We start from the raw sequence: 111,244 nt of genomic DNA on the forward strand, positions 1-111,244 counted from the left end.
CCTCCCGCCCGCCCGCTCAGCCGCCGCGTCTCGATACACCGCGTCCCGCGCCTACTCGACCACCGGAGGAACCCCTCCCCTCTCTTGGCGGCCGCGACAGGCGCCACCACACAACGAAGGCCCGGGCCCTGCGCAGCAGAACCCGAGCCTTCGTTCGTGCACCCCACCCCTCCATGCACTACCGACGGCCCGCGGGGGCGACGTGGGCAAGGCGGAGGAGGAGAGCTGTAGCGGAGCTACCGCCGACGACGACAACGCCGCCCACGGCACCCCCGCGGGCCGTCAGCCCTTGGTGGCGCCGGCGAGGAGGCCGCGGACAAAGAACCTCTGGAGAGAGAAGAACACGATGAGCGGCACGATGATCGAGATGAACGCCCCGGCGGTCAGCAATTCCCACGACTGGCCGTAGGAGCCGGTGAGATCTTGCAGCGCCTTCGTAATGGGCAATCCCTGTCCGGAGGTGAAGACAGTCGCGACCAGCAGGTCGTTCCAGACCCAGAGGAACTGGAAGATTCCGAAGGAGGCGATCGCGGGAACGGCGAGCGGCAGCACGATGCGGAAGAAGATTTGCCCGTGGCCGGCGCCGTCCACGCGGGCCGCTTCGATCACTTCGCCCGGGATCTCGGAAATAAAGTTGTGGAGCATGAAGATCGCGAGCGGGAGGGCGAAGATCGTGTGCGCAATCCACACTTTGGCGTAGGAGCCGTCCAACCCGTTCACTCCGAGACCGGGGAGGATATAGAGCCCGCCGATGCGCAGGCCGTCCGAGAACAGTTGGAGCAGCGGCACGAGTGCCATTTGAATCGGCACGATCTGGAGCGAGAAGACGAGCACGAAGAGCGTGTTGCGGCCCTTGAAGTCGATCCAGGCGAACGCGTAGGCCGCGAGGCTCGCGATCGTGATCGGGATCAGAGCCGCGGGCAGCGTGATGACGAGCGAGTTCACGAACGCCTTGCCCAGCGTCAGGCTGTCGCCCGAGTTGAGGGCATTCGCGTAGTTGTCGAGCGTGAAGCCGGGGTTGGCGAAGATCGTCCACCAGCCGGTCGTCTTGATGTCGTTCGCGGGGCGGAACGACGAGATGAACAGGCCGAGGGTCGGGACAGTCCAGATGACGGCGATGATCAGCGCGGCGAGCGTGGCTCCGCGGGATGTGGTCGCCTTCTTGACCTTGCCGCTGGCCGCCTCGATCCTCGATTCGCCGCGGGCGAGCGCGCGTTCGGTGGTGCGGTCGACCGGGACTTGAATCGGAGTGGGCGTGACGCTCATCGGATCTCCCTCTGCTTAGCGAGCTGGCGGGCGTTGTAGACGACGATCGGGAGCACCAGCAGGAACAGGATGACGGCGAGGGCCGCGCTGTAGCCGCTGCGGGCGCCGAGCTGGAACTGTCGGACCATCTCGAAGGCGAGGACCGTGGTGTCGGAGCGGCCGCCGGTCATCGCCGAGACGATGTCGAAGACCTTCAGCGACGCGATCGAGATCGTCGTGAGAACGACCACGATCGACGAGCGGATGCCCGGAACGGTGACGTTCCAGAAGGACTGCCAGGCGCTGGTGCCGTCGAGTGAGGCTGCTTCGAGCTGCTCGGACGGAACGCCCTTGATCGCGGCGGAGAGCACGGTCATCGCGAAGCCGGCCTGGGTCCAGATCAGCACGATGACGAGGAACAGCGTGTTCCACGGCTCGAGTCCCAGCCAGTCGACCGGCGGGGCACCGAAGGCGGTGAGGATGCCGTTGAGCACACCGATCTGCTCGCCCTGGCGCACGTCGTAGAAGAACTTGAAGATGATCGATGCGCCGACGAACGAGATCGCCATCGGCATGAAAACCAGCAGCTTGAAGAACTTCTCGCCGCGGCTCTTGTCGATGAAGACGGCGTAGGCGAGGCCGATAGCGGTCGCCGTGATCGGGGCCAGGAGCACCCAGACCACCGTGTTGAGGAAGGCGGTGAGGCCATCGGGGCTGGTGAAGACCCAGATGAAGTTATCGATGCCGGCGAATCCGGACCCGTCATTCTTCATGAAGGCGTTCATCGCGGTGGTGATCGTCGGGTAGATCAGGCCGATCAGGATGAAGAAGGCGGCCGGCGCCATGAAGGCGATGAGTTGCAGTCCGTAGCCCGCGCCTTTGCGGGACCGGAAATCGAGGAGGAACAGCGCACCGCCGACGACGGCTGCGACGACCGCGACCCAGAGGACGGAGTTATACAGGCCGAAGACCAGCAGGAGCACCACCGGCAGGAGCACGGTGACCGCGAGCCGGAGGATCGTGTAGCCGGTGCCGCGACGGGGCGCGATCTCGACGAAGAAGAGGATCAACGCCACCACAGCCGCGAAGGCCAGGAGGATGAGCGGGATCTGCGCCAGCGGCGGGAGCCCCGCCAGCCATTGGAAGAACCCCGAGACAGTGATGGGGGACATGGACGCCCTTTCGAGTGCGACTCTGGACTCAGGAGGAACCCGGTCCCCGGGATCCGTGGATCTCGGGGACCGGGCCGTCACAGCAGAACCGCCACCCGGGAGCGGCGGCTCTGCTCCGCTGCTAGGAGGTGTAGCCGGCCTGGATCTCCTCGAGCGCCTGGTCGGTGCTCGTGCCGTCGATCCAGTCGACGATTCCCTTGAAGAAGCTGTCCGAGCCGACGGCCTTCGGCATGAGGTCGGACGCGTCGAAGCGGAACGTGGTGTCCGGGTTCTGCAGGATCGCGATGGAGTCCTTCAGGACGTCGCTGCCCGCGTTGGCCGGGTCGAGACCCTTGTTCGCGGAGATGACGCCGCCGAGCTTGACACGGCTGTTGGCCCAGTCGGCGCTCGAGAGGTACTCCTGCACCTTGGCGGTGTCGGCGTCGTTCGAGAAGGCGGCCACCATCTCGCCGCCGCCGGTGACAGCCTGGGCGTCGTCGGCGTTGACCGGCGGGGTGAGGAAGGCCCACACGTCGCCGTCCTCGGCCACCTTGGCGCCCGCGGAGGTGAGGAAGCCCTCGAAGAACGAGGCCTGGTGGGTCAGCGCACAGGTGCCGTTGGCCATGTTCTGCGCGACGTCGCCGAATGCGGTGGAGTTGATCGACTTCACGTCGCCGTAGCCGGCATTGACGAGAGTCGGGTCGAGGAGGATCGAGCCGACGGAGTCGAACGCAGACTTGATCGCGGGGTCGGTGAACTGTGTGTCACCGGCGACCCAGGAGTCGTACGTGTCCGGGCCGGCCTCGCGGAGGACGGCGTCCTCGATCCAGTCGGTTCCGGGCCAGCCCGAGGCCTCACCGGAGTTGAAGCCTGCGCACCAGGAGGGGCCGCCGGTCTTCTCGGCGATCGTCTTGCCGAGCGCCTGCATCTCGGCCCAGGTCGTGGGGACGGAGACGCCCCACTCCTTGAACTTGGCCGGCGAATACCAGATGTAGCCCTTGACCGATGCCATCAGCGGAGCACCGTACTGGGTACCGTCGACCTGCCCGTACTTCTGCCAGTCCTCGGACCAGTTCTCTTTAACATTGGCGAGCGCGCCCTCGGGGAGCTTCTGCACCTTGCCCGAGGCGACGGTGTCGGCGAGCAGGCCCGGCTGGGGGAAGATCGCGAGATCGGGGGTGTCGCCACCCTGGACCTTGATGCCGATCTGCTTCTCGAACTCCTTGTCGCCCGTGTACTTGATCTCGATGTTGTTCTCCTTCTCCCAGTCCGCCCAGGACTGCTCGAGAAGGGTGGCCTCGTCGCCGTTGATGGTGCCGTAGACATTGACGACGCCGTCGGCGGTGCCGACCGTGCCGGCCGAGCTGCCGCCGCCGGCGTTCGGGTCGTTGGGGTCACTGCTGCTGGAGCAGCCCGCGAGTGCGATGCCGGCCGCTGCCAGAACGGCGACCGGGACGGTGATACGGCGGTGCAGGGATGACCGCATACTTCCTCCTCATTGAGTGGTGGACCAGCCGAGGGGGCCGCTCCCCGCCGACGGGATCGGGGGGCTGTGGCGGCTCGAAGCGTGTGCCGCGTCGACTCGGGTACTGGTGATGGCGACGCCCGGAGGAACTCCGCGCGAATCACCGGTTTCGTGGGGGTGGTCTCCCACGGAGGGAAACCTTTCCACACAATCGATGAAAGCACAACATCGGTGATAGAGCGCTCTCTGAGATAACGATTCGACGTCAGAACGGCGATCCCGGCATCCCGCGGAGCTGGACACCCCTCTCGGCGCGACGCTCAGCCCGCGCTCGGGGTATAACTTCCTGGAACCGTTTCCAGCACCGACGCCGGACGGTCGGGAGGAACGTCGTGCCAGGCATCGAAGAGGTGGCCGAGCTCGCAGGAGTATCGAAAGCGACGGTCTCGCGCGCGCTCAGCGGCCGCGGCTACGTCTCGGCCGGGACGAAGCAGCGCGTCGAGCGGGCCGCCACAAGCCTGGGCTACGTCGTCTCGGCCAATGCCTCGAGCCTGGTGACAGGCCGGAGCAACAACATCGCCGTGATCATCCCGATCATCAACCAATGGTTCTTCGCTGGGATCATCGAGGGGATCGAACGCGCGCTACTCGCCGCAGGCTACGACCTCCTGCTCTACAACATTGATAAACACCTCGACGCCCGCCGGAGCGTGTTCGAGTACTACCTCGTCCGCAAGCGTGTCGACGCGATCGTCGCTGTCACCCTCGAGATTTCGCCGCACGAGACGGAGGCGCTGCTCGCCCTGGGCAAGCCCATCGTCGGCATCGGCGGCGAACTTCCCGGCATCCCCACCTTCAGCATCGACGACATCGCCGCGTCTCGGCTCGCGACGGAGCACCTGCTCTCGCTCGGCCACGAGCGGGTCGTCCACATCGGCGGGCTCGCGGAGGAGGAGACGGACTTCCACGTGCACACCCAGCGCCGCGACGGCTTCCGCCGAGCGCTGGCCGCCGCCGGACTCGAGCCGGGCGCGCAGGACGTGGTGCACACCACCTTCGACATCCCGGGCGGACACCGCGCGGGTCGTCAGGTCCTGGGCGATCCGCGGACCCGGCCGACCGCCATCTTCGCCGCCTCCGACGAGATAGCGATCGGGATCGTCCTCGCGGCGCGCGAGCTCGGGCTCTCGGTGCCCGAGGACGTGTCGGTCATCGGGATCGACGACCACCCCCTCGCCGAGCTCTTCGGGCTCAGCTCGATCCGCCAGGACCCGCGCCAGCAGGGCGAGCTCGCGGTCGCCCTCGTGCTCGACGCGCTGGCTGCCCTCGGCCGCGGCGAGGCTCCTCCCCCGGCTCGGCACACGCTCATCCCCGCCTCGCTGGTGGTCCGAACGAGCACGTCGGCGCCGCGGGGAGCGAGAATCGGAGCATGAGCGACACCGACTCCGGCTCCCCCCACGTCCGCGACGACCCCGAGCAGTCCCGCTTCGTGATCGAGGTCGACGGCACTCCGGCCGGCTTCGCCGCCTACACCCGGCGGGGCGACGAGGTAGTGCTGACCCACACCGTCGTCGACGACGCCTGGGAGGGCCAGGGGCTGGGCAGCATCCTCGCGCGCGCGGCGGTCACCGCGATCACGGTGGCGGGCGACACAGTCGTCCCGCGCTGCCCCTTCATCGCAGCGTGGCTGAGCAAGCACCCCGACGTCGACGTGCGGGTTCGCTGGCCCGAGGTCTGACCTCACGCGGGCGGCGTCCTGCTCCCGATCTCCTGGAGTGCCCAGGTGTTGCCGTCCGGGTCGGCGAAGTACGCGTACCTCACACCGCCGAGATCCTGGATCTCGCTGACCTCGAGCGAGCGGCCGGCCAGCTCCGCGCGGACGACAGCGATGTCGTCGACGACCAGGTGCAGCGAGCGCACGAGGCCCTCCTCGGGCCCGGGCCCCATCCCGCTGCCGACCATGATCGAGCAGGCCGAGCCGGGAGGGGTGAGCTGCACGACGCGCATCGCCTTGGAGGGCCGCACGTCGTGGTCGAGGTGGAAGCCGAGGACCTCCGTATAGAAGGCCACCGCGCGGTCGACGTCGTTGACGGGAAGGGGGACGAGCTCGAGTCGCATCTGCACCCGGCCAGTCTGGCGCGCGGAGGACTGGGGCGGGAGGGGCGTCAGTCGCGGGGACCGACGACGAGTCGATCGTGCATGATCTCTACGGCTCGCTCGAGGACGCGGCGGTCTTCCGGGGTGAGATCGGAGAAGATTGGCGTGAGCGCGTCGCCGAGGTCGGTGCGCCAGGCAGTCAGCGCATCGGCTCCGGTGGGAGCGAGGCGGATCTGCCACGCGCGCGCGTCGACAGGATCCGCGATCCGATCGAGCCAGCCGGTCTCGACGAGGTTCTTCACGATCTTGGTCATCGTGGGCTGCGAGACGCGGCTCTGCGAGGCCAACTCGCCCAGACGCATCGGACCCATCGAGAGCAGCACCGACAGCGTGCGCCACACAGCCTGCGACTCCTGGTTGCCGGTCGCCTGAGCGGCTAGGCGGGTGATCCGGTGCGTCACCGAGACGAAGTCGCTCAGCAGTTCGCTGAGCGAGACCTCGCTGGGCGGGACGTCGCGGGCGGGGAGCCCGGCGAGCAGATCGGGAGCAGTCACTCTTCAATCCTAAAGGCGCGGGGGATTCGACGACCGGGAATGGCGCAAGGCGCCGCCTCCGATAGAGACGGCGCCCTGCGCCTGCAGGCGGACCTGCGTCACCCTGGCGGGCGGCCGACCGGAGCCGGTACCCGCGACGGGAGAAGGAACTTACTTGACGGTGACGGTCGCGCCGGCGGCCTCGAGCTGAGCCTTGGCCTTCTCGGCGGCCTCCTTGTTGACGGCCTCGAGGACAGCCTTGGGGGCGCCGTCGACGAGCGCCTTCGCCTCACCGAGGCCGAGGCTGGTGAGGGCGCGCACCTCCTTGATGACCTGGATCTTCTTCTCGCCGGCGCCCTCGAGCACGACGTCGAACTCGGTCTGCTCCTCAACCTCTTCGGCGGGGGCGGCCGGTCCGGCTGCACCGGCCACGGCGACGGGCGCCGCTGCGGTGACCTCGAAGACCTCTTCGAACTTCTTGACGAACTCCGAGAGCTCGATGAGCGTGAGCTCCTTGAAGGCCTCGATGAGCTCGTCCTGCGTGAGCTTTGCCATGATTTTTCTCCTTGTTTTTCTTTGTCTACGAACCGCGCGCGCACTGCTTCCCGACAGGGAAGACGTCAGCTCGCGGACTCCTGCTTCTCGCGCAGCGCCTCGACCGTGCGAACGGCCTTCGAGAGCGGAGCGTTGAACAGATATGCGGCGCCGAACAGCGAGGCCTTGAAGGCGCCGGCGAGCTTGCCGAGCAGAACTTCGCGGGACTCGAGGTCGGCGAGCTTGCCCACCTCTTCTGCGGTCAGCGGGTTACCGTCGAAGTAACCGCCCTTGACCACGAGAAGGGGGTTTGCCTTGGCGAAGGCACGCAGCGACTTCGCGACGGCGACAGGGTCGCCGTGCACGAACGCGATGGCCGAGGGGCCAGCGAGCTCGTCGTCGAAGGACGAGATACCGGCGTTGTTCGCCGCGATCTTGGTCAGCGTGTTCTTCACCACGGCGTAGGTTGCGTGCTCACTGATGTCCTTGCGCAGCGTCTTGAGCTGAGCAACAGTGAGACCGCGGTACTCGGTCAGCAGAACGGCCGTCGAGCTCTGGAACTTCTCCGTGAGTTCGGCAACCGAGGCTTCCTTGTTCGCCATGGCTACTCCTGTGAATTCTCGTGCCGGTAGCCCGAAGGCAGGCAAAGAAAAAAGCTCCGGCACAGGGGCACGGAGCTTCGGGATCGCGGTGAGGCGGAACGGAACTCTTGCACCTGCGCGGGCCATTCGCTTCGCGAATCCTTCGTCCGGTGGCGATCCGCGAGGCCTGGGCCCTGCTCGTGCGCACACCGGAAACCGGCGGTCTTTGGCTCCGGGAAGAATACGACAGTGCGGCGCGCGGGCGCAAGTCGAGGCGGAGGCCGGTCGTCCGGGATGCTGGAGGCATGACCGGTCCGTCTCCCGATTCCGCCCGTACCGTCGACTCCGGGATCGCCTCGGTCGAGGGCGAGCTCAGCACCCTGTTCAACCGCGTGCGCGCGTCGATGCGCTCCTGCGCCGAGCGGCTCCACTCCGAGCTGACGCCGCTGGGCTACAAGACGCTGTCAGCGCTCGAGCGCCGCGGACCCGTGCACTCGGGCGTGCTGGCTGAGCTACTCGAGATGGACAAATCCGCACTCAGCCGCCAGATCACGGCGCTGGACCGCCTGGGCCTGCTGGCGCGCACGCCGGACCCGCGGGACGGCCGCGCCACGATTCTGTCGGTGACGCCCGCGACCGCCGAGCGCCTGCGCGAGATCCGCAGCTCCAACCAGGCACTGATGCACGAGGAGCTGCGCAACTGGGACCTCTGCGAGGTCGAACTCTTCGCCTCCCTTCTGCACCGGATCAACGACCTCGACTTCTAACGCCTAGCATTCCCTCGGATCGGGGACAATCGCCGGACGCAACCCGATCGACTGCGTAAATTCGAAGGCGATGGATCCGCACCCCTCTCCTTCTCTCCCGCACGACGTGAACAGCGCGCTCGCGTACGCGCGGGGGTTCGGCGATGACGCTCCCCGCCCCGGCACCGGGCGCACCGCCGAGCTGCACGATCTGCTGCGACGCCTGGCCCGGCACGATCTCGGCGTCGCCCGCACCGTCGAGCCGCACCTCGACGCTCTCGCGATTCTCGGCGAGGCAGGGCTCGCTCCCGCAGACCTCGGCGTCTCCGCGGACGCGACCTGGGGGGTCTTCGCGGCCGAGGGCGGCGCGGATCCGCTCGTCGCGCGCGGGAGCGGCGGGAACTGGCTCCTCGACGGCCTGAAGCCGTGGTGCTCGCTGGCCGACCGCCTCGACGCCGCGCTCGTGACGGCGCACGTGGGCGACGCCTCCGGGGAACGCCGGCTCTTCGCCGTGGCGTTACGCGACGAAAGCACCGTTCCGGAGGCGGGCGCCTGGCACGCGCGCGGTCTGACGGAGGTGCCCAGCGGCCCGGTCCGCTTCTGCGGCGCCCGCGCGATACCCGTGGGAGCCGCCGGCTGGTACCTCTCGCGGCCCGGCTTCGCCTGGGGCGGGATCGGCGTCGCCGCCTGCTGGCACGGCGGAGCGCTCGGAGTCGCCGCCACCGTCGCCGCAGCCCGGCGCGAGGACCCGCACCTCCTGGCGCACCTCGGTGCGATCGACACGGCGCTCTCGGCGGCACGCCGAGCGCTGGATGAAGCGGCGGCGCTGATCGACGCGGGAGAGGCCGACGGCGCCCGGGGCTCACTGCTCGCCCAGCGCGTGCGCGCGAGCGTCGCCGGGGCCGTGGAGGAGATCCTGCTGCGCGCAGGGCGTGCCCTCGGCCCGGCGCCGCTCGCCCTCGACGCCGAGCACGCCAAGCGCGTCGCCGACCTCGCGCTGTACGTCCGCCAGCACCACGCCGAGCGCGACGACGCCGCCCTCGGTCGCGCCGTGCTCGCCTCGGGCGAGGCGGCCGACTGGTGAGCCGGCCCTTCGACGGACGACTCGAGGGCACACCTCTCGAGCACTGGAGCGCGGACGGCCGACGGGACCGCCTCCCCGAGCTGACCCTGCCCGAGGAAATCGGACGAGTGCTGGTCGTCGTCGCGCACGCCGACGACGAGACCCTCGGCTGCGGCGGGACGATCGCGCTGGCCCGTCGGCTCGGCCTCGCAGTCGACGTCCTCATCGCGACCGACGGGGCCGCGGCGCACGGCGACCGCGACGCGGGCCTCGCCGCCGAGCGCCGCCGGGAGGCCCGCGCGGCGCTGGCGGAACTCGGCCCGGATATCGGGCTCGCGTTCCTCGAGGTGCCGGACTCGGCGACTCCGGAGCACCGCGAGTGCATCGCCCGGGAGGTGCGCGAGCGCGCGAGCGGCACCCCCGGCTCCGTGCTGCTGCTCTCGACCTGGACCGGCGACGGGCACCGCGACCACCGGATCCTCGGCGAGGTCTGCGCGGACATCGCGCACGAGCTCGGTCATCCGCTGCTCGCCGCACCGATCTGGCTGTGGCACTGGGCCGTGCCGGAGGACCCGGAGGTGCCGTGGGACGCCCTGGTGCGCCTCCGCCTCGACGACGAGCTGCTCGAGCGCACTCGCCGGGCCCGCTCCCGCTACCCCAGCCAGACGCGCCCCGCACCCGATGGGACCGCAGCAGTTCTGCATCCGCTTTTCCTGCGCACCTTCGCCGGTGACGACCGACTGGTGAGGATCACGTGAGCTACTTCGACGAGCTCTACGCGCGGCACGAGGACCCGTGGGGCTACACCAGCCGCTGGTACGAGCAGCGCAAGCGCGCGCTGACGCTCGCGAGCCTGCCGGAGCAGCGCTACGCCTCCGTGCTCGAGATCGGCGCCTCGATCGGCGTCCTGGCCGAGGCACTGGCGGGCCGGGCCGACCGCCTGCTCGCGATCGACGTCTCGGCCGCCGCCGTCGAGCGCGCCGCCCGTCGCCTCGCTCCGCTCGAGCACGTGCGGGTCGAGCGCCACGACATCACCCGCGGGGTCCCGGCGGGTCCGTTCGACCTGGTCGTGCTCTCGGAGGTCGGCTACTACCTCGGCGACGCGCTCCCCGACGTGCTGCGCAGCATCCGTGACGCCCTCGCCCCCGCCGGTGAGCTGGTCACCGTGCACTGGCGGCATCCGATCGGCGGGCTCGCGCTCGACGGCGATGCGGTGCAGGCCGCGGTGGCCGCGCTGGGCCTGCACCGCCTCGCTCGGCACGAGGAAGAGGACGTCGTCCTCGAGGTGCACGCCCGAGACTCCCGCTCGGTCGCCCGCAGGACGGGGCTGGTGTGAGCCGGCTCGAGCAGGTGCTGGTCGTCGTGCCCGCGCGCGACGAGGAAGCGCGGATCGGTGAGCTGATCGCTTCGGTGCAGGCGAGCACGACCCACCTCGCGGACGGGGCGCCCGGCATCGGGGTGCGCCTCGTCGTCGCGGCGGACGGCTGCTCGGACGCGACCGTTCAGCGCGCTCGCTCCGCCGGGGCGGACGTGCTGGAGCTTTCTCGCTGCGGAGTCGGCGCCGCCCGCTCCGCAGGGATCGCTCATGCCCTCGCCTCCGTCACCGCGCCCGCCGAGCAGGTCTGGATCGCCAACACCGACGCCGACACGGTTGTGCCCCGCGACTGGCTGGCCGCCCACGTCGAGCACGCCCGCCGGCACGACGCGTTACTCGGCACGGTCCGGCCCGATCCGGCCGACCTCTCCCCCGCGGCCTACGCGCGCTGGCGCGAGGTCCGGGCGCGGGAGGAGTCGATCGGTAGCATCCACGGGGCGAACCTCGGCGTCCGAGCGAGCGCGTACCTGGCCGCGGGCGGGTTCGGGCAGGAGCCCCTGCACGAGGACGTCCTGCTCGTCGAACGGCTGCGTGCGAGCGGCGCGCGGGTCGGAGCGACAGACCGCGGGGAGGTCGTCACCTCCGGTCGCCGCGACAACCGAGTCGAGGGCGGCTACGGCCGCTACCTCCACGCTCGCTTCGCAGCCGAGACGTCTTCGGCCTGCGGCTGAACCGGCTACACGCGCACGCGGAACACGATGCAGGGGGGCCCTGTCAATGGTCGGGCCTCGGTTTGTCACGGATTGCGCAGGAGAGTCAAATAGGTGTCGAGCACGGCCCTGTGCTCTCCGATGGAAGGGTCACCGCATGAATCCCCGCCTCGTCCTGCTGGCACTGGTCGCCTTCGCCGCCTACGTGTTCGGCGCCCGCGCCGGCCGCGGCCGCTACGAAGAGCTGCGCCATCTCGCACTCGGTGTGTGGAACGACCCGGCCACGAAGAAGACGCGCAAGAAGCTCAAGAAGACCTCGAAGCGCGAGGCCAAGCAGCTCACCGCCATCGCGAGCAAGGCCCGCGACAAGGTGCAGCGCCGCCTTCGCTGACCACCGCTTCCACGACTCAGAAGACGTCGGTCCACCGGCGTCGTCGCTCGCATCGGAACGGCCGATCGAGCACGACATGAAGGAGAAACATCATGGGCATTATCAGCTGGATCATCCTCGGCCTCATCGCCGGGGCACTCGCCAAGCTCATCCTCCCGGGCAAGCAGGGCGGCGGATGGATCATCACGATCGTCCTCGGCATCGTGGGCGCGCTGCTCGGCGGCTTCCTCAGCACCCTGTTCGGTATCCAGGACGCCGTGAACGGCATCAACATCGTGAGCATCATCGTCTCCGTCGTGGGTGCGATCGTCGTCCTCCTCATCTACGGTGCGATCACCGGCCGCAAGTCCCGCGCATAACCCGCGCTCCCCCAAGGCCCTCGGCACTGTGTGCCGGGGGCCTTCGCCGTCCCTCCCGGCGAGGGATGCCTCCGCAAGGGGTTGATGCCGGGAGCAGTGGGGGGTGGACTGGAGGCACGATGGCGCGGCTTTACGGCGCCCTCGCCCCGACGAAAGGACGTATTCGCTGATGAGCGACGACACCGTAACGGTCCCCACCAGCACTCTGAACAACGGCGTGGAGATCCCGCAGCTGGGCTTCGGCGTGTTCCAAATCGATCCCGCCGAGACCAAGGATGCAACCCTGACGGCCCTCGAGGTCGGCTACCGCCACATCGACACGGCCGAGATGTACGGCAACGAAGCGGGCGTCGGCGAGGCTGTGCGCGCCTCCGGCCTCGACCGCTCCGAGGTCTTCGTGACCAGCAAACTCAACAACGGCTTCCACGCCCGCGAGGACGCGCTCGCCGCGATCGACACCACCCTCGGCGAGCTGCAGTTCGACTACGTCGACCTCTTCCTCATCCACTGGCCGCTGCCGAACGTGGGGGACTACCTCGAGACCTGGAAGGCGATGGAGGAGATCTACCGCAGCGGCAAGGCGAAGGCGATCGGTGTCTCCAACTTCCAGACCAACCACCTCAACCGACTCCGCGCCGAGGCAACCATCGTTCCGGCCGTGAACCAGATCGAGGTGCACCCCTACCTCGTGCAGCAGGAGCTCCGCGCCTACGGCATCGAGCACGGCATCGCGACCGAGGCCTGGTCGCCGATCGCGCAGGGCCTCGTGCTGGAGGACGACACCATCACCCGCATCGCGCGCAACGTCGACCGCAGCCCGGCGCAGGTCGTGCTCCGCTGGCACATCCAGCGCGGCGACATCGTCTTCCCGAAGTCGGTCACCCGTACGCGGGTGGAGGAGAACTTCGCGCTCTTCGACTTCGAGCTCGACGACGAGGCGATGACCGACATCACGGCGCTGGACCGCGGCCACCGCACCGGGCCCGACCCTGACACCTTCAACATGATCCCGAGCTGATTCTCCGGCTCGCGGAACGACGTCCGGCTCGCAGGAATCCACGGATTCTGCGAGCCGGACGTGTTTTTGCGAGCCGGATGATCAGGGCTGGCGGGAGTCGCGCCAGGAGTGCTCGGGGGCGTAACCGAGCACCTCGCGAGCATGGTCGATCGAGAGCAGGGTGTCGTTCGTCCCGAGGTCACCGCGCAACTCGACGCCGGGGAAGACCTCAGCCACGAGCTCCGCATTGGGGCGCGACATCACCGTGTCGGCCGCGGCGATGATGAAGCGGTCGAAGCCGGTCGTCTCGGCCAGCAGCGCCTTCTCGACCGCCTGCGCCCCGTCGCGGCCGTCGATATACCCCCACAGATTCCACTTGCGCAGGGTGGCATCGGAGTCGAAGGACGCGAACTCGGCGTAGTCGGCCTCATCCATCACGTTCGAGAAGCGCAGACCAGTGATCTTCAGGTCCGCGTGCCAGCGGCACAGCTCGATCGCCATCTGCTCCTCGAGGTGCTTGGTCAGCGAGTAAACCGACTCCGGACGCGCCGGGTACTGCTCATCGACGGGGATGTAGGGCGGCGGCACGTCGAACGGCAGGCCGAGGACGGTCTCGCTGGACGCGGAGACGACGTTGCGGATGCCGGCGCGGATCGCTCCGTGGAGCACGTTGAACGTCGCGATCATGTTGTTGTGGAAGGTGGCGACGTCGGGGACCAGACCTGGCGCGGGGATCGCGGCGAGGTGCACGAGCGCGTCGATCCCGTCGTACCGGTCGCCGACGGCCTGCAGGGCGTCTACGACCTGACCGTAATCGGCGATATCGATACGGATGAAGCCCTCGCCGCGATCCCCCGCGCGGTCGAGGGTGAACACGTCGTGCCCGGAGGCGCGGAGGCGGGTGACGACGCTGCGGCCGAGCTTGCCGGATCCACCGGTGACTGCGATTCTCATGCTCGCACGCTAACGGCCCCTGCCGTGGGCGGCGAGGGGTGGCGGATCAGCCGCGCGAGTGGAGCGAGATTCCGCCGCCGACCTCGGGCGTGGTCTCGTCGGCGACGAGCTCGGTCCAGCGACGGAGCACCGCGGCACCGGCCGCGTCGTTCACGACTCCATCGACGACGATCACCGGATAGGGCTTCTCGGGCACACCCTCCGCCGGCCGTACGTCGACGTGGGCGACGTCGTAGGCGTGCTCGAACAGCCAGTCGGCCATCGCGTAGTCGCTCCGGGAATCGCCGACGGTGCGCCAGCGCTGCGGGATCGCGCCGGTCGCGCCGAGCAGCTCGACGGCGCGCTGGGCGCCGAGGTCTTTGCCGAGGCGGTTCGACTCGATGTCGGTCGAGATGACGGTCGGGTCGATCCGGAAGTCGACCGTGCCCTCCTCGTTCGGGTAGCGGATGCCGCGGCGTTCGACTCCGAGGCCCGCGGCGGTCATGATCTGCAGCGCATCGGCGTCGAAGACGAGCTGACGCTCGAGGTAGTCCTCGTTGGACAGGTCCACCAGCTGCTCCGCGGAGACCATGGCGCGCTTCGTCTCATCGAAGAAGACCAGATCGTCGTAGTCGGAGCGGATCATCCGCTCGAGGTCGCGGACGACCGGCGCGGGGATCGCCAGCGACTCATCGACGATCGGCTCCGAGGTGCCGCGGTAGTCGACGGTGAACCAGACCGCGCCCTTCTCGCAGATGCAGACGATGCGCGCCTGGGCCGAGACGCCGCGCTCGAGGAGCGCGGGCAGCACCCGCTCGCGCAGGAACGCATCGGAGCGGCCCGTGTTGAAGACGATCGGAATGCCGGCGTTCGCGAGCGCGACGAGGTCGTCGGCGATCTCGGGGACCGAGATCCTGCGTGTGACGGGGCTGGCGATGGGCCCGTCGACATCGAGGAGCAGGCCGAGGGAAGGGAGTGTGGAAGTCATCGCGCCCATTCTGCCGCGCCGGGGCTCTTCGCGTCGGGAGATGCCGCGCGATCGCCTTCCCGGACCCGGCCTCGCCGACCCTCCGCGAGATGCCACTTATGACCGGCCTCGCCGGCGTGTCGACGTCAGGAGTGGCATCTCGCGAGGGGGCGAGAACGGGGCGGGTCAGGAGGTGGGGAGGACGAGGGTGCGCTGGGCAGTGGTGCCGTCGGGGGCGCGGACGGCGAGGGTGATCAGGGTCTCGGAGTCGCGGCAGTCGGCGGTGACGGCGGTGTAGTCGGTCTCGGCGAGGTCGACGGGGTCGCCGCCCGTCGCGTCGGTAGTGCCGACGGCGAGGCGAGCCGAGGCACCTCCACTCGTCTCCCAGGACAGGGACAGCGGGACGGTGGCGGTGCGGTCGCCGTCGCAGTCGACGGAGGCGGGAGCGGCGGCGAAGGTGACGATGGCGGGAGATGCGGGGGCGGATCCGGCTGCCGGGGCCACGGCGGACGGCGACGTGGCGGGCGTCGAACCCGGGGCGGCGGATCCGTCGGAGGCCGCGGTGGAGGTCGGGGCGGTGGAGGCGGGAGCGGCGGCGGGCGCTTCGGAGGCGGTGCCGGCGGACGCGGTGCCTACGGACGGGGTGCCTGCGGACGGGGCTCCGTCGTCGGCGGGCCGCAGGAGCAGCACGATCGCGAGGACGACGGCGACGAGTCCGAGGGCGGCGACGATGATCCCTGCGGTGCGGGTGGAGCGGGACGGCATCGGTCCTCCTGGTGGCGGTGCGGGACAAAGGGACGGGGAGGGACCGGGCGGCCAGCGCCCGCTCCCTCCCCGCGGTGAAGGCTAGGCCTCCTGGTCCTCGCGGCGGCGGCGACGGGCGATCAGGAGCGAGCCGATGCCGACGGCGAGAGCACCTCCCGAGAGCAGCAGCCAGGAGCCCGTCTCCACTCCGGTGGAGGGGAGTCCGCCGGGTCCGGTCGGCGCGGGGATCGGCGCGGCCGTAGCGGTCGGGTCGGGGGCCGTGGTCGGCTCAGGACCGACCGTGGGCTCCGGCGTCGCCGTGGGCTCGGGGGACATGGAGGGCTCGGGAGACATGGAGGGCTCGGGAGTCGCGGTCGGCTCCGGCGAACCGGTCGGCTCCGGCGAATGAGTCAGGGTCGGCTCCGGCGTCGGTGTCGGCGTGGGCTCCGCGGCCCCCGGCAGCTCGACGGCCGCTCCCTCCGGCGCCACGGCGAGCAACGCCCGGGCGATGTCGCTGAACGCCCCGACCGGATGGTTGCGGAACACCGGCGAGGTGCCGAAGAGGAAACCCTCGGTGCCCGACTCCGTCGAGAACGAGACGGCCGAGGCTTGCCCAGCCGCGTCACTCCGCGACTGCCCCTCGGAGTCGACCCAGTGCCCGGCGACGAACGTGCCCTCAGCGGAATAGCTCTGCTCGACGGCGACCGAGTCGTCGAAGCCGGCGAACCACAGCGCCGGCGAGACGAACGCGGTGTCCTGGGGGTAGTCGCCGAGGACTCCGCCGGCGGGCGTCTCGATCGAGACGATGCCGTTGGAGCCGCGAGTGCCGGTCTGCGCGGTGAGTGTCGCGAGGCCGAAGTCGGCGACGAACGCCGCTCCTGCACCGCCGCGACCGACCACATCGCCACCGCCCGCGAGGAACTCCTCGACGACGGCGCGGCCCGCGGCCTGCTCCGGGGTGAAGGAGAGGGCGCGTCCGACGTAGAGCACGTCGGCGCCCTCAAGGGTGGCGGTGCCCGTGCTGAGCGCGTCCGGATCGACGGCGACCGCGTCGGCGAAACCGAGCTTGGCCAGTGCGTCCCGGTCCTCGTTCGTGCCGGAGTAGGCGACGCGGAGGGCGTCGAGCGCCTTCCCGTCCTCGGCGCGCACGCGGTCGGCGGTGGTCGCGGTGAAGTCGACGCCGAAGACGGCGGCGGCTGCCTCGGCGGCGGCGAGTCCCGCAGCATCGGCGCGGAGGGCGACGGTCCCGTCCTCGAACTGCTCGACTGCGACTCCGTCGGCCAGCAGCGCGTTGAGAGCCTGGTACTCCAGGACTCCGCGCGGCTCGAAGGCCAGGTAGTCGGCGCCCGCGGGGACGGAGCCGGTCGGCGCGATCGCGGTCACCGGCTCCAGGCCGACGGCCGGGAGCGGGTCGCTGGTCGATCCGATCGCCTGCACGTCGGCACCCCAGAGGAGCGACAGGCTCCAGGCCGAGACGTCGTACATCTCGGGCACGCGGCTCGAGATGTCGCTGCCGTCGGCGAGAAGGACGTTGGCGAGGCCCCGCACCGACTGGTGCATGTCGACCAGGTAGGTGCCCGCGGGGTAGGACACTCCTCCGACGCTCGTCGCGGCCGTGGTCCGCGAGACCTCGACGCCGTGGGCGAGGAGCTGCGCGACGAGGGTCTCGGCGTCCGAGACGGAGCGCTGCGTGCCGTCGACGGGGATGACGTAGGCGCGCGGGTACTCGGTCGTGTAGACGTCAGTCTCGTCCCAGATCTCGGTCCACTCGGTCGGCGTGCTCGCTGGCAGGTCGGCCGCGGAGACGTCGGCCGGGATCTCGACGGCAGGAGCGCCGGTCGCACCGCGTTCGAAGATCGCGACCTGGTTGCTGAGCAGGGCGTCGCGGTTGGCTTCGATGTAGTCCACGGAGGCGTCCATGACGATCCCGGCGACCTCGACGTCGATGTCCGCGTTGGCCTGCCCCTGGGCGACCTCCTCCGGGGTCTCGTTCGCCGTGCGGCCCAGCGGCAACTCCACCGTGTTGGTGATCGCGCCCTGGAAGGCGACGTACTGCGGGGCGAAGATGGGCGGCCAGTCGTCCCAGCCCGCGCGGATGTCGCGGTAGGGGATCAGGATCGTGCCGGTGTTCTCGGTGGTGGCGCTGCCGTCCTCGGCGAGGTAGGTGTTGCCCGGCACGTCGGCTTCGACCACGCGGCGCTCGATCTCGAGCGCGGTCGCGTAGGCGTGCGGGAGGAAGAGGTCGTACTCGTAGTTCTCGCCGTGCGGCGGGCCGCAGGGCTCGACCTGCAGGATCCCGGTGTAGCCGTGGATATCGATGAAGTACGTGGGCTGGAGGACGCTGGAGAGGTCGCGGATCACGGCCGCCTCGCTGGTCGCTCCGGTGATCATGTCGCGGTTGGGGTCGTAGCCGGCCGCGACGGCGCGCTGGCCGAGGGCCCGGCCGTCGGGGTTGTTGGTGACGGTGAAGTAGAGACGGTTGCCCTCCAGCAGCGCCTCGGTCGCGGGGTCCTCGGCGGTGGCGACGCCCTCGATGTACTCGAGGATCGCGTCGCTGCCCTCCCACTCGTTGCCGTGGATATTGCCGTTGAACCACACCGGGACCTTGTAGTCGGCCATCAACTCGGCGTCGGCGGCCGCGGCGGCGGGCTCGTACTTGAGCCGGTCCCGCCACTGGGTCTGCTGGGCCGTCTCCGCCTCGGTCTCCGGGGCGGTAACGGTCACCAGGTAGATGTCGCGGCCGAGGCCGGATTTCCCGACGACCTGGGTCGAGACGCGGTCGGAGCGGGCGGCGAGCGCGTTCAGCTGCGGCGCGATGGCGTCGTAGGGAGTGACTCCGCGCAGGAGTGAGGCGTCGGTCGGGTCGACGGGAACCTCGGTCAGCGGAGTCTGCTGCGGGTAGCTGGTCGGCACGGTGATCGGGGCGGACGGCGGACGCACGAGGTCCACGCGGGTGTAGTCGGCGGGGGCTGCGGTTGTCGCGGTCGCCGGCGGGGCGACCAACAGGCCACCGGTGGCGAGCGCGAGCGCGGCGCATCCGGAGGCGAAGGCGGTTCGAGATCTCAAGCGGAGTTCTTCCCTTGTCGAGGCGTGACGGAACGGATCGGGCCCCCGTCGGCGTCTGGACCTCCGAATCGGATGTGAACCCTCTCAGGAAGATAGAGGTGTCATGTTTCCGTCACATGTCGGCTGAGTTGCCTTCGCGAGATGCCACTTGAGTACGCCTCGCCCGGCGTGTCGCGTACCCAAGTGGCATCTCGCGAGGGGGTTAGCGGAGGAGGGGGCGAGGACGGAGGCGAGGGAGACGCCGACGGTCACCGATGTGAGGGCGCCACGAACGGACTGGCCGAGGAAGCTCTCGCCAAAGCCGGTGGTCATCGTCGAGACGGTGTCGACGGGCCCGAGCCCGGTCAGCAGGCCGATCGCGGCGGCGCCGACGGCCAGCGCCAGCACCGGATTGAACCGGAACCGCACGATGGAGACGACGACCACGACGATCGCGAGGGCGACGACGCCCAGGGTGTACCACTCGGGCATGACGACCTCCTCCGCCCGCAACTGCGCGTGCCGTCACGCCCTAGAGGGCCCCCCGCGCACTCCCCGTCCGGGCCGGGGCCCTAGCGTGAACGCATGGCACTAACGCTCCCCGAACCCCGACTCCCCTCCCTCCTCGACTCCCCCGTCCTGCGCTGGGGGGTGATCGCCCCCGGCTCGATCGCCGGCTCGTTCGTCGAGGCGCTGCAGAAGCACACCCGGCAGCGCGTGGTCGCGGTCGGCTCCCGCTCGCTCGAGCGGGCAGAGCGATTCGCGAGTCGGTTCGGGATCGAGCGGGCCTCCGCCGGCTACGAGGCCGTGGTCGAGGATCCGGAGGTGGACGTCGTCTATGTCGCCTCGCCGCACTCGGAGCACGCCCGTCAGGCGCTGCTCGCGATCGCCGCGGGGAAGCACGTCCTGGTTGAGAAGCCGTTCGCGCCGACTCCTGGCGAGGCCGAGATGATCGTGCACGCCGCGCGCGACGCGGGCGTGTTCGCGATGGAGGCGATGTGGATGCGGTACCTGCCGCACATGGACGTGGTGCGGCAGCTGCTCGCGGACGGGGCGGTCGGCGCACCCGCCGTGGTGACAGCCGACTTCGGTGCGGCCTTCGACTTCGACCCCGCCAGCCGCATCTTCGACCCGGCGCTGGCCGGCGGCGGCCTGCTCGACGTCGGCGTCTACGCCTCCTCCTTCGTCTCGATGGTCGCGGGCACCCCGCAGAGCACCGTCGTCGCCGGGAGCCTGACGTCGACCGGCGTCGACGCGACCGCGACGATCGTCGGCAGCCACGCGCATGGCGTGCAGTCGGTGGCAACGTCGACCGTGCTTGCGGATACCCGCCATGCGGCGAGCGTTGCGGGCCGGGCGGGCCGGATCGATGTGCACCCGTCGTTCTGGATGCCCAGCGGCGTGACGCTCACCCGCGGCTCCGAGAGCGGATCGTGGACGGACGAGTCCCCGCTCCAGGGTGGGCAGGGCCTGGCGTGGGAGGCGCTGCACGTCGCGCAGTACGTGTCGGAGGGGCGCACGGAGTCGCCGCTGCACCCGCTCGACGAGGTGGTCGCCGTGGTGCGCACGCTCGACGACGCGCGCCGTCGGCTGGGCGTCTCCGTCTGAGGGCGGCTGCCGCCGGCCTCCGTCCGATGTGCAGGGTTTTGCTTGCTTTGCAGGGGTCTGTGCGATTCGCAGGGGATGGTGCGATCTGCAGGGGACGGTGCGATTCGCAGGGGATGGGCTGCGTTCGCAGACGGTTTGCTCGCAGGATGGGGCGTCCGGCCCGGATGCCCTGAAGATCGCACACAGTCCTGCAGATCGCACGGTCCCCTGCACAGCGCACAGCGTCCTGCACATCGCGCGCGTGCTCAGCCCGCCGGCAGCTCCACCCGGAAGCTCGTACGCCCCGGCTCGGACGTGACGAGCACGCGCCCGCCGTGGGCGTCGACGACCGCCGCCACGATCGCAAGTCCCAGCCCCGTCGATCCGGTACTGCGCGCCCGCGAGGAGTCGCCGCGGGCGAACCGCTCGAACAGCACCGGCATCAGATCCGGGGCGATCCCTGGGCCGGAGTCGGTGACCGTCACCACCGCGATCGGCCGCCCGTCCGACATCTCCTCGGCGAGGGCCGCCACCACGCGCGTTCCGGGAGGTGTGTGCACGGTCGCATTGCGCAGCAGATTAGCGACCACCTGGTGCAGGCGGAAACCATCGCCGCGGATCTCGATCGGCTGCTCGGGGAGCTCGAGGTCCCACTCGTGGTCGGGGCCGGCGGCATGGGCGTCCGAGAGCGCCTCGATCATGAGCAGGGTCAGGTCGACGGGCTCCTTCTCGAGAGCGCGGCCCTCGTCGAGGCGGGCGAGCAGGAGGAGATCCTCGACCAGTGAGGTCATCCGGGTGGCGGCCGATTCGATCCGGTCGAGGGAGTAGGCGGCCGACTCCGACAGCTCAGTGCCGCCGCGGCGGGGCAGCTCCGCGTAACCGCGGATTGCGGCGAGGGGGGTCCGCAGCTCGTGCGACGCATCGGCCACGAACTGCCGGACCTTGTTCTCGCTCGCCTGCCGCGACTCCAACGCCCCGGTGACATGGTCGAGCATGCGGTTGAAGGCGGCGCCCACGCGGCCGACCTCGGTGCGGATGTCGGCGTCCTCCTCCGGCACCCGCTCGACGAGCTCGACATCGCCGCGATCGAGCGGCAGCTCGGCGACCCGTGTCGCCGTCGCCTCCACCCGCTCCAGCGGTCGCAGAGCCACGCGGATGATCGCGGTCGCGATCAGGGCGACCAGCAGCATCGCGAGCAGCACCACCACCACGACCACCCAGGCGAGGGAGGCGAGCGTCTCGGCCACCTCGCCCAACGGGACACCGACGACGACGATGGAGCCGTCGATCACCGCCGCGCGCACGCGGTAGGTACCGAGGCTGCCGGGCAACTCGATCGTCACCTCGTCGCTGGCTGCGGCGACCGCCGCCGCGAGCACGGAATCGGCGGTGTCCGAAAACTGCCTGCAGACTCCGTCGGCGTCGACATAGGCGCCGATGAAGGAGCCGTCGGAGTCCCGGACGGCGGTGATCGTGCTGAGGTTCTGGCTCGGGCCGCTGCCGAAGGCTGCGCTCGGGCAGGTCGTTGCCCGGTTGATCACGCTGAGCCCGCTGAATCCGCTCGGTCCGTCGAAGTCCTGGAGGCGCTTGAGCGACTGGCTCAGCGACGTGTCCGTACTTCCGTAGAGGATCGAGCGCGCCGAGAGCACGCTGACCGCCCCCACGACACCTGCCGTCACCGCGACGAGCGCGACCACGGCGACGACCATCCGCCGCCTCAGCGTCCACGGCGCGCGCAGGCTGCCGCGGGAGCGGCGGAGTGCGGATCGGGTCGCGAAGTCGCCGAGCGTGGGGCGGCCTCCGAGACTCACTGGTCGGCGGGCTTCAACAGATAGCCAGCGCCGCGGACGGTGTGGATCATCGGCGAGCGGCCCGCGTCGACCTTCTTGCGCAGGTACGAGATGTAGATCTCGACCACGCTCGACTTGCCGCCGAAGTCGTACGACCAGACGCGGTCGAGGATCTGTGTCTTGCTGAGAACGCGACGAGGGTTGCGCATCAGGAAGCGCAGCAGTTCGAACTCGGTGGCGGTCAGCTCGATCTCGTCGCCGCCTCGGCGCACCTCGTGGCTGTCCTCGTTCAGCACCAGATCACCGATCACGACCTCGGGGTCGTCGGCGTCGTTCGCGAGCAGGGTGCTCCGGCGGATGAGGCCGCGCATTCGGGCCACCAGCTCCTCGAGCGAGAAGGGCTTGGTCACGTAGTCATCGCCGCCCGCGGTCAGCCCCGCGATTCGGTCGTCGAGGGCGTCCTTGGCGGTGAGGAAGAGCACGGGAGTCTCGCTGCCGTCGGCGCGCACCCGCTGGAGCACCTGGAGGCCGTCGATGTCCGGGAGCATCACGTCGAGCACGATCACGTCCGGCCGGAACTCGCGGGTGATCGTGATCGCGGCGCGGCCCTCGGCGGCGGTGCGCACCTCCCAGCCCTCGTAGCGCAGCGCCATCTGGAGCAGGTCGGTAAGGGTGCTCTCGTCGTCGACGACGAGAACGCGGATCGGAGTCCCGTCGGCGCGCTTGAGGCGGGTGCGCTGCGCGGGGGCGAGATGCTTCGAGGGTGCCGGGGTGCTCATAGCTCCAGTATCGGGAGTTTCCTATGGACGAGCTATGACTCTGTGATGCCGTCGCTGTGGGCACCCGATGCGCCGTCGGCGGATCTGCGGCGAGTGCCGTCACCAGCACCGAGACCGTGAGCGCTCCCGCGCTTGTCTGCGACGGACGGCGTTCTGCCGCAGACGTGGCGAAACGGAGCGACGTGAGCGAGATGAGTATCAGAAACCCGACACCATTCCTCTCGCGCTGAGTAGTAGGACCTCAAGGAGTCGCCAAGCATCTGCTCGACGAAGCGGAGACACTCCGGAGAATCCGTATCGGACACGACACAGAGCTGGTGGACATCAGCACTACACCCTGGCTGGGGGTAGAACGAGCTTGTACTGCCGGTCCGTGGATTGCTAGCGTACCCGGGAAAGGAAGCGTGAAACGTCGATCTCCTATCGCCGTCGGTACAGCCGTTGAACTCAAAAGGCTTTTCTCTCGGAATAACTCCGAGAGAGCTGGTGAAGCGAGGACTTGACGATCAGGCCGGCTTACTCCTCGACCACTACATCCATAGTCAACCTTCGGGGGAGGCCTGAAGCAGGTGAATCCGCTCATGAATCACGTCCACGCCACCCTCACATCGGCGGAAGATCACGACACGATCCCCTTGTCTCTCGACGATACAGAAGCTGACAATTCTAGCGGTCGAGGTGATCGCATGCCGCCTGCCTCGCAGAACCACTCTCACGAGAGTAGTCATCGTGCCAACGTCGCGTCGTGACTCTTCGTCAGCGCCTGAAAATCAGGACTGAACCCAGGAGCACTTGCCCGGCCTTGTCGCCGCGCCCGCACTGGGCTGGCCGTGGTCAACTCCGGATGTCTGGACAGCGTTTACACACAGTAGAGGAGCTACCAGCGTGACGGATCGATTAAAGGGCCCCGTCTGGATGAAGGTACTGGGAGCGTTTCTCTTGCTGAGTTTCGGCGGTATGGTCGCCCTCGCAGTCGTTCTCGTTGATGCGATAGGCGCAGTGCCAGCCACCCTCACGATGCTCCCCTCCGTACTCGTGCTCGCCGTCGGTTTGGTTCTCATCACCGCATCCGTTCGCGTGGACGTCGCCCGCGACATCGAGCTGCGGTTCGTTCCGATCTGGCGGCGTCGGCTGGAATTTTCCGAACTACAGTCTGTCGGCGTCGAGGACCAGACATGGTTCCGCTTCGGTGGCGTCGGTCTGCGGTGGCGGGGCAACGCGACCGGGTTGATCCTCGGGAATCGCCCTGCTCTCCTCCTGCGTACTCGCGGCAATCGGGAGTACGTGGTGCAGTGCCGTCACCCGGAGCGCGTCGCCGACCTCATCCACGCTCGGATGGGTGCTCGATGACTGCTGGTTCACGGACTGTGCAGCGAGGAGGAACAGCAGAGTCCACCGCCGCCTCCTGGCCGACCATCGCGGTCTTCGTGCTGGTCGCATTCGGACTGGCCTGGGCGGTGGCGCTCCCGCTGTGGATCACGGGACACGGACTGTCATCGGAGCTCACCACAGTGCTCGTGCCAGCGATGATGTTCACACCCCTTGTCGCGACGCTGACGGTCGTGTTCCTGCAACGACAGCATGCGACCCGCGCGGTGCTGCGGCGACTCGGGATCTGGCCACTGTATCCGCTGAAACGAACAATCGGATTCACGGCCCTGGCCGCGCTCCTCGTCCCCGTCATCCTCCTTGCAGGGATCGGACTCGCCGCAGCACTGGGCTTCGTCACACTCGATATCGTCCATTTGTCAGGATTCAACGCTGCCCTGGAAGCCGCCACTGGGAGACCGCTTCCCGTGCCGGTGTGGGCGGTCGCGACACTGCAACTCCTCAGCATCCCGATCGGTACCGCAGTGAACTCGGTACTCGCCTTCGGGGAGGAGGTCGGATGGCGTGGCTGGTTGCTTCCCGCACTGCTGCCCCTCGGCACCTGGCCTGCACTCATCATGACCGGTGTGCTGTGGGGCGCTTGGCACGCACCGATCATCCTGCTGGGCTACAACTTCGGCGAAGCGAACCTCGTCGGCGTCGGTCTGATGATCGTTGCGACAACCCTGATCGGCGTGCTTGTCGGGTGGCTTCGGATAAGGAGCGAATCGCTGTGGCCAGCGGTCTTCGCGCACGGCGCACTCAACGCGGCCGGCGGGCTTGTCACCCTCTTTGCCGCACAGGGGAAATCCGTCGACCCGATCCTCGCAGGTCCGCTCGGCGCCGGATCCTGGATCGCCTTCACCATCGTCCTGATCGTGCTGGTGCTCACCCGCCAGCTTCCCCACCGTCGGTCGACGCTCGGAAAGGGGAGCAGCGGAAGCCGATCCGCCCCTCTCACTCCGGATCGGCGTTGAGCTCCTCCGGGTCGATCGCCGCGGTCCGCGCATACCCGCGGACCCGGCGGTCGATGAAGGTCGCCACCCAGAGCAGCACGCCGATCACGAGCAGCACCCCCGCGATCCCGTACTGGGCCGTGTCGCGCCCGGACGTGATCGGCAGCACCAGGTAGATACAGGCGATCGCGCCGAGCACCGGCAGCACGGTGGGGGTCCGGAAGTGACGGTGCTCCACCGGCTGGCGCCGCAGCACCAGCACCGCAACGTTGACGATCGCGAACACGGCGAGCAGGAGCAGCGACGTGGTCCCTCCCAGGAGCACGGCGATGGGGTCGGCGGGGTCGCGGGACACGTAGGCGGTGAGCAGCAGCGCGATCACGGTGGTGAAGAGGATCGCGGCCCAGGGTGTCCTGCGTCCGCGCAGCACGTTCTGCAGGAACGGCGGCAGCACGCCCTGGCGGCTCATCCCGTAGAGCAGACGGCTGGCCATCATCATGTTGATCAGCGCACTGTTCGCCACGGCGAAGAGCGAGATGAAGGGCAGGAGCGTCGAGATCGGAAAGTCGGGCGCTGCCGCCTCGACCACGGTGACGAGCGGAGTGTCGTTGCCGGCCAGCTCCCCCACCGGCACGATCGCCACGGCGAGCGTGGACACCAGCACGTAGACCACGGCGGTGATGCCCAGGCCGGTGAGCATCACCCGGGGGAAGATGCGGCTGGGCTCCTTGGTCTCCTCCGCCATGTTCACCGAGTCCTCGAAGCCGACCATCGCGAAGAAGGCGAGCGAGGTCGCGGTGCTCACAGCGAGCAGCAGCGACTTGTCTTCCGGCGCCTCGAACGCGACCACCCGCGAGAAGTCGGCTTGCCCTCCGAAGACCGCGAAGAAGCAGACGACAATCACCAGCAGCAGTCCCGAGAGCTCGATCAGGGTGAGCACGACGTTCAGCCCGACGCTCTCGGCGACGCCGCGCAGGTTGACCAGCGCGATGCAGACCATGAAAATCAGCGCGATGCTCAGCCGCGTCCCCGCGCCGTCGCCGAGTCCGAAGCCGATCGCGAAGTTACTCGCGAACGCTCCCGACGCAGCGGAGGCCGACGTGATCCCGCTCGCCATCACGGTGAAGCACACCAGGAAGGTGACGAAGTGGATCCCGAACGCCTTGTGCGCGTAGAGGGCCGCCCCTGCCGCCTGCGGGTACTTCGTCACCAGCTCGAGGTAGGAGCAGGCAGTCACGGTGGCGACGACGAATGCGATCACGAAGGGGAGCCACGCGGCCCCGCCCACCTCGGCCGCGACCTGCCCGGTGAGGGCGTAGATTCCGGTGCCGAGGATGTCGCCGACCACGAACAGCAGCAGCAACTTCGGGCCGAGCACCCGCTTGAGCTCGGGTGGGGCGGCGGTCTCTCTCGTCGCGGTCATCGTCGGCCCTTCCGTTGCGGATGAGCGCGAGCCTACGACCGTGGACGCCGCCCGGGAAGGGCCGCCTGCACCTGGCCGACGAGCGAGTGCGGGAGGCGACCTGCCCGGATGCTGCCCCGGCCGCTTCCCGCAGCTCGCTCAGCTCGTGTGCGCCCCCAGGAACGCGAGCGCGCGCGGCCACGCGTCGGTCGCCGCCTCCGCCTGGTAGGTCTGCTCGTTCGCGTCGTTGAAGAAGGCGTGGCCGGCTCCCGGGTAGACGACGACCTCGACGTCCTTGCCCTCGGTGGCCTCCCGGATGCGAGGGACCTGCTCAACGAGCGGAGCGTCCCGGTCGCCCAGGAATGCCAGCACCGGCACCTGCAACGCGCCGAGCTCCTCCGCGGAGGCGGTGACATGACCGTAGAACGGCACGGCCGCGGCCAGTCGGGGCTCAGCGAGCGCGAGCGCCCAGGAGAAGGTGCCGCCGTAGCAGAAGCCGGTGACGCAGACGCTCGTCGCGCCCTCCTGCCGCAGCAGCCGCTCGACGAGGGCGCGGAGGATCGCGACGGTGCGCGTTGCGTGCTCCGGAGTGAAAACGGGGGCGAAGAAGGTGCGCAGCTCGACCTGGCGGGGCAAGCGCCGCACCGGGTGGTCGTAGTCGGCGCGCTGCTCCTCGTCGAGCTGCTCGAGCAGGCCGCTCTCGGCCAGCAGCTCCGGCGCGACCACGCTGTAGCCCTCGGCCGCGTACCGGTCAGCGACCGAGCGGATATGTCCGTCGACGCCCCACACCTCGTGGATCAGGATCAGCGCTCGGCCGCCCTCCCCGCTGCGGTACACCGGTACGTCGTGCTCGGCCAGGGTCCAGGTCTCATCGCTCGTGGGCATGACGGAACCCTAACCCCGGGCCCGGGGCGAGAGGGCCGAGGGACCGGACTCCGAGCTGTGCAGCTCCGCCACGTCGTCCGTCGCGCTGGGTCAGCAGCACGCAGGAGCCGACGGCCGCCGCGGTCATCGCTCCGGAGGGGGCGTCGACGCGGGCGGCGCCGTCAGGATGTCGTCCCACTCCAGCGCGCGCTCGAAGCGGAAGCCGTGCCGCTCGTAGAGGCGACGGGCGTCGCTGCGCTTGAGAACGTCGAGACGGAAGGGCAGACCCGGCCGCGCCTCCTCCCGCATCACACGCCGGAGCACGGCACCGCCGACCCCGCGGCCCTGCGCGTGCGGGGCGAGGTAGAAGTGCTCGATCCAGACCGCGTCAGCCTCGACGCGCGCCGCGATGCTCCCGGCGAACGCGCCGTCGAGCTCGATCACGCGGGTGAGCTCGGGGCGGTAGCCGTCGAGGAAGCGGTGCCGAACGCGGTGCGCGTTGTCACGGCCGAGGGTCTCGAGAGACGGCCGCATCACGACCGCACGCAGCTCCGCGATCATGTCGGCGTCCTCCGGGAGTGCCGGTCGGAGCGACCAGACCGGCTCAGCGGCCACGGGGCTTGCGGGTGCGCCGCACCGCAGGCGCCGGCGTCTTCGGCCGGGCCGGCTTCTTCCGACCGCCTCCGGCCCTCTCGGCCTTCTCACGCGCCTCCCGCGCTCGTGCCTTCGCCGCCTTCGCGCGGGACTTGACCTTCGGGGTCGCGGCGGTGCCACGGGTGGTGTTCGCGCTGCGGCCGCGGACCACGCCGATGAAGTCCTCGACGTCGTCGCTCTTGTCCTCGGTCACCCAGGCGAGCCGCACGCTGGAGGGAGCGACACCGGTCACCGGGACGACGGTCACGTCCTTGCGGCTGTGCACGCGCGCCACCGACTGCGGGACGATCAGCACGCCCACTCCGGCCGCGACCTGCTCGACCGCGTCGTCGAGGCCGGCCATCCGCGGCAGCGGGCGCCGCGAGCCGTCGGCGACCTCCTCGGCGATCACCGCCCACTCGGGCACGTTCGCCGGCTCCTGGAGGAGGTGCTCGCCGGCCAGCTCGGCGACGTCGAGCTCCTCCGCGGCCGCCAGAGCGTGCTCGCGGCCGAGAACGGCGACGGGCTGCTCGTCGTAGAGGTGGATCGAGCTGAGGGCGGCGGAGGAGACCTCGCCGCGGATGAAGGAGAGCTGCGCGCGGCCATCCAGCAGCGCCTCCTCCTGCTCGCGCTCGGCGACGACGGTGATCCGCAGCGGTAGATCGCTGCGGCGCTGCCCCCAGACGCGGGTCCATGTGGTGGGGGTGACGCCGGGCACGAGGGCGACGGCGAGGGAGGGGCCGGCGCCCGACCCCCCGTCGGGCCACTCCTGCGCCTCGGGAGCAGCCTGCGGGTCGTCGGTCTCGGGCTGCTCGCTCATCCCCTCAGGGTAGGTGCTGCGGGCCGCGCCGGTAGGGTTGCCGAATGGCCAAGGCGACACAGACGATGAAGGCTGCGACCGCGGCGAAGAAGCTGCAGGTCTACCTGCCCGCGACCCCGGAGGAGTTTCAGGAGTCGGCGATCACGCGCGAGCAGTACGACGAGCTCGTTGCGAACCCGCCCGCCTGGCTCGTGCAGCTGCGCGAGGAGGGGCCGCACCCCCGCTCCGTCATCGCCTCCCGGTTGAACGTCTCGATCTCGGGCCTGGCCCGCGGTGGCGTGACCGATGCCCTGACCACTCCCGAGATCCAGGCCCTGCTCGACGAGGTCCCCGAGTGGCTGCGCGTCGAGCAGAACCGCTACGCCGAGGTCCGCCGCGAGCAGGCGCGCCTCACGTCCGAGCGCGCCGCCAAGTCCACCGCCTAGCCCCCTCCCGCCGCGAGGGGAGGGCGGGGGCTACCGGGTGGGTGGCAGCGTAGGTCTTCTTTCCCCCGCTCATGCGGCGATTTCCGTCCTGTCGTCGCCGGCGGGAACGCTCACCCAGGCGCCCGTCTCGGCCGCGTCGAGCACGGCGTCGGTGATGCGCGCCGCGCGGAGGCCGTCGGCGAAGGTCGGCAGACCCTCCACGTCGGCGCCCGCCACGGCGGCGTAGGTGTCGCGGGCGAAGGCCGTGAAGGCGTCCTGGTAGCCCATCGGATGTCCGCTGGGCACGATCGAGAGCCGTGCCGCGTCGGGCGCGAGGATCGACGCGTCGCGCGGCACCAGGACGGCGCTGTCGCGCCGGCCGACCCACAGCGTCTCGGGCAGTTCCTGCTCGAAGCGCAGCGACTCCTCCAGCCCCGAGACCTCGAGCACCAGCTCGTTGCGGTGCCCAGCGGTGACCTGCGAGACGAGCAGCGTGCCGACCGCGCCGCCCTCGAGCCGGACGATCGCGCCGGCCACGTCCTCGGTGGTGACCGGGCGACCGCCGCGCTCGGCGTGCACGGTACTCGTGATCGCGGCGAGCGAGTCGATCCGCTCGCCGGTGACGAATTCGAGCAGGTCGACCAGGTGCGAGCCGATGTCGCCGAAGGCGCGCGAGCGGCCGCCGGCGGCCGGGTCCACGCGCCAGTTGTCGTCGGAGGCGCTCAGCAGCCAGTCCTGCAGGTAGCTCCCGCGGACGGTGACAAGCCGACCGGTCTCGCCGGCCGCGACGCGGGCGCGGGCCTCCCGCACCATCGGGTGGAAACGGTAGGCGAACGGAACGGTCGCGACGACTCCTGCGGCGGAGGCGGCTGCGGCGAGCGCCTCCGCCTCCCGCACGGTCGCGGCGAGCGGCTTTTCGCAGACCACGTGCTTGCCCGCCTCGATCGCGGCGAGCGCGAGCGCGGCGTGCGTGGCGTTGGGCGTGCAGACGTGCACGAGGTCGATGCTGTCGTCCTCGATCAGGGCCCGGGCGTCCGGGTAGGCGCGCTCGATGCCGAGCTCGGCCGCCGCCCGCTCGCCTTTTTCGGGGCTGGAGGAGGCGACGCCGGCGAGCACCGCTCCGGCACTTCGGGCCGCGCGGCTGTGCACGGCCGCCATGAAACCGCCGCCGAGCACCCCGACACGCAGAGGCGCGGGCATCAGGAGAGGGTCGCTTCGGTCGGGTCCCAGCTCTCGGGGAGGGCGGGGCGGGGAGTCGCGGTGCTGGCGACGAGGATCTTCTCGCCGGTGTCGGCGGCCTCGAGGAGCGAGAGCATCACGTCGGTGACGTGGTAGGCCAAGCCTCCGGAGGCGGCTTCTGGGCGGTCGGCCCGGATCGCGCGGGCGAGCTCGAGCACGCCAGCGCCGCGGGAGGCGGTCGAGCCGATCGCCGCGATGCGCTCCGGCTCGGCGGACCCGCGCCGGTGCAGCATGAGATCGCCGTCGTGCATGTTCGGGTCGGGGAGGACGAGGGTGCCCTCGGAGCCGTTGATCTCGACGAAGCCGGTGCGCGGCAGGCTCGACTCGAAGCTCCACACGCCCTGGGCGGACGCTCCGGATTCGAAGCGGAGCAGCCCGCCGATGTGCGTGGGGACGGTCACCGGGAACTCGGTGCCCTCCTTCGCGCCGGAGCCGATGACGCGGTTCGCGCGGGCCTGGGACGAGACGGCGGTGACGCTCTCGACCGGGCCGAGGTTCTGCACGAGCGTGGTGATGTAGTACGGGCCCATGTCCAGCAGCGGCCCGCCGCCCTCGGCGAAGAAGAACTCCGGGTTCGGGTGCCAGGACTCCGGGCCGGGGCCCTGAAAGAGGGTGAGGGCCGAGAGCGGCGTGCCGATCGCTCCGCTCTCGATGATGCGCTGCGCCGTCTGCAGGCCCGCGCCGAGGAAGGTGTCGGGAGCGCTCGCGACGCGCAGCCCCTTCTCCTCCGCCAGGGCGAGCAGCTCGGTTCCGCTGACGCGGTCGAGCGAGAAGGGCTTCTCGGTCCAGACGTGCTTGCCCGCCTCGACCACACGGCGCGCGACCTCGACGTGAGCGGCGGGAATCGTGAGATTCACCACGATCTCGATGCCCTCGTGCGCGAGGAGGTCCTCGACGCTGCCGGAGGCGGGGACGCCGAACGCCTCGGCCTGGGCCTTCGCGCGCTCGAGATCGATGTCGGCGACGACGAGAACCTCGAGGTCCGGGAAGACGGTGAGGTTCCTGAGGTATTCGGTGCTGATGTTCCCGGCGCCGATGACGCCGACGCCCACGCGGCCGGTGCCGCTCATGCGCCCAGCCCCGAGACGTAGCGGTGGGCCGACTCGAGGCCCTCGAAGATGTCGCCGGCGTACGCGTCGAATTCGAGCACGGGCAGGGCCTGCGGAGCGGCGGCGAGGATCGCCGGGACGTCCATAGCGCCCTCGCCCGCGGGCACTTGCTCCTGAATGTCGGCCGAGACCGGCCCATCCTTCACGTGCAGGAAGCGCACCTGGTCACCGAGCCGGCCGAGCACCTCGACCGGGTCGTCGCCACCGACCGCCGCCCAATAGGTGTCGAGTTCGAGCACCATGCGCGGGTCGAGGAGGCCGGCGAGGTGCTCGAAGGCGCTGCGGCCGTCGATCCGGTTCTCGAACTCGAAGGCGTGGTTGTGGTAGCCGAGCACCAGGCCGCGGGTGGCGGCGGAGTCGACCAGCGCGTTGAGCTCGTCGGCAATGCGTGCGACCTCGTCGGCGGTGCTCCAGCGGGTCGGATCGACGAAGGGGTCGATCACGGTCTCGACGCCGAGGGCCGCGGCTGCGTCAAGGATCTCGTCAACGGTGGCGTCCCCCTGCGGGCCGAGGAGGCGCGCGTGAGCGCTCGGAGCGCGCAGTCCGCTGGCCGGAAGCGCCGCGCGGTAGGCGTCGGCCAGATCGACGAACCCGAAGAGTTCGACCGTGGTGAAGCCGATCCCCGCGAGCCGGTCGAGGGTGGCCGGCAGATCGGCCGCGAGCGGCTCGCGCACCGAGTACAGCTGAACAGAAAGGTCTGGGCGTGTGGCCACCGGTGGGGCTCCTGATCGACGGTGAGAGGTGTATCTCGAACCCTACGCGGACTTTTGCTCATGGACAAGCAAAACTCGGCCGTAAGGACCGCCAAGTCGCGCCTCCACCGCACAGAAGGAGGGGCGCTGTGGTTAACTCTGGCCATGTCCCCGCGCCGCCGCACCACCGTCAGCGCGGTCGGTGAGCTGCTGCTCCTGCTGGCCGACCGGGCGCCCCGGACACGGGCCGACGTCGTCGCCGAGACAGGCCTGCCCCGCGCGGCCGTCTCGGCCCAGCTCGACGTGCTGACCGCCTCCGGCCTCATCGCCCGGCAGGACGACGCCCCATCCTCCGGAGGCCGCCCCGCGGCCCGCGTCGCCTTCGACGCCCGGGCGCGCAGTCTCCTCGCGATCGACCTCGGCGCCGCCCACGCCGTCATCGCCCTCACCGACCTCGACGGCACGGTCCTCGCCCGCCGCCGCGAGATCATCGCGATCGCCGACGGACCCCTCGCTGTCCTCGGCCATGCCCTCGACGTCGCCGCCGCCCTGCCCGAGCACACCGCCGAGGCCGGCCCGCTCGCCGGAGTCGGCGTCGGCGTCCCGGGCCCGGTCGAGCACGCTACCGGACGCCCCGTAAAGCCGCCGATCATGCCCGGCTGGGACCGCTTCGACATCCCCGAGTTCGTCGCACGCCGTCTGCCGGTACCCGTCCTGGTTGACAACGATGTGAACCTGCTGGCCCTCGGCGAGCACGCGGACCACTACGCCGATGTCGACGATCTCCTCTACGTGAAGGTGTCCACCGGCATCGGCGCAGGGATCGTGAGCGGCGGCGCTCTGCAACGCGGAGCCCTCGGGGCCGCGGGCGACCTCGGGCACGTGCAGGTCCCCGGCGACCGCGGCGAAGCCGACCTGGAGGCGATCGCGAGTGGCTCGGCGATCGCCCGGCGACTCGCCGACGCCGGGATCGACGCCGCCAGCACCTCCGACGTCGTCACCCTGCTGACCGACGGGGACCCGACCACCGTCGAGCTCACCCGCGCGGCCGGTCGCGACATCGGCGAAGTACTCGCCACCTGCGTGAACCTGCTCAATCCCTCCGTCATCGTCGTCGGCGGCAGCATCGCCCAGGCCAGTCACGAGGTCCTCGCCGGCGTGCGCGAGGTGGTCTACCGCCGCTCCCTGCCGCTGGCGACCCGCTCGCTCGACATCGTGCAGGCCGCGGCCCAGGGCGGAGGCGTGCGCGGCGCCGCCCTGATGGTGCGGCGCCACCTGCTCTCCCCCACGCACGTCGACGCCTTCCTCGCCGCCTGACCCGTCGCTGCGCGCTGATCGATCCGCACGAGAGGTCCCCCGGTCGGCGTGCCGATTCGACCGGGCGCCGCAGGGAGCAGACAATGAATCGGTGCCCGACCTGCAGCTCTCCTTCCCCTGGGAGACGCAGCCCGTTTTCACGGACGCCGAGCCCCCGCATCTCCGGAGGGTCGTCGCCGACTCCTCGGACCGCATCGCCTGGCTCCGCGCCCGCTCGCGCGGCATCACCGCCACCGACGTCGCCCGCCTCTCCTCCCCCGCCGCCATCGGCAAGGCCGCGCTCGACAAGCTCTACGGCACCGGATTCGGCGGCAACGCCTTCACCGAGCACGGCCGCGCCCGCGAACCCGAGATCGCGGCCTGGGTGCGCAGCGAGCACGCGATCGAACCGAGCAGCACCCTCTTCCACGCCAGCCAGGAGCGACGCCACCTCGCGACCCCCGACGGCATCGGCCTGCGCGACGACGGCCGGCTGGAACTCTGCGAGATCAAGACCACGACGAAGCCGTGGCGCAGCATTCCGCGCCACTACCTGCGGCAGGTGTTCTGGCAGCAGTACGTGCTCGGGGCCGAGCGCACACTCGTCGTCTGGGAGCAGCACCGCGACTTCGTGCCGATCGAGGGCGAGCCGAACGCCCGCTGGGTCGACCGCGACGAGGACGAGATCCACATGCTGGTGCGCCTGGCCGGGATGCTGATGGCCGAGCTGCACGAGCGGACGCGCGCGCGGTGACGGTCCTCCTCCTGCACGGCCTGGGCGGCGACCGCTCTCAGCCGCTGGGGCTGCTGCGCTCGGCCCTACCCGCCGGGAGCGAGGTCATCGCGCCGGACATCCGCGCCCACGGCGCGTCCGACCTCCTCGGCGCGGCCGGCGACTTCGCCCTCGAGACGCTGGCCGACGAGGTGACCGAGGAGGTCGTGCGGGCCGGAGCCGCGCACAAGCCGCTCACAGTGCTCGGCATCTCGATGGGCGCCGCGATCGCCCTGCGCCTGGCCGTGCGCCGGGTGCTGCCGATCGACCGCGCCGTCTTCGTGCGCCCCGCGTTCACGTCCGAGCCGCTGCCCGAGAACCTCACGGTGTTCCCCGTCATCGCGCAACTGCTGCACGACCACGGCGCGAAGCGCGGCGAGCGGATGTTCCGCGCATCGGGCCTGTTCGCGCGTGCCGCCGCGGTGTCCCCCGCGTCCGCGGAGGCGCTGACGCAGCAGTTCCGCTCGCCGCAGGCCGCGGAGCGCGCGGTCCGCCTCGCCGAGATCCCGCGGAACGCCGCCTACCGAGACTCCGCGGAGCTGGGCGAGGTGATTGCGCGCACCCTGGTCATTGCGGCCGACCGCGACCCCGTCCATCCGGTCGAGGTCGCGCAGGCATGGGCTAGAGCTCTTCCGGACGCGAACTGCGAGCGGGTGCCGTCGCGCGATGCGGGCCTCGCAGCCCAGCAGGACCGGATCCGCGGGCACGTGCGCGACTGGCTCGCTCGACGCTGACGTCCTCGAGAGCGAGCACCAGGCCGACGGACGCGAGCCACAGCACCGCGATCGCCGTCGCCACGAACTCGAGCGTCCCACCCAGCCGCAGCCAGACACGCAGCAGCGACAGAATCCCGCCCGTCCCGGCGACGACCGCCACTGAGATCCCGGCCGCGAGCGAGAGCCGCGCGAGCACCGGGCGCCCCCGCACCGTCGCCAGCTGGAGCATCGCCGCGCACGCCGCCGCGAAGCCGAGCACCGCCGCAGAAGTGTGGACCAGATCCTGCCAGCGGAACGCGGGGCCGACCGGGAGCGGGCAGCCGGCCGTGCAGGTCACCTGCGAGGCGAGCGCGAAGCAGGCAGCGGCCAGGAGGATCGCACCGGCCGGGCGGAGGGCGGGCAGCAGCCGTGCGCGCACCGGCCACGCTCCCGCACCGATCAGCGCGCCGCCCGCCGCGACGAGCAGCAGGGCGGCCTCGAAGGCTCCGGCCGTCGGCAGATCCGGTGCGCCCATCTCGCTGACGTAGACCCAGCGGCTGGTGCCGATGCTGATCCGTGCCGCCAGGAGGACCGCGAGTCCCGCCAGAACCAGGAGCGCGCCGCCGAGGAGGAGGGAACGTCGGCGTCGCATTCCCTCATCGTGCCAGATCGGGCGCCGCGTCCCCGCGCGGCAATCTTCTCCCGAGGGTGACACCCCCGTAACAGCACCGACTCATTGCCTCGGTTGACTGGTCACGGCGTCGGATGCGGGGAATCGGGGGCGCCGTCCTCGGCCCTGCTCCACCCGTACGCCTCAGTGACACGGAAGGCGACGATGCACACCAGCGCGCTCGGACACGGTCTTGCGATCGGCGAGATCCCGGAGGAGGAGGTCCTCCCCGACTCGATGACGGCAGCGGTGATCGACGCGCCGGGCGACGCGTCCGCTCTGCACCTCGCGACCGTGTCGACCCCCTCCGCCATCAACGCGGAGTTCCTCGTGAAGGTGGTCGCTGCCGGCGTGAATCCTCTCGACGCGAAGACACGGGCCGGGCAGGGGGTCGCCGCTCAGATCGCCTCCTATCCGGCCGTGCTCGGGCACGACTTCTCCGGCGTCGTCGTCGCGAGCCCCTACCCGGCGCATCCGCTGCGGCCGGGCGACGAGGTGTACGGCTTCGTGATGGTGCCCCGTTACTCCGGCTCCTACGCCGAGTACGTCAGCGTGCCCAGCGTCTCGCTCGCGCGGAAGCCGTCCACGCTCTCGCACGTCGAGGCGGCCGGTGTCCCGCTCGCCGCCCTCACCGCGTGGGGGATGGTGGTCGAGCTCGCGAAGGCGCACGAGGGTCAGCGGATCCTGATCCACGCCGGCTCCGGCGGTGTCGGCCACTTCGCCGTGCAGTTCGCCGCGTACTTCGGCGCCTCAGTGATCGCGACGGGATCCACTCGCAACGTGCACTGGCTGAGCGAACTCGGCGCCGCGCAGGTGATCGACCATACGACCGAGCGCTTCGACGAACTGCTGTCCGGAGTCGACGTGGTGATCGACCTCGTCGGCAATGTGCACGACGACACCGGCTCTCGTTCGCTGACGGTCCTGCGGCCCGGGGGCCTGATCGTGAACGCGCCGACCGGAAGCTGGCCCGGGTTCTTCGAGGAATCAGCGGAGGCGGGAGTGCGCGCCTCCACCTACCGCGTCGCGCCCGATGGAGCGACCCTCGGCGTGGTGTCCCGGCTGCTGGAGTCGGGGGACGTGCGGGTCTTCATCGACCGCGTCTTCCCGCTCGCCCGCGCCTGCGAGGCGCACGAGCAACTCGAGACAGGGCACACCCGCGGCAAGATCGTCCTCACCGTCTCCGAGTGCTGACCGCCCGTCCTCCCCGCCGCGAGATGCCACTTCGGTACGCCCCGCCCGGCGTGCCGCGTCCCTCAGCGGCATCTCGCGGAGTGGGGAGGGGGCGCTCGAGGACGTCGTCGTCCTCGAGGCGGTCGCCGACGAGGAAGCGCTTGCGGCCGACGACATCGAAGCCGTGCTTCGCGTAGAAGCGCTGGGCGCGGGCGTTCTCCTCGTTGACGCCGAGCCACACGCCCGCGGCCCCGTGCGCCTGCGCCTCCTCGAGGCTCGCGGCCATCAGGGCGGCCGCCGCTCCGGAGCCGTGCCTGCCGGGGAGGAGATAGAACTTGCTGAGCTCGACGGTGGGACGCAGCCGGATCGCCGCGACGACGTCGGCGTCGGTGGGCTCCCCGCGCACCAGCATCGCGTAACCGGTCAGCGCGCCGGACTCGTCGTCGACAAGAAGTGAGCGGAGCGGGTCCGCGAGGTGGTCGCGGAAGCGCTCGACCGAGAGGACCGTGCGCACGAACTCGGCCTTCGCCTCCTCGGTGGTGTGGGGCGGGCAGGCCAGCGGGAACGTCGCCGCGGCCAGCTCGGCTAGGGCGGCGGCGTCGGCGGGAGAAGCCCGGCGGACGGTCACGGGTGGCGTGGCGGAGCGGAGCGGCGGATCACGGGTCCAGTATGCCGGGACGACGAAGGAGGGGGCCCGCCGAAGCGGACCCCCTCCTCACGTGAGCGCGTGCGCTCGGCTCAGGCCAGGACGTTGACGTCCAGCGGGATGCCGGGGCCGAAGGTCGTCGAGACGGCGGCCTTCTGGATGTAGCGGCCCTTCGAGGAGGACGGCTTCAGGCGAAGGATCTCGTCGAGAGCCGTCGTGAAGTTCTCCTGGAGCTGCTCCTCAGTGAACGCGGCCTTGCCCACGACGAGGTGCACGTTAGCGTGCTTGTCGACGCGGAACTCGATCTTTCCGCCCTTGATCTCGGTTACGGCCCGGGCCACGTCCGGGGTCACGGTGCCGGTCTTGGGGTTGGGCATGAGGCCGCGGGGGCCGAGCACCTTTCCGAGACGACCGACCTGGCCCATGAGCTCCGGGGTTGAGACGGCGGAGTCGAAGGAGGTGTATCCGCCCGCGACCTTCTCGATGAGCTCGGCGCCACCGACCTCGTCGGCACCGGCGGCCAGCGCGGCCTCGGCGGCCGGGCCGGTCGCGAACACGATGACGCGGGCGGTCTTGCCCGTGCCGTGCGGCAGGATGACCGTGCCGCGGACCATCTGGTCGGCCTTGCGCGGGTCGACACCGAGCTTGAGGGCGACCTCGACGGTGCTGTTGAACTTGGCGGAACCGGTCTCGCGGGCGAGCGCGACAGCTTCGTCGGGGCTGTAGAACTTGCCCTCTTCGAGCTTGGCCGCGGCGGCCCGGTAGGCCTTCGACTTCTGTGCCATGTTGTTTCTCCTTGAAACGAGAATGTGGTTCTAGAGCCTGGCGGGCTCTCCCACGGGGGTGATGGAGTTCTGGTGGTGTGCTGCGATCCCATCGAGGGGTCGCCGTCACGACTCACGGTCTGCCGCTGCGGAGGCGCGCTTATAAGCGCGCGGCTGCCGCCGTGGAGTAGCGCGGTGCGCTACTCGACCGTGATGCCCATCGAGCGGGCGGTGCCGGCGATGATCTTGGCCGCTGCCTCGATGTCGTTGGCGTTCAGGTCGACCTGCTTCGCCTCGGCGATCTCGCGGACCTGGGCCTGGGTGAGCTTCGCGACCTTCACGGTGTGCGGGGTCGAGGAACCCTTGGCGACGCCGGCTGCCTTCTTGATGAGCTCCGCCGCGGGCGGGGTCTTCAGCACGAAGGTGAACGAGCGGTCCTCGTAGACGGTGATCTCCACGGGGATGACGTTGCCGCGCTGCGACTCGGTCTGCGCGTTGTACGCCTTGCAGAACTCCATGATGTTGACGCCGTGCTGACCGAGCGCCGGACCGATCGGGGGCGCGGGGTTCGCCGCGCCGGCCTTGATCTGGAGCTTGATCAGGCCGGTGACCTTCTTCTTGGGGGCCATTCTGATTCCTTTTCTCAGGGTTCGAGCAGTCGGGGGCTCCCGACCGCTCTCCCGCGCATCCGACGGTGCCGGATCGCGGTGGAGGAGGGTCGTCCGGCGCACGCACTGATGGGGCGCCGACACGAAAACCCGTCCGAGCTTACACCAGCCCGTCCGTCGCCGAGCGTCCCCTCCGCAGGGACCCGTCCGATGTGCAGGGAGGTGTGCGATCTGCAGGAGATCTCGACCATCGGCGGATGGCTCAGTGGAGGAGAGCGCTCCCCCGCGAGAATCCCCGGCACATCGAACAAGGGTTACCACGGAGACCCACGGCTACCGCATCGACCCACGGCGACCGCGCGCGGAACGGTGAAAGCCCCCTCCGTCACTGCGGAGGGGGCGTTCACCCGGCGTGCGGGCAGAGCGTCAGAGCTTGGTGACCTGGTCGAACGACAGCTCGACCGGGGTCTCGCGCTCGAACAGCGAGACGAGCACGGTGAGCTTGCCGCTCTCGGGCTTGATCTCGCTGATCGATCCGGGAAGACCCGCGAACGAGCCCTCCTTGATGGTGATGGTCTCGCCGATCTCGAAATCGACCTCGGCCGGAAGCACGCGCTGCGCCTGCTTCTGGCCCTTGGCGCCGGTGCTCTTCGAGGGGGCGACATCCTTGATCTCCACGAGGCTCTTCAGCATCGTGAACGCCTCCTCGAAGCGCAGCGGGGTCGGATTGTGGGCATTGCCCACGAAGCCGGTCACGCCGGGAGTGTGGCGAACGACCGACCACGAGTCCTCGTTGAGGTCCATACGCACCAGCACATAGCCGGGGATGCGCACGCGGGTGACCATCTTCCGCTGGCCGTTCTTGATCTCGACCACGTCCTCCATCGGGACCTGGACCTCGAAGATGTAATCCTCAGCCTCGAGCGAGACCTTCCGGTTCTCGATGTTGGACTTCACGCGCTTCTCGAAGCCCGCATAGGAGTGGATGACGTACCACTTGCCCGGCTTGCCGCGCAGTTCGGTGCGGAAGGCCTCGTACGGGTCGATGTCCGCCAGGTCTTCACCTGCGGACTCGGCGTCTTCGGCGGCAACCTCGGCCTCGTCCTCGACCGCCTCGAGGGCCGCTTCGGCCTCCTCGACGGTATCGATGTGCGAGGCCTCGTCGACGGCGGAGTCCGCCTCGGGGTCCTCAACCGAGCCGATCGCATCCAGCGCTGCCTCAAGATCGGAGGCGAGGTCGGCCTCGGACTCGTTCTCGTCGACGATGCTCAGCGCACCCTGCTCGGCGGGCTCGACGGCGTCCTCGGCCTGCGACTGCGTGTCGCCCTCCTGCTCCTCCTCGACCTCGGACGACTGCTCGGCAGCCGTCGCCCAGTCGACGTCGTCGCGGTTTCTGTCAGACACTCGTCACAACTCTCTCTCGATCGATCGGTCGCACCTCTCGGGCGCGTCCCGCTGTCGCCGGCACCCTCCGCTCGCGCGGCCCGGATGCTCTCGGGTCAGGCGGCGGGTGTGCCGAACACGTAAGTCACGGCCAGGGCGAACACCCAGTCGAGGAAGGACACCAGCGCCATCATGATGACCACGAAAATCAGCACGACCACGACGTAGTTGCCCAGCTCCTTGCGGGTGGGCGTCACGACCTTCTTCAGCTCGGCGATGACCTGCCGAATGAAGAGGGCGATGCGCGCGAACGGATTGCGCCGCGCTGCTCGCTGCTGATTCGCGATCGCGACGACGTCCTCGCTCGGCTCGTCGACTGCTTTCCCGGCCACCTGCACGCACCTTTCCCGCACCGGAACCTCCGGTGTGGCCGGCCGCCCGTCATGAGCGGCCCTGGACCGATGACCGCAACGTCGCGGGGACCGCGTGCGACGGGCATCGATGTGCAGGGCGGACAGGGCTCGAACCTGCAACCTGCGGTTTTGGAGACCGCTGCTCTACCAATTGAGCCACCGCCCTATGGATGCCGTTGCGAGCATCCGAGGAGGAGACCGACCCGCCGCCCGACCCGCCGCGACCCTCGAGGGCGCTGCGGATGGAGGCAGAGATCGACTACCTCGGATGAGTGTACGTGGACCCGCAAGGCGTGTCCAGCCGAGCCGCGGGGCGCCTCTAGGGCTCGTGCGCGCGCAGGATACGCTGGCCGTCGTGTCCTCCACCACGCGCATTTCCACCCGCATCTCCGCCATCGCCGAGTCCGCCACCCTGAAGGTCGACGCTAAAGCGAAGGCCCTCCAGGCCCAGGGCCGCCCGGTCGTGTCCTACGCCGCAGGCGAGCCCGACTTCCTCACTCCCGAGCACATCGTCGAGGCCGCCTCGGCCGCCGTGCTCGACCCGCGGAACTATCGCTACACGCCCGCCGCGGGGCTCCCGGACCTCCGCGAAGCCATCGCTGAGAAGACGGCGCGCGACTCCGGATGGGCCGTCGACCCGTCGCAGGTGGTGGTCACCAATGGCGGCAAGCAGGCCGTCTATCAGGCGTTTCAGACCCTCCTTGACGACGGCGACGAGGTCCTGGTGCCCGCCCCCTACTGGACCACCTACCCCGAGGCGATCAAGCTCGCCGGCGGCGTGCAGGTGGACGTGTTCGCGGGCGCCGACCAGGGCTACCTCGTGACGGTCGAGCAGCTGGAGGCCGCGCGCACCGAGCGCACGAAGGTCCTCCTGTTCGTGTCCCCCGCCAACCCGACCGGAGCCGTCTCTTCGGCCGAGCAGACCCGGGAGATCGGCGAATGGGCCGAGGCGCACGGCCTCTGGATCATCGCCGACGAGATCTACCAGAACCTCGTCTACGCGACCGGCGACCAGGACGACGCGAGCCCACTCGAGCGCGCGACCTCGATCGTCGAGGCGGTGCCGGCTCTGCGCGACCGCACGATCCTGGTCAACGGAGTCGCGAAGACCTACGCGATGACGGGCTGGCGCGTCGGATGGATGGTCGGCCCGGCCGACGCGATCAAGGGCGCCGCGAACCTGCAATCGCACCTCTCGAGCAACGTCTCGAACATCTCCCAGCGCGCGGCCATCGCCGCCCTCACCGGGCCACAGGAGCCGGCCGAGGAGATGCGCCTCGCCTTCGACCGCCGCCGACGCACCATCGTCGCCGAACTGAACGCCATCGACGGCATCGACTGCCCCACCCCCGGCGGCGCGTTCTATGTCTACCCCGACGTGAACGGACTGCTGAACCGCACCTGGAACGGCACCACGCCCACGACCTCCCTTGAGCTCGCCGACCTCATCCTCGAGCAGGCCGAGGTCGCCACCGTCCCCGGCGAAGCCTTCGGACCGAGCGGCTACCTCCGCCTGTCCTACGCCCTCGGCGACGACGCGCTCCTCGAGGGCGTGCACAGGCTGCAGAAGCTGTTTCGTACCGATTAGCCGATCTCCTCCCGCGTCGTCGATCGGCCGCGGTCGGCCGAAGGCTCCTCTGACAGGTGACGGGGGCGTGGCATCTCGGGGCGGGGAGGGCAAGAAGGGGGCGGAAATCGGGGATCACTGTCGCCGGAGGGGTGCGACAGGGCACGCTGTGGAGATGAGCGAAGACCACGACGTCCGAGTCCGCGATCTGCGGAAGGACTACGGCGGCGCCCCAGCGGTCGCGGGAGTCTCTTTCGACATCCACCGCGGCGAGACCTTCGCTCTGCTCGGCCCGAACGGCGCCGGCAAGTCGACGACGATCGAGATCCTCGAGGGCTATCGCGACCGCTCGGGCGGCGAGGTCTCGGTACTCGGCGTCGATCCGCACCACGGCGATCTCGCGTGGAAGGCGCGGCTGGGCATCGTCCTCCAGTCCAGCGGCGAGTCGGGCAACGCGACGGTTCGCGAGCAGATCGCCCACTTCGCGAGCCTCTACCCGCGGCCGCGCGATGTCGACGCGACCATCGAGGCGGTCGGGCTGACGGCGAAGGCGCGCTCGCGCATCGGACGCCTCTCGGGGGGTCAGCGCCGTCGCGTGGACGTCGCCCTCGGCATCATCGGCCGCCCCGAACTGGTGTTCCTGGACGAGCCGACCACCGGCTTCGACCCCGAGGCACGCCACTCCTTCTGGGACCTCATCGCCCTGCTCAAGAGCGAGGGCACAACGATCCTGCTGACCACGCACTACCTCGACGAGGCGGCCCGCCTGGGCGATCGTGCCGCCGTGATCTCCGGCGGGCGCCTGCTGGCTCTTGGGCCGATGAGCGCGATCGGAGGGGACGAGGCGCGCATCCCGATCGTGCAGTGGCAGGAGAACGGGGTGCTCCAGCGTGTGCGCACAACGGAGCCGGCACGAACAGTTGCCGAGCTGCACACGCGGATCGGGGAGCCGGCGGCCCTCGAGGTCCTCCGCCCCAGCCTGGAGGACATCTACCTCGACCTCATCCGCGAAGACCGTGACGCGGTCGACCTGATCGGAGAGCCCGCGTGAGCGCCGTCGCCACCCGCCCCCGCACGCTCCCGACCGGACCTGGGCGCACGATCCGCCTCGGACTCGCGCGAGCCCGCTACGAGGTCCGCTCCTACTTCCGCGCCCCGGACCAGGTCTTCTTCACCTTCCTCTTCCCCGTGCTGCTCCTGACGATCTTCTCGGTGGCATTCGGCGACAACGCGGTGATGCAGGCGAATCCGCAGGATCCAGGCATCCCGATGGCCGAGTACTACGTGCCGGGACTCGCGGCTGCCGGGATCCTGCTCTCGGGAGTGCAGAACCTCGGAGTCGACATCGCGGTGGAGCGCAGCGACGGCACCCTCAAGCGCCTCGCCGGAGCACCTCTGCCGGTGTTCAGCTACTTCCTCGGCAAGTTCGGCCAGGTCCTCGTCACGAGCCTCGCGCAGACGGTGCTGCTCCTCGTCGTCGCTGCGACCGTCTTCTCGGTCGAGCTGCCCACTGATGGTGGACGCTGGGCAACCTTCGCCTGGGTCTATCTGGCCGGAGTCGCAACGTCCGCGATCCTGGGCATCGCCGTTTCGGCCCTGCCGCGCTCCGGCAAGAGCGCGACGGCCGTGATCGTGCCGCCGCTGCTCGTGCTGCAGTTCATCTCGGGGTCGTACCTGTCGTTCACGACGTTGCCCGACTGGCTGCAGAACACCGCGAGCGTCTTCCCGCTGAAGTGGATCGCTCAGGGCATGCGTGCCGTGTTCCTGCCGAGCGGATTCGAGGAGGCGGAGGTGAACGGTTCCTGGGATCTCGGGGGCGTCGCCCTGGTGCTCGGGATCTGGCTCGTGGTCGGACTGATCGCCTGCCGCTTCGGCTTCCGCTGGATCCGCCGCGACAGCTGAGGCCGCGGGACGCCGCACGGCTCAGACGGAGGTGCCCACGACCACGGGCTCGGGGTGCAGCAGCACGCCGAACTCGGCGAGGACCCGGCCCTGCACATAGCGGGCGAGCTCCGCGATCTGCTCGGCTGTCGCTCCGCCCCGATTAGTCAGCGCAAGTGTGTGCTTGCTCGACACGGCGGCGCGCGAGCCGGGCAGGGCGAACCCGCGGGAGACGCCGGCGTGCTCGATCAGCCACGCGGCGCTGAGCTTGACGAGGCCGTCGGCACGGGGAGGCACGGGGAGGCCGACGGGCGCTCCCGCCTCGACCGCCGCGAGCGGGGTGATGACGGGGGCTTGCGCCGTCGGCTCGACCGGCCAGCGTGGCGCCGTGAGCGGTAGGCCGTCCGCGAACGCACTCGTCACGAGGGGGTTGGTGAAGAAGGAGCCGGCACTCGTGGTGTCCGGATCGTCAGGATCGAGCACCATGCCCTTGCCCGCCCGCAACGCGAGAACCGTCTCGCGGACGCGCGCGAGCGGCACCCGCGCACCGAGCGGGACTCCGAGCGCCGACGCCAGCTGCCCGTACGCGACCGGGGTACCGTCGCCGGCGGCGCCGACCTCCTGGAGCGCGAACTCGACCGCCAGCACCGCGCCTCGACGGCCCTGCTTGATCGCCGAGGTGCGGTAGGCGAACTGCAGCTCCTCCGCCGTCAGGCGCACCGGCTCGCGGGCGCCCTCGTCGAGGAAGTCCACGGCGACCAGGGTGTCGGAGAGTTCCTGGCCGTACGCGCCGATGTTCTGCACCGGCGACGCTCCGACCGTGCCGGGGATGCCGCTGAGAGCCTCCATGCCCGCCCAACCGCGCTCGACGGTCGTCGCGACGAGACCGTCCCATGACTCGCCCGCCTGCACCCGCAGGAGCACGCGCCCCGGCTCCTCCGAGGGGAGCCGCTCGATCCCGCTGGTGCGCACGCGCACGACCGTACCCTCGACTCCGTCGTCGCCGACGAGGAGGTTGGAGCCGCCGCCCAGCAGCAGCCACGGCTCGTCGCCGGACCACAGGGCCACGAGAGTGTCGATCAGCTCGTGCTCGGTGGTCGGCTCGACCAGGCGTCCGGCGGGGCCGCCGACGCGGAGGGTGGTGAGGGCGGAGAGGTGCGGCGCGGAGCTCACGCGAGTCGGACCCGCGCCTGGGCCTTGCCGAGGACGGACTGGCCCTCGACCGAGACGGTGAGGTCGACGCGGGCCCAGCCCTCCTCGGCGTTCAGGACGCCGACCTTGGCGACGACGTCGATCGCGACGCCCTCTCGGGGATCGACCACGACGGGGCGGGTGAAGCGCACCTGATAGTCGAGAACACGTCCGGGGTCGCCGACCCAGTCGACGACGACCTGCACCGCTGTCCCCATCGTGAGCATGCCGTGCGCGAGGACGCCCGGCAGGCCCACCTCGGCGGCGACGTCGTCGCGGTAGTGGATGGGGTTGAAGTCACCCGAGGCGCCGGCGTAACGCACCAGCGTGCCGCGGTCGATCGGGAAGCGGCCCTCGGCGACGATCTCGCCGACGCTCACTCCGTCGAGGGTGGGGAGCGCTGTGCTCATTCGTCACCCCTGACCACGAGGGTGGAGATCGCGGTGACGACGTGCTCGCCGCCCGCGTCGACCATCCGCGATTCGGTGGTCACCATCGAGTGCGCTCCGAGCGTCTTGATGCTCGCGACCGAGAGGGTCGCCGTCAGCTCATCGCCCGCGACAACGGGCCGGGAGAGGGTGAATCGCTGATCGCCGTGGACCACGCGGCGGAAGTCGATCCCGCCGTCGGGCTCGGCGAGCAGCTGGGCGAGCGTGTACTCCTGCACGACGACGGCGAAGGTGGGCGGAGCGACGAGGTCGGGGTGCCCGGCGGCGCGGGCGGCCTCGACGTCGTGGTGCAGGCGGGAGGTCGCGGAGACGGCGCGGGCGAACTCCCGCACCTTCTCCCGCCCCACCTGATAGGGCTCCGTGGGCGCGAAGACGCGCCCAACGAGTTCGGGGTTCACTGGCACCCGGCCATACTAGGCGCTGCCGTCGCGGTGCCCCCCGCGGCCCCGGAGACGGCCCTGGGGCCGCCCTGAGACCACCCTGAGACGGCCCCGAGAGGCATTCGAGTATGGCCACCGCCAATTTCCCACCCGAGTATGGCTGACCGATGGCCGAACTTCTTCGAAGCTGGCGGACATGTCGACACCCACACCAGAGCGCGACTGGGCGACGTACGCCCGCGAGCTCGGCACCAACATGCACCGGGCCCGCATCGCCAAGGGTGCCAGCCAGGAGAAGATCGCCCACGCGGCGGGGCTCGCGGGCTACACCTACCAAAAGTTCGAGAAGGGCGAGTCGAAGCCGGGGTCACCCGCGAATCCGACACTGCACACGCTGCTCGCCCTCTGCGAGGCACTGGAGGTCGACCTGATGGATCTCCTGCCACCCGACCCGCCGCGCTCCTCACAGAGCCTCGAGTAGCCGCAGCACCGCGCCGGCCAGTCTCGCCCCCGCGCTGAGGTCGAGGTCGACCTCGCCGATTCCGTCGGCCTCGAGGCGGAGCCGGTCCTCGCCGGACGCCCCGGGGCGGCACAGCGACAGGTGCACCGTCCCGGCCGCGGCCCCACCTCCGCCCGCCCAGAGCACCACGGGGAGCGAGCGCGCCACCGAGCGGTGCAGCCGCTCCCCCACCGCGACCATCTCGTCGTGCTCGCCCGCGCACCAGCGCGGGCACCCCTGGTCGTTCCTGCCGTCCATCCGTTCCTCCACGTTCCGCACCCCTTGGTCGAGGAGACCAGCCCACCAGGCGGTACCGACATCGAGGTCCCGCCAACCCCCGATCACGCCCGGGGTGTGGACAGGAGACGGTCCAGCGCACGCTGTGGAGGAGCGATGACAGGATCCCACACCAAAATGGTGCCTCTCGGATTTCGGCGCGAACCGTCGTCGGGGCCTCAGCGGTGCCCGATCACCCAGGTCGCGATCGCGGTCGTCGCGCCCGCGGCGACCACGCCGTGCGCCCGCTCGCTACGGCGCGCTGAAGCGGGGGAACCTGCTCGGACTCCCGATCCGCTTCCTCTTTTCTTCTCGCTGCTCACCGTTATCACCGCCGCAGCGCCCGTCCCGGTGTTCGGCGAGCTGATCACCGACCCGATCGAGACCGTCGAGCGGATCGACACCCGGCTCGCCGTACTCCTGGGCGGGCTGACCTTCATCATCGCCACCCTCGGCATCCGCGGCGCGCTGATCGCCTACCTCGACGAGGACCTCGAGCACGACAGCGGCGGCTCGACCGTCTGATCCGTTTCCAACGCAGGAAGAATCCGCTCGCACCGCCCGGTTCTCGCCGACCCGGGCACCCTCGACGAAATCCTTCCTTCGTTCTGAACAGGAACCGAGGAATCACCCTGCGCATCGCCCAAGCGGCCGTGACGTGGCCTCGCTCGTCGGCCTCCCCGCGAGCGGACCTGAGCGGTCAAGCGGGTCCGAGCGGTGGAGCGGGTCCGGGGGTTCGGGCCGATTCGAGCCGACCTGCGAGGATCGGGGGATGAGCGTCCTCCGCGATCTCGGCCTCGGTGCCCGCCTCTTCCTGCGCGGATTCCGCACCTGGGTCCGCTCACCGCGGGCGATGCTCCTCGGCGCGATTCCGCCGCTGATCGTCGGGCTGCTCTTCGTCGGCGTGCTGCTGCTGGTGCTCACACGGGTGCAGGACACGGTGATCGCGCTCACCCCGTTCGCCGACGGCTGGGAGGAGGCGACGGCGTCCACCGTCCGCCTGCTGCTCTCGATCGCGGTGGTGGGCGCGGTCATCGCCCTCGGGGTGGTCCTGTTCGCTGCGGTGACTCTGCTGGTCGGTGACCCCTTCTACGAGCGGATCTGGCGTCGGGTCGAGGACGACCTCGGCGGGGTACCCGACGAGCACGAGAGCGGCTTCTGGCAGGGGATCGGCCGCGCGCTGCGCGACTCCGCCGTGCTGGTGGCCACTTCGCTCGGGATCGGCGTGGTGCTGGTGCTGCTCGGCCTGGTGCCGGTCGTGGGCTCAATCGTCGGCCTGGTCGCCGGCGCCCTGGTCGGCGGGCGGGCGCTCGCGCTCGAGCTCACCGGGTTCGCGGGCGACGCCCGGGGCCTCTCCCTCGCAGAGCGTCGGCGCCTCCTCCGCGAGCACCGTGCCGTCGCGCTGGGATTTGGCATCGCCGTGTACCTGGCTTTCCTCATCCCCGGAGGCGCGGTCATCGCCACTCCTGCCGCGACGGCCGGCGCGACCCTCCTGCTCCGGACCCTGCGGGGCGAGACGACCGAGCGGCCGGCCGCCTGACACCGCTTGGCCGCCGCCCGGCCGTCCCCTAGACTCCCTGCGTGCACACGTCGATCCGAAGCCCCAGGTGGCCCGCCTTCTAGGCGGACCGACGCGCAGACCCCCTCGCACGCGACCGCCTCCTCCGGGCGGTCGTTCTGCTTGTCAGGGCCCGGGTGGGGCACGACCCGATTCAAGGACCACGATGACCTCGCTCCTCTCCCGCATCCTCGCCTCCGACGGCTCCCTGCCGTTCGCGGTCGTCCTCCGCCAGGGCCGCGACGCCGTCGACGTATTCACCGGTGATGTGCTCGACGTCGAGGGCCTGGCCGACATCCCGCTCGACGGCGACGACGTGCTGACCCTGGTGCCGTATCGGCAGGTACGCGAGCGCGGCTTCGCGGCGAAGGACGACGGAGCACCGCTGCGCAACCTCGTGGTGCGCGAGCGCGAGAGCGTGCCGCTCGCGGACGTGTTGCGCCTGCTGCCCGAGCGGGAGATTCCGGTGCAGGAGCGGGGCTTCGACGTACCGGACGACGAGTACGCCGACATCGTCCGGCGGGTGATCGAGCACGAGATCGGACGTGGCGAGGGTGCCAACTTCGTGATCAGCCGCGCCTTCGTCGCACAGACCGACGCTCCCCCGATCGAGGCCGTGCTGGCGTGGTTCCGCCGCCTGCTCACCGACGAGTCGGGCGCGTACTGGACCTTCGCGATCCACACTCCCGGTGTCGACGGCGCGCAGACGGTCACCGCCGTGGGTGCAACGCCCGAGCGCCATGTCTCGGTGCGGGACGGCGTCGCCATGATGAACCCGATCAGCGGCACCTTCCGCCACCCCGCCGCAGGGCCCACCGGGGAGGAGGTGCTCGCGTTCCTCGCCGATGTGAAGGAGAGCGAGGAGCTCTTCATGGTGGTGGACGAGGAGATGAAGATGATGAGCGCGGTCTGCCCGGAGGGCGGCCGCATCCTCGGCCCGTTCCTCAAGCAGATGTCGCGGCTCAGCCACACCGAATACCTGCTCGAGGGTCGGACCGGTCTCGACGTGCGGGAGGTGCTGCGGTTGACGATGTTCGCGCCCACCGTCACCGGCTCGCCGATGGAGAACGCCTGCGCCGTGATTGCCGAGTACGAGAAGGAGCCGCGCGGCTACTACTCGGGCGTGCTCGCCCTCTTCGAACCGGAGGAGCACGGCTACACGGTCGATGCGCCCATCCTGATCCGCACCGCCTATCTCCGCCCCGACGGCCGCCTCACCGTGCCCGCCGGTGCCACCCTGGTGCGCCACTCCACTCCCGAGGGCGAGGTCTCCGAGACGCGCGCGAAGGCGTCCGGCGTGCTGTCCGCCCTGGGCCTGCTGCCGCACCGCGACGTGCCGCCGGCGATCGACCTGAACGCGCAGCCGGGCGTGCAGGAGGCGCTCGAGGCGCGCAACGAGCGGCTCGCCTCGTTCTGGCTGCGGCCGCAGGCGCCCGAGCACATCGCCGGTCTCACCGGGCACACCGCGCTGATCGTCGACAACGAGGACCAGTTCACGACGATGCTCGCCCACCAGCTGCGCCACCTCGGGATGGAGGCCCGAGTCGAGCGCTGGTCGGAGGTCACCGACGTGCTGAGCGACGACCTCGTCGTCTTCGGCCCCGGCCCCGGCGATCCGCGTGACGACTCCGAACCGCGGATCGCGCACCTGCGCGAGTTGATGACCGCGCGCCTCGACGCGAAGCGGCCGATGCTCGCCGTCTGCCTCAGCCACCAGATGCTGTCGCTCCTGGCCGGGCTCCCGGTCGAGCCGCTGCCCGCGCCCCGGCAGGGCGTGCGGCTGGCGGTGGACGTGTTCGGCGAGGACGCGGCGATCGGCTACTACAACACCTTCTCCTCCATCGCCCCCGGCGTCGCGCGCACGCCCCGGTTGGGGCTCGAGGTCTCGGTCGATCCCGAGACGGGCGTCGTGAACGCTCTGCGCGGCGAGCACGTCGCCTCGGTGCAGGGGCACCTGGAGTCGGTGCTCTCCTCTGACGGCCTGCGCACCCTGGAGCGGCTGGTCCGCACCGCAACGGCGCAGCCCGCCCGCGCATGAGCGAGGTGCGACTGATCGCGTCCCCGGCCTACTCGGACGAGCTGCAGGTGGCGGTGGCGGCCAGTGTGCGCGCGGCGGCGGAGGCGGCGCGCGGCTGGTTCGGCCGCGGCGACAAGCTGGCGGCGGACGCGGCCTCGGTGGCGGCGATGCGCGCAGTACTGGCCGAGACGCCGTTCGACGGGGTCGTGGTGATCGGCGAGGGCGAGAAGGACGAGGCGCCGATGCTGGCGAACGGCGAGCGCCTCGGCCGCGCCGCCGCTCCCTCCTGTGACGTGGCCGTGGATCCGCTCGACGGCACCCGGCTCACGGCGGAGGGACTGCCCGGCTCCGTGAGCGTGATCGCGCTCGCCCCGCGCGGCACGATGTTCAACCCGCGCGACGTGTTCTACATGGACAAGCTGGTCTGCTCGCACGCTGGGCGGGGCGCTGTTTCGCTCGACCTCGCACCGGCCGAGAACTGCGCACGCCTGGCAGCGGCACTCGGGAAGCGGGTGACCGAGCTGGTCGTCGTCGTGCTCGACAAGCCGCGGCACGCCGGGCTGATCGCTGCGCTGCGCGGAGCCGGAGTCGCGCTCGAGCTGCGCGGCGAGGGTGACGTGTCGGTCGCGATCGAGGCGGCGGATCCCGCAGGACGCGTCGACCTCGTCCTCGGCATCGGCGGTACTCCGGAGGGAGTGGTCGCCGCGTGCGCCGTCCGCGCCCTCGGCGGCGTAATGGAGGGGCGCCTCGCCCCGCAGACCGCGGCCGAGCGCTCGAACGCCCTGGCCGCGGGCCACGACCTCGACCGCCTGCTGACGCTCGAGGACCTGGTCGCCTCCGACGACGTGCTCTTCGCGAGCGACGCGGTCTGAGCCTTTCCTCGGTCTGAGCCTTTCCTCGGTCTGAGCCTTTCCTCGGTGTTTGCGAAACGTTTCGCAGACCGCCGAGGCGCGGTCGCGGACCCTGGCGGCTCCCTCGGGGGTCCGCGACGGCGGATGCCCCGGTCGGGGGCATGAGGAAGCGCTCGTGCGCCGATCCGGCGCGCTCACCGGATGCCGGACTCGTCGTCGAGACCGGGATCGCCGGTCATCCACGGATCAACGGTCGGCCCGCACGGCGGTCGTCAGGCGCCCGCGTGCGGCCGGAAGTGCAGTCGTGAGACCGATCCTCCTGGCAGCAGGCGCGGCGGCAGCAGCTCGACGACCCGGTTCTCGTCCTGCACCCGGTCCTGGCTCAGCCGGCGCCCGAGGAGCTGCGCGGCGTGCGCGGCGATCGCCCGCGTGGGCTGCTCGATGATCGTCAGCCGGGGGATCGTCGTCTGAGCGACGTCGACCAGGTCGAACCCGATGACGGAGATGTCGTCGCCGAGCCGCAGCCCCGACTCGTTGATCGCAATCAGAGCGCCGAGCGTCAGCTCGGAGTTCGAGCAGAACAGGGCCGTCGGACGCGGGCGGGCCGTCAGAAGCCGCACCGCGGACGAGTGACCCGTCTCCACCGAGAGAGGACCCTCGGTGACGGCCACTGAGACGGCGTCGCCGGCCGCTCCCACGGTCTCGGTCTCGGCGATGAAGCCGTCGGCGCGCAGACGCATCGTCGAGACGGAGCGGTCGCCGCCGATGAGCCCGAGGCGTCGATGGCCGTGATCGAGGAGGTGGCGGGCAGCGATCGCGCCGGCGCGATGGTTGTCCAGGAACACGCCGTCGGCGTCGAGCCGCGCCTCCCAGTCGATCATGACGACCGGGATCCTCCTGGTGGCCTCCTCGAGAGGCTCCACGTCGTGTGCGGACGGGACGGCGATGATTCCGTCGACCATTCGACTGAGCAACAGCCCCACCGCATCGTCCTCGGCGCGAGGACTGGACGCGACGATCACGCTCATGCCCTCGCTCCGCAGCGCTTCCTCCACTCCGGCGATGATGTGCAGGTGGAACTCATTGTCCAGCGCCGGTAGGAGGACACCGACGATACGGGACCGCTGACGGCGCAGGCCCGCGGCGAACGCGTTCGGGCGGAAGTCCAGAGCCTCGACCGAGGCCTGGATCGCCGTCCGATTGGCCTCCCGCAGGGTCCCGCCATTGAAGTACTTCGAGATCGTTGCCAGCGAGAGGCCGGTCTCGCGTTGGATGTCCTTGTAGCTCGCCATGGCGAACCACCTCCTCCGGAGACTTCCGATCCGTTGCGGATCCTGTGCAGTGCGCCCGCGGTCGCTGACGTCGGGATCTCGAACAGGATCCCACGAGCAGTCACGGGTCCGCGCGTCCTGTGCCGCGGCTGTCGCTTGACGACCCCGCAGGACCGGCCTAACATCGCTTCAACCAAAGCGTAACGTTTCGTTCTGCGATGCGCGGGTTGAGTCGGACTCCTCTGGTCAGCAGAGGGAGTCGGGTCGCCGCGGCATCCCCCGTCCGATCGGTCACACGTCTCAAAGGAGAGCACATGCAGTCACACAGATCAATCCGCCCGACGCGGAGCGCTGCCCGACGCGGCGGTGCCGCACTCGTGGCCGCGGGAGCGGCCGCCGCACTCCTGGCGGGCTGCTCCGCGGGATCCAGCGGATCCGGCGTCTCCGGCATGGACGGCACGACGGTGAAGATGGGCACCTGGATCGGCGGGCAGAGCGACCAAGACCAGTGGTCCGCCTACGTCGACGCCGGCGAGGCGGCGGACCCGTCGGTCTCCGTCACGTTCTCCGGCCCTCCGATCGGCGACTTCTACACCAAGCTGCCGACCGTGATCCGGGGACGCGACGCGCCGTGCATCGTCACGCTGCAGAACGGCCAGGTCGACCCGTACGTCGCCGGGCTCGAGCCTCTGGCCGATCTGGCCGAAGCCGCGGGAGTGGACTTCGACGACTACAACTCGGCCATGATCCAGCAGCTGAGTGTCGACGGCGAGGTCTATGCGATCCCCTACGATGCGGCGCCCCAGGTCGTCTACTACAACAAGGAACTGTTCGCGGCCGCCGGGGTCCCGGATCCGGCGCTGGACTGGACGTCTGACGACTTCCTGGCCGCCGCGAAGGCGACCACCAAGGACGGTGTCTGGGGCTTCGCCCTCGGACAGGGCATCACCCCGGTGACCTCCCTGATGTCCGCGAATGGAGAGAACTACGTCTCGGACGACAGCGTCGCCGACCTGGAGAACGCCGACCTCGTGAAGCGCTTCCAGTGGTACGTCGATCTGGCTGCCGAGCAGGGAGTGGCCAAGCCGCTCGAGGCATCCGGCGGCAGCTTCCCGGACATCGACGCCTTCAGCACCGGTCAGGCCGCCATGAGCATGAACGGTCTCTGGGACCTCCCGCACGAGCAGGAGGTCCTCGGCGAAGACGTTGTCGGGGTCGCCACAGTGCCGAGCGACGACGGGAACTCGAGGGGCTACGTCGGTGGCACCGGATTCGCGATCACGAAGACCTGCGGCGACAAGGCGGCGGCATTCTCGGCGATCAAGGCGATCACCAGCGCCGAGGCGATGCAGAGCGTGGCCACGTCACGCGCGACCGTGGTCGCCCGCCCCGACAGCCTCGACGCCTGGGCGGAGGCGATCGGCTCGGAGCAGACGGCTGCCGTCGTGAAGCAGCTGCTGGACAACTCCTTCGCGACGCCGACACCGGCCAAACTCAGCCAGCTCAACACGCTGATGACCCAGTACGAGTCCGACGCCTTCTCGGGCAAGGCCAGCGCGCAGGAGGTTCTCCAGCAGGTCGCCTCGGGTCTGAGCCAGTGACCACCGCAGGTCTCCAGGACTCCGGCTCGAACAGTCCGAGTCAGGTCGCCCCCGTGCCGGTCGCACGGGGGCGACGCCCCTCCGGCGGCTCACCCGCGTGGGTCGGCTGGATCTTCGTGCTCCCGGGACTGCTCGGATTGCTGATCTTCATCGTGATCCCGATGATCGCGTCGCTGGTCCTGGGGTTCTCAGATTCCACGCTGCTCGGCGGAACGCACCTGACGGGCCTCGAGAACTTCGTGCGCCTCGTCAATGACCAGCAGTTCATCGCCAGCATCGTGGTGACGACCGTCTTCGTCGTCGTCTATACGCCGCTCAATATCGCGATCTCGCTCGGGATCGCCCTGTGGCTCAAGACGAGGCTGGCGGGGAGCAGCTGGCTCCGGGTCGTCTTCCTGATCCCGGCGCTGTCCCCGATGGTCGCGAACGCCGCGGTATTCCGGCTGATCCTGCAGCGGGACGGTGCGGTGAACGGCATGCTCGGCGCTGTCGGCATCGGACCCGTCCCGTGGCTCAGCGACGGGAACTGGGCCCTTGCGACAGTCATCATGGTCTCGCTCTGGCAGTCGTTCGGCTACAACATGATCATCATCGGAGCCGGCCTCGACTCGGTGAGCCCGGACGTGCTGGCCGCGTCCCGCATTGATGGGGCAGGGCCGATCCGGCGACTGTTCTCGATCAATCTGCCGCTGATCAGTCCGGCGCTGTTCTTCACCACAGTGCTGACGGTCATCGGCGCCTGGCAGACGTTCGCTCAGTCGTACGTGATCACCGGCGGCGGACCAGGCAACAGCACCACGACAATCATGCTCTACCTCTACCGGACGGCCTTCACCTACGACCAGCTCGGCTACGCCTCGGCGATCGCCACCGTGCTGTTCGCCATCATCGCCGTCTTCACACTCGTCCAGCTCTGGGGTCAAAAGAAGTGGGTGCACTATGACTAGTCCGGCCTCGATCGGTGTGAGGACCGTCCTCTCGACCGCGGCTCCGGCTTCGGCTTCGGCTCCGGCTCCGGCGACCCGCCGGAGGCGGCTGCGTCCGTGGGCCTTCGCAGCCAACACAGCGCTCGCCTGGGCCGTAGCGCTGATCTTCTCCTTCCCTCTCCTCTGGACCTTTTTCACCGCGCTGAAGCCGGCGAACGAGGTGTTCGGGCAACAGATCGAGTTCATCGGCTCGGAGGTCCTCTGGTCGAACTTCGTCGACGCGTGGGTGGAGGTCGACTTCGGTCGTCTCCTGCTGAACAGCCTGACCGTCGCGCTGATCTCGACAGCTCTGAGCGTCGTCATCGCGACGCTCACCGCTTTCGCCTTCTCGCGTCTGCGCTTCCCCGGGCGCGACGCTCTGTTCCTCCTGTTCATCATCACGCTGACACTGCCCATCGAGATCGCGGTGATCCCGCTCTACCTGGGATTCGACTCCGTCGGGCTCGTGGACACGTGGACGGCACTCATCCTTCCGGGTCTGTTCGGGGCCTACGGCACCTTCCTTCTGCGGCAATTCATGCTGCAGATCCCCGCCGAGCTCGAGGAGGCGGCGAAGATCGACGGAGCCTCGACCGGGCGGATCCTCGTCAGTGTCATCATGCCTCTGGTCCGCCCAGCGCTCTCGGTGTTGGCGATCTTCTCCTTCCTCGGGAGCTGGAACAGCTTCCTGTGGCCGCTCATCATCCTGAACAGCTCGGAGAAGTGGACGATCCCGATCGGTCTCGCAGGCTTCTCGGGTCAGACCGGTACGCAGTGGCAACTCCTCATGGCGGGCTGCGTGCTCACGATCATTCCGGTGGTCATCGTCGTCGCAATCGCGCAGAAGCAGCTCGTCGCCGCGATCGGAGCCGGTGCTTTCGGCGGTCGCTGAGCCAGGGAGCGAAGTGGCGCCGGATCATCCGATCCGGCGCCACTTCGCTGTCCGCTCCCGCCTATCGCGCTCCGGAACGCGTCCTACTCGGTCGCATCGAGCGCGATCTCGAGCACGGCGGCACCTCGGCGGTCGAGCGGCACCGAGTCGCCCGCGGCGTACGTCGCTCCGGTCACGAGGTCTCTCGCGGGCGCCGGCGTCGTGACTGACGTCGCAGCCGCGGACCAGTTGGACAGGAAGACGACCCGCGAGTGTCCGGTCGTCCCCGTGCTGACGCTGACCGAGTCGCCCGCGTGCCACTGCGACTTCTGTGTGTCCGGCACGAGCCAGCGGCCGATGCTGCGGCCGAGCGCGGGGTTGGGCACGGTGCCGACGGAGGAGACCCGGCCCGCACCGAAGGCATGGGTGGTCACCGCCGCGTCCGCCTCGAGCTCCGTCGGCTCGTACCGGAGCAGGACGTCGGCGTCGTCGACCTCCAGCACGTCGACCCACTCCGTCCCCGCGGCCCCCTCCTCCAGCGCCAGGTCGCCCTCCGCGTGCACCATCATCGGCGCATCGATGTTGGAGTACTCGTCGTAGTGAACGCCGGCGGCGTCGGTCAGGAATGCCGGGGCGACCGCGAGGCGCGCACGGGCCAGCTCGTCGGCGTAGCCGGTCCGGATGCCGAGGACGAGGTGGCCACCCGCCTCCGCGTAGGCCCGGAGGTGCTCGAGCATCGCGTCATCGGCGACGTAGACGGCCGGGGCGATGAGCACGGGGTAGCGTCGCACGAGCTCGGTGATGTCGGACGCGACGAACTGGCGCAGATGCTGAACCCGGATCTGCGCGCCGGCCTCGAAGAGCCCGCGGTAGAACGCGTCGAAGATCGTCAGGTAGGCGCGCGAGTCCGGGGATCCGTCGGCCCGCGCCAGCGGCGGGGTGAACTCGAACGACCACTTCGTGTCAGTGGAATAGAGCATCAGGACGTCGGCATCGGGCTCGTACTCGTCCAGCGCCGGGCCGAGTGCCTTCAGCGTCGCGCCGAGATCGGCGACCTCGCGGTAGATCCTGCCCGGTTGCTGACTGTGAGGGAGCACCCCGCCCCAATAGGTCTCGATGCCGAAGTGCAGCGTGTGCCAGTGCCAGTACTCGATCATCCGGCCTCCTCGGGCGAGCAGGGCGAGCGCCGCCTGCTTGATCTGGCCCGGGTACGGTGGATGGTTCGTCCACGAGCCATTGATGGACTGCGCGTTCGTCTCGGTCACGAGGTACTGCGTCTGGGCGGAGGAGAACGCGCGGTCGCCCCACTCGAACAGGGCCCACACGCCGGTCCCCCACCACGGCCTCTCGCGAGGGACCTCGGCGGTCGCATCGAGGTCGCCCTGCATCTTGTAGTAGGGATTGCCGGCGACGACATCGAGCGGAGCGACGATCTCGTCGTCCGAAATCTGCGCCTGGGAGTACGCGATGCAGGTCGTGACGAACTGGTCCTCCCTCGCGTACTCCCGGACGAGGTCGGCCTGCCAGGCGATCAGCTCGTTGGCCAGCGTGCTCTGGAAACGACGCCACTCCAGCTGGTACTGGGGCATCAGGTTGCCGTCGGGCCGCCACAGATCCGCCCAGTCGGACAGGCGGTGCGACCAGTAGACAAGGCCCCACTCGCGATTGAGGTCCTCGACGGTGCCGTAGCGCTCACGCAGCCAGCCGACGAAGCGCTGGAAGGTGTGCTCGTTATGGGGCAGGTGATTCCCGGGCTCGTTGTCGACCTGGTACCCGATGATCGCCGGATGGTCGGCGTACCGCGCGACGACTTTCCGCGCGATCCGGTCGGCGTAGAACCGGTAGGCGGGGTGGCTCTGGTCCATCTCCTGCCGGGCGCCCCACCCCATCCGGACTCCGGTCCGGGACTCGGCGGCGATCTCGGGGTGCAGGCGCTGCAGCCACGGCGGAATCGCGTAGGTCGGGGTGCCGAGGATGACGCTGATCCCCCGGGCATGGGCGGCGTCGAGGACCGGTTCGAGCCAGTCGAGGTCGAACACGCCCTCACGCGGCTCCCACGTCGACCAGACGGACTCACCCACGCGAATGACGGTGAAGCCCGCCTCCGCCATGAGATCCAGATCCCGCTCGAGCACGCCCTCCGGCTGGTACTCCACGTAGTACGCGGCTCCGAAGAGGACACCGGAGAACCGGGGGGCTGCAGGCATCATCGACCTTTCCATCCAGCGACACACGAGGCAGTGGCGCAAAGCGAAACGATACGCGCTGAGCGGTCACCGCTCAAGAAGGCGCGTCAGGCTCAGCGGTCGCCGCTGGGGGTGACGGATGTCATGGCTCAGTGGTGACGGAAGGCCGAGGCACGCGGGCGGGCGTCTCAGCAGGCTGAGGACATGACCTCGACCGACCTCGCCCTCCAGGCGACCGCCCTCACCAAGAGCTTTGGCTCCGTCGCCGCCGTCGCCGGGGTGGACCTCACCGTCCGACCCGGGGAGATCGTCGCCTTCCTCGGCCCGAACGGCGCGGGCAAGACCACGACCATCGACATGCTCCTGGGCCTCTCGATCCCGGACGCGGGCGAGGTCCGCGTCTTCGGGCGAGCGCCGCGCACCGCGATCGCGCACGGACTCGTCTCGGCAGTCCTGCAGACCGGGGGCCTGATCAAGGACCTCACCGTGCGCGAGACTCTCGAGCTGACCGCGAGCTTCTTCGCCGACACCCGGCCGATCGGCGAGGTACTGGAGCTGGCCGGCATCGCGGAGCGGAACGGGTGGCTGTGAGATCCGACACCCCCGAGCGCCGAGGAGAGCGACACGACGCTCAGATGCCGAGCGTGAACCGGCCACAGCTCTGGACGTGCAGCACCGCGAGGGCGCGTGCCACGAGCTGTCGATCAGCGCACAGCCGGCCCCTACTCGTCGTTCCGCCGATAAGGTGGTCCGATCGACTTCGTTGCAGCAGGTCCCCTCGCATCGAGCGCGGCCACTCCAGCATCCGAGGTCAGCCAAGAACCGGGTGGAGGAGGGGAACCGAGATCATGACCACCGCGATCGATGTCGCCGCCTACGTCGCCAACGCTGCGAACGTCCCCCGTGGGGACAGCATGAAGATCCAGAAACTGGTCTACTTCGCGCAGGCCTGGCATCTGGCGTGGACCGGTGGACCGATCTTCGACGAGGAGTTCGAGGCCTGGCCGAAAGGGCCCGTCGTTCGATCGGTTTTCCGAGAGAACCGTTACGCGTCCCTGCCCGCCCGCGTGGAAGTGAACGACGACGTCCGAGCGACGCTGGATTCGGTGCTCGACTTCTACGGGCACCGGGGCTATGAAGAACTGGTCGAGCTCACGCATGTCGATGCACCCTGGATCGACGCACGTCGCGGCCTCGATGTAGACGAGCCGTCTCAACGGATTGTGAAGCGCAACACCATGCTCGACTTCTCTTCGAGCAGGGCGATCAAAGGCGGCGACGTGCCTGAGCGGCGGGCCCACGTCGAGAACGCCGACACCGACGAGACAGGCTCTCTCGCCCGGAGCGTGATCGACCGCTGGAAGGAAGGTCTCGCGCTGCTCGCGAACAAGTGACCCTGTTCCTCACGGTCGATCAGGTCATCGCGCTGCACGGCGACAGAGATGGCGCGGCTCTGATCGACCGGGGCAAGCTCGAGGCCGCGGTCCCGCGACCTCAGGCTTCCTTCGGAGCGACGTTCTTGCATGCGACGGTCTACAAGCAGGCCAGCGTCCTTCTCCACGGCATCACGCAGGCACATGCCTTCCTCGACGCGAACAAGCGCACTGCCTGGGTGGCCAGCATCACTTTTCTCGAACTCAACGGCGTGCGCATCATCGACCTCGATCCTCACTCGAACCGCAGAACAGGGCGAGCACTGCGGCGCCGATGTCAGAGCGTGAGACAGCGCACCGGAGAAGGCCCCGGCTCGACGCGTGAACCGGGGCCTTCTCGCTGTAGCGGGAGCGGGACTTGAACCCGCGACACCACGATTATGAGCCGTGTGCTCTAACCACCTGAGCTACCCCGCCGCGCGTTCTTCGCAGGCCTGGCCTGCGGGGAACGGAGCCCCCTGTGGGAATCGGACCCACTACCTCTTCCTTACCAAGGAAGTGCTCTACCAATGAGCTAAGGGGGCGCACCTGCGGGCCGAACAGCCTCTTTCGGGGCGTGCCCGCGATTTGGCACCGTTAGACCCTAGCACCTCCGCGGAGCGTCGCTGACCGCGGGAGGCCTGCCCCCGCGGTCACCGGCCGGACTCTACGCTCGGCTCGCCTCGTCGAGGGCCGCAAGCTCCTCGGTGCTCAGTTCGAGGGACGCCGAGGCGACCAGCGCGGGCAGCTGCTCCATCACGCGGGCGCTCGCGATCGGAGCGACGACGCCGGACTGCGAGCGGAGCCACGCGAGCGCGACCGTCGCCACCTCGGCTCCGTGCGCCTCCGCCGTCGCATCGAGGGCCGCGAGCACCCGCCGGCCGCGGCCGTCCAGGTAACGGGCGGCGCCATCGGCCCGTGGACCGTCAGGGGTCGAGCCGTCGCGGTACTTGCCGGTCAGGAATCCGGAGGCGAGGGCGTAATAGGGGACGACGGCCAGCCCCGCTTCGCGCGCGAGCGGCAGCAGGTCCGCCTCGATCCCCCGCTCGACGAGGTTGTAGTGCGGCTGCAGGGCGACGGGCTTATGCAGCCCCTCCTCGCCCGCGACGCGCAGCCACTCGGCGATGCGCTCGGCGCTGAGGTTCGACACTCCGATCGCGCGGATCAGGCCCTGGTCGACGAGCTCCGAGAAGACGGCGGCGATGTCGGCCATCGGCACGGCTGCATCGTCGAAGTGGGCGTAGTAGAGATCGATCCGGTCGGTGCCGAGCCGCTCAAGGGAGGCGCGGGCGGCCGCGCGCACAGTATCGGGAGCGAGACCGGTGAACTGCGGGTGCCGACCCACTTTCGTCGCGATCACCACGTCGTCGCGGGAGCCCGAGCGCTGCGACAGCCACTCGCCGATGATCGTCTCGGACTCGCCGCCCCTGTTACCGGGCGCCCACGCGGAGTAGGAGTCGGCGGTGTCGATGAAGTCGCCGCCGGCGGCCGTGTAGCCGTCGAGGACGTCGAAGGAGGTCTGCCGGCCCGCCGTCCAGCCGAAGACATTGCCGCCGAGCGAGAGCGGGAACACGTCGATGCCGGAGTCGCCGAGCGGTGCGCGGGTGAGGGAGGAGGATGCTGCGCTGTCGATGGTCATTCTGTGATTCAAGACCCGCCGCGAGCCTCGATCGATCCCCCTCCCGCGCATGCGCGGGAAGGACTCAGGCTCTCAGCGCCGCGGGTAGTCGGCGTAGGCGAAGCGGGTGGAGTCGGGCGCCCATCCGGAGACGTTAGTCGTGCCCTGCCCGCCGTGGAGGCGCTGGAGCACGCGCCCGGGCTCTCGGGTCTCGCGGGCCTCCAGCTCGAGCAGCCGCAGCTCGACGTCGACGTTCTCCGGGTGTCCCGTCGTGCCCGCCGGGTAGGAGAGGTAGAGCAGGTGAGCGCCGTCCGGTGACTCGTGAGGGAACCAGTCGACGGTGGCCGACTCGACCAGCCGCGTGAGGCCGGAACCGTCGAGGCCGATGCGGAAGAGTTGCGCGCCTCCTCCTGCCCGCTCGGAGGTGAACACGAGGGTGTGTCCGTCGGCTGAGACGTCGACCCCGTCGTCGGCGGAGGCGTCGTCGGTCAGCGCGGTGAGGGCGCCGCCGCCGGCCGACATCGTGTAAACGTCAGTCCGCCATCCGCCGGAGGCGTCACCGCCGCCGATCACCGCGAGCGTCGCTCCGTCCGGCGAGATGCCGTGCAGGTAGTGCTTGAAGCGGACGCCCTCGCGCGCGGTCGTCAGACGCCGGGCGGGAGCGGAGCCGTCGAGCTGCACCGCGTAGAGGTGCCCGTCGCGTGCTGAAACGTACGCGACGCCTCCGGACGGAGCGAGCACGTGGTCGTTGTTGAGCTCGGCCGGCACCCCGGCGAGCGGAATCGGTTCGAGCTCGGCCGGGCCCTCGAGCGGCAGCCGGAAGAGGCGGCCGTCGCCGTTCACGATCAGCGCCGCCCCGTCCGGAGTCCAGTTCGGCGCCTCGACCAGGACCGAGTCGGACTCGAAGACGGTCCTCGGCTCTGCGGTCGCGAGGTCGTAGACGCGGAGACGGCAGAGCTGGTCGGGCAGGAGGGAGCGGGCCATGCCCCCACGGTAGGGCCCACTCCGATCGCGACGGCTCTGGTCAAGCCTTCCCGCACTCAGCTTCCGCCGGAACGCCCTCCGTTATTCTTGGTCCACGAATGCGCTGGGTGAACCGTGGGAGGAACATGTGATGCTCCTCATCCTGGTGATCTCGTTCGTGCTGGCCGTCGTCACACCCTGGCTGGTGGATCGCTTCGGCCCGACGACCTTCTACGCGCTGGCGCTCGTTCCGGCCGGCAGCTTCGTCGCCACCGCGACCGCGCTCCCCACAATCCTCGACGGCGGTGAGATCCGCGAGACGGTGCCGTGGATTCCCGCTCTCGACATCGCGCTCTCCTTCCGGCTCGACGCGCTCTCGATCGTCCTCGCCCTCGTGGTCAGCGGAGTCGGCGCCCTCGTCCTGGCGTACTGCGCGTCGTACTTCAGCCGCGACGAGCCCTCGCTCGGTCGCTTCGCGGCGCTCCTGTCTGCGTTCGCCGGAGTGATGTACGGCCTCGTCACGGCCGACGACGTGATCATCCTCTTCGTCTTCTGGGAGGCGACGAGCGTTCTCTCCTACCTCCTGATCGGCCACTACAGCGGGCGCAAGGAGAGCCGGGGTGCCGGACTTCAGGCGCTGCTGGTGACGACACTCGGTGGCCTGGCGATGCTGGTCGGCATCGTGATCCTGATCGTGCAGGCCGGTACCACCAGCCTCTCCGGGATCGTCGCCGCGGCTCCCTCCGGGCCGATCGTGTCGACGGCGCTGGTGCTCGTGCTGCTGGGCGCGTTCTCGAAGTCGGCGCTGGTCCCCTTCCACTTCTGGCTGCCGGCCGCGATGGCCGCCCCGACGCCGGTCAGCGCCTACCTGCACGCGGCGGCGATGGTGAAGGCGGGGATCTACCTCGTTGCGCGCCTCGCGCCGGGCTTCGCCGACGACTCCGTCTGGCTGCCGGTGGTGGTCAGCGTCGGCGTCTGGACCATGCTCGTCGGCGGCTGGCGCTCGCTCCGCCAGTACGACCTCAAGCTCGTGCTCGCGTACGGCACCGTCAGCCAGCTCGGCTTCCTCACCGTCGCCGTGGGTTTCGGCTCGCGCGACGCGGCACTGGCCGGTCTGACGCTCCTGATCGCCCACGCGCTCTTCAAGGCGCTACTCTTCCTCACCGTCGGGATCATCGATCATCGCGCCGGCACGCGCGACCTCCGCAAGCTCAGCGGTCTCGGCCGACAGGCGCCCGTCCTCGCCGCGGCCGCGCTGATCGGTGTGCTCTCGATGGCCGGCATCCCGCCGCTGCTGGGATTCGTCGCCAAGGAAGCGGTGTTCACCAGCCTGATCTCGGCGATCGAGCAGGGCTCGTTCTGGGCGTGGGTCGCGCTCGTGGGCCTCGTGCTCGGCTCGATCCTCACCGTCGCCTACTCGGCCCGCTTGTTCTGGGGCGCTTTCGCCCGCGAGAAGGGCCTCGAGGACACGCACCTGCACGCCGAGCCGTGGACCTTCACCGCCGCTCCCGTGCTGCTCGCCGCCGCCAGCGTGATCGGCGGGCTCGCCGCCTCCGTGCTCGACCCGCTCGTGGCCGTCTCCGCCGACACCCTCCCGTCCGCGGCGCCCGACGCGGACCCGCGACTCGCAGCCGCGGCGGAGGCCTCGGACCACGGCGGCTACCACCTCGCGCTCTGGCACGGCTTCGAGCCCGCGCTGGGTCTGAGCGCCCTCGTGATCGCGGTCGGCCTCCTCCTCTTCGCCAAGCGCGTCGCCGTCGCGCGTGCCCAGTCGATGCTGCCCAACCGGATCGACTCCGCCGAGGGCTACTGGGCCACGGTCCGCTGGCTCGACCGCGTCGCCAGCACGGTCACCGAGTCCGTGCAGCGCGGATCGCTCCCCCGCTACCTCACGGTGATCTTCGCGGTCTTCGTACTCGGCGTCGGCGGTGCGGCTGCCCTGAACCGCACCTGGCCCGGCGACCTCGTCTTCTGGGACAGCCCGGGACAGCTCGCGGTCGCGGCCGTGATGATCCTCGCGGCGCTCCTCTGCGCGATCGCGCGCAACCGCGTCGCCGCCGTGCTGCTTGCCGGGGCCACCGGCTACGGGATGGTCGCCCTCTTCGCCCTGCAGGGCGCCCCCGACCTCGCCCTCACCCAGGCGCTGATCGAGACGGTGACGCTGGTGGTCTTCGTCCTCGTGCTGCGCCGCCTCCCCACCCGTATCGCCGCGAAGCACCAGCCGATGCGCAAGCGGCTGCGTGCCGTCATCGGCATCGCGGTCGGAGCGGTGATGGCTCTCGCCGCCACGATCGCCCTCGGAGCCCGGACCGCGACGCCGATCTCGGCGGAGCTGCCCCGGCTCGCCTACGAGGAGGGCAAGGGCCGCAACATCGTCAACGTCCTGCTGGTCGACATCCGCGCCTGGGACACGATGGGCGAGATCTCGGTGCTGGTCGTCGTCGCTACCGGAGTCGCGAGCCTGATCTTCCTCTCCAGCAGAGCCGGAGGTGCACCCCGCCTCGAGGCGCAGGGCGCGGGCGACCGCCGCGATCGCGCGATGGACCTGACCGCCTCCTCCGACGACTCCGAGCGAGAGGGCGACCGCGGCTCCTGGCTCGTCGCGGGACGCACGCTCCGCCCCGAGAACCGCTCGATCGTGCTCGAGGTGCTGGTGCGCTTGCTGTTCCACCCCGCGATGATCGTCTCGGTCTACCTGCTCTTCACCGGCCACAACACCCCGGGCGGAGGCTTCGCGGGCGGACTGCTCGCCGGCCTCGCCCTCGTCGCGCGCTACCTCGCCGGCGGCCGCTTCGAACTCGGCGAAGCCGCTCCGATCGACGCCGGCAAGGTGCTCGGGCTCGGCCTCTTCTTCGCCGTCGGTACCGCTGTCTCCTCCCTCGCCTTCGGCCTCGAGGTGCTGGAGTCGAGCTGGCTCGACCTCGAGGTGCCGGTGCTCGGCGAGCTCCACCTCGGCACATCCACCCTCTTCGATATCGGGGTGTACCTGATCGTGATCGGCCTCGCCCTGGACATCCTCCGCAGCCTCGGCGGCGAGGTGGACCGTCACGGCGAGGAGGCCGAGCAGGGCTCCCCCTCGGGCGACGGCGTGACGCACTCGACGGACAGCACCCCCGGCCCCGGCCAGGGCACCGTCGACGGACTCGAGACCACACTCCCCACGGGCTCCACCGTCATCGGCGGACCAGGCCGGGGGGACGGCACGTGAGCATCACCCTCGTCCTCGTCGTCGTGATGGCGGTGCTGTACGCCGCGGGCGTCTACCAGATGCTTGAGCGCAGCCTCACCCGGATCCTGATCGGGTTCCTGCTCGTCGGGAACGCGACCAACATCCTCATCCTGCTGATGGCCGGCCGCTCAGGCATCGCGCCGTTCGTCTCCGACGACGGCCGCTCCTACGAGCAGATCGCCGCCGAGATGGCCGACCCGCTGCCGCAGGCGCTGATCCTGACGGCGATCGTCATCACCTTCGGAGTGTCCGCCTTCCTCCTCGCGATGATCTACCGGCGCTGGCGCCTCGCCAACGCCGACCAGGTGGAGGACGACGAGACCGACGCCTCCGTCCGCGAGGACGCGGCGGGCATCTCGGCGCAGACGACCGCCGATGACCGGGCGCTCGACGTGCTGCTCGAATCCAGCGACGAGGGCACCGCCGCCAAGCACGGGGAGAGCGCCATGACCGATGACAGGAAGGAGGACCGATGAACGCCCTGATCCCGCTCGTCGTCACCCTCCCCCTCCTGGGAGCGGCCGTCGCGCTGATCCTCGGCCGCCACCGGCGCGCGCAGATCACGGTGAACATCGTCACGCTCTCCACTGTGCTGGTGATCTCCTCGGTGATGCTCGTTCTCGTCCTCACCGGCGACGGAGGCGGCAACGCCGTCTACGTGGGCGGCTGGGAGCCGCCGTGGGGCATCGTGCTCGTCGTCGATCCGCTCGCCGCCCTGATGCTCGTGATCACCTCGATCACGCTGCTGGGCGTCCTGCTCTTCTCCGTCGGCCAAGGCCTGGTCGACGGCAACCGCGAAACGCCGGTGACGATCTTCCATCCGACCTACCTGATCCTCTCGGCGGGCATCCTCAACGCCTTCGTCGCGGGCGATCTGTTCAACCTCTACGTCGGCTTCGAGATCCTGCTCGCCGCGAGCTACGTGCTCATTACCCTGGGCGGCACTGCGCCGCGCATCCGAGCCGGCACGACCTATGTGGTCGTCAGCCTGGTCTCGAGCGTGTTCTTCCTCTCGGCAATCGGCCTGCTCTACGGGGCGACCGGCACCGTCAACATGGCGCAGCTCTCGATCCGGATCGCCGAGCTCCCCGCCGACGTGCAGCTGGTCCTGCACGTGGTGCTCTTGCTGGGCTTCGGGATCAAGGCGGCCGTGTTCCCGCTGTCGTTCTGGCTCCCGGACTCGTACCCCACGGCTCCCGCTCCCGTCACCGCGGTCTTCGCCGGGCTGCTCACGAAGGTCGGCGTGTATGCGCTGATCCGCACCGAGACTCTGCTCTTCCCAGGCGGCAGGCTGAGCGACGTCCTGCTGGTGGTGGCGCTCCTGACACTGATCGTCGGCATCCTCGGCGCGGTCGCGCAGGCCGACATCAAGCGGATGCTGTCCTTCACACTGGTCTCGCACATCGGCTACATGGTGTTCGGGATCGCGGTGGGCACCCCGGCCGGTTACGCCGCGACGATCTTCTATGTCATCCACCACATCACGGTGCAGACGACGCTGTTCCTCGCGACCGGTCTGATCGAGCGGGTCGGCGGCACCACGTCGATCCTGCGCCTGGGTGGGCTGCTGAAGGCCTCGCCGCTGCTCGCGCTGCTCTACTTCATCCCCGCGATGAACCTCGGCGGTATCCCGCCGTTCACCGGCTTCCTCGGCAAGGTGGGGCTTTTCGTCGCCGGCACGGAGTCGGCCGTCGACCAGCCGTCCTGGCTGATCTGGGCCGTCATCGCCGCCGGGGCCGTGACCTCGCTACTGACGCTCTACGCGGTCGCCCGCGTCTGGAACATGGTCTTCTGGCGCCGCCAGGAGGAGGTGCCCGGCTACGAGTCCCCCCTGATCGACCAGCTGCAGGAGGACCCGCACGACACGGGCAGCATCCGCACCCGTCACTCGCCGCCGATGATGGTGCTCGCCACCGCGGGCATGGTCGTGGTCGGAGTTGTACTCACCATCGGCGCCGGACCGCTCTACGACGCGAGTGAGCACGCCGCGAACGCGGTCGCCGATCCCGCGACCTACATTGCGACCGTTTACCGCGAGTCGTCCTTCGGAGAGGAGGGGCCGCGATGAGCCCCCGCCGCCGCGTCGACATTTGGAACCGCGTCGCGATGTTCGCGACCCTCGTCGGCATCTGGGTGCTGCTCTGGGACGACGTCTCGGTGCTGTCGATCGTCACCGGCTTGCTGATCGCCCTGCTGATCACGCGGGTGTTCTACCTGCCGCCGGTCGAGTTCTCGAACCGCATCAATCCGTGGTTCGTGCTCCTCTTCCTCCTGCGCCTGCTGGCCGACATCGCGGTGGCCTCGGTGCGCGTGTCCTGGCAGATCCTGACGCTGCCGGTCCCGGTGCACAACGCCATCGTCGCCGTGCACCTGCGCAGCCGCTCCGAGGGGATGCTGGTGTGGACGACCGAGGCCGTCTCGCTCGTGCCCGGTTCCCTCGTGATCGACGTCGACCCGCAGCTGAACGTGCTCTACCTGCACGTGCTCGGCGTGACCCACGACGAGGGCGAGCGGATCGAGGAGGTTCGCCGCACGGTGCTGCGGACGGAGGCGCGCATCGTCCGCGCTATTGGCTCCCGCGAGGATGTGCAGCGGGTGAGCCGGCCGCTCGAGGCCGGGGCGGGGGCGGTCCGGTGATCGACTGGCTGTTCTGGATCCTGGTGCCCGTATTCGGTGCCGCGTGCCTGCTCGCGCTCGTGCGCATCCTCCGCGGGCCCTCGGTGCTCGACCGCGTGGTCGCCGCCGACGTGCTTGTCGCAACGATCATCTGCGGGATCGGCGCCGAGATGGCCGTCAATCACCATGCGCGGACCCTGCCCGTCGCGCTCGGACTCGCGCTCTTCGCCGTCTTCGGCTCGATCAGCGTCGCCAAATTCATGGCCAACCGCGAGGAGGACTGACATGAACCTGTTCTTCGACGTGCTCACCGCGGTGCTCCTACTGGTTGGCGCCCTGCTCTCGCTCGTCGCGGCGATCGGGCTCATGCGCTTCGACGACCTGCTCTCGCGGATGCACGCGGGCACCAAGCCGCAGGTGCTCGGCCTGATCTGCGTGATGCTCGCGGTCGCCATCCGGAACCCCGGCTTCGCCGCCGCGGGGACGATCGTGCTGGTGATCGGCTTTCAGCTGCTGACCGTGCCCGTCTCGGCGCACATGGTCGGCCGCGCTGCCTACCGGGCCGAGGCCGTCTCGCCGGGGTACCTGGTCGCCGACGAGCTCGCGGAGGCGGTCAGCCGCGCCGACGAGCAGGCCCGCGCGACCGGCCCCGAGACAGGGCACGCATCCGAGGAGCGGGCGCGGACCTCCTCCTCGCCGCCGCCCGAGGATGAGGACGGCCCGACCGCGACCGCCTAGCCAGCGAGGACGAGCTGCACGAGCGCCGCTCCGGTCAGACCGCGCAGGGCGACACCGCCGATCGCGAGCGTGGCCGCGATCAGGCCGACGACGAGCAGCACCAGCAACGGCACCACCCAGAGCAGCGCCCGGCGGCGCCGCGCCCGGGCCTCATCCGGCGTCTCCTCCATCACCCATCGACTGTACGGGACAGCGGAGGGGACGCCAGCGCCCCGTCGGCGACGCCCGATAAACTGAGCACCATGACCCTGGACTCCGCCCTCTCCGGCGCGCCCGAGAACGTCCCCGGCCCCTCCTCCCAGGCCGAACACCACCGGGGATCCGAGTGGTGGCGCACCGCCGTCATCTACCAGATCTACCCGCGCTCCTTCGCGGACGCGGACGGCGACGGCATCGGCGACCTGCCCGGCATCACGTCGCGGCTCGAGAGTCTCGCCGAGCTGGGCGTCGACGCAATCTGGCTCTCGCCCTTTATGACCTCTCCGCAGAAGGACGCCGGCTACGACGTCGCCGACTACTGCGACGTCGATCCACTCTTCGGCACCCTTGCCGACTTCGACGCCATGCTCGCCCGCGCACACGCCCTGGGCATCCGGGTCATCGTCGACCTCGTCCCCAATCACTCCTCCAGCGCTCACCGCTGGTTCCAGGAGGCGCTCGCGTCTCCCGCGGGAAGCGCCGAGCGGGGGCGCTACCTGTTCCGCGATGGACGCGGCGAGTCGGGAGAGCTACCCCCGAACAACTGGGAGTCGGTCTTCGGCGGCCCGGCGTGGACCCGTGTCACGGAATCCGAGGGGAACGCCGGCCAGTGGTACCTGCACCTCTTCGACACCTCGCAGCCCGACTTCGACTGGACGAACGAGTGGGTGCGCGAACGCTTCCGCGGCGTCCTGCGTTTCTGGCTCGACCGGGGAGTCGACGGCTTCCGCGTCGACGTGGCGCACGGAATGATCAAGGCCGAGGGGCTGCCCGACTACACGCCGCCTACGGACAGCGGCTCGATGGGCGCAGTGGCGCCGGCCGATGGGGACGAACCCGTCACCGCACCCTACTGGGCGCAGGACGGCGTCCACGAGATCTACCGGGACTGGCACTCTCTGCTCGCCGAGTACCCGGACGACCGGGTGCTCTGCGCCGAGGCGTGGGTGCAGCCGCTCTCGAAGCTCGCCCGCTGGGTGCGCCCCGACGAGATGCACCAGGCCTTCAACTTCGCCTACCTCGAGACCCCGTGGAGCGCGCGCGCCCTCCGCGACATCATCGACTCCTCCGTCGAGGCCTTCGCCGCAGTCGGTGCCCCCTCGACCTGGGTGCTGTCCAACCACGACGTCGTGCGCCACGCCAGTCGCCTCGCGCTCACCGCCGACAACCCGCAGGGCTACGGCATCGGCCCTCGCTCGCCCGGGCTGCCCGACCCGGCGCTGGGCCTCCGCCGCGCCCGCGCGGCCACCGCGCTGATGCTCGCGCTCCCCGGCTCCGCCTACGTCTATCAGGGTGAGGAGCTCGGACTACCCGAGGCGATCGACCTGCCCGACTCGGCGCGTCAGGATCCGACCTGGTTCCGCACCGGCGGCGAGCGCTACGGCCGCGATGGCTGCCGAGTGCCGATTCCGTGGGAGGCCGACGCGCCCGCGTACGGTTTCAGTGGCACCGGTGACTCCTGGCTGCCGCAGCCCAGCGACTGGGCGCCACTCGCTCGCGACCGCCAGCGCGGAGTCGCGGGCTCGACGCTCGAGCTCTACCGCTCCCTGCTCGCGGTGCGCCGAGCGGAGGACCTGGGCTCGGGCCACGTCGAGTGGCTTCAGGGCTATCCGGAGGACGTGGTGGCCTTCCGGAACGGCGGCGTCACGGTGATCGCGAACCTCGGTGACGCCCCGGTCGAGCTGCCCGTCGGTTTCGTGGTGCTCTCGTCCGAGGGGCTGCACGAGCCGGCGCTGCCCGCGGATACGACGGTCTGGTTGCGCACGGAGTAGCCCGAGCGTTTGATCTGCAGGCGCGCGGGGTAGCCCTGCGTCAGGGTTCAGCGCCCGGCGTTGGCCTGCAGCCAGAGGTACGAGTCGACCTTCGTCACGCCATCCAAGCGGATCTCGAAGTGCAGGTGCGGTCCGGTCGACATGCCGGTTGTACCCACCAGGCCGAGCAGCTGGCCGACCTTGACCGGGTCGCCCTCGTTCACGGCCGCCGTGCCGTGCTGCATGTGTGCGTAGACGCTGGAGACGAGCTGCCCGTCGATCTCGTGGTCGACGATCACGTGAACGCCGAGCGAGCCCTCGCCGTCGATCACCGTGCGCACCACGCCGTCGGCAATGGCCTGAATGGGCGAACCGTCGCCCGGGTTGAAGTCCGTCCCGCCGTGATTGACCGAACAACCCGCGCAGTTGCGGTAACCGAAGCGGTCCCCCACCGGCACGCCCACCGCGAAGGGCCACTGGATCGAGGCGTTCGGGTCGTTCGTGAAGCCGGCGTCGGAGGTACGGACAATGTCGGCCACGTTGGTCTGGGTTTTACGCTCGTGCACGCCGAAGCCGTCGCGGGCGATCGTCGCGGCGCTGACCTCACCCGCCACGAACGACTGCGCGCCGCGTCGAGAATCGGCACCGAACGGGACGGTCAGGCTCTGAGCCTGCACGTCCTCCGCGGTCAGCAGCGACGTGGCCGGCAATGAGGTCGCCGCCACGATGGCTGCGACGAACGAGAGCGCGGCGAGTCCACCGATCCTGGCACGGCGCACGGGGCGGAGCGGGGCCGAGCGCGGGGCGGACACGGGTGCTGGGGCACTGCGGACGGAGGCGACTCGGCGCTCGGCCTCGCGCAGCTGATCTGGTGTGGGGGCACTGAGGCCGCCGCTGGACATGCTCGACAGCGACACGTCGGCCGCGAGGGCCAGGGCGCGCTCTCGCTCGCGGATTTCGCGGCGGGACAGCGGTGGAGTCGATTCGCCGGGGGTCGATGCGGAGGCAGCGGAGGCAGGCGAATCGGGGCTCACGAAATCGAGATCTTTCGTCGGGGGCAGGGGACGAGCGGCCCTCCGGAGAGGACACGCCGCGCGGGTCCGTGAGTGCAACCTGTGCGAACATCACGAATGCATAAAGGATAACCATGACGACCGCTCTCCGGCCAGAGCCCGGCCCCGACAGGCGCGTTCATCGCCCGCCGCTCGGCGATCCGCGGTGCGGAACTGCGCCGAGGGGAGTCCTCACGCAGGAGCGTTGCGTAGCCCGACGGCGGAGAGCGGTTACACCTCGTCCGCGCGCAGTCGGCGCAGCACATCCTCCAGCTCGCCGAACAGCGGATCCGGTGCAGCGATGAGCAGACCGGATCCGAACGGCGCACCGTCCAGCCCCGCCACTCGAGCCCCCGCCTCCTGGGCGACCAGGGCCCCCGCGGCCAGGTCCCAGGGGTTCAGCCCTCGTTCGTAGTAAGCGTTCAGCTGCCCCGTCGCCACCGAGCACAGGTCGAGGGCCGCGGAGCCGATGCGACGGATGTCACGCACCGAGCCGAGCAGCTCCTGCACCACCGCACCCTGCCGCATTCGGTGGCCTGCGTCGTAGCCGAACCCGGTGCCGAGGAGCGCGAGCGAGAGCGAGGTCGGCGCGACGACCCGCACCGCGACGCCGTCCCGCTCCGCGCCTCCGCCACGGCTCGCCGTGGTGACCTCGCCCGTCGCGCCATTGACCACCGCACCGGCGAGCGCCGTCCATGTGGCCGGATCAGGCTCGCCCTCGACCACGGCGATGCTGACCGCATAGGACGGGATGCCGTAGAGGTAGTTGACGGTGCCGTCGATCGGGTCGACCACCCAGGTGAGGCCGCTCGTCCCTCCGCTAGAACCCGACTCCTCTCCGAGGAATCCGTCATCCGGCCGCGCCCGGGCGAGACGACGGCGGATGAGCTGCTCGACCTCGCGATCAGCGGCCGTCACCACGTCCTCGGGAGAGGACTTCAACGCGGCGATCTCGACTCCATCCTGCCGCCGCTGACGGGCGAGCTGTGCCGCCTCGATGGCGATCGATCGGGCAATGGCGAGGAGAGGGGCGTGATCGCTCATGGCACCAGCCTAGGCATCGGTCCCGTCGTGGCGAGGTGAGCGCCCGATCGCCCTCACCGGGGTCGCCAAAGCCGAGTGCGGCCGGCGCTGCCCCCGGGGCGGTCTTCGCGCTCGCCCGCGACCACGCGGCGACCGAGGACGCGATCCGCCGCTCGGGCACGGACCGGTCAGTCCTGCGCTGCAATCTCTACCACGGCATCCTGCCCACGATGCTCGCCGAGGACGGCACGATTCGCGGTCTTGGAGCCCAGGGCCGGGCGACCCCGGGGATTCGTCGACACGGCGAACGCGTCGCGCGGCCGAGGGAACGCGCCGGACTGGCAGCATGACGCGCGGGGCAGCAGCTCGACCGCGACGGCAACGGGCGAGCGCCGCTCTCGCTAGCCGGATTCCCGGGGCGGGAGGCGCAGGGCTGAGGGCGAGGGCCTACCGAGCGAAACGCCCCGGTACACGGAACGCCCCGCACATCGGTTGATGTCGGGGCGTCACCTCTGTGGCGAGTGAGGGATTCGAACCCCCGAAGGCTACGCCGTCTGATTTACAGTCAGATCCCTTTGGCCGCTAGGGTAACTCGCCATGGCGCACCCGACCGCGTAGTCACAACCGGAGGCGCTCAGCAAGGATACCCGCGCGACCGGCGGATCGGAAATCGGTACGGCGCGGATCATGCCGCTTCCGCCGCGTAGCGGGACGCCGCCTCCGCGACCTTCCCCGCGTAGCTTGGGGCCGGATTGTAGGCGGCGATCGCCGCCCGCCAACCCGACTCGGTCGAGAGATCACCACCAGCGTCGCAGAGGTAGCGCGCCGCCGTCACCGCCTGCTGGTCCACGTTCTGCGGGTCCCAGCCGCTCGACGCCCACAGCATCCAGGTCGTCGGGATGATCTGGAGCGGACCCATCGCCCGGTCGACCTCCGCGTCGCCGTCGAGCGCTCCGCCATCGTTGTCGGGGACCGTGTCGAATCGCGTGCCATCCAGGCGAGGGCCGTATATCGGCTCGGTCGGGCGACCGTCCTCGCCCAGTTCGCCGCCGTCGATCGTGCCATGACGGCTCTCGACGTAACCGATGCCGGCCAGGGTCGCCCAATCGAGACGACAATCGGGATCGACGGACGATATGAGCAAAGCCGTGCCTGCGTAGGCGGTCAGGGCGCGCAGGGGGATCCCGCTCCTCTCCGCCGCCGTGGCGAGCCAGGTCTCGTCGGTGAGGAGGCGTACCGGGGTCTCCGTGGCCTGCTCGGGATTCTGCAGGACGATCGGATCCGCCGCGACGGGGACGGCCGCCACTGGCGGGACCGTGGACAACCCCTCCTCGACCGTCAGCGCGGGGGGCCGCTCGCCGCAACCGGCGAGAAGGAGACCGACGAGCGGGACGAGGACGAGAACGGGAAGGCAGCGCACACCCCAGGGATACCAGCTGCGCCTGAGGCGGGGCCCCGCCGAACCGGAAAGCTACACTCGCAGCCATGGCAGATTCAACATTCGATGTCGTCAGCAAGATCGACAAGATGGAGGCGGACAACGCACTGAACCAGGCCCACAAGGAGGTCGAGCAGCGCTACGACTTCAAGAATGTCGGCGCGTCGATCGCCTGGAGCGGCGAGAAGATCCTGATCAAGGCCAACACCGAGGAACGGGCGAACGCCATCCTCGACGTCTTCCAGTCGAAGCTGATCAAGCGCGGCATCAGCCTGAAGAGCCTCGACGCGGGAGAGCCGTTCGCGTCGGGCAAGGAGTACCGGATCGAGGCGACCCTCAAGGAGGGCATTGATCAGGAGCACGCGAAGAAGATCAACAAGCTCATCCGCGACGAGGCACCGAAGTCGGTCAGATCGCAGATCCAGGGCGACGAGCTCCGCGTTTCCTCGAAGAGCCGCGACGACCTCCAGGCGACCATGACGCTGCTGCGCGGGGCCGACCTCGAGCTCGACCTCCAGTTCGTCAACTTCCGCTGAGCAATGGCGCACTCGGGAGCACGCGCGTGACTGTCGGCGTCGACGAGCCGGACCGACGCGGCCGCATCGAGCTCGACCGGGAAGGCTTCGACCTCACCGGCAATCCCGACGTCGTGGTGAAAGAGGTGACCCTCCTCTCGAGTCACTGGTACGTCCTCCGCACCACCCGCTTCGAGTACCGGCACCGGGACGGTAGCTGGACGAGCGAGGAACGCGAGACCTACGACCGGGGCAACGGCGCGGCCGTCCTGCTCTACGACGCGGAGGCGCGCACGGTCGTCCTCATCCGGCAGTTCCGCTACCCCGCCTACGTGAACGGCGATGTCGACGGGATGCTCCTCGAGGTTCCCGCCGGCCTCCTCGACGAGGACGGACCCGAGGAGGGCGCGCGTCGGGAGGCGTCGGAGGAGACGGGTCTCGAGATCGGCCGGCTTGAGCACGTGTTCGACGCGTTCATGAGCCCGGGGTCGGTGACGGAGAAGCTGCACTTCTACGCCGGACGCTACCGGGCGGGCAGCCGCGACGGCACCTTCGCGGGACTCGCGGACGAGGGCGAGGACATCGAGGTGGTGGAACTCTCCTTCGATGAGGCACTCACTCAGATCGGCGTGCAGATCGTCGACGCGAAGACGATCATGTTGCTGCAGTGGGCGGCACTGTCCGGTCCGTTCTCCCGCTGACCCCGCGGGCCTCGTCCACTCGATCGTTTCCTGCGCGACCTCATCGCCCACGGGACGTTCTCCCGACTCTGCAGCGACGGCGGGCTCACCGCACATACTCGGCGAGTGCCCGCCCGGTCAGCGTTCCGGACCCCGCCAGCTCGGCCGGAGTGCCCTCGAACACCACCGTTCCCCCGTCATGGCCGGCTCCGGGACCCACATCGATGATCCAATCGGCATGGGCCATCACTGCGCGATGGTGCTCGATCACCACGACGGAGTTCCCCGAGTCGACCAAGCGATCAAGGAGCCCGAGCAGAGTGTCGACGTCGGCCAGATGGAGCCCCGTTGTCGGCTCGTCGAGCAGATACACCGATCCGGACGAGGCCATGTTGATTGCAAGCTTGAGCCGCTGGCGCTCGCCTCCGGACAGCGTGTTCAACGGCTGGCCGAGCGTGAGGTAGCCGAGCCCGACGTCGACGAGGCGGGCGAGCACGGGCTGCGCCGCCCCGGCCGCGAAGAACTCCGCGGCGTCGACGATCGGCATCGAGAGCACCTCGTGGATGTTCTTCCCACGCAGACGGTACTCGAGCACCTCGGCGGTAAAACGCTTGCCCTCGCACTCCTCGCAGACCGACGAGACTGTCGCAGCGGGACCCAGCTCGGTGAAGATCATCCCGGCGCCCTTGCACACCGGGCAGGCGCCAGCGGAGTTGGCGCTGAACAACGCCGGCTTCACTCCGTTCGTCTTCGCGAACGCCGCACGGATCGCGTCGAGAACGCCGGTGTAGGTGGCGGGGTTGCTGCGCCGCGAGCCTCGGATCGGCGACTGGTCGGCGACGACCACCCCAGGTCGACCCGCGAGCGAGCCGTGCAGAAGGGACGACTTCCCCGAGCCGGCGACGCCGGTCACAACCGTGAGCACGCCGAGCGGGACGTCGACGTCGATGCTGCGGAGGTTGTGAGTCGCAGCGCCGCGGATCTCGACGGCCCCCGTCCGACGGCGCACCGACTCCTTGAGCGGTACACGGTGCCCGAGGTGGCGGCCGGTCAGCGTGTCCGACGCGCGCAGACCCGCCACCGTCCCCTCGAATCGCAGCTCGCCGCCGTGCGCGCCGGCACGCGGACCGAGGTCGACGACGTGATCGGCGATCTCGATGATCTCGGGCTTGTGTTCGACCACCAGCACGGTGTTGCCCTTGTCCCGGAGGCGGCGTAGCAGTTCGATCATCCGCGAGACGTCGTGCGGATGCAGGCCGGCCGTCGGCTCATCGAAGACGTAGGTTACATCGGTGAGGCTCGATCCGAGATGCCGCACCATCGTGACTCGTTGCGCCTCGCCTCCCGACAGAGTGCCCGACTCGCGGTCGAGCGACAGGTAGCCGAGCCCCACCTGCACCAGCGCATCGAGCGTGCCGAGGAGCGTCTCGACGATCGGAGCGACCGAAGGAGTTTGCATCCCACGGAGCCAGCCGGCGAGGTCAGTCGCCTGCATCGCCGAACACTCGGCGATGGTACGTCCGGCTATACGCGACGCGAGGGCAGCCCGGGTGAGGCGCCCGCCTTCGCACTCGGGGCAGACGGTGAAAGTGGCGACGCGATCAGCGAAGGCCCGAATGTGCGGCTGGGCCGCTTCCTTCGCGAGGTACAGCCGAGTGACCTTCACCAGAAGACCCTCGTAGGTCATGGTCATGCCGGCGATGGCCATTCGTGTCGCCGGCCGGTGAAGGAACGCATCCATCTGCTGCGCCGTGAACTCGGCGATGGGCACGTCCGCCGGGTAGAGACCAGACCCGGCGAGACCTTTCCAGTACCAGCCGCCCACGGCGAAGTTCGGAATCGCATCGAGAGCTCCGCCCTCGAGCGACTTCGAGCGGTCGACCAGCGCATCCAGGTCGATGCTCGACACCCGACCCGTGCCCTCGCAGCGCGGGCACATCCCCTCGGGCACGTTGAACGAGAAGGCTCCGCTCGTGCCTGCGTGCGGGTCGCCCATCCGACTGAAGAGGATGCGGAGCATCGTGTACGCATCGGTCGCCGTCCCGACCGTCGAGCGGGCGTTCGATCCCATCCGCTCCTGGTCGACGACGATCGTGGCCGACAGCCCGTCGAGCGACTCCACGTCGGGCCGAGCCGGCGACGCCATGAACTGCTGCACAAAAGCGGAATAGGTCTCGTTGATGAGGCGCTGCGACTCCGCCGCGATGGTGCCGAAGACCAGCGACGACTTGCCCGATCCCGAGACACCCGTGAAGACGGTGATGCGGCGCTTCGGGATGTCGACATCGATCCCTCGAAGGTTGTTCTGACGCGCACCTCGCACCCGGATGATGTCGTGCGGTGCGGCCGCGGTCATACTGTCTCCATCCTGAGCGGTGCCCGAAGCATAGAGGAGACGCGCGATATCCGCGCCGAGGCGGCAACGGCCCCCCGAACTGCTCCGGAGGGCCGACGTCGAGCGGATCAGTGGGCGATCGGCTCCGCCCGCGAGATGGCGATCATGTCCTCACGCGGCACAACCTTGACGCGGGCGCGGCCCTCGGGCTCGCCGAGCCCCATCTCGTGCTCATCGAGCCGATGCCAGCCGTCGAGGTCTGTGTACGCGATCTCCCGCTCCTCGAGCAGGGCGACGACCGCGGCCTCCTCGGGAAGCGCGGGCGTCCACCAGGACGCCTGGTCGTTGAGGACGTGGGCAACGGTCTCCATTGCATCTGACTTGGTGTGCCCGATGAGGCCGACCGGTCCCCGCTTGATCCAACCGGTCGCGTAAACGCCGTGGACCAGCTGGTCCTCGTCATCCAGGACCTGCCCCTCACGGTTCGGGATCACTCCGCGCATCTCGTCGAACGGCAGACCGTCCAAGGGTGAACCGAAGTAGCCGACCGCGCGGTAGACCGCCTGCACGGGAACCTCGCGGATCTCACCCGTGCCGCGCACGCCGCCCTCGCCGTCGGGCTCCGTGCGCTCGTAGCGGATCGCACCGACTCGCCCGGATCCGTCATCAACGAACTCGAGCGGCTTGGCCCAGAAGTGCAGGTGCAGACGACGCGAGGCACTGCCGACCTCGCGGGTGCGCCACTGGTTCAGCACCCGATTGATGACCATCACCTGCTTGTTGGTCGCGATCGCCGCCTCCGAAGCGGGGTCGAGATCGAAGTCCTCGTCCGCGACGATCATGTCGACGTCGCGCAACTCGCCCAACTCGCGCAGCTCCAGCGGAGTGAACTTCACCTGCGCGGGGCCGCGGCGGCCGAAGACGTGCACATCGGTGACAGGCGACGCCCGCAAGCCCTCGTAGACGTTCGGTGGTACCTCGGTGGGAAGGAGGTCCTCGGCGTGCTTCGCCAGCATTCGCGAGACATCGAGCGCCACATTGCCGTTGCCGATCACCGCGACCGACGAGGCCTCGAGGGGCCAGGTGCGCGGCACATCGGGGTGGCCGTCAAACCAGCTGACGAAGTCCGCCGCACCGTAGGAGCCCTCCAGGCCGACACCAGGGACGTCGAGAGGGGCATCCCGGACGGCACCCGTCGCGAAAATCACGGCGTGGTAGTGGCGCTTCAGATCCTCGAGTGTGATGTCTGTCCCGAAATGCACGTTGCCGAAGATCCGGATGTCACCGCGGTCGAGCACCTCCCGCAGAGCTGTAATGATCCCCTTGATCCGCGGATGATCAGGCGCAACGCCATACCGGACCAGGCCGTACGGCGCCGGGAGATGCTCGAACAAGTCGATCGAGACGTCATACTTCTTCTCGGCCTTGATCATGAGGTCGGCGGCATAGATGCCCGCGGGCCCCGCGCCGACGATGGCCAGCCTGAGCTTGGTCATTGCGTTCCTCCTGCCGGGGCGCCTGCGCGCAACTCCGGTCTCATTCCCGCGGCGCAGGGCGCGCCGCGACGTCAGGGTCAGCCATTGCGCTCAACGACGGTGTCAGCGAAACGCGTCAGCGCCCTACGAACGGAGCCGTCGGGCAGCGGAGCGAGAGCAGCGACAGCCTCATCGGCCCACCGGTGGGCCTCGGCGAGAGTCTGCGCCGTGACCTCATGATCGCGCAGCTGCGCGATGGCGTCCGAGATGTCGGCGCGCTGTTCCTCCGTGTGCGCAATCTCGTCGTTCGCGCGGCTGACATAGCTCTCAATGCGCTCAAGCAGGACAGCGGCCACACGGTCCGACGATGCCCGCTCGCGCAGGCGAAGAATCGGCAGCGTCGCCACACCCGCGCGGATGTCCGTGCCTGGGTTCTTGCCGGTCTCCTCCGGCTGAGGCGAGAGGTCGATCACGTCGTCGACGATTTGGAAGGCGACGCCGATCTTCTCGCCGAAAACGCGCATGGCCTCCTCGTACTCCTCAGACGCCTCGGAGAACGCGACACCTGTGCGACCGGCCGCGGCAATGAGCGAACCCGTCTTATCCGCCAGCACCGAGAGGTAGTGCTCAACCGGGTCCTCGCCGTCGCTAGGACCGACGGTCTCGTGCAACTGGCCGAGGACGAGCCGCTCGAACGTATCCGCCTGAAGCCGGATCGCCTTGTCCCCGAGCTCAACCATCAACTGGTTCGCGCGGGCGAAGAGCAGATCGCCCGTGAGAATCGCAACGTTGTTCCCCCATACGGTCTGCGCCGACGGAACACCGCGTCGCTTCTCCGCCTCGTCCATGACGTCATCGTGATACAGCGACGCCAGGTGCGTGATCTCGATCGCCTGCGCGCCGAGCAACACCTGCGGAGTATTGCCCCGCCCGAGGGACGCCGCCAGGAGGGTGAGCATCGGACGGACACGCTTCCCCCCCGCCTGGAGAAGGTACCGGGTCGACACGTCGGCCACGGCATCCGCGAAAGACAGCTGACGAACGAGCCCCGCCTCGACCTGCTCGAGCCCCGCATCGATCGACCGCGCGAGCGCACGATCCGACGAGGAAGAAAAGATACGCTCGGAAAGGCCCAGCTGCGCCGTCAACGACGGGCTGCGACGAGCGACAGGCGCAGTGGCATTCACAGGGAAACTCTAACGTCTCGGGCTGTACGGACCCCGGCCGTCATCGACTCGCTGCAATCGGCTTGACGCCGCGGTGGAGAGCGACGATCCCCGCGGTCAGGTCGCGATAGGCGACCCTCTCGAATCCGGCAGCGCGCAGCCAACCCGCGACAACGGTCTGCTCGGGCCAGGCGCGGATGGAGTCACCGAGGTAGTCGTACGCGGGATTGTTCGACGACGCCAGGCGCACGATCGCGGGCATGACCCTCGACAAGTAGAAGTCGTAAGCAGCGGCCAACACAGCGAGCGGCGGAGTCGAGAACTCGCAGACCACGACGCGACCACCCGGCCTGAGCACCCGCAGGAACTCGGCCAGCGCCGTCCGCGGCTCGGCAACATTGCGAAGACCGAAGGAAATAGTGACGGCGTCGAACGACTCGTCCTCGAAGGGAAGATCCATCGCATCGGCCTGTACGAAGTCGATCCGCTCCTGACCAGCCTGACGACGACGGCCAACCGCAATCATCCCGGGGGAAAAATCTGCGGCGACCACGTCAGCCCCCGACCGCGCAAGCGAAGCGCTGGACGTTCCGGTACCGGCGGCGACATCCAAGATCCGTTCACCTCGCGCCGGGTTAACCGCCCGAGTCGTCGCGATCCGCCAGAGCCGGTCGTTGCCAACCGAGAGAAGGCCGTTCACCAGGTCGTAGGCAGGAGCCACAGTGTCGAACATCGAGGCGACCTCATCGGGCCGCTTGGTGAGGTCTGCCTTCGTCACGATCCGCAAGTGTACGGCGAGACGCGGAACGACGGCTGTGCATCCGCCGTCCCGCGCCCGGTCGACGCGCTCCCCTCAGGGAAGCGCCGGGGCCGCCCCGCTCCGCCTCGCGAGACGGCCCCGGACCGGATTACGGTAGCAATGGACCCCTCCGCGACGGCTCACTAGGCGTAGGACGTCTCACGTTCTGGCGCGGGCGTACTCTGCTGAGGTGATGCTCATCGGCGCCGGGGCCCTCCCGCTGCACGTGAAAACAACGCCGCTGGACTCCCCGCAGGCGCTCCTCCCCCTCTCCGACCCGAAACGGCCCCTGCTCTGGCAGCGCGAAGGCGCAGGACTCAGCGGACGAGGCGAAGTGCTGCGCCTCGAGTTCTCCGGACCAGACCGGCTTCGAGAAGCGGCATCGACATGGCGCATGCTGTGCGACTCGGCGCTCGTGCAGGACGGCGTCGGCCTGCCAGGGACGGGCCTCGTCGCCTTCGGTGCGTTTGCGTTTTCGGAGGGATCGACCGCGACGAGTGTGCTCATCGTGCCGAGAACAGTGATCGGAACGCGGGACGGACAGTCGTGGCTGACTCGGATCGCGGTCGCTGGGGCGACGTTCGCCGAGGCACCCAGCGAACAGCCGTCGGGGGAGGACTACCGGGTGCCGCTGGCGCCCGGCGCGATGACGCCGGACAGCTACCGTGCGGCCGTGAGGAGCGCCGTGGCGGCGATCCGAGCGGGTGAGCTGTCGAAGGTGGTGATTGCGCGCGACCTTCGGGGCCAGCTTCCTGCTGAGGCGGATCTACGGCGGCTACTGGGATCTCTTGCCGACGGATATCCGGAGTGCTGGACATTCGCGGTGGACGGATTCCTAGGAGCGAGCCCGGAAACCCTCGTGGCTGTCGACCGGGGAACGGTTTCGGCGAGGGTGCTCGCTGGTACTGCGGCGCGCGGAACTGACGCGAACGCCGACGACGCAGTAGCAGCCGCGCTCGTCGCAAGCACGAAAGACCGCTCCGAGCACGCGTTCGCGCTCGCCAGCCTGATGCGCGAGCTGAAGCCGCACACACGCGAGCTCACCGCCGACCCTGTACCCTTCCCACTTCGGCTGCCGAACCTGTGGCATCTGGCAACCGACGTCCGGGGCGTGCTGGGCGACACGTCGACCGCCCTGGATCTCGTGAGCGCCCTGCATCCGACCGCAGCGGTCGCAGGCACGCCGACCGATGACGCTCTCTCGCTGATCGGCCAGCTTGAGCCATTCGACCGCGGTCGCTATGCGGGGCCGGTCGGTTGGATCGATGGCAGCGGCGACGGTGAGTGGGCTGTGGGCCTTCGTAGCGCTGAGATCAGTGCGAAGGGCTCCCTCACGGCTTGGGCGGGAGCCGGTATCGTCGCCGACAGCGATCCGGAGTCCGAGCTTGCCGAGACGCGCATGAAGTTCCGTCCGATCCTCGATGCTCTGAGCTGAACGCCGCGTCACGCACGCAGTGGGCAGGCGGAACCTGCTCCGCACGCCCCTCTTTCGACTTAGCCGGCGGGATCGCCAGGCTTCTCCGGCATCCCCGGTGGTCGCCCTGGAAGAACCGGTGGTCGTGTCGTCACGCGCCGGCCTGTCGGTGTGGTCCAGTCGGCGGTACCGTCCGGGTGCAGAGAGTAAGTCCATCGGTCGCCGTGTCGTACGTGATGGTGCGGGACACACAGCGAAGCGAGGTTCGCGGGCGTGGTCTCTCCGCCGTTGCGCCATTCGATGGTGTGGTCCGCCTCCGTCGACGACGCCGACCGCGTGCATCCCGGGAACCTGCAGGTCTGGTCGCGGAGCTGGATGAGCTGCCGCATCCTCGGTGGCGGGAGGCGGTAACGTCGTCCGACGGACACGACGGCTCCCGTCGTGTCGTCGGTCAGCACGGGGGTGAAGGACGTGTCGTCATTGATGAGCGCTCGCGCGGCGTCTGCGGGGATCGAGCCGTAGCCGTCCAGCTCGACGGGTGCGTCGTCGGCCCCCGCAGCGGTGCTGGCCGCTAGCGTCAGGCGCACGTCGGCGCGGACTCCTCCCCCGGAGGTTCCGACGCCGCTTTCCTCCGGCGTGGTTCCGGCTACGTCGCCGTTGCACAGCAGGTCGGCCCACGCGTCGGCGCGCAGCTGCGCCAGTGTCCGCACCTCACCGTCCTCACCTCCGGCGTCGCGGAGATCTCGTGCTATCCGGTCCAGTCGCGCGAGCGCACCTATCGCTTGAGGAGCGGGGACGTGTGCGCAAACGGTCGCCATCCCGTCGATCTCGGGTGTTAGCCAGACCCGGCGGTCCTCACGAGCGCGGGCGTGGCGCTCTATGATCGGTTCCTCGTGCAGTTCTTCCCGTAGTCGGGCGAGTGCGTGTCGCAGCTGTGTCGGCGTCATCGTGGCGGCGAGGTCGACCGCGCGGTCGTCGAGGGCCGCCCGTGCACGTTCGGGGAGGGACGCCGCGACCGCGCAGATCATCTGCCCTGCCTCCCAGCGCATCCGGGCATCGGCGAGTGCGGCGCGCGTGCGGGGTAGCTCCTCGATCAGGAGTGTCGCGTGCAGCAGTTCTCGGGCGGCGGCCCGCTCGGAGATGCCGAGGGCCACCGCGAATTCGGCTCGGACCGAGCGCTCGACGAGCTCGGTCGAATCGGCGCTGACCGCGGTGGAACCGCGCGCGAAGGCCTCCGGGCAGGTGAGAGCTGCGCGGTGTCCCGCGTGCAACGCCTCCGCCCCGGACAGGAGCACGGGCGAGGCGCTGCGGGCGAGCGCTGCCGCGCGGTCTCCGAGCGTCCGGACCTCTGCCCGCACGGTCTGTTCGTCAGCCATGTATCGAGCGAAGCAGGGTCTCGGGGTCCCGGGCTCCGGACGTCGCATTCTCCGGACAATCCGCCCCGCGGACCGCCTGTGGAGGAGCCTCCGCCGGATCGTCCGATCCGCCGGGCGCATCGTCCGTCCTCGCCCACCGATCGTCTCGGACCGTCAGCGATCGAGCCGGATCTCCACGATCCCGGGCCCGTCGCCCGGCGAGGTCAGCGCCTGCTCCAGCTCGCCACGGGCGGCCACGCGACGGTGCCGCCACCCGTAGGCTGCGGCGAGCGCTGAGAGGTCTGCATTCTGGGGCGTGAACTGTACGCGGTCGAACGCGTCGGGGTGTGAACTCAAGGCGACTTCGAGTCCGTCGAAGATGGTGCCGCCGCCGTCGTTCACGACGACGAGCTGCACTCGCGGCCGCAGCTCCCCCGGCGGGAGGAGGAGCCCGCCGGCCTCGTGGAGCAGGGTGAGATCGCCGAGAACGGCACGGGTGACGCCGACTGCTCCCTGCGCGCCGGACTGGGAGGCGACCGCGATGCCGAGAGCGGTCGAAACCGTGCCGTCGATGCCCGCGAGGCCGCGGTTGGAGTGTACGGTGATGCGCTTCCCGGGCAGGGTCCGGTCGGCGAGGCGGATCAGCCGGGAGGCGCCGAACAGGAGCCGGTCGTGCGGCCAGGTGACCCTCCAGACGGCGGCGACGACAAATTCGCGGGTGAGGGGAGCACGGACGGCGGCCAGAGCGTTGCGCGCATAGCCTCGCCGGTCCTTCAGCGACGTCGATCCGGAGTCGGGCACCTCGTCCAGCGCGTCCGGATCGGCCAGGAGAGCGCGGCTCGCCGCCACCCACGATCCGGCCCAGGCGCGTTCGCGTCGCTCGGGGCGCGGCGCATCCTCGGCGCGCGTGACGTCGATGCCCCTGACCCGGCGCGCGCGTCGGCCCGGGTTGTAGAACTGTTCGCGCGAAGGATCCACAACGATCACCTCGACGTCATCGCGGCGCAGCAGTTCCGGCACCTCGCGGGAGAGCGTCGGGTGCCCGAGGACGATCGCCCGGCGGATCCGTCCGCCGAAGTCCGGCTCGCCGAGCAGGCGCTGCCAGGCGACCACGAGCTGCGGTCCGAAGCGCGCTCCCGAGGACACCTCGGCAAGCAGCGGCCAGTCGCCTGCGCGGGCGATCTCCTCGGCCTGCTCGCCGGCTTTATCGCCTGCGATGACGACCGTGAGTGGTTCGTCGGGTCCAGCCGTGAGGACAGCCGAAACGGTCGCCTGGCGGGAGGACGGCAGTGCGACCGGCTCGATTGGAGGGATGTCCGGCAGGGCGGAGGAGAGCGGGTCGCGGAACGCGAGGTTCAGGTGGACCGGCCCGCGCCGCGCGGCCGTAACGGCCCGGTCGGCGAGTGAGTGTGTCTCCTCGCGCTTCATCGCTTCGCCCGGAGCAGCGACGTCCTCGAAGAGCCGCACCGCGCGCCCGTAGAGCTCGCGCTGCTCCGTGGTCTGGTTCGAGCGGATACCGCGGAGCTCGACGGGTCGGTCAGCCGTCAGCACGATCATCGGCACGTCCGAGGCGTCGGCCTCCAGAACGGCCGGGTGCAGGTTCGCGGTGGCGGTGCCGGAGGTGGTGATGACGAGCGCGGGCAGCCCCGACTCGAGGGCGAGTCCCAGGGCGAGGAACCCCGCGGAGCGTTCGTCGATCCGCACGTGCAGGCGCACGTCACCGCGAGTCTCCAGCTCGGCCGCGACCAGGGCGAGTGCTTGGGAGCGGGAGCCCGGGGCCAGGACGATGTCGTGGACGCCGAGCGCGACGAAGCGGGTGAGAAGGTCGACCGCGAATCGGGTGGAGGGGGCGACCGGCCTGTGCTCAGGCATCCCGGCGGCCGGGGCCGTCGGCCTCGCCCTGCTCGTCCATGTCGGCGAGGTCGCGCTCGAGTTGAGCGATGCGCTCGGCCTGCAGGCGCTCCTCCTCGGGGTCGCGCTCGGTGCGGAGAGTGCCGAGGAAGTCGGGGTCGTCGTCCGGGGCCGTGTAGCGGCGGCCGGCGGCGCGCTGCTTGCGTGGCCGGCCGATCCAGAACCACAGGCCGGCACCGACGACGGGGAGGATCAGGACGACCAGGAGCCAGGACCACTTCGGAATCGCCCGCACGGCGTGCCGGTTGCTCAGGGCGACGTCGATCACGGTGTAGACCGTGAAGACGGCGAGGGCCACGAGCAGGCCGATGACGAGGCGGATCATGGGATTGAGTCTACGTCCGGTACCCCCGTCGGGGAGGGCCTGCACGGATGCTGGACAGGAGGCTCCCACGGTGCTCACGGAACTGTGTGGAGGGGCCGACGTACACTGTCTCGGTGAAACTGAGCCGCGCGGTCCTCGTCTACTCGCTCCTGCGCCTGGCGATGTTCGCCGCCGTCTTCGTGCTGGTGTACCTGCCGGCGCGGACGTTCGTCGATTCGGAGCTGACCGCCGCGGTCACCGCGGGCTTCGTCGCCGCGATCGCGAGTCTGTCCCTGTCCTACATCCTGCTGCGGAAGCCGCGCGAGCGCATCGCGGAGGCGATCTACGAGCGCCGCAAGGACGCCCCTCGCACTCCGACCGACGACGACATCGAGGACGCCGCGGTCGATGCGTCTCGCGATGAGCGCTGACCGGCGCTGACCCTCTAGAACGCGAGCGCCGCCCCGAGGATCACCGCGTAGGCGAGCCCGCCCAGGCTGGTCAGCTGCAGCGCCAGGATGAGTTCCTTCGCCGTCTTCGCCGTCAGCGTGATCAGGATGGACGGCAGGATCATCAGCAGCACGAACAGCGTGAGCCACGCCAGCGGGTAGAACAGCGCGAGGATCACCGCGATTGCGAACGGGATCAGCACGAACCCGGTGTAGATCGCCCGAGAGACTGCGGGCCCGGCGAGGACCGCGAGGGTGCGCTTTCCCGAGAGGCGGTCGGTCGGGATGTCGCGGATGTTGTTGACCATCAGGACCGCGCAGGCGAAGAGTCCGGCCGCGACCGCGCCGAGCCAAGCCTCCTGGTTGGTGCGGCCGATCTGCACGAAGGTGGTGCCGACCGTGGCGACCAGCCCGAAGAAGACGAAGACGAAGAGCTCGCCGAATCCGAGGTAGCCGTAGGGTCGGCGACCGCCGGTGTAGAACCAGGCGGCGGCGATCGCGGCCGCGCCGACGATGAGGAACCACCAGTGTCCGGAGAGAACGGTCAGCACGAGGCCTGCGACGGCGGCGATTCCGAAGAAGACGAGGGCGACGGTGAGTACCTGCTTCGGCTTCGCCGCTCCCGAGCCGGTCAGCCGTGAGGGGCCGACGCGGTTGGCGTCGGTGCCGCGAACACCATCGGAGTAGTCGTTGGCGTAGTTGACGCCGATCTGGAGTGCGAGCGACACAGCCAGGCAGAGCAGGGCGCGCACCCAGTGCCAGCCCTCATCGACCACCTGCGTCGCTCCGGTGCCGATCAGCACGGGAGCGACGGCCAGCGGGAGCGTCCGGAGCCGGGCGCCGGCGATCCACTCGCGGGGCCCTGCGGGCTTCACAACGACGGCGCGCGGGTTCCCCCCGGGGCGGCCGCTGCGGGACTTCTTCTTGCGACTCGTACTCGACACGGAGGGAATCCTACCCACCGGCTCATCAACGCCCGGAGTGCGTCAGAGCTGCGCGGCGAGCCGCTCGAGGGCGCGGCGGTCGGGTTTGCCCGAGGCGAGGAGGGGGATGGCCGCGACCGGCAGCACTGCAGCGGGGGCGGCGGCGCGACCCAGGTGGCCCGTGACGAGGGTCCGCAGATCCGCGAGCGCAGGTGCCTGCTCCGCGGTGACCACGACCGGGACCTCGCCCCACTGCGCGTCGGTGCGGCGCACGACGACCGCGTCGGCCACGGCAGCCTCACGCAGCACCGCCTCGACGGCGTCGAGAGAGATCTTCTCCCCGCCCGAGACGATCACGCGATCGAGTCGTCCGGTCACCTGGAGGCGTCCGTCGATCATCGTGCCGGCGTCGCCAGTGCGGTACCAGCGCTGTGCGTCGCGGTCAACGAAGGCTGCCGCGCTCCGCTCGTGGTCGACAGTACCGTCGTCGGCGAGGTAGCCCTCGGCGAGGGTTGGGCCTCCGAGCAGCACCTGCCCGTCGTCGACCCGCATCCGAACGTCGTGCAGCGGGAGGCCGTCGTAGACGCAGCCGCCCGAGGTCTCGCTCGAGCCGTAGGTCAGGCGGATGTGCGCGCCGAGCGCAGCTGCCCGGTCTCGGAGCGGCTGCGGCGTCGCCTGGCCGCCGATCAGGAGGGCGTCGAACGAGCGGAGCGCCTCGGCCGCGGCGGCATCGCGTTCGGCCACGTCCAGCAGTCGCGCGAGCTGCACGGGCACCAGCGAGGAGTAGCGCCGCTCCCCCGCCGGCATCGTCCGAGCGAGCGCGAGGAAGGCGGCCGCGTCGAAGCCGCCGGCCGGGAGGACCACCGGGTCCGCCTCCGCCGTCAGCGACCGGACCAGGACCTGCAGCCCCGCGACGTAGTGCGTCGGCAGACAGAGCAGCCACCGCCCCGGGCCGCCCAGCTCGGTGAGGGTCGCGGAGGCGCTGGTGAGCAGAGCGGCGGTCGAGAGGGCGACCCGCTTCGGTGGGCCCGACGAGCCGGAGGTCTCGACGACCACGGCGATGCGCTGCGGCACGACAGCGTCGGTCGAGGCGGGGGCCGCGCCCGGAGCGGAGAGGCGAAGAGCCGGTCCGCTGCCGTCGAGGGCCGCGCGGAGTGCGATGAGCACAGCCTCGGGACCCGCATCGACCCCGACCAGCGGGCGGGTCACCGACGCACCGCCCGGCTCAGAACTGCCACGGGAACGGCGACCAGTCGGGTTCGCGTTTCTCGAGGAAGGAGTCGCGTCCCTCGACGGCCTCGTCGGTGCCGTAGGCGAGGCGCGTGGTCTCGCCCGCGAAGAGCTGCTGGCCCACGAGGCCGTCGTCCACCGCGTTGAAGGCGTACTTCAGCATCCGGATGGCCGTCGGCGACTTGGTGAGGATCGTCTCAGCCCATTCCACCGCCGTCGTCTCGAGCTCGGCGTGCGGCACGACCGCGTTCACCGCGCCCATCTCGTAAGCCCGCTGCGCGGAGTACTCCCGCGCGAGGAAGAACACCTCGCGGGCGGCCTTCTGCCCGATCTGGCGGGCGAAATAGGCGGAGCCGTAGCCGGCGTCGAAGGACCCGACGTCGGCATCCGTCTGTTTGAAGCGCCCGTGCTCGGCGGAGGCGAGCGTGAGGTCGCAGACCACGTGCAGCGAGTGCCCGCCTCCCGCGGCCCAGCCGGGGACGGCCGCGATGACCACCTTCGGCATGAAGCGGATGAGGCGCTGCACCTCGAGGATGTGCAGGCGGCCGTTCCGTGCGGAGTCGATGCCCTCCGCGGTCTCGCCGTCGGAGTACCGGTAGCCGTCGCGGCCGCGAATCCGCTGGTCACCGCCGGAGCAGAACGCCCAGCCGCCGTCGCGCGGGCTCGGGCCGTTGCCGGTGAGGATCACGACGCCGATGCGCGGGTTCGTCCGGGCGTCCTCGAGAGCGCGAAACAGCTCGTCGACCGTGCGCGGCCGGAACGCATTGCGCACCTCGGGCCGATCGAACGCAACGCGCGCGATGCGGCCGGAGCGGTCGTGGTGGTAGGTAATGTCCTCGAGTGCGTCGAAGCCGTCGACGGCCGCCCAGCGGTGCGCGTCGAACAGTTCGGAGACCTGCGTGCTCATGCCTCGACCCTACTGATCCGGACCGCACCGATCCGGGCCGCACCGATCCGGGCCGCACCGATCCGGACCGCACCGATCCGGACCGCATCGATCCGGACCGCACCGATCCGGACCGCACCGATCCGGGCCGTCGGGCGTTTCGACTCCCTCACCTCCCTCCTCCCTCCGGACACGCGGAAAGGGACCCCGCGTCAGCGGAGCCCCTCTCGCAGTGGTGCTGTTACTTCGCGGCAGAGGTGGTGCGGTTCTCAGCCGACACCATCCAGGCGTACTGTTCCAGGCTCTGGATGATTGAGTGCAAAAGGTCCGCGCTGGTCGGGTCTTCCTCGTCGACCTGGTCGTGCACCTCGCGCATGGTGGCGGCGGTGTTCTCGAGGCGAATCGTGACCAGGTCGACCGTCTCGGCCGTGTCGATCTCGCCGTGGGGGTACTCGGGGAGCGTGGTGGTCGCGGCGACGGTGTCGCTGCGTCCATCCGGGATCCCGTGCAGGGCGCGCATACGCTCAGCGATGTCGTCGCTGAATTCACGTGCGGCTTCAATGATCTCGTCGAGCTGCAGGTGGAGGTCGCGGAAGTTCTTACCGACGACGTTCCAGTGGGCCTGCTTGCCCTGGACGTGGAGCTCGATCAGGTCGACGAGGACGATCTGGAGGCTGTCGAGCAGCTCCTTCGAGGCCTTGAAGCCCTTCTCGGCGTTCTGACGGCGGCTGGTCTTGGCACCGGAGCCCGCAGGGGCTTCGACATGGCGTTCGAGGGTGGTGGTCATGGACCGTTCCTTTCTCTTGCAGTGCCGGGGACGGTGTCCCGTCCCCGAGTCTGGCTTCTTCGGCTGGACGGCGTCCGCACGCGCGAGGTACGTGCGCTGGACGGGGTCCGTGGTTCGGGGATCAGATCGTGGCGACGGATCCAGAGTCGACGCGGTAGTTCGAGCCGTTCACGAAGGAGGCGCGGTCGGAGCAGAGGAACGCGATCACGGCAGCGACCTCCTCCGCCTCGCCCCGGCGCTTGAGCTCCAGGTACGGCCGTTCCTCGTCGAGGAACGAGGCGATCGCCTCGTCGAGAGAGGTACCCCTCTGGTCGGCGCGCCGGCTCATCATCGCGTCGGTCATCGGAGTGCGGATGAACGCCGGCGAGACCGTGTTCACCAGCAGGCCCTCCTGCGCGTAGGAGCGCGAGAGGCCCTTGGCGAAGGCGAGGACGCCCGCCTTCGCGGCGCAGTAAGGCAGTTCGTCGTCGTAGGGCTGCACGGCGTCCTCGGAGGCGGTGAGCACCAGGCGGCCCCAGCCTCCGGAGCGGAGGTCGGGGAGGAACTCACGCACCAGCCGCACGGGCCCGAGCAGGTCGACCTCGAGGGTGCTGGTCCAGCCCTCGTCGTCGATCTCGTGGAAAAGGCCCTGCGCCCCCGTCACTCCGGCGCACTGCACAAGAATGTCGATCTCGCCGACCGACTCGGCGACCCGGCGGTGCAGCTCGGCGAGCTGATCGGTCCTGGTGACGTCGGCGGCGAAGGCGTGCACGCGCCCCTCCGGAGCATCGAGCCGGGCCGCTGCCTCGTCCAGAGTCGCCTGGTCCTGATCGGAGATCACGACGGTCGCACCCTCGGCGATCAGGAGCTTCGCGGTGGTCCAGCCGATTCCGGAGTCGCCTCCCGTGACGAGGGCGGTGCGGCCGGTGATTCCGAGGTCCATGCTGAGGTGCTCCTGGTGGGTACGGTTCGAGGGACGGGTACGGTTCGAGGGGATGCCTCCGGTCTACGCTCCCCGGCTCCGACCCTCAACGGGTTGCGCGGAGACCGCGGCCGGGGTTACGTGCGGCTGACCTTCTCCGGCGCCAGCTCCTCGATGGTGATGGCCGCGTTGATCAGCGCGAGATGACTGAGTCCCTGCGGCAGGTTGCCCCAGAAGGCGAGGTCGTCGACGGCGATCATCTCGGACATGATGCCGACGTCGTTGGGCACGGTGGCCACGAGCTCGTCCATCAGAGCGACCGACTCCTCGTGGCGGCCGACGCAGGCCAGGGCCGAGGCGAGCCAGAACGAACAGGCGACGAACGGATGCTCCTCGCCCTCCATCCCGGAGTAGCGGAACAGCAGCGCGCCGCGGCCCAGCTCCGTCACCAGGGCGTCAATGGTCGAGATCATCCGCTCGCCGCGCTCGTACCCGCTCGGCGCGTGCAGGAGCACCGAGGCGTCCAACTCCTCACTGCCCGGGTACATCACGTAGGAGCCGAGCTCCTGGGACCAGCAGTGCTCCTCGATCCACTCGCGGATGCGGTCGCGCTCGAAGCGCCACCGGTCGGGGCTGCCCGCCACCTGGCCGAGCTCGGCGAGGTGTACGGCCGCGTCCAACGCCTGCCAGCAGCCCATCTTCGAGGAGGTGTAGTGCCGCTCCTCCTTCAGCTCCCACATGCCGGCGTCGCGATTGCGCCACAGGTCGCAGGTGGTGTCGGCGACGCGGGCGAGGAGGCGTCCGGTCTGGATGTCGAGGACGTTGCCCTCGTCGACGTAGATGCGGCAGATGTCGAAGAGATCGCCGAACACGCCCAGCTGCAGCTGGCTCTGCGCCCCGTTGCCGGAGACGACCGGGGCGATACCGGCGTATCCCGGGACGTCGAACTCCTCCAGCTCGGTCGGCATCGAGCCGTCCAGACCGTAGAAGATGTGCAGGTCCGGGCCGTGGTCTTTGATCGTGCGCAGGAGCCAGGAGAGCGCGGCGTGCGTCTCCTCGCGCAGGCCGAAGCGGACCAGCGCATGCACCGTGTAGGCGGCATCGCGCACCCAGGCGAAGCGGTAGTCCCAGTTCTTCCCGCCGTTGGGCGACTCCGGGAGCGACGTGGTCGCGGCCGCCGCGATCGCCCCGGTGGGCGAGTAGATCAGCAATTTGAGCGCGAGGGCGCTGCGCTGGACCGCCTCGGACCACGGACCGTCGTAGGAGAACTCCCCCGACCAGTCCTGCCAGCTGCGGATGGTGCGGTCGATACCGCGGTCGACGTTCTTCGCGACCGGGAAGTGCAGCGGCTCATCGTGCGTGGCCGAGACGACGAGAACGTGCCGCACGGCGTCCTTGCCCGCGGTCACCACGAAGGATCCGGTCAGCTCATCGCCGGCACCGGAGGGCGCTTCCTCGCCGTCCGGCCCGTGCTCCAGGCCGGTCACGCCGATGGTGATGTCGCCGGCGCGGATGAGCGAGCGGCCGTCGGCGTTCTGGATCCACGGGGAGAACCGGCCGAGACCGGTCCCGGGGCGCACCGCCCAGCGCATCCGCACCTCGCCGTCGACGCCGTCCACGCGGCGGGCCAGCTCGGCCCACGGGAGCCGGCCGGCGATCCCGGTGACGAGCGCGTCGGTGACGCGGACCGTGCCGAACTCGGTGGTGAAGGTGGTCTCCAGGACGTTCGTATCGGGGATGTAGGTGCGCGAGACCTCTGCAGGCGCCTCGGGGGCGAGTTCTACGCAGCCGCCGGATTCGGCGTCGATCAGCGCGGCGAAAGCCGGAGTGGAGCCGAGGTCCGGGACGGGCATCCAGTCGACACTGCCGTCCTTCGCGATCAGGGCGACCGTCCGCCCGTCTCCGATCGCGGCGTAGTCGCGCAGGGGCCTGGTCGAGCGGGGTGCAGCCATTCCTTCACCGTAGAGCGCAGGCGGTACCCGGATGTGGGCTTGCGGGCGGACGGGCTTGCTTGTAACGCGCGCTCAGGTCGTTGCGACGCCGCCGTACTTCGCGAGGCGGTCGGTGAACGCGCCGCGATCGCCGTCCTCGAGGATCCCGTTCGCGTACCCCGCGAGGAACGCGCCCTGCGGCTCCGGCGAGAGGCCGACTCCGTCCAGCATGTCGGCCACCCGACCGCTGGGGTCGGCGTCGAGGTCCACCAGGCCCAGCTCGATCGCCGGCACGAGGTCGGCGGACGAGCGTGCGGTGACCACCCAGAGGGCGGCCGAGGCCTCCTCGTTGGAGAGATCGCCGTCGAACTCGTAGCCCACGTCCGACCACTCATCAGGGGTGTCGGCGATCTCGATCTCGTCGAAGCCGAGAGGCGCGAGCGCCGCGGCGAAACGGTCGACCACGGCCTGCTTGTCGGCGTCGGTGGAGACGTCAGCGACAGAGTACTCGGTGGCCGAAATGTAGTCGTAAAGGAGCGAGCGGCCGCCGTACGCGTTCTGCGACTGCTCGTAGTACTCGTCGTCGGCCGAGGTCCACTCCTCGGGGACGGCGCTCTCGACGGCCGCGACAGCTTGCTCAGCGCTGGCACGAACCTTCTCGGCAGAAGGCTGCCCGAGGATCGTCGCGGCGTCCCCGTCCTGGTACCCCGGGTAGTCGTAGAGAGGATCGGACGGGTCACCGCTGCCGAAGGGGTCGTCCGACGAATCGCCGAACGGCTCGGCGGGAACGCTCGGCGACTCACTGCCGGAGGCGGAGTCGAATGCGCTGCCCACTCCGATGGCGAGGAGAGTGCCCAGCACGCCGGTGTAGACGACGCCCACGAGGATGCTCGTGCCGAGCGCGATCCAGGCACCGGTGCCGAGCGGGCGGTGGGAGGGCACGGAGCCCTGCGTCGGGCCCGGGGCGGGCGCCGGCGGCGGGCTCATCAGCATCTGGCTCATCGCACTCCTTGGGGCTCCAACGGCAGCCCCGTCAGTCTGTCACCTCTGCGGGCCGCCGGTGCAGCGGTGTCGGATGCGTGCACGTGCGCACGGCCGGCCGGTGGACAATATCCGGATGGACGATGTCGTGCCCGCCTCCCCGCTCCCCTCCCTCGGCGAGATCGATGCGGGACTCCGCGTCGTCGCCCTGCCGCTGCGAACCCGCTTCCGCGGCGTCGACCACCGCGAGATCGCGCTCGTGCGCGGCCCGGAGGGCTGGACGGAGTTCTCACCCTTCCTCGAGTACGGCGCCGAAGAGTCTGCCGTCTGGCTCCGCGCCGCGATCGACTACGGCTGGAGCGAGCAGCCCGCCGCGCTCCGGGACCGCATCCCCGTCAATGCGACGGTCCCGGCCGTCGCGCCCGACGAGGTCGCAGCGGTACTCGAGAGCTACCACGGCTGCCGTACCGCGAAGGTGAAGGTCGCCGAGCGCGGCCAGACACTCGCCGACGATGTGGCGCGGGTCGTCGAGGTGCGCCGCCTGCTCGGCCCGGAGGGACGCCTCCGCGTGGACGCGAACGGCGGCTGGAACCTGGATGAGGCGGAGCACGCCGTCCACGCCCTCGCCGAATCCGATCTCGAGTACGTCGAGCAGCCGTGCGCGAGCGTCGATGAACTGGCCGAGCTGAGATATCGCGTGAAGTACATGGGCATCCCGATCGCCGCCGACGAGAGCGTCCGGAAGGCCGCGGATCCGCTCGCGGTCTCTCGGGCGGGCGCTGCGGACCTGCTGGTGGTGAAGGCGCAGCCCCTCGGTGGCACCCGGCGTGCGCTCGCGATCGTCGCCGAGGCCGGCCTGCCCGCGGTCGTCTCCAGTGCGATCGACAGCTCGGTCGGACTCGCGATGGGCGCTGCCCTCGCCGCAGCTCTCCCCGAGCTGCCCTTCGACTGCGGCCTCGGCACGGCCTCCCTGCTCGCGGCGGACGTGACGGAGCGGCCGCTGCGGCCGGTCGACGGCGGCATCCCCGTCGGCCGCGTCGAGGTCTCGGAGGCGCTCCTGGCTCGGTACGCGGTGTCGCCGGAGCGCCTCGCCTGGTGGCGTGCTCGGCTCCGCGACGCTCACGCGCTGCTCTGAGGGCCGGTGTCGGACGCCGTAGCGGGCGAGCGGCAGAAATGGATTCACCGACCGCCGCGCTGGTCCCGGGTAACGTCACCGCCGTCGCGGAGGCCACGATTTGGCACGATCTGACAGCCGCGACCGAGGTCGTTGCGGCCGACGGGGACGTCACGCTCGTGCCGCTGGACTCAACGAGGCGCCACCTGATGCCGGAGGAGCACCGCCCCGTGCTGCTCTCGTCGTCCGACCCGCTCGCCCGGGCTGTCGGGAAGGCGGTGGACTACTGCTCCGACTGTCACGTGGGCGGTTTCCCCGCGCGTCCGGCCTCGCCGCCTCCCCCCTCATCCGGTCACCGAGACCCCGATCAGCACGCTCCGGCGAACCACCCCGCCCCGCCCGACCGCGAACCGAAGCCCTCCACCGAGCGAAAACGTCTCCCTCATTGGTCGGCGGGGCCTGGTGGGGTCGATCGCAAGGCGGAGGTGACGGGCGTAGCAGCGCTACGGTCGTCGCCGACAACGCCGCGAGCGGCCCCACCAGGCCCCGCTGATTACATGCCGGTGTCGAGGCCGGAGTAGGCGTGGAGCCCCTTGAAGAACACATTGACGACGCCGAAGTTGAACATGACGGCGGCGAAGCCGACGATGGCGAGCCAGGCGGAGGGGGTACCACGCCAGCCGCGGGTGGCGCGGGCGTGGATGTAGCCGGCGTAGATGGTCCAGATGATGAAGGTCCAGACCTCCTTGGTGTCCCACCCCCAGTAGCGGCCCCAGGCCTTCTCGGCCCAGACGGCGCCGGCGATGAGGGTGAAGGTCCAGAGGATGAAGCCGATGATCGTGACGCGGTAGGCGAGGTTCTCGAGTGTGGCGGAGCTGGGCAGTGTGCGCAGGAAGCTCAGGAGGGAGCGGGGGCTGTCGCCGGCCGTTTCGCGGCGGGCCTGGAGGAGCTGGGTGACCGAGAGCGCGAAGCCGAGGGCGAAGAACGCGGTGCCGAGGATGGCGACGAGCACGTGGATCACGAGCCAGTACGACTGGAGTGCCGGCGGGAGCGGGACGACGGCGACGTAGTAGTTGACGGTCGCGACTCCGAGGAGCACCAGGACGAGTCCGGTGATGAACGCGCCGAGGAAGCGGAGGTCCCAGCGCAGCTGCACCACGAGGAAGACGCCGATGATGATGAGCGTCCCGGTCATCGAGAACTCGTACATGTTCGCCCACGGGACGCGTCCTGCGGCGACGCCGCGGAGGACGGTTGCGGCGAGGTGCAGCACGAAGGCGAGGAGGGTGAGGGAGAACCCGATGCGCAGGGTCGTGGAGCGCTCGGGGGCTCGGTGGACCTCGTCCTCGACTCGGGTGCCGATGCGGGAGAGGGTCGCGGTGCGTCCGGAGGCGATGGTGGCCTTACCGCTGGCGCCGCGATCGGCGGCGGCCGCGGAAGCGACGCGCTCCGCTTCCTGCACGACCTCATTCGACTCGCCGTCGGCCAGGGAGGCGCGACGAGCGAGGTCGATCGCGAAGAAGACGAACGCCATCGCGTAGATACCCATGGCGGAGGAGAGGCACAGCACCGAATACTGCGAGAGGGTCGCGATCACCTCCCCAGGCTAATCGCTCGCGGCCTCCCCCGCCCCTTCGCGGTTGCACAGACTCGGTCCCTGCCCAGCCGCGAGCGCCTGTGGAGGAGGATGTGACCTCCCGCCCGGAGGGACGCTCAGTCGAGCGGCGCGTGCCGATCGGCGACCGTCCGCACGGCGCGCACGAGCTGCGGATCCTCGCCGCGGGCGAGCCCGGCGTATTCGAGGAGCAGCCCGCCGTCCTCCTGCCTCGTCGCCTTCACCCACACGCGGCGGCGCGGCACGAACAGCGAGGTGAGCAGGCCCGCGAGCACAAGGATCGCGAAAAGCAGCACCCAGCCCTGGGTCGCGTCGTGGTGGATGTCGAAGGAGGCGAAGCGCTTCACGCTGTCGGTGCCGATGCGCGTCGGGTCGGCGCCCGTGTTCTCGAAGGTCACGCTGCCGAGCCCGTTCGGGAGCTCGGCCGTGTCACCGGGCTTGAGCGTGATCGGCGCGACTCCGGTGGTACCGCCGGTGAGCCGGGTCAACGAGTCCGTGTTGAGCACGTAAACGGAGGTCGGCACTCCCCTGTCGAGGCCGAGGTCGCCCGCGAAGACGTTCAACGAGAGAACGGGGTACTGCAGGTCGGGGAAGATCGAGGTCGACGCCCCGGAGGCCAGAGTGTCCTCCGTCGGGTAGAAGAAGCCGGTGAGGCCCAACTGCTCCGAGAGCCCGTCCGGCACCTTGACGACTCCGACCGAGGTGAGGTTGGCATCCTGCGGGAGGAAGGGCACGGAATCGGTGAAGATCGCGCGGCCGGAGGGATCGCGGACGGTGATCGTCGGGGCGTAGCCGTTGCCGAGCAGGTAGACGTTGGTGCCGCCGATGCCGAGCGGGTCGTTCACCTTGATCGTGCGCCCCTCGGTGGCCCCGCCGCGTTCGGACGTCGTGACGTTCGCCGTGAAGTCGACAGGCTGGCCGAGCGCCGACTGGTTCTGCTCCTCGTACCTCACGTCGAGGCTGTCGAGGGTCAACTGGTACGGGTCGAGCTGGCTGGAGTCGAAGAAACGGCCGGGGTTGAACGAGTCGTAGGCCGCGAGGTTGTTGGCGAAGCCCTGCGAGCCCTCGACCAGCACCCGCTGCCCGCTGTAGCCGAACCCGCCTCCGACGCCGACGGCGACGAGGATGCCGACCAGAGCGGAGTGGAAGACCAGGTTGCCCGTCTCGCGGAGGTAGCCGCGCTCGGCCGAGACACTCGACCACCGGCCTCGCGGGTCGTTGTAGCGCTCGACGCGGTAGCCCGCGCGACGCAACACCGCGTGGGCGGAGGCGACGGCGTCCTCCTCTGTCGCGCCCTCCACCTCGCGGATGGTGTAACCGGCGAGGCGCTGCAGGCGCGCGGGGGTGCGCGGCGGCCGCGAGCGCATCGCCTGGAAGTGGTGGCGAGTGCGCGGGACGATGCAGCCGATCAACGAGATGAACAGCAGCAGGTAGATGCTCGAGAACCAGGCCGAGGTGTAGGTGTCGAACGCCTGCACCTTATCGAGCACGGGCGCCAGATCCGGGTTGTCAACGAAGTACTGCGTCACTCCATTGGGGTCGGAGGAGCGCTGCGGCACGAGCGATCCGGGCACCGCCGCGATCGCGAGCAGCAGCAGCAGAAACAGCGCAGTGCGCATGCTGGTGAGCTGGCGCCACATCCAGCGCAGCCACCCGGTGACGCCGAGCGCGGGCTGCGCGACGGTGCCGTCGGAGTCGTAGTGGTCAGCGGGACGGAACGACGCGTCGGTCTTCTCCTGCGTCGCCTCATCCGGGCGGCGCGTGCTCTCCCCGGACTCAGATCGCCGGCTGGAAGCCATCGATCACCGCCGAGAGGGAGCCGTAGACGAGAGTGTTCCAGATGCCCGTGACCATCAGGACTCCGATCAGGACGAGGGCGGCGCCGCCGAGGATATTGATCACGCGGATGTGGCGCTTCACGAAAGCGAGCGTGCTGGTCACCCAGCTGAAGCCGAAGGCGACGAGGAGGAAGGGGATGCCGAGTCCGAGGCAGTAGACCAGGGCGAGGAGCGCGCCGCGCCAGGGCGAGCCGACGCCATAGCTGAGGGCGAGGATCGAACTCAGCGTCGGGCCGAGGCAGGGCGTCCAGCCGACCCCGAAGACAATGCCGAGCAGCGGCGCCCCGATCAGCCCGGTCGCGGGGCGGATGCCCGGGCGGAGTGTGCGCTGCAAGAACGAGAACTGCCCGATGAAGACCAGCCCCATCGCGATCACGACGAGGCCGAGGACGCGGGTGATCAGGTCGGTGTACTGCGTCAACCAGAAGCCGACCGTACCCGCCGCCGCTCCGTACAGCACGAAGACGAGCGAGAAGCCGAGCACGAACAGCAGCACGCCGAGGACGACCCGGCGGCGGCCGCGGGCGGCGCGCTCGTCGGCGTCGGTGAAGCCGCCGACGTAGGCGAGGTAGCCGGGCACCAGTGGGAGGACGCAGGGCGACGCGAACGACACCAGTCCGGCCAGCAACGCGATCGGCACGGCCAGCAGAAGCTGTCCGCTGAGGACGATCTCGCCCACGCCGCTACTCTCCCTCGGCGAGAGTGTCGCCCACGAGCGTCGAGAGGATGGACGCCTCCTGAAGCTGGCCCAGGATGCGCGACGCGACGCGGCCCTCCTTGTCGAGGACGAGCGTCGTGGGAACGGCGTTGGGCGGGACGGTGCCGGTGAAGGCGAGCTGCACCGAGGAGTCGGTATCGACGATCGAGGGGTAGCCGAGCCCGAAGGTCTCGGCGAAGGCGGCCGCGGTGGGCGCCTGGTCGCGCACGTTGACGCCGACGAACGAGACGCCCTTGTCGGCGAAATCGGTGTTCACCGTCTCGAGGTCGGCCGCCTCGGCGCGGCACGGGGCGCAGCTGGCGTACCAGAAGTTGACGACGACGACCCGCCCGACGAGATCGGCGGACTCGATGCTGGCACCGGTCTCGTCAGTACCCGAGAAAACGATGGGATCGTCGCGGTCAGCGACGGCGATCTCCGTGACGGTGCCGTCGCCCGAGATGTAGCCCTTGTTGCTGCCGTTGCGGTACTGCTCGGCGAGCGGATCCTTGGTGCAGCCCGTCAGCGCGAGTGCGGCGACCAGCGCGAGGGCACCCGCGGCACGCAGGCGGTTCGTCCGCCGCATCAGACGGCTCCGACATCGGTGGCCAGGCCCTGCAGGCCGGCGGCGGGGTCGGCGTAGCCGACTTCGATGAAGCCATCGCCGCGGCGTTCGAGCGTGGTGATGCTCGACAGGGCGCAGCGACGCTTGCGCGGATCGTGGAACAGACGCTCGCCCGCGAGGGCGCGGTGCACGGTCCAAATGGGGAGCTGGTGGCTGACGATCGCGGCGTCGCCCTCGGCGGTGCTCTCCCATGCCGACTCGATCGCGGCGTACATCCGCGCCGAGATGGAAAGGTAGGGCTCGCCCCAGCTGGGCTCGAAGGGGTTGCGGAGCCACGGCCAGTGCTGGGGGTTCCGCAGGGCGGAGTTGCGGGCGGAGAGAGACGTGCCCTCGAAGCGGTTGCTCGGCTCGATCACGCGCTCATCAGTACGGATCAGGAGTTCGAACGCCTGTGAGATCGGCTGAGCTGACTCCTGCGTGCGCTGGAGGGGCGAGGCGATCAGCGCAGTGATCGGACGCTTGCGCTCGAGCAGATCGTCGGCTGCGGAGCGGGCCATGCGGTGGCCGAGATCCGAGAGCCGGAAGTTCGGGAGTCGCCCGTAGAGGACCCGGTCGGGGTTGAACACCTCGCCGTGCCGCACGAGATGGATCTGATCGGCAACCACGAGCGTCAAGTGTACGGAACGCGGCGTGGGGGCGCGCCGGGAAAGGGTCGCCTGGGCCGCTCCCGAGCGGCGGCTCACCGGCGCGCAGACACCGCGGCCGAAAGCCCCCGCACGAGAGGTCCAGGCAGGTGCCGCACGAGCGCCATCGGGATGGCGAACCGCCACGACGGCACCGAGACCACCACCCCGCGCGCGACGTCGCGGAGGAACTCCTCCGCCACTGCATCGGCGTCGAGCCAGAGGAAGGAAGGGATGGAGGAGGTGTCCATCGCCGCCCGCTCGTGGAACTCGGTGCGCACCCAGCCCGGGCAGAGCGCGGCCGAGCGGACGCCGGTCCCGCGCAACTCGACGGCCAGCGACTGCGCGAACGCGGTCGCCCACGCCTTCACCGCGGAGTAGGGGCCGAGATGCACGAAGCCCGCGACACTCGACACGGTGAGAATCGCGCCGCGGCCTCGTGCCGTCATCGCCTCCGCGGCCGCGCCCGAGAGCACAGCGACCGCGCGCACCATCACCTCGAACGCGTGGTCCTGCGCGGCGACGTTCGGCTCGGAGAACGTCCCGTCGATCCCGAAGCCGGCGTTGTTGACGAGGACGCGGACGGGCCGCGCCGGGTCGACGAGCCGTGCGCGCACGTGCTCTACCTGCCCGCGGTCGCCGAGGTCGGCAGGCAGGACCTCGACGGCTGCGGCGCCGAGCGCGTGCAGGCCGGCCGCCGCCTCCCGGAGGCGCTGCTCGCTGCGGGCGACGAGGACGAGGCTCCAGCCGCGGCGCGCGAACGCCCGAGCGAAGGCGAGCCCGATGCCGGAGGACGCGCCGGTGATCAGTGCGGTGCTCATGCTGCGACGCTACCCGCCGCCGCTCGACCAGACGGGGCCCGTGCGATTCGCAGGGGAACGTGCGATTCGCAGGAGAACGTGCGATTCGCAGGGGAACGTGCGATTCGCAGGAGAACGTGCGATTCGCAGGGGATCGACCCGCCTCCGGTGGGATCGTCGAGCAGAATCGCGACCGGAGCGCGGATCCCCTGCAGATCGCACCGTCCCCTGCAGATCACACCGTCCCCTGCAGATCACACCCCGGCCGCGTCGACCCGCGCCCGGTCGCCGACCCCGCGCCCGCCCTACAGCCCGCGAGTAGACTCCCCTACCGTGACCGACGAGACCCGCCTCCCCCGAACCACCGTCAAGAAGCTCGCTGCGCTCGAGGACGGACCCGTCCGCGTCTCCGGCTGGGTCGAGACCGTGCGCGACCAGAAGAAGGTGCAGTTCGTCGTCCTGCGCGACGAGTCCGGCGCCGTTCAGCTGGTGAATCCGGCCGTGCGCGAGGCAGTCGCGGGCGATGACGCGTCGGCCGAGCGCCTCGCGATCACCGAGGCGATCTCGGGCCTGGCCCAGGGATCCTTCGTCACCGTCACGGGCGCGCTCAAGCACGACGAGCGCGTCAAGCTCGGCGGCATCGAGGTCAAGCTGGAGACCCTGGAGGTCGTCACCGCCTCGATCCCCGAGGCGCCGATCGCGCCCGACTCGGGCATCGACAAGCGGATGGACTGGCGCTTCCTCGACCTGCGCCGCCCCGAGCAGAACCTGATCGCCCGCGTGCAGACCACCTTCGAGCACGCACTGCGCACCTACTGGATCGAGCACGACTTCATCGAGATCCACACTCCGAAGCTCATGGCGAGCGCCTCGGAGTCGCGGGCCGAGCTCTTCGAGGTCGAGTATTTCGAGACGAAGGCGTACCTCTCGCAGAGCCCGCAGTTCTTCAAGCAGATGGCGCAGCCGGCGGGCTTCGGCAGGGTCTTCGAGGTCGGGCCCGCCTTCCGTGCCGACCCGAGCTTCACCTCCCGGCACGCGACCGAATTCACGAGTGTCGACGCCGAGGTCTCCTGGATCGACTCGCACGAGGATGTCATGGAGCTGCACGAGCAGCTGATGGTCGCCGGCCTCACCGCCGTCGTCGAGAAGCACGGCGCCGAGGTGAAGGCGCTCTTCGACATCGACCTGACGGTCCCGACGACACCGTTCCCGCGCATTCCGCTCGCGGAGGCCAAGCGGATCGTCGCCGAGCGCGGCTACGAGGTGCCCCGCGCCGACGACGACATGGACCCGGAGGGTGAGCGCCGCATCGCGGCGTATGTGCAGGAGGAGTTCGGGCACGACTTCGTGTTCCTCACCGACTACGCGTCGAGCATCCGGCCCTTCTACCACATGCGCCGCGAGGGCGACGGGACGATCACCAACAGCTACGACCTCATCTACAACGGCGTCGAGATCTCGACCGGAGCGCAGCGCGAGCACCGCGTCGACGTCCTGATCGAGCAAGCGCGCGATAAGGGGCTCGACCCCGAGGAGATCGAGTTCTACCTCGACTTCTTCCGCTATGGAGTCCCGCCGCACGGCGGCTTCGGCATGGGTCTTTCGCGCGTGATCATGCTGATGCTCAACCAGGCGAACCTCCGCGAGGTCACCTACCTCTTCCGCGGCCCGACCCGCCTGCGGCCCTAGGCAGCATCGACCGAGGGAACCCCGACCCGTCGAGACCGCCAGAAACACCTGGTTCCCTCGACGGTTCAGGGTTCCCTCGCGTCAACGGCGGAGGCGACTACCGCGAGGCCGGTCAGTCGCCCTGCGTGTGCGTCAGCGGTCCACCGATGAAGAGATCGGTGTTCTGTCGACGGCGGCGCAGCACGAACAGGACGACTGCGCAGGCGACGAGCGATGCGGCGACGGCGCCGCCGCCGATCATCAGCGCGGTGGTCGGCGTGATGCCGGCCGGTCCGGCCGAGGCGACCGTGGTGATGAACGTATTGCGCGCCGCGCTGATAGCGGTGCCGCAGACCTGCTGCGCCTCCCACGGCGCGGCCGTGGCGCCGCTGGGGCGGTACGAGAGCGTCACGGCCGCCGTGCGGTGCGACTCGCGGCCGAAGGCGACCATGCAGTAGACGGAGGGATCCGGATCGGCGACGACCGTCTCGCCCAGGGCCAGCTCGGCCCAGCCGAGGGAATCGGTCTGGACGGCGACGTCTCCCGCGGCCAGATCGGCGCGGTCGCCCGTCGTTCGGAAGGCACCCACGGCGACCTCCTCGTCCGGCTCGAAGCCCCAGACCGCGCCGCGCGGCGCCTCCGTGCTGCCGTCGCCGAGGTCGCGAGGCTCGAGCAGGAGGCCGTTACCGGAGGAGGTCGCGAGCCGGAAACCGACCTTGGCGAAGGAGCCCCGGTCACCGCTGAGGTCGACGGTGAAGGCTCCAGACTTGGTGATCAGCGCGGTCGGAATGGTGGCGGTGCCGCTCCCGGCCTCGAGCGTCACTGGTGTCTTGGTGCCGTTCGGATCGCGGAGGACCGCCGAGACGCTCTCGCCACTCGCGAAACCGGTGTACGAGAAGCCGACGCCGTAGAAGCGAGCGAGCTCGACGGTGAGCGACTCCGGATCGACATCGGTCGCGCGCGTGAGGAACACGGAGGCCGAGGCGACTCCGGCCGCCGCGGGCTGCGCGCCCTCGGTGGAGCTGGCGAGCGCGGTGCGTCCCGGGGCGGAGGCGGTGGGAGCGGCGCTGCCCGCGTCGGCGGAGGCGGTGCCGCCGGACGTGGTGGTGCCGCTGGCGGTGCCGCCGGACGTGGTGGTGCCCGAGGTACCACTGCCGGAGGTGGTACCACTGCCGGAGGTGGTACCGCCGGAGCCGCCCTGCTGACCGCCGCCCGTCGTTCCGCCCGTGGAGGGCCGGCTCGTCTGCACAGGCGCCGGCTGCTCGGGTTGGACGGGTGCCGGATCGACGGGCGCGGGCTGAACCGGTGCCGGATCGACGGGCGCGGGGTCCTGAGGCGCGGGATCGACGGGGGCGGGCTGCTCCGGCTCCGTCGGCCCCTCGGGCACGCCGGGCACGGGCTGCTCCTCGGGCACTCCGGGGATCGGATCGGAGCTGCCGTCTCCCGGCTCCTCGGGGTCCTCGGGCACTCCCGGGACCGTCGTCCCAGCAGGCTGCTCGACGGTGGTCGAGACCGTCGAGCCGGAGGGCGCCGCGACCGCCGCACCGGGCAGGGCCAGACCGAGGACGAGCGCCGCGAGAGCGAGAGCGGGCAGGGCGAGTCGGCGGGGTGACGACATGGCGGGTCCTTCCTCCGCGGGCGACGATCTGCGTCCGCGCACGGAGGAATGCGCTCCCCCGTAACGAGGGTACGGGCCAGAGGCGAGCTATCGCGAGGATTCCTGTCCCCCATCAGAGGTACGTCGCAGCCGCGCTCCCCTCCGCTCAGTTCAGCGGACGCTCACCCGACTGCACGCAACGCCCGGCGCAGACGCTCCGGATCCACCCGCCAGAACGTATGCACGCGCCCGTCGATCAGCACCACCGGGATCTCCTCCACGTAGCGCTCGTGCAGCTCCGAGTCGTCGAGGATCGACACCTCCGAGACGGCCACCGCGACCTCGTCGCCCAGGTCGGCCAGGACCTGCTCGATAACGGTCCGTGCGTCGTCGCAGAGATGACAGCCCGGCTTACCCACGAGCGTCAGCTCCACGTCCACCATGCGGTCAGTGTACGGCGAGGGCTCCGAGAGGCACGCAGACGCAGACGAGCGCCCGACCCCGGAAGGGCGGACGCTCGAGACGGAAGAGGCGCGAGCCTACTTCTTGTTGCGACGCTGGTGGCGAGTCTTGCGAAGCAGCTTGCGGTGCTTCTTCTTCGCCATACGCTTGCGACGCTTCTTGATGACAGAACCCACGAAGACCTCACAACGTTCAGGGGGTCGACCGCCCGACGGGCGGCCGCTTACGAAAAACTGGCTCCCGCGAGCTTACACGACGCAGCGCCGGGCAAGTCCCGGCCCGTCGCGCCCATCACTTGCGCAGGCGCAACGCCTCCGCCACCTTCGTCGCACCCTCGCTGACCCCGCGCTGAATGTCCTGCACCACCGTGCTGACCTGGTGCGTCCGCTCGGCGAGGGCACGGCCCAGCGACTCCGCTCGGGCCGCGGTCGGGGCGTCAAGCAGCGCGCCGGCCGCCTCGTCTTCGGCGAGGAAGGGCAGCAGCCAGTCCTCCACATCCGCCAGCGGCCCGTACTCGAGCGTATAAAAGCGGTGCTGGCCGCTCTCGCGCACTGTCACGAGCCCGGACTCGCGCAGCACCTTGAGGTGTTTCGAGACGGTGGGCTGACTCAGTTCGAGACGCGCAACGATCCGCGAGACACTCATGCCCTCGGTTGCGCCCTCGCGCCGCTGCTCGAGCAGCAGGGCGAGGATGTCGCGGCGCGTGCCGTCCGCGATCACCCCGAAGATGTCAGCCATGCCCCCAGGCTAGTCAGCGCCGCGGTCACGCGGCACCGAGCGGGTAGCATGGCCGCGATCGAGTGGAGGATCCGCCGTGGTGGTTCGGCAGCAGTTCCGCAGCCCCGTGGGCGTCTCGCCCGTCTCCCCCTGGTCGGGATTCGAGCGGGCCCGCGACCTGATCGACGACTTCGCCGGACGCTCACCGTCCCGCTTCGCGATCCTCATCTTCTCGGCACTCGTGCTCGTGTTCACCCTGCTGTTCTCGCTCCCCGTGTCGAGCACCACCGACACCGTCACTCCGCTGCACGACGCCTTCTTCACCGCGATGTCGGTGATCTGCGTGACCGGGCTCGCGACGGTGGACATGGCGACGCACTGGTCGGCGTTCGGGCACTCGATCATCTTCATCGGCGTCAATATCGGTGCGCTCGGTGTCCTGACCCTCGCCTCGATCATGGGCCTGGCGATCTCACGCCGCCTCGGACTGCGCGCGAAGCTCATGGTCGCCAGCGACTCCAACCCGCTGCGGATCCACTCTGGGCCGGTCGCCGAGGGCCAGGCCGTGCGCCTGGGCGAGATCGGCGGCCTACTCGCCACCGTCGCGATCAGCGCCGCCGCGATCGAAATCGTCGTCGCGCTGCTGCTGTTCCCGCGGATGCTGATCGACGGCATCCCGATCGGCGAGGCCGTCTGGCACTCCTTCTACTACTCTGCGATGGCCTTCACCAACACCGGCTTCGCGCCCAACGCCGCGGGCCTGACACCGTTCGAGGACGACTACTGGTTTCTGGGGATCCTGATGGTCGGCGTTTTCCTCGGCGCCATCGGTTTCCCCGTGATCTACGCCTTCTCGCGCGGCTGGAGACGCCCGCGCAAGTGGTCGGTGCACGTCAAGCTGACGCTGGTCACCTCCGTGATCCTGCTCGTGGCCGGCGCAGTCCTCTACATCGTGCTCGAGTTCGACAACCCGAAGACCTTCGGCAGCTTGGACGCGGGAGACACCGTCTTCCAGTCCTTCTTCCTCTCGACGATGACGCGCTCCGGCGGGTTCTCGACGATCTCGGTGCCCGACCTCAACGGGTCCAGCCTGCTCGTGACCGACATGCTGATGTTCATCGGCGGCGGGTCGGCCTCGACCGCGGGCGGGATCAAGGTCACCACCCTCGCGATCCTGTTCCTGGCCGCCTTCGCCGAGGCGCGCGGCAACAACGATATGGAGGCATTCGGGCGTCGGATCCCCAACGACGTGTTGCGCCTGGCCGTCTCGGTCGTCCTGTGGGGAGCGACGACGGTCGCCGTGTCCTCGGTCCTGATCCTGCACATCACGAAGGCCTCGCTCGATCACGTGCTCTTCGACGTCATCTCCGCCTTCGCCACCTCCGGACTGTCGACAGGGCTGACGGCCGAGCTGCCGCCGTCCGGGGCGTACATCCTGGCGCTGACGATGTTCATGGGCCGCGTTGGTACCGTGACTCTCGCCGCTGCGCTCGCCGCCAGCCAGCGGAGGCAGTTGTTCAGACGACCGGAAGAGAGGCCCATCGTTGGTTGACCGCATCAGGTACGACGCCCCGGTGCTGGTGATCGGCCTTGGGCGCTTCGGAGCAGCCACGGCCGGCCAGCTCGACCGTCTCGACCGCGAGGTCCTCGCCATCGACGCCGACGCCGGGCTCGTGCAGAAGTGGTCGGAGCGGGTCACCCACGCGGTGCAGGCTGACGCACGCTCCCTTGACGCTCTCGCGCAGATCGGCGCGCAGGACTTCCAGGTCGCCGTCGTCGCGGTCGGCTCCTCGATCGAGGCCTCCGTGCTGATCACCGCGAACCTCGTCGACCTCAAGATCCCGCAAATCTGGGCGAAAGCGATCTCGCGCTCGCACGGCAAGATCCTCGAGCGGATCGGCGCGAACCACGTGATCTACCCCGAGGCGGAGGCGGGCGAGCGCGTGGCGCACCTGGTCTCGGGGCGCATGCTCGATTTCATCGAGTTCGACGACGACTTCGTGCTCGCGAAGATGTACCCGCCCAAGCCGATCCGCGGTCTCACCCTCACCGAGTCGGGCGTGCGCCGCAAGCACCGCGTCACCGTCGTCGGCGTCAAGAGCCCCGGCAAGCCGTTCACCTACGCGACCGAGCAGACCGTCGTCTCCAACCACGACCTCATCGTCGTCAGCGGCACCCCCAGCGACATCGAGCGCTTCGCCGCCCTCGGCTCCTAGCCCCCTCCCCTCCCCCTCCGCGAGATGCCACTTACGCACGCCTCCTCCGGCGTGTCGCCCTCACAAGTGGCATCTCGCGGGGAGGGGCGGAGGGCAAAGGAGCGGGGTCAGGAGGCGGCGAGCTCGCGGGCGCGGGCCAGGGCGGCGTCGGTCGCGCGGGTGAAGAGCGCGGCGAGGTCCGCCTCCTGCAGGACCGCGACGGCCCGCTCGGTGGTGCCCTTCGGGCTCGTAACACGGCGGCGCAGCTCAGCGGGCTCCTCGCCGGAGTGGGCGAGCAACTCGACGGCGCCGCGGAACGTGCCGATCACCAGAGTCGACGCCTGCTCCGACGTGAAGCCCTTCGCGAGCGCGGCGGCGATCAGCTCCTCGATCAGCAGGAACACGTAGGCCGGCCCTGATCCCGAGATCGTCGAGAGCGCGTCGAGCTGCGACTCCGGCACCTCGACCACCTCGCCGACCGTCTCGAACAGGCGGCGCACGAGCGCCAGGTCCTCGTCGCTCGACCGAGTTCCCGCGCTGAGTCCCGTGACGGCACGGCCGACGACCGCGGGAGTGTTCGGCATCGAGCGGAGCACGGCGACCGACGCGGGAAGGTGCCGCTCGAACGTCGCCACCGTCACTCCGGCCGCGACGCTGACCACCACGGCGCCCGGAGCGAGCGCGTCCGCAATGTCGTCGAGTAGATCGGGCACCAGGTGCGGCTTGACGGCCACGAGCACGATCGCCGCACCCTCGACCGCGCGCCGGTTGGCCTCGGTGTCGTCGCCGGTGGCGAACGCGGTGACCACGGGGTGGCCGTCCCAGGCGGCGGCCTTCGCGGAGTCGCGGTTGGTCACCCGCACGCCCCCCTCGACGCGCACGCCGGGATCCAGCAGGCCCGTCAGGATCGCGCCCCCCATCGAGCCGAGGCCGAGGACGGCGATGGACGGGAGCAGCACGGGCGCATCGATCACGCCGCTCATCCTACGAACAGCCCCGCGAGCAAGGGGGTCCAGGGCCGGTCCGGGCCTCGTAGGATGGCCCGACCATCCAGCGGCGAGCCCGAGGAGACCACGTGAGCGCATCCGGAGGCGGCACCACGATCATCGCGGCACTCGCGGCCAACCTCGGCATCGCTCTGACGAAGTTCATCGCCTGGTTGTTCTCCGGATCCGCCTCGATGCTGGCGGAGGGGGTGCATTCGCTCGCCGACTCCGCCAACCAGCTGCTCCTGCTGCTCGGCGGCCGTCGATCCAGGAGAGCCGCCGACGAGGAGCACCCGTTCGGCTACGGACGCGAGCGCTACGTCTACGCCTTCGTCGTCTCGATCATCCTGTTCTCGGTCGGCGGCGTCTTCTCGCTGTACGAGGGCATCGAGAAGATCGCCGAGCCGCACGAGCTCGACAACGCCTGGCTGCCGATCCTGGTCCTGGTGATCTCGATCTGCCTCGAGGGCTACTCCTTGCGCACCGGAGTGAAGGAGTCGAACCGGGTCCGCGGCTCGCAGTCGTGGCTCCCGTTCATCCGCCGCGCGAAGGCGCCCGAGCTGCCGGTCGTGCTACTCGAGGACGTCGCCGCGCTCACCGGCCTGACGTTCGCGCTGCTCGGAGTCGGGCTGAGCGTGATCACGGGCGATTCGGTCTACGACGCGATCGGCACGATCATGATCGGCACCCTGTTGATCGTGGTGGCGATCGTCCTCGGCGTCGAGACGAAGAGCCTCGTGGTCGGCGAGGGGGCGACTTCCGCCAACGTCGCTTCGATCCGCGCCGCGCTCGAGGCTGGGCACGATGTCGAGCGCGTGATCCACATGCGCACCCTGCACCTCGGGCCCGACGAGATCCTCGTCGCCGCGAAACTCGCGTTCCCGGCCGCCGACACCCTCGGGCACGTCGCCGCCGGGATCGACGCGGCGGAGCAGCGCGTCCGCGAGGCGGTCCCCGCGGCGACGACGATCTACCTCGAACCGGACGTCGACCTCGGGCGGACGGCGACGGTGCCGTCCCGACCGGCCGAGTCGAGCGCCGCGACTCCGACCGCCGCGCCGCCGACTGCCGCCGCGCCGGCACCGCACGAGAGCGCCTGACGTGCGGCGGGCACTGGCGATCGTCAACGAGCGCGGTGCCGGGCTCGGCGCGCTCGAGCCGATGCTGACGGCCGAGGGCTTCGTGGTCGACGCCGTCGCCGGGACGGATCTCGACGCGATCGACATCCTCGTCCCCGACCTGGTCATCACGCTCGGCTCCAGCGCCGGCGTCTACGAGACCTCGCGACACCCCTTCATCAACCCCGAGATCGCCCTCCTGCAGGACCGGCTGCACCACCGCCGTCCCACCCTCGGCGTCTGCTTCGGTGCGCAACTGATCGCGTCGGCCCTCGGTGAGTCAGTGCACCCCGGAGCGACCCGCGAGGTCGGCTTCCGCTCCATCGTGCTCACGGAGGCGGGCGCGCGCTCCCCGCTGCGCCACCTCGCCACTGTCGACGTCATGCAGTGGCACGGCGACACCTTCGCTCTGCCGCTCGGAGCCGCACTGCTGGCCTCGTCGCCGGCGGGCGAGGTGGAGGCGTTCGCGGTCGAGGACTGGCTGCTCGCCGTGCAGTTCCACCCGGAGCTGACCGGCGCGATGGCGGCGCAGTGGCTCGAGGGCGACGGGGAGTATGCGGGAGCGGCGGGCTACGACGCGGCAGTTCTCGCTGGCGACCTCGCGGTC

The 111,244-nt window shown here is 69.9% G+C and carries 112 protein-coding genes, 4 tRNA genes and 1 pseudogene (1 of these 117 cut by a window edge); 49 read left to right on the forward strand and 68 right to left on the reverse strand.

The genetic code is table 11. The features are described 5' to 3' along the window. Positions 1–282: 282 nt before the first annotated feature. From C5D07_RS00005 to C5D07_RS00015, 3 genes are all read right to left on the reverse strand, one after another. Complete coding sequence (locus tag C5D07_RS00005; RefSeq protein ID WP_068255172.1) at positions 283–1,266, reverse strand: carbohydrate ABC transporter permease; 984 nt, start codon at positions 1,264–1,266, stop codon at positions 283–285. Continuing rightward, complete coding sequence (locus tag C5D07_RS00010) at positions 1,263–2,417, reverse strand: carbohydrate ABC transporter permease (protein ID WP_068255174.1); 1,155 nt, start codon at positions 2,415–2,417, stop codon at positions 1,263–1,265. Before C5D07_RS00010 ends, C5D07_RS00005 begins: the two co-directional genes overlap by 4 nt. Positions 2,418–2,538: 121 nt before the next feature. Next, a complete protein-coding gene (locus C5D07_RS00015) occupies positions 2,539–3,882 on the reverse strand; it encodes an ABC transporter substrate-binding protein (RefSeq protein ID WP_104258321.1) in 1,344 nt (447 codons plus the stop codon). A 371-nt stretch (positions 3,883–4,253) separates the two neighbouring features. Between C5D07_RS00015 and C5D07_RS00020 the strand changes: the two genes are divergently transcribed. Then, positions 4,254–5,294 carry a LacI family DNA-binding transcriptional regulator gene (locus C5D07_RS00020; RefSeq protein ID WP_104258322.1) on the forward strand — a complete coding sequence of 347 codons (1,041 nt, stop codon included), beginning with the start codon at positions 4,254–4,256 and terminating at the stop codon, positions 5,292–5,294. Further along, positions 5,291–5,599 carry a GNAT family N-acetyltransferase gene (locus C5D07_RS00025; RefSeq protein ID WP_068255180.1) on the forward strand — a complete coding sequence of 103 codons (309 nt, stop codon included), beginning with the start codon at positions 5,291–5,293 and terminating at the stop codon, positions 5,597–5,599. The genes C5D07_RS00020 and C5D07_RS00025 overlap by 4 nt, the downstream gene beginning before the upstream one ends. A gap of 2 nt (positions 5,600–5,601) precedes the next feature. Here C5D07_RS00025 and C5D07_RS00030 read toward each other — a convergent pair whose 3' ends face one another. The 4 genes from C5D07_RS00030 to rplJ form a co-directional block, all read right to left on the reverse strand. Next, the gene (locus C5D07_RS00030; RefSeq protein ID WP_181026360.1) at positions 5,602–5,985 is read right to left on the reverse strand and encodes a VOC family protein; all 384 of its coding nucleotides are present in this window, start codon (positions 5,983–5,985) and stop codon (positions 5,602–5,604) included. Between the two features lie 41 nt (positions 5,986–6,026). Beyond that, complete coding sequence (locus C5D07_RS00035; protein ID WP_237358183.1) at positions 6,027–6,512, reverse strand: MarR family winged helix-turn-helix transcriptional regulator; 486 nt, start codon at positions 6,510–6,512, stop codon at positions 6,027–6,029. Positions 6,513–6,662: 150 nt separating this feature from the next. After that, a complete protein-coding gene (gene rplL / locus C5D07_RS00040; RefSeq protein WP_068255182.1) occupies positions 6,663–7,046 on the reverse strand; it encodes a 50S ribosomal protein L7/L12 in 384 nt (127 codons plus the stop codon). Between the two features lie 65 nt (positions 7,047–7,111). Then, on the reverse strand, positions 7,112–7,627 hold the full coding sequence (rplJ, locus tag C5D07_RS00045; protein ID WP_055791018.1) for a 50S ribosomal protein L10: 516 nt from the start codon (positions 7,625–7,627) through the stop codon (positions 7,112–7,114). Positions 7,628–7,911: 284 nt separating this feature from the next. On the opposite strand from rplJ, the gene C5D07_RS00050 reads away from it, so the two are divergent. From C5D07_RS00050 to C5D07_RS00085, 8 genes are all read left to right on the forward strand, one after another. Continuing rightward, entirely contained in the window at positions 7,912–8,373 is a 462-nt protein-coding gene (locus C5D07_RS00050; protein ID WP_104258323.1) for a MarR family winged helix-turn-helix transcriptional regulator, read from the forward strand. 70 nt (positions 8,374–8,443) lie between these two features. Then, positions 8,444–9,436 carry an acyl-CoA dehydrogenase family protein gene (locus tag C5D07_RS00055; RefSeq protein WP_104258324.1) on the forward strand — a complete coding sequence of 331 codons (993 nt, stop codon included), beginning with the start codon at positions 8,444–8,446 and terminating at the stop codon, positions 9,434–9,436. Further along, positions 9,433–10,173 (forward strand): PIG-L deacetylase family protein, encoded by a 741-nt coding sequence (locus C5D07_RS00060; protein WP_170063464.1) that lies wholly within the window; start codon positions 9,433–9,435, stop codon positions 10,171–10,173. Before C5D07_RS00055 ends, C5D07_RS00060 begins: the two co-directional genes overlap by 4 nt. Next, positions 10,170–10,751: a class I SAM-dependent DNA methyltransferase gene (locus tag C5D07_RS00065; protein ID WP_068255190.1), complete on the forward strand. Its 582-nt coding sequence runs from the start codon at positions 10,170–10,172 to the stop codon at positions 10,749–10,751. The genes C5D07_RS00060 and C5D07_RS00065 overlap by 4 nt, the downstream gene beginning before the upstream one ends. Continuing rightward, positions 10,748–11,461 carry a glycosyltransferase family 2 protein gene (locus tag C5D07_RS00070; protein ID WP_104258326.1) on the forward strand — a complete coding sequence of 238 codons (714 nt, stop codon included), beginning with the start codon at positions 10,748–10,750 and terminating at the stop codon, positions 11,459–11,461. The genes C5D07_RS00065 and C5D07_RS00070 overlap by 4 nt, the downstream gene beginning before the upstream one ends. A 136-nt stretch (positions 11,462–11,597) precedes the next feature. Then, on the forward strand, positions 11,598–11,831 hold the full coding sequence (locus tag C5D07_RS00075; RefSeq protein ID WP_068255193.1) for a hypothetical protein: 234 nt from the start codon (positions 11,598–11,600) through the stop codon (positions 11,829–11,831). A gap of 92 nt (positions 11,832–11,923) precedes the next feature. Continuing rightward, complete coding sequence (locus C5D07_RS00080) at positions 11,924–12,190, forward strand: GlsB/YeaQ/YmgE family stress response membrane protein (protein ID WP_068255196.1); 267 nt, start codon at positions 11,924–11,926, stop codon at positions 12,188–12,190. A gap of 169 nt (positions 12,191–12,359) precedes the next feature. After that, positions 12,360–13,208: an aldo/keto reductase gene (locus tag C5D07_RS00085; protein WP_068255199.1), complete on the forward strand. Its 849-nt coding sequence runs from the start codon at positions 12,360–12,362 to the stop codon at positions 13,206–13,208. Positions 13,209–13,289: 81 nt separating this feature from the next. On the opposite strand, the gene C5D07_RS00090 is transcribed toward C5D07_RS00085, so the two are convergent. The 5 genes from C5D07_RS00090 to C5D07_RS00110 form a co-directional block, all read right to left on the reverse strand. Continuing rightward, positions 13,290–14,141 (reverse strand): NAD-dependent epimerase/dehydratase family protein, encoded by an 852-nt coding sequence (locus C5D07_RS00090; RefSeq protein WP_104258327.1) that lies wholly within the window; start codon positions 14,139–14,141, stop codon positions 13,290–13,292. A 46-nt stretch (positions 14,142–14,187) separates the two neighbouring features. Then, positions 14,188–15,108, reverse strand: a complete 921-nt coding sequence (locus C5D07_RS00095) for an HAD family hydrolase (protein ID WP_181026359.1) — start codon at positions 15,106–15,108, stop codon at positions 14,188–14,190. Positions 15,109–15,273: 165 nt separating this feature from the next. Beyond that, positions 15,274–15,852 (reverse strand): hypothetical protein, encoded by a 579-nt coding sequence (locus tag C5D07_RS00100; RefSeq protein ID WP_104258328.1) that lies wholly within the window; start codon positions 15,850–15,852, stop codon positions 15,274–15,276. Between the two features lie 81 nt (positions 15,853–15,933). Then, positions 15,934–18,897 carry a M14 family zinc carboxypeptidase gene (locus tag C5D07_RS00105; RefSeq protein WP_104258329.1) on the reverse strand — a complete coding sequence of 988 codons (2,964 nt, stop codon included), beginning with the start codon at positions 18,895–18,897 and terminating at the stop codon, positions 15,934–15,936. Positions 18,898–18,981: 84 nt separating this feature from the next. Beyond that, complete coding sequence (locus C5D07_RS00110; protein ID WP_104258330.1) at positions 18,982–19,368, reverse strand: GntT/GntP/DsdX family permease; 387 nt, start codon at positions 19,366–19,368, stop codon at positions 18,982–18,984. 93 nt (positions 19,369–19,461) lie between these two features. On the opposite strand from C5D07_RS00110, the gene C5D07_RS00115 reads away from it, so the two are divergent. Next, positions 19,462–20,484, forward strand: a complete 1,023-nt coding sequence (locus C5D07_RS00115; RefSeq protein ID WP_104258331.1) for a Gfo/Idh/MocA family protein — start codon at positions 19,462–19,464, stop codon at positions 20,482–20,484. 245 nt (positions 20,485–20,729) lie between these two features. On the opposite strand, the gene C5D07_RS00120 is transcribed toward C5D07_RS00115, so the two are convergent. Beyond that, the gene (locus tag C5D07_RS00120; protein WP_219817273.1) at positions 20,730–22,274 is read right to left on the reverse strand and encodes a sensor histidine kinase; all 1,545 of its coding nucleotides are present in this window, start codon (positions 22,272–22,274) and stop codon (positions 20,730–20,732) included. Then, complete coding sequence (locus C5D07_RS00125; protein ID WP_068255216.1) at positions 22,271–23,032, reverse strand: response regulator transcription factor; 762 nt, start codon at positions 23,030–23,032, stop codon at positions 22,271–22,273. The genes C5D07_RS00120 and C5D07_RS00125 overlap by 4 nt, the downstream gene beginning before the upstream one ends. 885 nt (positions 23,033–23,917) lie before the next feature. On the opposite strand from C5D07_RS00125, the gene C5D07_RS00130 reads away from it, so the two are divergent. Both C5D07_RS00130 and C5D07_RS00135 read left to right on the forward strand, forming a co-directional pair. Continuing rightward, on the forward strand, positions 23,918–24,382 hold the full coding sequence (locus C5D07_RS00130; RefSeq protein ID WP_170063465.1) for a hypothetical protein: 465 nt from the start codon (positions 23,918–23,920) through the stop codon (positions 24,380–24,382). Beyond that, positions 24,379–25,377, forward strand: coding sequence for a CPBP family intramembrane glutamic endopeptidase (locus C5D07_RS00135; RefSeq protein WP_104258333.1), 999 nt, complete (start codon positions 24,379–24,381; stop codon positions 25,375–25,377). The genes C5D07_RS00130 and C5D07_RS00135 overlap by 4 nt, the downstream gene beginning before the upstream one ends. Here C5D07_RS00135 and C5D07_RS00140 read toward each other — a convergent pair. The 4 genes from C5D07_RS00140 to C5D07_RS00155 form a co-directional block, all read right to left on the reverse strand. Then, positions 25,358–26,779 carry an APC family permease gene (locus C5D07_RS00140; RefSeq protein WP_104258334.1) on the reverse strand — a complete coding sequence of 474 codons (1,422 nt, stop codon included), beginning with the start codon at positions 26,777–26,779 and terminating at the stop codon, positions 25,358–25,360. The two genes, C5D07_RS00135 and C5D07_RS00140, sit on opposite strands and share 20 nt — an antisense overlap. Positions 26,780–26,917: 138 nt before the next feature. Beyond that, complete coding sequence (locus C5D07_RS00145) at positions 26,918–27,643, reverse strand: dienelactone hydrolase family protein (RefSeq protein ID WP_104258335.1); 726 nt, start codon at positions 27,641–27,643, stop codon at positions 26,918–26,920. Positions 27,644–27,766: 123 nt separating this feature from the next. Next, positions 27,767–28,183, reverse strand: coding sequence for a GNAT family N-acetyltransferase (locus C5D07_RS00150; RefSeq protein WP_104258336.1), 417 nt, complete (start codon positions 28,181–28,183; stop codon positions 27,767–27,769). Positions 28,184–28,226: 43 nt separating this feature from the next. After that, positions 28,227–29,075: a LysR family transcriptional regulator substrate-binding protein gene (locus C5D07_RS00155; protein WP_104258337.1), complete on the reverse strand. Its 849-nt coding sequence runs from the start codon at positions 29,073–29,075 to the stop codon at positions 28,227–28,229. Positions 29,076–29,119: 44 nt separating this feature from the next. Here C5D07_RS00155 and C5D07_RS00160 point away from each other — a divergent pair, with 44 nt between their 5' ends. Next, entirely contained in the window at positions 29,120–29,500 is a 381-nt protein-coding gene (locus tag C5D07_RS00160; protein ID WP_068255231.1) for a DUF5997 family protein, read from the forward strand. 69 nt (positions 29,501–29,569) lie between these two features. Here C5D07_RS00160 and C5D07_RS00165 read toward each other — a convergent pair whose 3' ends face one another. Genes C5D07_RS00165 through C5D07_RS00175 form a run of 3 tightly spaced genes read right to left on the reverse strand, consistent with a single transcriptional unit; the run spans position 29,570 to position 32,540 of the window. Next, the gene (locus C5D07_RS00165; RefSeq protein WP_104258338.1) at positions 29,570–30,679 is read right to left on the reverse strand and encodes a Gfo/Idh/MocA family protein; all 1,110 of its coding nucleotides are present in this window, start codon (positions 30,677–30,679) and stop codon (positions 29,570–29,572) included. Then, the gene (locus tag C5D07_RS00170; protein ID WP_068255237.1) at positions 30,679–31,788 is read right to left on the reverse strand and encodes a Gfo/Idh/MocA family protein; all 1,110 of its coding nucleotides are present in this window, start codon (positions 31,786–31,788) and stop codon (positions 30,679–30,681) included. The genes C5D07_RS00165 and C5D07_RS00170 overlap by 1 nt, the downstream gene beginning before the upstream one ends. Continuing rightward, positions 31,785–32,540 carry a sugar phosphate isomerase/epimerase family protein gene (locus tag C5D07_RS00175; protein ID WP_068255240.1) on the reverse strand — a complete coding sequence of 252 codons (756 nt, stop codon included), beginning with the start codon at positions 32,538–32,540 and terminating at the stop codon, positions 31,785–31,787. The genes C5D07_RS00170 and C5D07_RS00175 overlap by 4 nt, the downstream gene beginning before the upstream one ends. A 144-nt stretch (positions 32,541–32,684) precedes the next feature. Here C5D07_RS00175 and C5D07_RS00180 point away from each other — a divergent pair, with 144 nt between their 5' ends. The 3 genes from C5D07_RS00180 (at position 32,685) to C5D07_RS15555 (ending at position 35,321) form a co-directional block, all read left to right on the forward strand. Next, positions 32,685–33,836, forward strand: coding sequence for an ROK family protein (locus tag C5D07_RS00180; protein WP_104258339.1), 1,152 nt, complete (start codon positions 32,685–32,687; stop codon positions 33,834–33,836). A 100-nt stretch (positions 33,837–33,936) separates the two neighbouring features. Next, a complete protein-coding gene (locus C5D07_RS15550) occupies positions 33,937–34,569 on the forward strand; it encodes a YqaJ viral recombinase family protein (RefSeq protein ID WP_068257596.1) in 633 nt (210 codons plus the stop codon). Next, the gene (locus C5D07_RS15555; protein ID WP_170063466.1) at positions 34,566–35,321 is read left to right on the forward strand and encodes an alpha/beta fold hydrolase; all 756 of its coding nucleotides are present in this window, start codon (positions 34,566–34,568) and stop codon (positions 35,319–35,321) included. The genes C5D07_RS15550 and C5D07_RS15555 overlap by 4 nt, the downstream gene beginning before the upstream one ends. Here the strand turns inward: C5D07_RS15555 and C5D07_RS00190 are convergent. Then, complete coding sequence (locus C5D07_RS00190) at positions 35,209–35,934, reverse strand: DUF998 domain-containing protein (RefSeq protein WP_104258341.1); 726 nt, start codon at positions 35,932–35,934, stop codon at positions 35,209–35,211. The two genes, C5D07_RS15555 and C5D07_RS00190, sit on opposite strands and share 113 nt — an antisense overlap. 255 nt (positions 35,935–36,189) lie before the next feature. On the opposite strand from C5D07_RS00190, the gene C5D07_RS00195 reads away from it, so the two are divergent. Further along, complete coding sequence (locus C5D07_RS00195; RefSeq protein WP_068257599.1) at positions 36,190–37,146, forward strand: NADP-dependent oxidoreductase; 957 nt, start codon at positions 36,190–36,192, stop codon at positions 37,144–37,146. Here the strand turns inward: C5D07_RS00195 and C5D07_RS00200 are convergent. The 6 genes from C5D07_RS00200 to C5D07_RS00225 form a co-directional block, all read right to left on the reverse strand. Continuing rightward, positions 37,127–37,753, reverse strand: coding sequence for a GNAT family N-acetyltransferase (locus C5D07_RS00200; RefSeq protein WP_068255248.1), 627 nt, complete (start codon positions 37,751–37,753; stop codon positions 37,127–37,129). The two genes, C5D07_RS00195 and C5D07_RS00200, sit on opposite strands and share 20 nt — an antisense overlap. A gap of 110 nt (positions 37,754–37,863) precedes the next feature. Continuing rightward, positions 37,864–38,556 carry a 50S ribosomal protein L1 gene (gene rplA, locus C5D07_RS00205; protein ID WP_068255251.1) on the reverse strand — a complete coding sequence of 231 codons (693 nt, stop codon included), beginning with the start codon at positions 38,554–38,556 and terminating at the stop codon, positions 37,864–37,866. Between the two features lie 179 nt (positions 38,557–38,735). Beyond that, positions 38,736–39,164: a 50S ribosomal protein L11 gene (gene rplK, locus C5D07_RS00210; protein ID WP_068255254.1), complete on the reverse strand. Its 429-nt coding sequence runs from the start codon at positions 39,162–39,164 to the stop codon at positions 38,736–38,738. A gap of 405 nt (positions 39,165–39,569) precedes the next feature. Next, the gene (gene nusG, locus C5D07_RS00215) at positions 39,570–40,547 is read right to left on the reverse strand and encodes a transcription termination/antitermination protein NusG (protein ID WP_104258342.1); all 978 of its coding nucleotides are present in this window, start codon (positions 40,545–40,547) and stop codon (positions 39,570–39,572) included. 95 nt (positions 40,548–40,642) lie between these two features. Beyond that, complete coding sequence (gene secE, locus C5D07_RS00220; protein ID WP_068208793.1) at positions 40,643–40,918, reverse strand: preprotein translocase subunit SecE; 276 nt, start codon at positions 40,916–40,918, stop codon at positions 40,643–40,645. Between the two features lie 114 nt (positions 40,919–41,032). Beyond that, positions 41,033–41,105: transfer RNA gene (locus C5D07_RS00225), tRNA-Trp, on the reverse strand. 189 nt (positions 41,106–41,294) lie between these two features. Here C5D07_RS00225 and C5D07_RS00230 point away from each other — a divergent pair. From C5D07_RS00230 to C5D07_RS00240, 3 genes are all read left to right on the forward strand, one after another. After that, positions 41,295–42,527, forward strand: a complete 1,233-nt coding sequence (locus C5D07_RS00230; protein WP_167542385.1) for a pyridoxal phosphate-dependent aminotransferase — start codon at positions 41,295–41,297, stop codon at positions 42,525–42,527. Positions 42,528–42,681: 154 nt separating this feature from the next. Beyond that, positions 42,682–43,557 (forward strand): ABC transporter ATP-binding protein, encoded by an 876-nt coding sequence (locus C5D07_RS00235; RefSeq protein ID WP_104258374.1) that lies wholly within the window; start codon positions 42,682–42,684, stop codon positions 43,555–43,557. Then, positions 43,554–44,408, forward strand: a complete 855-nt coding sequence (locus C5D07_RS00240; RefSeq protein ID WP_249028134.1) for an ABC transporter permease — start codon at positions 43,554–43,556, stop codon at positions 44,406–44,408. The genes C5D07_RS00235 and C5D07_RS00240 overlap by 4 nt, the downstream gene beginning before the upstream one ends. 21 nt (positions 44,409–44,429) lie before the next feature. Here the strand turns inward: C5D07_RS00240 and C5D07_RS00245 are convergent, their stop codons facing one another. The 3 genes from C5D07_RS00245 to C5D07_RS00255 are packed head-to-tail and all read right to left on the reverse strand — an operon-like array spanning position 44,430 to position 46,431. After that, positions 44,430–45,560: a UDP-N-acetylmuramate dehydrogenase gene (locus C5D07_RS00245; protein ID WP_104258343.1), complete on the reverse strand. Its 1,131-nt coding sequence runs from the start codon at positions 45,558–45,560 to the stop codon at positions 44,430–44,432. Then, positions 45,557–45,988, reverse strand: coding sequence for a MaoC/PaaZ C-terminal domain-containing protein (locus C5D07_RS00250; protein WP_068255269.1), 432 nt, complete (start codon positions 45,986–45,988; stop codon positions 45,557–45,559). Before C5D07_RS00250 ends, C5D07_RS00245 begins: the two co-directional genes overlap by 4 nt. Continuing rightward, complete coding sequence (locus C5D07_RS00255; protein WP_084416024.1) at positions 45,985–46,431, reverse strand: FAS1-like dehydratase domain-containing protein; 447 nt, start codon at positions 46,429–46,431, stop codon at positions 45,985–45,987. The genes C5D07_RS00250 and C5D07_RS00255 overlap by 4 nt, the downstream gene beginning before the upstream one ends. Before the next feature lie 172 nt (positions 46,432–46,603). On the opposite strand from C5D07_RS00255, the gene C5D07_RS00260 reads away from it, so the two are divergent. Further along, positions 46,604–46,888 (forward strand): helix-turn-helix domain-containing protein, encoded by a 285-nt coding sequence (locus tag C5D07_RS00260; protein ID WP_068255270.1) that lies wholly within the window; start codon positions 46,604–46,606, stop codon positions 46,886–46,888. Here the strand turns inward: C5D07_RS00260 and C5D07_RS00265 are convergent. Next, on the reverse strand, positions 46,871–47,164 hold the full coding sequence (locus C5D07_RS00265; protein WP_146076684.1) for a DUF6907 domain-containing protein: 294 nt from the start codon (positions 47,162–47,164) through the stop codon (positions 46,871–46,873). The genes C5D07_RS00260 and C5D07_RS00265 overlap by 18 nt on opposite strands. Positions 47,165–47,299: 135 nt before the next feature. Between C5D07_RS00265 and C5D07_RS15990 the strand changes: the two genes are divergently transcribed. The 4 genes from C5D07_RS15990 to C5D07_RS00285 all read left to right on the forward strand — a co-directional run bounded on the left by C5D07_RS15990 (position 47,300) and on the right by C5D07_RS00285 (position 51,629). Beyond that, a complete protein-coding gene (locus C5D07_RS15990) occupies positions 47,300–47,707 on the forward strand; it encodes a hypothetical protein (protein WP_237358184.1) in 408 nt (135 codons plus the stop codon). A 247-nt stretch (positions 47,708–47,954) separates the two neighbouring features. Continuing rightward, positions 47,955–48,722 (forward strand): EI24 domain-containing protein, encoded by a 768-nt coding sequence (locus C5D07_RS00275; RefSeq protein WP_068255279.1) that lies wholly within the window; start codon positions 47,955–47,957, stop codon positions 48,720–48,722. A gap of 184 nt (positions 48,723–48,906) precedes the next feature. Further along, the gene (locus C5D07_RS00280; RefSeq protein ID WP_068255282.1) at positions 48,907–50,778 is read left to right on the forward strand and encodes an anthranilate synthase family protein; all 1,872 of its coding nucleotides are present in this window, start codon (positions 48,907–48,909) and stop codon (positions 50,776–50,778) included. After that, positions 50,775–51,629 (forward strand): class II fructose-bisphosphatase family protein, encoded by an 855-nt coding sequence (locus C5D07_RS00285; RefSeq protein WP_104258344.1) that lies wholly within the window; start codon positions 50,775–50,777, stop codon positions 51,627–51,629. Before C5D07_RS00280 ends, C5D07_RS00285 begins: the two co-directional genes overlap by 4 nt. A 251-nt stretch (positions 51,630–51,880) precedes the next feature. On the opposite strand, the gene C5D07_RS00290 is transcribed toward C5D07_RS00285, so the two are convergent. Then, positions 51,881–52,900, reverse strand: a complete 1,020-nt coding sequence (locus C5D07_RS00290; RefSeq protein ID WP_068255287.1) for a LacI family DNA-binding transcriptional regulator — start codon at positions 52,898–52,900, stop codon at positions 51,881–51,883. A 293-nt stretch (positions 52,901–53,193) separates the two neighbouring features. On the opposite strand from C5D07_RS00290, the gene C5D07_RS00295 reads away from it, so the two are divergent. The 3 genes from C5D07_RS00295 to C5D07_RS00305 are packed head-to-tail and all read left to right on the forward strand — an operon-like array spanning position 53,194 to position 56,337. Next, positions 53,194–54,480: an ABC transporter substrate-binding protein gene (locus C5D07_RS00295; RefSeq protein ID WP_068255289.1), complete on the forward strand. Its 1,287-nt coding sequence runs from the start codon at positions 53,194–53,196 to the stop codon at positions 54,478–54,480. Continuing rightward, on the forward strand, positions 54,477–55,427 hold the full coding sequence (locus C5D07_RS00300) for a carbohydrate ABC transporter permease (RefSeq protein ID WP_084416026.1): 951 nt from the start codon (positions 54,477–54,479) through the stop codon (positions 55,425–55,427). The genes C5D07_RS00295 and C5D07_RS00300 overlap by 4 nt, the downstream gene beginning before the upstream one ends. Next, the gene (locus tag C5D07_RS00305; protein WP_084416027.1) at positions 55,420–56,337 is read left to right on the forward strand and encodes a carbohydrate ABC transporter permease; all 918 of its coding nucleotides are present in this window, start codon (positions 55,420–55,422) and stop codon (positions 56,335–56,337) included. The genes C5D07_RS00300 and C5D07_RS00305 overlap by 8 nt, the downstream gene beginning before the upstream one ends. Before the next feature lie 83 nt (positions 56,338–56,420). Here the strand turns inward: C5D07_RS00305 and C5D07_RS00310 are convergent, their stop codons facing one another. Further along, the gene (locus tag C5D07_RS00310) at positions 56,421–58,523 is read right to left on the reverse strand and encodes a beta-galactosidase (RefSeq protein ID WP_068257615.1); all 2,103 of its coding nucleotides are present in this window, start codon (positions 58,521–58,523) and stop codon (positions 56,421–56,423) included. A gap of 183 nt (positions 58,524–58,706) precedes the next feature. Between C5D07_RS00310 and C5D07_RS00315 the strand changes: the two are divergent. The 3 genes and pseudogenes from C5D07_RS00315 to C5D07_RS00325 form a co-directional block, all read left to right on the forward strand. Beyond that, positions 58,707–59,075 (forward strand): annotated as a pseudogene (locus C5D07_RS00315) (ATP-binding cassette domain-containing protein); the annotation flags it as partial. A 275-nt stretch (positions 59,076–59,350) separates the two neighbouring features. After that, entirely contained in the window at positions 59,351–59,896 is a 546-nt protein-coding gene (locus tag C5D07_RS00320) for a Panacea domain-containing protein (protein ID WP_068255292.1), read from the forward strand. Beyond that, entirely contained in the window at positions 59,893–60,297 is a 405-nt protein-coding gene (locus C5D07_RS00325) for a type II toxin-antitoxin system death-on-curing family toxin (RefSeq protein WP_170063467.1), read from the forward strand. The genes C5D07_RS00320 and C5D07_RS00325 overlap by 4 nt, the downstream gene beginning before the upstream one ends. Here C5D07_RS00325 and C5D07_RS00330 read toward each other — a convergent pair. From C5D07_RS00330 to C5D07_RS00345, 4 genes are all read right to left on the reverse strand, one after another. Continuing rightward, a tRNA-Met gene (locus tag C5D07_RS00330) sits at positions 60,279–60,352 on the reverse strand. The genes C5D07_RS00325 and C5D07_RS00330 overlap by 19 nt on opposite strands. Positions 60,353–60,387: 35 nt before the next feature. Beyond that, a tRNA-Thr gene (locus C5D07_RS00335) sits at positions 60,388–60,459 on the reverse strand. Positions 60,460–60,581: 122 nt separating this feature from the next. Beyond that, positions 60,582–61,553 carry an aldo/keto reductase gene (locus C5D07_RS00340; protein WP_104258349.1) on the reverse strand — a complete coding sequence of 324 codons (972 nt, stop codon included), beginning with the start codon at positions 61,551–61,553 and terminating at the stop codon, positions 60,582–60,584. Positions 61,554–61,625: 72 nt separating this feature from the next. Next, a complete protein-coding gene (locus tag C5D07_RS00345; RefSeq protein WP_068255299.1) occupies positions 61,626–62,516 on the reverse strand; it encodes a TolB family protein in 891 nt (296 codons plus the stop codon). A gap of 130 nt (positions 62,517–62,646) precedes the next feature. On the opposite strand from C5D07_RS00345, the gene C5D07_RS00350 reads away from it, so the two are divergent. From C5D07_RS00350 to mnhG, 6 genes are read left to right on the forward strand one after another with little or no spacing between them, the layout of a single operon-like run. Continuing rightward, entirely contained in the window at positions 62,647–65,703 is a 3,057-nt protein-coding gene (locus C5D07_RS00350; protein WP_104258350.1) for a Na+/H+ antiporter subunit A, read from the forward strand. After that, entirely contained in the window at positions 65,700–66,200 is a 501-nt protein-coding gene (locus tag C5D07_RS00355; RefSeq protein ID WP_068255304.1) for a Na(+)/H(+) antiporter subunit C, read from the forward strand. The genes C5D07_RS00350 and C5D07_RS00355 overlap by 4 nt, the downstream gene beginning before the upstream one ends. Further along, positions 66,197–67,792 (forward strand): Na+/H+ antiporter subunit D, encoded by a 1,596-nt coding sequence (locus C5D07_RS00360; RefSeq protein WP_068255306.1) that lies wholly within the window; start codon positions 66,197–66,199, stop codon positions 67,790–67,792. Before C5D07_RS00355 ends, C5D07_RS00360 begins: the two co-directional genes overlap by 4 nt. Next, positions 67,789–68,361 carry a Na+/H+ antiporter subunit E gene (locus tag C5D07_RS00365; protein WP_068255308.1) on the forward strand — a complete coding sequence of 191 codons (573 nt, stop codon included), beginning with the start codon at positions 67,789–67,791 and terminating at the stop codon, positions 68,359–68,361. Before C5D07_RS00360 ends, C5D07_RS00365 begins: the two co-directional genes overlap by 4 nt. Further along, positions 68,358–68,624 carry an MrpF/PhaF family protein gene (locus C5D07_RS00370; protein ID WP_308470755.1) on the forward strand — a complete coding sequence of 89 codons (267 nt, stop codon included), beginning with the start codon at positions 68,358–68,360 and terminating at the stop codon, positions 68,622–68,624. The genes C5D07_RS00365 and C5D07_RS00370 overlap by 4 nt, the downstream gene beginning before the upstream one ends. Position 68,625: 1 nt before the next feature. Next, positions 68,626–69,078 (forward strand): monovalent cation/H(+) antiporter subunit G, encoded by a 453-nt coding sequence (gene mnhG, locus C5D07_RS00375; protein ID WP_249028135.1) that lies wholly within the window; start codon positions 68,626–68,628, stop codon positions 69,076–69,078. Here mnhG and C5D07_RS15560 read toward each other — a convergent pair. Beyond that, entirely contained in the window at positions 69,075–69,251 is a 177-nt protein-coding gene (locus tag C5D07_RS15560; protein WP_170063468.1) for a hypothetical protein, read from the reverse strand. The two genes, mnhG and C5D07_RS15560, sit on opposite strands and share 4 nt — an antisense overlap. A 69-nt stretch (positions 69,252–69,320) precedes the next feature. Here C5D07_RS15560 and C5D07_RS00380 point away from each other — a divergent pair, with 69 nt between their 5' ends. Continuing rightward, positions 69,321–71,048, forward strand: coding sequence for a glycoside hydrolase family 13 protein (locus tag C5D07_RS00380; RefSeq protein ID WP_104258351.1), 1,728 nt, complete (start codon positions 69,321–69,323; stop codon positions 71,046–71,048). 47 nt (positions 71,049–71,095) lie between these two features. On the opposite strand, the gene C5D07_RS00385 is transcribed toward C5D07_RS00380, so the two are convergent. The 4 genes from C5D07_RS00385 to C5D07_RS00400 all read right to left on the reverse strand — a co-directional run bounded on the left by C5D07_RS00385 (position 71,096) and on the right by C5D07_RS00400 (position 74,522). Further along, on the reverse strand, positions 71,096–72,061 hold the full coding sequence (locus tag C5D07_RS00385; RefSeq protein ID WP_068255318.1) for a M23 family metallopeptidase: 966 nt from the start codon (positions 72,059–72,061) through the stop codon (positions 71,096–71,098). Between the two features lie 249 nt (positions 72,062–72,310). Then, positions 72,311–73,123 (reverse strand): inositol monophosphatase family protein, encoded by an 813-nt coding sequence (locus C5D07_RS00390; protein WP_104258352.1) that lies wholly within the window; start codon positions 73,121–73,123, stop codon positions 72,311–72,313. 494 nt (positions 73,124–73,617) lie between these two features. Continuing rightward, a tRNA-Tyr gene (locus tag C5D07_RS00395) sits at positions 73,618–73,699 on the reverse strand. Positions 73,700–73,787: 88 nt separating this feature from the next. After that, positions 73,788–74,522: a lysozyme family protein gene (locus C5D07_RS00400; protein WP_068255337.1), complete on the reverse strand. Its 735-nt coding sequence runs from the start codon at positions 74,520–74,522 to the stop codon at positions 73,788–73,790. A gap of 65 nt (positions 74,523–74,587) precedes the next feature. Here C5D07_RS00400 and C5D07_RS00405 point away from each other — a divergent pair, with 65 nt between their 5' ends. Together C5D07_RS00405 and C5D07_RS00410 are read left to right on the forward strand one after the other, a co-directional pair. After that, positions 74,588–75,076, forward strand: a complete 489-nt coding sequence (locus C5D07_RS00405; protein ID WP_068255339.1) for a YajQ family cyclic di-GMP-binding protein — start codon at positions 74,588–74,590, stop codon at positions 75,074–75,076. A gap of 26 nt (positions 75,077–75,102) precedes the next feature. Beyond that, entirely contained in the window at positions 75,103–75,756 is a 654-nt protein-coding gene (locus tag C5D07_RS00410) for an NUDIX domain-containing protein (RefSeq protein WP_068255341.1), read from the forward strand. Positions 75,757–75,841: 85 nt separating this feature from the next. Here C5D07_RS00410 and C5D07_RS00415 read toward each other — a convergent pair whose 3' ends face one another. The 4 genes from C5D07_RS00415 to ubiE all read right to left on the reverse strand — a co-directional run bounded on the left by C5D07_RS00415 (position 75,842) and on the right by ubiE (position 81,489). After that, complete coding sequence (locus tag C5D07_RS00415; protein WP_104258353.1) at positions 75,842–78,091, reverse strand: ATP-binding cassette domain-containing protein; 2,250 nt, start codon at positions 78,089–78,091, stop codon at positions 75,842–75,844. 107 nt (positions 78,092–78,198) lie between these two features. Next, the gene (locus C5D07_RS00420; RefSeq protein ID WP_104258354.1) at positions 78,199–79,566 is read right to left on the reverse strand and encodes an FAD-dependent oxidoreductase; all 1,368 of its coding nucleotides are present in this window, start codon (positions 79,564–79,566) and stop codon (positions 78,199–78,201) included. A gap of 77 nt (positions 79,567–79,643) precedes the next feature. Then, positions 79,644–80,732, reverse strand: coding sequence for a polyprenyl synthetase family protein (locus C5D07_RS00425; RefSeq protein WP_068255345.1), 1,089 nt, complete (start codon positions 80,730–80,732; stop codon positions 79,644–79,646). A gap of 40 nt (positions 80,733–80,772) precedes the next feature. Next, positions 80,773–81,489 (reverse strand): bifunctional demethylmenaquinone methyltransferase/2-methoxy-6-polyprenyl-1,4-benzoquinol methylase UbiE, encoded by a 717-nt coding sequence (ubiE, locus tag C5D07_RS00430; protein WP_068255356.1) that lies wholly within the window; start codon positions 81,487–81,489, stop codon positions 80,773–80,775. Between the two features lie 214 nt (positions 81,490–81,703). On the opposite strand from ubiE, the gene C5D07_RS00435 reads away from it, so the two are divergent. Further along, on the forward strand, positions 81,704–82,945 hold the full coding sequence (locus C5D07_RS00435; RefSeq protein ID WP_104258378.1) for an isochorismate synthase: 1,242 nt from the start codon (positions 81,704–81,706) through the stop codon (positions 82,943–82,945). Positions 82,946–83,004: 59 nt separating this feature from the next. On the opposite strand, the gene C5D07_RS00440 is transcribed toward C5D07_RS00435, so the two are convergent. The 3 genes from C5D07_RS00440 to C5D07_RS00450 form a co-directional block, all read right to left on the reverse strand. Next, positions 83,005–84,300 carry an HNH endonuclease signature motif containing protein gene (locus tag C5D07_RS00440; protein WP_170063469.1) on the reverse strand — a complete coding sequence of 432 codons (1,296 nt, stop codon included), beginning with the start codon at positions 84,298–84,300 and terminating at the stop codon, positions 83,005–83,007. 153 nt (positions 84,301–84,453) lie between these two features. Further along, the gene (menD, locus tag C5D07_RS00445) at positions 84,454–86,151 is read right to left on the reverse strand and encodes a 2-succinyl-5-enolpyruvyl-6-hydroxy-3-cyclohexene-1-carboxylic-acid synthase (protein WP_104258356.1); all 1,698 of its coding nucleotides are present in this window, start codon (positions 86,149–86,151) and stop codon (positions 84,454–84,456) included. Next, the gene (locus tag C5D07_RS00450) at positions 86,144–86,515 is read right to left on the reverse strand and encodes a PLDc N-terminal domain-containing protein (RefSeq protein WP_068255363.1); all 372 of its coding nucleotides are present in this window, start codon (positions 86,513–86,515) and stop codon (positions 86,144–86,146) included. Before C5D07_RS00450 ends, menD begins: the two co-directional genes overlap by 8 nt. A gap of 113 nt (positions 86,516–86,628) precedes the next feature. On the opposite strand from C5D07_RS00450, the gene C5D07_RS00455 reads away from it, so the two are divergent. Beyond that, entirely contained in the window at positions 86,629–86,925 is a 297-nt protein-coding gene (locus C5D07_RS00455; RefSeq protein ID WP_167542387.1) for a DUF4229 domain-containing protein, read from the forward strand. A gap of 14 nt (positions 86,926–86,939) precedes the next feature. Here C5D07_RS00455 and C5D07_RS00460 read toward each other — a convergent pair whose 3' ends face one another. The 7 genes from C5D07_RS00460 to C5D07_RS00495 form a co-directional block, all read right to left on the reverse strand. Next, positions 86,940–87,887, reverse strand: a complete 948-nt coding sequence (locus C5D07_RS00460; protein ID WP_068255367.1) for a 1,4-dihydroxy-2-naphthoate polyprenyltransferase — start codon at positions 87,885–87,887, stop codon at positions 86,940–86,942. A 42-nt stretch (positions 87,888–87,929) separates the two neighbouring features. Next, positions 87,930–89,075 carry an AMP-binding protein gene (locus C5D07_RS00465; protein WP_068255369.1) on the reverse strand — a complete coding sequence of 382 codons (1,146 nt, stop codon included), beginning with the start codon at positions 89,073–89,075 and terminating at the stop codon, positions 87,930–87,932. Positions 89,076–89,091: 16 nt separating this feature from the next. Continuing rightward, positions 89,092–90,003, reverse strand: a complete 912-nt coding sequence (locus C5D07_RS00470) for a 1,4-dihydroxy-2-naphthoyl-CoA synthase (RefSeq protein WP_068255374.1) — start codon at positions 90,001–90,003, stop codon at positions 89,092–89,094. Positions 90,004–90,223: 220 nt separating this feature from the next. Continuing rightward, positions 90,224–90,769, reverse strand: a complete 546-nt coding sequence (locus tag C5D07_RS00480; RefSeq protein WP_068255376.1) for a Dps family protein — start codon at positions 90,767–90,769, stop codon at positions 90,224–90,226. Between the two features lie 121 nt (positions 90,770–90,890). Further along, the gene (locus C5D07_RS00485; protein WP_068255380.1) at positions 90,891–91,691 is read right to left on the reverse strand and encodes an SDR family NAD(P)-dependent oxidoreductase; all 801 of its coding nucleotides are present in this window, start codon (positions 91,689–91,691) and stop codon (positions 90,891–90,893) included. A gap of 116 nt (positions 91,692–91,807) precedes the next feature. Further along, positions 91,808–93,622: a glycoside hydrolase family 15 protein gene (locus tag C5D07_RS00490; protein WP_104258357.1), complete on the reverse strand. Its 1,815-nt coding sequence runs from the start codon at positions 93,620–93,622 to the stop codon at positions 91,808–91,810. Between the two features lie 72 nt (positions 93,623–93,694). Beyond that, positions 93,695–94,603, reverse strand: a complete 909-nt coding sequence (locus C5D07_RS00495; protein ID WP_104258358.1) for a hypothetical protein — start codon at positions 94,601–94,603, stop codon at positions 93,695–93,697. 115 nt (positions 94,604–94,718) lie between these two features. Between C5D07_RS00495 and C5D07_RS00500 the strand changes: the two genes are divergently transcribed. After that, the gene (locus C5D07_RS00500; RefSeq protein WP_068255385.1) at positions 94,719–95,717 is read left to right on the forward strand and encodes an o-succinylbenzoate synthase; all 999 of its coding nucleotides are present in this window, start codon (positions 94,719–94,721) and stop codon (positions 95,715–95,717) included. A gap of 532 nt (positions 95,718–96,249) precedes the next feature. Here C5D07_RS00500 and ccsB read toward each other — a convergent pair. The 6 genes from ccsB to C5D07_RS00530 all read right to left on the reverse strand — a co-directional run bounded on the left by ccsB (position 96,250) and on the right by C5D07_RS00530 (position 101,915). Beyond that, the gene (gene ccsB / locus C5D07_RS00505; RefSeq protein WP_068257625.1) at positions 96,250–97,245 is read right to left on the reverse strand and encodes a c-type cytochrome biogenesis protein CcsB; all 996 of its coding nucleotides are present in this window, start codon (positions 97,243–97,245) and stop codon (positions 96,250–96,252) included. Positions 97,246–97,409: 164 nt separating this feature from the next. After that, positions 97,410–99,110, reverse strand: coding sequence for a cytochrome c biogenesis protein ResB (gene resB / locus C5D07_RS00510; RefSeq protein WP_104258359.1), 1,701 nt, complete (start codon positions 99,108–99,110; stop codon positions 97,410–97,412). Beyond that, complete coding sequence (locus C5D07_RS00515; protein WP_068255388.1) at positions 99,088–99,828, reverse strand: cytochrome c biogenesis CcdA family protein; 741 nt, start codon at positions 99,826–99,828, stop codon at positions 99,088–99,090. Before C5D07_RS00515 ends, resB begins: the two co-directional genes overlap by 23 nt. A 4-nt stretch (positions 99,829–99,832) precedes the next feature. Next, entirely contained in the window at positions 99,833–100,432 is a 600-nt protein-coding gene (locus C5D07_RS00520) for a TlpA family protein disulfide reductase (RefSeq protein WP_104258360.1), read from the reverse strand. Then, positions 100,432–101,076, reverse strand: coding sequence for a histidine phosphatase family protein (locus C5D07_RS00525; protein WP_104258361.1), 645 nt, complete (start codon positions 101,074–101,076; stop codon positions 100,432–100,434). Before C5D07_RS00525 ends, C5D07_RS00520 begins: the two co-directional genes overlap by 1 nt. A 74-nt stretch (positions 101,077–101,150) precedes the next feature. Beyond that, positions 101,151–101,915 carry an SDR family NAD(P)-dependent oxidoreductase gene (locus tag C5D07_RS00530; RefSeq protein ID WP_104258362.1) on the reverse strand — a complete coding sequence of 255 codons (765 nt, stop codon included), beginning with the start codon at positions 101,913–101,915 and terminating at the stop codon, positions 101,151–101,153. Positions 101,916–102,227: 312 nt separating this feature from the next. Here C5D07_RS00530 and aspS point away from each other — a divergent pair, with 312 nt between their 5' ends. Next, positions 102,228–103,583, forward strand: coding sequence for an aspartate--tRNA(Asn) ligase (gene aspS, locus C5D07_RS00535; RefSeq protein WP_104258363.1), 1,356 nt, complete (start codon positions 102,228–102,230; stop codon positions 103,581–103,583). A 112-nt stretch (positions 103,584–103,695) separates the two neighbouring features. On the opposite strand, the gene C5D07_RS00540 is transcribed toward aspS, so the two are convergent. From C5D07_RS00540 to C5D07_RS00555, 4 genes are all read right to left on the reverse strand, one after another. Then, positions 103,696–105,180, reverse strand: coding sequence for a hypothetical protein (locus C5D07_RS00540; RefSeq protein ID WP_104258364.1), 1,485 nt, complete (start codon positions 105,178–105,180; stop codon positions 103,696–103,698). 161 nt (positions 105,181–105,341) lie between these two features. Then, positions 105,342–105,602 (reverse strand): glutaredoxin family protein, encoded by a 261-nt coding sequence (locus C5D07_RS00545; RefSeq protein ID WP_104258365.1) that lies wholly within the window; start codon positions 105,600–105,602, stop codon positions 105,342–105,344. A 96-nt stretch (positions 105,603–105,698) separates the two neighbouring features. Continuing rightward, a complete protein-coding gene (locus tag C5D07_RS00550; protein WP_003792170.1) occupies positions 105,699–105,797 on the reverse strand; it encodes a 30S ribosomal protein bS22 in 99 nt (32 codons plus the stop codon). A 115-nt stretch (positions 105,798–105,912) separates the two neighbouring features. Next, positions 105,913–106,359: an ArsR/SmtB family transcription factor gene (locus C5D07_RS00555; protein ID WP_068255408.1), complete on the reverse strand. Its 447-nt coding sequence runs from the start codon at positions 106,357–106,359 to the stop codon at positions 105,913–105,915. Positions 106,360–106,516: 157 nt separating this feature from the next. On the opposite strand from C5D07_RS00555, the gene C5D07_RS00560 reads away from it, so the two are divergent. Together C5D07_RS00560 and C5D07_RS00565 are read left to right on the forward strand one after the other, a co-directional pair. Then, complete coding sequence (locus C5D07_RS00560) at positions 106,517–107,890, forward strand: TrkH family potassium uptake protein (RefSeq protein ID WP_237358282.1); 1,374 nt, start codon at positions 106,517–106,519, stop codon at positions 107,888–107,890. Further along, positions 107,883–108,554 carry a potassium channel family protein gene (locus C5D07_RS00565; protein ID WP_068255410.1) on the forward strand — a complete coding sequence of 224 codons (672 nt, stop codon included), beginning with the start codon at positions 107,883–107,885 and terminating at the stop codon, positions 108,552–108,554. Before C5D07_RS00560 ends, C5D07_RS00565 begins: the two co-directional genes overlap by 8 nt. 107 nt (positions 108,555–108,661) lie before the next feature. Here C5D07_RS00565 and proC read toward each other — a convergent pair whose 3' ends face one another. After that, a complete protein-coding gene (gene proC / locus C5D07_RS00570) occupies positions 108,662–109,453 on the reverse strand; it encodes a pyrroline-5-carboxylate reductase (protein WP_249028136.1) in 792 nt (263 codons plus the stop codon). Positions 109,454–109,608: 155 nt separating this feature from the next. Between proC and C5D07_RS00575 the strand changes: the two genes are divergently transcribed. After that, entirely contained in the window at positions 109,609–110,619 is a 1,011-nt protein-coding gene (locus tag C5D07_RS00575; RefSeq protein ID WP_104258367.1) for a cation diffusion facilitator family transporter, read from the forward strand. 1 nt (position 110,620) lies between these two features. Beyond that, on the forward strand, positions 110,621–111,244 hold the 5' portion of the coding sequence (locus C5D07_RS00580; RefSeq protein ID WP_104258368.1) for a glutamine amidotransferase-related protein. The gene runs 114 nt beyond the window's last position; only the first 624 of its 738 coding nucleotides appear in the window; its start codon is at positions 110,621–110,623; the stop codon falls past the right edge of the window.

Origin of the sequence: Rathayibacter tritici, from assembly GCF_002932875.1 — a bacterium.
GTDB lineage: Bacteria > Actinomycetota > Actinomycetes > Actinomycetales > Microbacteriaceae > Rathayibacter > Rathayibacter tritici.

Bases quoted from the DNA above. Each gene is read 5' to 3' on its own strand.
- C5D07_RS00545 (WP_104258365.1), bottom strand. From the start codon at position 105,602: ATGGTGGACGTGGAGCTGACGCTCGTGGGTAAGCCGGGCTGTCATCTC.
- C5D07_RS15990 (WP_237358184.1), top strand. From the start codon at position 47,300: ATGACAGGATCCCACACCAAAATGGTGCCTCTCGGATTTCGGCGCGAA.
- C5D07_RS00135 (WP_104258333.1), top strand. From the start codon at position 24,379: ATGACTGCTGGTTCACGGACTGTGCAGCGAGGAGGAACAGCAGAGTCC.
- C5D07_RS00350 (WP_104258350.1), top strand. From the start codon at position 62,647: ATGCTCCTCATCCTGGTGATCTCGTTCGTGCTGGCCGTCGTCACACCC.
- menD (WP_104258356.1), bottom strand. From the start codon at position 86,151: ATGCCTGAGCACAGGCCGGTCGCCCCCTCCACCCGATTCGCGGTCGAC.
- C5D07_RS00275 (WP_068255279.1), top strand. From the start codon at position 47,955: ATGAGCGTCCTCCGCGATCTCGGCCTCGGTGCCCGCCTCTTCCTGCGC.
- C5D07_RS00085 (WP_068255199.1), top strand. From the start codon at position 12,360: ATGAGCGACGACACCGTAACGGTCCCCACCAGCACTCTGAACAACGGC.
- C5D07_RS00250 (WP_068255269.1), bottom strand. From the start codon at position 45,988: ATGAGCACAGCGCTCCCCACCCTCGACGGAGTGAGCGTCGGCGAGATC.
- C5D07_RS00265 (WP_146076684.1), bottom strand. From the start codon at position 47,164: ATGGACGGCAGGAACGACCAGGGGTGCCCGCGCTGGTGCGCGGGCGAG.
- C5D07_RS00305 (WP_084416027.1), top strand. From the start codon at position 55,420: ATGACTAGTCCGGCCTCGATCGGTGTGAGGACCGTCCTCTCGACCGCG.
- C5D07_RS00100 (WP_104258328.1), bottom strand. From the start codon at position 15,852: ATGCCGTCCCGCTCCACCCGCACCGCAGGGATCATCGTCGCCGCCCTC.
- C5D07_RS00540 (WP_104258364.1), bottom strand. From the start codon at position 105,180: ATGTCGTCACCCCGCCGACTCGCCCTGCCCGCTCTCGCTCTCGCGGCG.
- mnhG (WP_249028135.1), top strand. From the start codon at position 68,626: ATGAACCTGTTCTTCGACGTGCTCACCGCGGTGCTCCTACTGGTTGGC.
- C5D07_RS00380 (WP_104258351.1), top strand. From the start codon at position 69,321: ATGACCCTGGACTCCGCCCTCTCCGGCGCGCCCGAGAACGTCCCCGGC.
- C5D07_RS00450 (WP_068255363.1), bottom strand. From the start codon at position 86,515: ATGATCCGCCTCGTCATCGGCCTGCTCGTGGCCCTCGCCGTCTTCACG.
- C5D07_RS00195 (WP_068257599.1), top strand. From the start codon at position 36,190: ATGACGGCAGCGGTGATCGACGCGCCGGGCGACGCGTCCGCTCTGCAC.
- C5D07_RS00520 (WP_104258360.1), bottom strand. From the start codon at position 100,432: ATGCGGCGGACGAACCGCCTGCGTGCCGCGGGTGCCCTCGCGCTGGTC.
- C5D07_RS00280 (WP_068255282.1), top strand. From the start codon at position 48,907: ATGACCTCGCTCCTCTCCCGCATCCTCGCCTCCGACGGCTCCCTGCCG.
- C5D07_RS00485 (WP_068255380.1), bottom strand. From the start codon at position 91,691: ATGGACCTCGGAATCACCGGCCGCACCGCCCTCGTCACGGGAGGCGAC.
- C5D07_RS00320 (WP_068255292.1), top strand. From the start codon at position 59,351: ATGACCACCGCGATCGATGTCGCCGCCTACGTCGCCAACGCTGCGAAC.
- C5D07_RS00435 (WP_104258378.1), top strand. From the start codon at position 81,704: ATGCTCATCGGCGCCGGGGCCCTCCCGCTGCACGTGAAAACAACGCCG.
- C5D07_RS00360 (WP_068255306.1), top strand. From the start codon at position 66,197: ATGAACGCCCTGATCCCGCTCGTCGTCACCCTCCCCCTCCTGGGAGCG.
- C5D07_RS00190 (WP_104258341.1), bottom strand. From the start codon at position 35,934: ATGCGACGCCGACGTTCCCTCCTCCTCGGCGGCGCGCTCCTGGTTCTG.
- C5D07_RS00290 (WP_068255287.1), bottom strand. From the start codon at position 52,900: ATGGCGAGCTACAAGGACATCCAACGCGAGACCGGCCTCTCGCTGGCA.
- C5D07_RS00310 (WP_068257615.1), bottom strand. From the start codon at position 58,523: ATGCCTGCAGCCCCCCGGTTCTCCGGTGTCCTCTTCGGAGCCGCGTAC.
- C5D07_RS00500 (WP_068255385.1), top strand. From the start codon at position 94,719: ATGGACGATGTCGTGCCCGCCTCCCCGCTCCCCTCCCTCGGCGAGATC.
- C5D07_RS00365 (WP_068255308.1), top strand. From the start codon at position 67,789: ATGAGCCCCCGCCGCCGCGTCGACATTTGGAACCGCGTCGCGATGTTC.
- rplJ (WP_055791018.1), bottom strand. From the start codon at position 7,627: ATGGCGAACAAGGAAGCCTCGGTTGCCGAACTCACGGAGAAGTTCCAG.
- C5D07_RS00170 (WP_068255237.1), bottom strand. From the start codon at position 31,788: ATGAGCGGCACCGGCCGCGTGGGCGTCGGCGTCATCGGCGCCGGGAAC.
- C5D07_RS00090 (WP_104258327.1), bottom strand. From the start codon at position 14,141: ATGAGAATCGCAGTCACCGGTGGATCCGGCAAGCTCGGCCGCAGCGTC.
- C5D07_RS00490 (WP_104258357.1), bottom strand. From the start codon at position 93,622: ATGGCTGCACCCCGCTCGACCAGGCCCCTGCGCGACTACGCCGCGATC.
- C5D07_RS00345 (WP_068255299.1), bottom strand. From the start codon at position 62,516: ATGGCCCGCTCCCTCCTGCCCGACCAGCTCTGCCGTCTCCGCGTCTAC.
- C5D07_RS00140 (WP_104258334.1), bottom strand. From the start codon at position 26,779: ATGACCGCGACGAGAGAGACCGCCGCCCCACCCGAGCTCAAGCGGGTG.
- C5D07_RS00260 (WP_068255270.1), top strand. From the start codon at position 46,604: ATGTCGACACCCACACCAGAGCGCGACTGGGCGACGTACGCCCGCGAG.
- C5D07_RS00285 (WP_104258344.1), top strand. From the start codon at position 50,775: ATGAGCGAGGTGCGACTGATCGCGTCCCCGGCCTACTCGGACGAGCTG.
- rplK (WP_068255254.1), bottom strand. From the start codon at position 39,164: ATGGCCCCCAAGAAGAAGGTCACCGGCCTGATCAAGCTCCAGATCAAG.
- C5D07_RS00405 (WP_068255339.1), top strand. From the start codon at position 74,588: ATGGCAGATTCAACATTCGATGTCGTCAGCAAGATCGACAAGATGGAG.
- C5D07_RS00480 (WP_068255376.1), bottom strand. From the start codon at position 90,769: ATGACCACCACCCTCGAACGCCATGTCGAAGCCCCTGCGGGCTCCGGT.
- C5D07_RS00005 (WP_068255172.1), bottom strand. From the start codon at position 1,266: ATGAGCGTCACGCCCACTCCGATTCAAGTCCCGGTCGACCGCACCACC.
- C5D07_RS00015 (WP_104258321.1), bottom strand. From the start codon at position 3,882: ATGCGGTCATCCCTGCACCGCCGTATCACCGTCCCGGTCGCCGTTCTG.
- proC (WP_249028136.1), bottom strand. From the start codon at position 109,453: ATGGGGGGCGCGATCCTGACGGGCCTGCTGGATCCCGGCGTGCGCGTC.
- ccsB (WP_068257625.1), bottom strand. From the start codon at position 97,245: ATGGGTATCTACGCGATGGCGTTCGTCTTCTTCGCGATCGACCTCGCT.
- C5D07_RS00235 (WP_104258374.1), top strand. From the start codon at position 42,682: ATGAGCGAAGACCACGACGTCCGAGTCCGCGATCTGCGGAAGGACTAC.
- C5D07_RS00010 (WP_068255174.1), bottom strand. From the start codon at position 2,417: ATGTCCCCCATCACTGTCTCGGGGTTCTTCCAATGGCTGGCGGGGCTC.
- C5D07_RS00555 (WP_068255408.1), bottom strand. From the start codon at position 106,359: ATGGCTGACATCTTCGGGGTGATCGCGGACGGCACGCGCCGCGACATC.
- rplL (WP_068255182.1), bottom strand. From the start codon at position 7,046: ATGGCAAAGCTCACGCAGGACGAGCTCATCGAGGCCTTCAAGGAGCTC.
- resB (WP_104258359.1), bottom strand. From the start codon at position 99,110: ATGGCTTCCAGCCGGCGATCTGAGTCCGGGGAGAGCACGCGCCGCCCG.
- C5D07_RS00470 (WP_068255374.1), bottom strand. From the start codon at position 90,003: ATGAGCACGCAGGTCTCCGAACTGTTCGACGCGCACCGCTGGGCGGCC.
- C5D07_RS00160 (WP_068255231.1), top strand. From the start codon at position 29,120: ATGGCCAAGGCGACACAGACGATGAAGGCTGCGACCGCGGCGAAGAAG.
- C5D07_RS00095 (WP_181026359.1), bottom strand. From the start codon at position 15,108: ATGACTTCCACACTCCCTTCCCTCGGCCTGCTCCTCGATGTCGACGGG.
- C5D07_RS00125 (WP_068255216.1), bottom strand. From the start codon at position 23,032: ATGAGCACCCCGGCACCCTCGAAGCATCTCGCCCCCGCGCAGCGCACC.
- C5D07_RS00440 (WP_170063469.1), bottom strand. From the start codon at position 84,300: ATGGCTGACGAACAGACCGTGCGGGCAGAGGTCCGGACGCTCGGAGAC.
- C5D07_RS00155 (WP_104258337.1), bottom strand. From the start codon at position 29,075: ATGAGCGAGCAGCCCGAGACCGACGACCCGCAGGCTGCTCCCGAGGCG.
- C5D07_RS00025 (WP_068255180.1), top strand. From the start codon at position 5,291: ATGAGCGACACCGACTCCGGCTCCCCCCACGTCCGCGACGACCCCGAG.
- C5D07_RS00295 (WP_068255289.1), top strand. From the start codon at position 53,194: ATGCAGTCACACAGATCAATCCGCCCGACGCGGAGCGCTGCCCGACGC.
- C5D07_RS00420 (WP_104258354.1), bottom strand. From the start codon at position 79,566: ATGACCAAGCTCAGGCTGGCCATCGTCGGCGCGGGGCCCGCGGGCATC.
- C5D07_RS00055 (WP_104258324.1), top strand. From the start codon at position 8,444: ATGGATCCGCACCCCTCTCCTTCTCTCCCGCACGACGTGAACAGCGCG.
- C5D07_RS00165 (WP_104258338.1), bottom strand. From the start codon at position 30,679: ATGCCCGCGCCTCTGCGTGTCGGGGTGCTCGGCGGCGGTTTCATGGCG.
- C5D07_RS00415 (WP_104258353.1), bottom strand. From the start codon at position 78,091: ATGACCGCGGCCGCACCGCACGACATCATCCGGGTGCGAGGTGCGCGT.
- C5D07_RS00080 (WP_068255196.1), top strand. From the start codon at position 11,924: ATGGGCATTATCAGCTGGATCATCCTCGGCCTCATCGCCGGGGCACTC.
- C5D07_RS00180 (WP_104258339.1), top strand. From the start codon at position 32,685: ATGTCCCCGCGCCGCCGCACCACCGTCAGCGCGGTCGGTGAGCTGCTG.
- C5D07_RS00050 (WP_104258323.1), top strand. From the start codon at position 7,912: ATGACCGGTCCGTCTCCCGATTCCGCCCGTACCGTCGACTCCGGGATC.
- C5D07_RS00075 (WP_068255193.1), top strand. From the start codon at position 11,598: ATGAATCCCCGCCTCGTCCTGCTGGCACTGGTCGCCTTCGCCGCCTAC.
- C5D07_RS00390 (WP_104258352.1), bottom strand. From the start codon at position 73,123: ATGAGCGATCACGCCCCTCTCCTCGCCATTGCCCGATCGATCGCCATC.
- C5D07_RS00495 (WP_104258358.1), bottom strand. From the start codon at position 94,603: ATGAGCCAGATGCTGATGAGCCCGCCGCCGGCGCCCGCCCCGGGCCCG.
- C5D07_RS00145 (WP_104258335.1), bottom strand. From the start codon at position 27,643: ATGCCCACGAGCGATGAGACCTGGACCCTGGCCGAGCACGACGTACCG.
- C5D07_RS00530 (WP_104258362.1), bottom strand. From the start codon at position 101,915: ATGAGCACCGCACTGATCACCGGCGCGTCCTCCGGCATCGGGCTCGCC.
- rplA (WP_068255251.1), bottom strand. From the start codon at position 38,556: ATGGCACAGAAGTCGAAGGCCTACCGGGCCGCCGCGGCCAAGCTCGAA.
- C5D07_RS00110 (WP_104258330.1), bottom strand. From the start codon at position 19,368: ATGCCCGAGTGGTACACCCTGGGCGTCGTCGCCCTCGCGATCGTCGTG.
- C5D07_RS00150 (WP_104258336.1), bottom strand. From the start codon at position 28,183: ATGATCGCGGAGCTGCGTGCGGTCGTGATGCGGCCGTCTCTCGAGACC.
- C5D07_RS00115 (WP_104258331.1), top strand. From the start codon at position 19,462: ATGGCACTAACGCTCCCCGAACCCCGACTCCCCTCCCTCCTCGACTCC.
- C5D07_RS00340 (WP_104258349.1), bottom strand. From the start codon at position 61,553: ATGACCATCGACAGCGCAGCATCCTCCTCCCTCACCCGCGCACCGCTC.